Source organism: Streptomyces sp. SGAir0957 (assembly GCF_043523415.1).
This window is the reverse complement of record NZ_CP027291.1, coordinates 56,256-171,598: the sequence shown is the minus strand read 5'-3', so window position 1 is coordinate 171,598 and position 115,343 is coordinate 56,256. Positions and strand designations below refer to the sequence as shown.

Annotated in this window: 109 protein-coding genes, 1 tRNA gene and 1 pseudogene (1 of these 111 only partly in view); 73 read left to right on the top strand and 38 right to left on the bottom strand. The window is 70.0% G+C overall.

Annotation, left to right across the window (positions count from 1 at the left end; genetic code table 11):
* The 6 genes in view from C1N81_RS03315 to C1N81_RS03290 are tightly spaced (at most 49 nt apart) and all read right to left on the bottom strand, a layout consistent with a single transcriptional unit that may run on beyond the window.
* A protein-coding gene (locus C1N81_RS03315; protein WP_394426559.1) for a glycosyltransferase family 4 protein crosses the window boundary here: on the bottom strand, nt 1-530 show its 5' end (the start). Its footprint begins 583 nt before the window's first position; only the first 530 of its 1,113 coding nucleotides appear in the window; its start codon is at nt 528-530; the stop codon falls past the left edge of the window.
* Nucleotides 527-1,102, bottom strand: coding sequence for a phosphoribosyltransferase (locus tag C1N81_RS03310; RefSeq protein WP_394426557.1), 576 nt, complete (start codon nt 1,100-1,102; stop codon nt 527-529). Before C1N81_RS03310 ends, C1N81_RS03315 begins: the two co-directional genes overlap by 4 nt.
* 30 nt (nt 1,103-1,132) lie before the next feature.
* Nucleotides 1,133-1,864 carry a 7-carboxy-7-deazaguanine synthase QueE gene (locus tag C1N81_RS03305; RefSeq protein WP_394426554.1) on the bottom strand — a complete coding sequence of 244 codons (732 nt, stop codon included), beginning with the start codon at nt 1,862-1,864 and terminating at the stop codon, nt 1,133-1,135.
* Entirely contained in the window at nt 1,861-2,286 is a 426-nt protein-coding gene (locus C1N81_RS03300; protein ID WP_394426553.1) for a 6-pyruvoyl trahydropterin synthase family protein, read from the bottom strand. The genes C1N81_RS03305 and C1N81_RS03300 overlap by 4 nt, the downstream gene beginning before the upstream one ends.
* Before the next feature lie 49 nt (nt 2,287-2,335).
* Nucleotides 2,336-3,409: an aldo/keto reductase gene (locus C1N81_RS03295; protein WP_394426550.1), complete on the bottom strand. Its 1,074-nt coding sequence runs from the start codon at nt 3,407-3,409 to the stop codon at nt 2,336-2,338.
* On the bottom strand, nt 3,406-3,864 hold the full coding sequence (locus C1N81_RS03290; RefSeq protein WP_394426548.1) for an ATP-binding protein: 459 nt from the start codon (nt 3,862-3,864) through the stop codon (nt 3,406-3,408). The genes C1N81_RS03295 and C1N81_RS03290 overlap by 4 nt, the downstream gene beginning before the upstream one ends.
* Before the next feature lie 1,135 nt (nt 3,865-4,999).
* Here C1N81_RS03290 and C1N81_RS03285 point away from each other — a divergent pair.
* The 40 genes from C1N81_RS03285 to C1N81_RS03090 all read left to right on the top strand — a co-directional run bounded on the left by C1N81_RS03285 (nt 5,000) and on the right by C1N81_RS03090 (nt 46,966).
* Nucleotides 5,000-6,847 (top strand): glycoside hydrolase family 15 protein, encoded by a 1,848-nt coding sequence (locus C1N81_RS03285; RefSeq protein WP_394426860.1) that lies wholly within the window; start codon nt 5,000-5,002, stop codon nt 6,845-6,847.
* Nucleotides 6,844-7,206, top strand: coding sequence for a hypothetical protein (locus C1N81_RS03280; RefSeq protein WP_394426546.1), 363 nt, complete (start codon nt 6,844-6,846; stop codon nt 7,204-7,206). Before C1N81_RS03285 ends, C1N81_RS03280 begins: the two co-directional genes overlap by 4 nt.
* Before the next feature lie 422 nt (nt 7,207-7,628).
* Complete coding sequence (locus tag C1N81_RS03275; protein ID WP_394426544.1) at nt 7,629-7,823, top strand: hypothetical protein; 195 nt, start codon at nt 7,629-7,631, stop codon at nt 7,821-7,823.
* A gap of 162 nt (nt 7,824-7,985) precedes the next feature.
* The gene (locus C1N81_RS03270) at nt 7,986-9,413 is read left to right on the top strand and encodes a histidine kinase (RefSeq protein WP_394426542.1); all 1,428 of its coding nucleotides are present in this window, start codon (nt 7,986-7,988) and stop codon (nt 9,411-9,413) included.
* Nucleotides 9,410-9,853: a roadblock/LC7 domain-containing protein gene (locus C1N81_RS03265; RefSeq protein WP_394426540.1), complete on the top strand. Its 444-nt coding sequence runs from the start codon at nt 9,410-9,412 to the stop codon at nt 9,851-9,853. The genes C1N81_RS03270 and C1N81_RS03265 overlap by 4 nt, the downstream gene beginning before the upstream one ends.
* On the top strand, nt 9,850-10,209 hold the full coding sequence (locus C1N81_RS03260) for a DUF742 domain-containing protein (RefSeq protein WP_394426538.1): 360 nt from the start codon (nt 9,850-9,852) through the stop codon (nt 10,207-10,209). Before C1N81_RS03265 ends, C1N81_RS03260 begins: the two co-directional genes overlap by 4 nt.
* On the top strand, nt 10,190-10,789 hold the full coding sequence (locus C1N81_RS03255) for a GTP-binding protein (protein WP_394426536.1): 600 nt from the start codon (nt 10,190-10,192) through the stop codon (nt 10,787-10,789). Before C1N81_RS03260 ends, C1N81_RS03255 begins: the two co-directional genes overlap by 20 nt.
* A complete protein-coding gene (locus C1N81_RS03250) occupies nt 10,786-12,015 on the top strand; it encodes a cytochrome P450 family protein (protein ID WP_394426534.1) in 1,230 nt (409 codons plus the stop codon). Before C1N81_RS03255 ends, C1N81_RS03250 begins: the two co-directional genes overlap by 4 nt.
* Nucleotides 12,012-13,253, top strand: a complete 1,242-nt coding sequence (locus C1N81_RS03245) for a cytochrome P450 family protein (protein WP_394426532.1) — start codon at nt 12,012-12,014, stop codon at nt 13,251-13,253. The genes C1N81_RS03250 and C1N81_RS03245 overlap by 4 nt, the downstream gene beginning before the upstream one ends.
* An 18-nt stretch (nt 13,254-13,271) precedes the next feature.
* Complete coding sequence (locus C1N81_RS03240) at nt 13,272-13,721, top strand: hypothetical protein (protein ID WP_394426530.1); 450 nt, start codon at nt 13,272-13,274, stop codon at nt 13,719-13,721.
* Between the two features lie 19 nt (nt 13,722-13,740).
* Nucleotides 13,741-13,932, top strand: a complete 192-nt coding sequence (locus C1N81_RS03235; RefSeq protein WP_394426528.1) for a DUF5999 family protein — start codon at nt 13,741-13,743, stop codon at nt 13,930-13,932.
* A complete protein-coding gene (locus C1N81_RS03230) occupies nt 13,929-14,807 on the top strand; it encodes a Scr1 family TA system antitoxin-like transcriptional regulator (protein WP_394426526.1) in 879 nt (292 codons plus the stop codon). The genes C1N81_RS03235 and C1N81_RS03230 overlap by 4 nt, the downstream gene beginning before the upstream one ends.
* Nucleotides 14,804-15,352: a hypothetical protein gene (locus tag C1N81_RS03225; RefSeq protein WP_394426524.1), complete on the top strand. Its 549-nt coding sequence runs from the start codon at nt 14,804-14,806 to the stop codon at nt 15,350-15,352. The genes C1N81_RS03230 and C1N81_RS03225 overlap by 4 nt, the downstream gene beginning before the upstream one ends.
* A 145-nt stretch (nt 15,353-15,497) precedes the next feature.
* The gene (locus C1N81_RS03220) at nt 15,498-16,466 is read left to right on the top strand and encodes an endonuclease/exonuclease/phosphatase family protein (RefSeq protein ID WP_394426858.1); all 969 of its coding nucleotides are present in this window, start codon (nt 15,498-15,500) and stop codon (nt 16,464-16,466) included.
* 89 nt (nt 16,467-16,555) lie between these two features.
* Nucleotides 16,556-16,777, top strand: a complete 222-nt coding sequence (locus tag C1N81_RS03215; RefSeq protein ID WP_394426521.1) for a helix-turn-helix domain-containing protein — start codon at nt 16,556-16,558, stop codon at nt 16,775-16,777.
* 39 nt (nt 16,778-16,816) lie between these two features.
* A complete protein-coding gene (locus C1N81_RS03210) occupies nt 16,817-17,713 on the top strand; it encodes an endonuclease/exonuclease/phosphatase family protein (RefSeq protein ID WP_394426519.1) in 897 nt (298 codons plus the stop codon).
* 341 nt (nt 17,714-18,054) lie between these two features.
* On the top strand, nt 18,055-18,945 hold the full coding sequence (locus C1N81_RS03205; RefSeq protein WP_394426517.1) for an aminoglycoside phosphotransferase family protein: 891 nt from the start codon (nt 18,055-18,057) through the stop codon (nt 18,943-18,945).
* A gap of 305 nt (nt 18,946-19,250) precedes the next feature.
* A complete protein-coding gene (locus C1N81_RS03200) occupies nt 19,251-21,248 on the top strand; it encodes an ATP-binding cassette domain-containing protein (protein WP_394426515.1) in 1,998 nt (665 codons plus the stop codon).
* Between the two features lie 86 nt (nt 21,249-21,334).
* Nucleotides 21,335-22,819: an NUDIX hydrolase gene (locus tag C1N81_RS03195; RefSeq protein WP_394426513.1), complete on the top strand. Its 1,485-nt coding sequence runs from the start codon at nt 21,335-21,337 to the stop codon at nt 22,817-22,819.
* Between the two features lie 3 nt (nt 22,820-22,822).
* Nucleotides 22,823-24,112, top strand: a complete 1,290-nt coding sequence (locus C1N81_RS03190) for a protein-L-isoaspartate O-methyltransferase family protein (RefSeq protein WP_394426512.1) — start codon at nt 22,823-22,825, stop codon at nt 24,110-24,112.
* Entirely contained in the window at nt 24,109-24,963 is an 855-nt protein-coding gene (locus tag C1N81_RS03185; protein ID WP_394426510.1) for a class I SAM-dependent methyltransferase, read from the top strand. Before C1N81_RS03190 ends, C1N81_RS03185 begins: the two co-directional genes overlap by 4 nt.
* Nucleotides 24,953-26,371: a phosphotransferase gene (locus C1N81_RS03180; protein ID WP_394426508.1), complete on the top strand. Its 1,419-nt coding sequence runs from the start codon at nt 24,953-24,955 to the stop codon at nt 26,369-26,371. Before C1N81_RS03185 ends, C1N81_RS03180 begins: the two co-directional genes overlap by 11 nt.
* On the top strand, nt 26,368-27,426 hold the full coding sequence (locus C1N81_RS03175; RefSeq protein ID WP_394426506.1) for a bifunctional GNAT family N-acetyltransferase/NUDIX hydrolase: 1,059 nt from the start codon (nt 26,368-26,370) through the stop codon (nt 27,424-27,426). The genes C1N81_RS03180 and C1N81_RS03175 overlap by 4 nt, the downstream gene beginning before the upstream one ends.
* Nucleotides 27,423-28,100 carry a M15 family metallopeptidase gene (locus tag C1N81_RS03170; protein WP_394426504.1) on the top strand — a complete coding sequence of 226 codons (678 nt, stop codon included), beginning with the start codon at nt 27,423-27,425 and terminating at the stop codon, nt 28,098-28,100. The genes C1N81_RS03175 and C1N81_RS03170 overlap by 4 nt, the downstream gene beginning before the upstream one ends.
* 17 nt (nt 28,101-28,117) lie before the next feature.
* Nucleotides 28,118-30,487: a methyltransferase, FxLD system gene (gene fxlM / locus C1N81_RS03165; protein WP_394426502.1), complete on the top strand. Its 2,370-nt coding sequence runs from the start codon at nt 28,118-28,120 to the stop codon at nt 30,485-30,487.
* A 2-nt stretch (nt 30,488-30,489) separates the two neighbouring features.
* Nucleotides 30,490-31,350: a hypothetical protein gene (locus C1N81_RS03160; RefSeq protein WP_394426500.1), complete on the top strand. Its 861-nt coding sequence runs from the start codon at nt 30,490-30,492 to the stop codon at nt 31,348-31,350.
* A gap of 30 nt (nt 31,351-31,380) precedes the next feature.
* Complete coding sequence (locus C1N81_RS03155; RefSeq protein ID WP_394426498.1) at nt 31,381-32,265, top strand: glycosyltransferase family 2 protein; 885 nt, start codon at nt 31,381-31,383, stop codon at nt 32,263-32,265.
* Nucleotides 32,266-32,309: 44 nt separating this feature from the next.
* Entirely contained in the window at nt 32,310-32,834 is a 525-nt protein-coding gene (locus tag C1N81_RS03150) for a GFA family protein (protein ID WP_394426496.1), read from the top strand.
* Complete coding sequence (locus tag C1N81_RS03145) at nt 32,831-33,865, top strand: phosphotransferase enzyme family protein (protein ID WP_394426494.1); 1,035 nt, start codon at nt 32,831-32,833, stop codon at nt 33,863-33,865. The genes C1N81_RS03150 and C1N81_RS03145 overlap by 4 nt, the downstream gene beginning before the upstream one ends.
* A gap of 94 nt (nt 33,866-33,959) precedes the next feature.
* The gene (locus C1N81_RS03140; RefSeq protein ID WP_394426492.1) at nt 33,960-34,505 is read left to right on the top strand and encodes a hypothetical protein; all 546 of its coding nucleotides are present in this window, start codon (nt 33,960-33,962) and stop codon (nt 34,503-34,505) included.
* A 433-nt stretch (nt 34,506-34,938) separates the two neighbouring features.
* Nucleotides 34,939-35,685, top strand: a complete 747-nt coding sequence (locus C1N81_RS03135) for a PIG-L deacetylase family protein (protein WP_394426856.1) — start codon at nt 34,939-34,941, stop codon at nt 35,683-35,685.
* A gap of 52 nt (nt 35,686-35,737) precedes the next feature.
* Nucleotides 35,738-36,832: an NUDIX hydrolase gene (locus tag C1N81_RS03130; protein WP_394426490.1), complete on the top strand. Its 1,095-nt coding sequence runs from the start codon at nt 35,738-35,740 to the stop codon at nt 36,830-36,832.
* A 273-nt stretch (nt 36,833-37,105) separates the two neighbouring features.
* Nucleotides 37,106-37,951, top strand: coding sequence for a hypothetical protein (locus C1N81_RS03125; RefSeq protein WP_394426488.1), 846 nt, complete (start codon nt 37,106-37,108; stop codon nt 37,949-37,951).
* Nucleotides 37,948-38,826 carry an endonuclease/exonuclease/phosphatase family protein gene (locus C1N81_RS03120; protein ID WP_394426486.1) on the top strand — a complete coding sequence of 293 codons (879 nt, stop codon included), beginning with the start codon at nt 37,948-37,950 and terminating at the stop codon, nt 38,824-38,826. The genes C1N81_RS03125 and C1N81_RS03120 overlap by 4 nt, the downstream gene beginning before the upstream one ends.
* Before the next feature lie 42 nt (nt 38,827-38,868).
* Nucleotides 38,869-39,552 carry a 2'-5' RNA ligase family protein gene (locus C1N81_RS03115; protein WP_394426484.1) on the top strand — a complete coding sequence of 228 codons (684 nt, stop codon included), beginning with the start codon at nt 38,869-38,871 and terminating at the stop codon, nt 39,550-39,552.
* Nucleotides 39,553-39,600: 48 nt separating this feature from the next.
* Nucleotides 39,601-40,449: a hypothetical protein gene (locus C1N81_RS03110; protein WP_394426482.1), complete on the top strand. Its 849-nt coding sequence runs from the start codon at nt 39,601-39,603 to the stop codon at nt 40,447-40,449.
* A gap of 100 nt (nt 40,450-40,549) precedes the next feature.
* On the top strand, nt 40,550-41,197 hold the full coding sequence (locus tag C1N81_RS03105) for a 2'-5' RNA ligase family protein (protein WP_394426480.1): 648 nt from the start codon (nt 40,550-40,552) through the stop codon (nt 41,195-41,197).
* A gap of 75 nt (nt 41,198-41,272) precedes the next feature.
* Complete coding sequence (locus tag C1N81_RS03100) at nt 41,273-43,531, top strand: GNAT family N-acetyltransferase (RefSeq protein ID WP_394426478.1); 2,259 nt, start codon at nt 41,273-41,275, stop codon at nt 43,529-43,531.
* A gap of 46 nt (nt 43,532-43,577) precedes the next feature.
* Complete coding sequence (locus C1N81_RS03095) at nt 43,578-44,870, top strand: M14 family zinc carboxypeptidase (protein WP_394426476.1); 1,293 nt, start codon at nt 43,578-43,580, stop codon at nt 44,868-44,870.
* Nucleotides 44,871-44,938: 68 nt separating this feature from the next.
* Complete coding sequence (locus tag C1N81_RS03090) at nt 44,939-46,966, top strand: protein kinase family protein (protein WP_394426474.1); 2,028 nt, start codon at nt 44,939-44,941, stop codon at nt 46,964-46,966.
* Here C1N81_RS03090 and C1N81_RS03085 read toward each other — a convergent pair.
* Nucleotides 46,958-47,476, bottom strand: a complete 519-nt coding sequence (locus C1N81_RS03085; RefSeq protein ID WP_394426472.1) for a GNAT family N-acetyltransferase — start codon at nt 47,474-47,476, stop codon at nt 46,958-46,960. The two genes, C1N81_RS03090 and C1N81_RS03085, sit on opposite strands and share 9 nt — an antisense overlap.
* Before the next feature lie 278 nt (nt 47,477-47,754).
* Here C1N81_RS03085 and C1N81_RS03080 point away from each other — a divergent pair, with 278 nt between their 5' ends.
* Together C1N81_RS03080 and C1N81_RS03075 are read left to right on the top strand one after the other, a co-directional pair.
* Nucleotides 47,755-50,568 carry a DEAD/DEAH box helicase gene (locus tag C1N81_RS03080; protein WP_394426469.1) on the top strand — a complete coding sequence of 938 codons (2,814 nt, stop codon included), beginning with the start codon at nt 47,755-47,757 and terminating at the stop codon, nt 50,566-50,568.
* Complete coding sequence (locus C1N81_RS03075; protein WP_394426467.1) at nt 50,565-51,614, top strand: SWIM zinc finger family protein; 1,050 nt, start codon at nt 50,565-50,567, stop codon at nt 51,612-51,614. The genes C1N81_RS03080 and C1N81_RS03075 overlap by 4 nt, the downstream gene beginning before the upstream one ends.
* Before the next feature lie 169 nt (nt 51,615-51,783).
* Here C1N81_RS03075 and C1N81_RS03070 read toward each other — a convergent pair whose 3' ends face one another.
* The 6 genes from C1N81_RS03070 to C1N81_RS03045 all read right to left on the bottom strand — a co-directional run bounded on the left by C1N81_RS03070 (nt 51,784) and on the right by C1N81_RS03045 (nt 57,741).
* Nucleotides 51,784-55,071, bottom strand: coding sequence for a DEAD/DEAH box helicase (locus C1N81_RS03070; protein WP_394426464.1), 3,288 nt, complete (start codon nt 55,069-55,071; stop codon nt 51,784-51,786).
* Between the two features lie 169 nt (nt 55,072-55,240).
* The gene (locus C1N81_RS03065) at nt 55,241-56,023 is read right to left on the bottom strand and encodes a hypothetical protein (RefSeq protein WP_394426462.1); all 783 of its coding nucleotides are present in this window, start codon (nt 56,021-56,023) and stop codon (nt 55,241-55,243) included.
* Between the two features lie 151 nt (nt 56,024-56,174).
* Nucleotides 56,175-56,708 carry a hypothetical protein gene (locus C1N81_RS03060; protein WP_394426460.1) on the bottom strand — a complete coding sequence of 178 codons (534 nt, stop codon included), beginning with the start codon at nt 56,706-56,708 and terminating at the stop codon, nt 56,175-56,177.
* Nucleotides 56,709-56,756: 48 nt separating this feature from the next.
* A complete protein-coding gene (locus C1N81_RS03055) occupies nt 56,757-57,062 on the bottom strand; it encodes a hypothetical protein (protein WP_394426458.1) in 306 nt (101 codons plus the stop codon).
* A 103-nt stretch (nt 57,063-57,165) separates the two neighbouring features.
* Nucleotides 57,166-57,396: a hypothetical protein gene (locus C1N81_RS03050; RefSeq protein WP_394426456.1), complete on the bottom strand. Its 231-nt coding sequence runs from the start codon at nt 57,394-57,396 to the stop codon at nt 57,166-57,168.
* A gap of 204 nt (nt 57,397-57,600) precedes the next feature.
* Nucleotides 57,601-57,741, bottom strand: a complete 141-nt coding sequence (locus tag C1N81_RS03045; RefSeq protein WP_394426453.1) for a hypothetical protein — start codon at nt 57,739-57,741, stop codon at nt 57,601-57,603.
* Between the two features lie 497 nt (nt 57,742-58,238).
* Between C1N81_RS03045 and C1N81_RS03040 the strand changes: the two genes are divergently transcribed.
* From C1N81_RS03040 to C1N81_RS03025, 4 genes are all read left to right on the top strand, one after another.
* Nucleotides 58,239-60,425: a hypothetical protein gene (locus C1N81_RS03040; RefSeq protein ID WP_394426451.1), complete on the top strand. Its 2,187-nt coding sequence runs from the start codon at nt 58,239-58,241 to the stop codon at nt 60,423-60,425.
* 46 nt (nt 60,426-60,471) lie between these two features.
* Complete coding sequence (locus C1N81_RS03035; RefSeq protein ID WP_394426449.1) at nt 60,472-61,644, top strand: hypothetical protein; 1,173 nt, start codon at nt 60,472-60,474, stop codon at nt 61,642-61,644.
* Nucleotides 61,645-62,148: 504 nt separating this feature from the next.
* Nucleotides 62,149-62,934, top strand: coding sequence for a hypothetical protein (locus tag C1N81_RS03030; protein ID WP_394426447.1), 786 nt, complete (start codon nt 62,149-62,151; stop codon nt 62,932-62,934).
* A 283-nt stretch (nt 62,935-63,217) separates the two neighbouring features.
* Nucleotides 63,218-64,417: an NUDIX hydrolase gene (locus tag C1N81_RS03025; RefSeq protein WP_394426445.1), complete on the top strand. Its 1,200-nt coding sequence runs from the start codon at nt 63,218-63,220 to the stop codon at nt 64,415-64,417.
* A 94-nt stretch (nt 64,418-64,511) separates the two neighbouring features.
* Here the strand turns inward: C1N81_RS03025 and C1N81_RS03020 are convergent, their stop codons facing one another.
* From C1N81_RS03020 to C1N81_RS03000, 5 genes are all read right to left on the bottom strand, one after another.
* Nucleotides 64,512-66,257, bottom strand: coding sequence for a hypothetical protein (locus C1N81_RS03020; protein WP_394426444.1), 1,746 nt, complete (start codon nt 66,255-66,257; stop codon nt 64,512-64,514).
* Nucleotides 66,258-66,357: 100 nt separating this feature from the next.
* Nucleotides 66,358-67,404: an XRE family transcriptional regulator gene (locus C1N81_RS03015; protein WP_394426442.1), complete on the bottom strand. Its 1,047-nt coding sequence runs from the start codon at nt 67,402-67,404 to the stop codon at nt 66,358-66,360.
* A gap of 6 nt (nt 67,405-67,410) precedes the next feature.
* The gene (locus tag C1N81_RS03010) at nt 67,411-68,178 is read right to left on the bottom strand and encodes an SGNH/GDSL hydrolase family protein (RefSeq protein ID WP_394426440.1); all 768 of its coding nucleotides are present in this window, start codon (nt 68,176-68,178) and stop codon (nt 67,411-67,413) included.
* Between the two features lie 261 nt (nt 68,179-68,439).
* Nucleotides 68,440-69,267 carry an aminoglycoside phosphotransferase gene (locus C1N81_RS03005; protein ID WP_394426438.1) on the bottom strand — a complete coding sequence of 276 codons (828 nt, stop codon included), beginning with the start codon at nt 69,265-69,267 and terminating at the stop codon, nt 68,440-68,442.
* A gap of 54 nt (nt 69,268-69,321) precedes the next feature.
* Nucleotides 69,322-70,140 carry a methyltransferase domain-containing protein gene (locus C1N81_RS03000; protein WP_394426436.1) on the bottom strand — a complete coding sequence of 273 codons (819 nt, stop codon included), beginning with the start codon at nt 70,138-70,140 and terminating at the stop codon, nt 69,322-69,324.
* A 190-nt stretch (nt 70,141-70,330) separates the two neighbouring features.
* Between C1N81_RS03000 and C1N81_RS02995 the strand changes: the two genes are divergently transcribed.
* Both C1N81_RS02995 and C1N81_RS02990 read left to right on the top strand, forming a co-directional pair.
* A complete protein-coding gene (locus C1N81_RS02995) occupies nt 70,331-70,633 on the top strand; it encodes a MazG nucleotide pyrophosphohydrolase domain-containing protein (protein WP_394426434.1) in 303 nt (100 codons plus the stop codon).
* A 202-nt stretch (nt 70,634-70,835) separates the two neighbouring features.
* A complete protein-coding gene (locus C1N81_RS02990; protein ID WP_394426433.1) occupies nt 70,836-72,623 on the top strand; it encodes a hypothetical protein in 1,788 nt (595 codons plus the stop codon).
* 532 nt (nt 72,624-73,155) lie between these two features.
* Here C1N81_RS02990 and C1N81_RS02985 read toward each other — a convergent pair.
* The 3 genes from C1N81_RS02985 to C1N81_RS02975 all read right to left on the bottom strand — a co-directional run bounded on the left by C1N81_RS02985 (nt 73,156) and on the right by C1N81_RS02975 (nt 75,357).
* The gene (locus C1N81_RS02985) at nt 73,156-73,455 is read right to left on the bottom strand and encodes a hypothetical protein (RefSeq protein WP_394426431.1); all 300 of its coding nucleotides are present in this window, start codon (nt 73,453-73,455) and stop codon (nt 73,156-73,158) included.
* A gap of 146 nt (nt 73,456-73,601) precedes the next feature.
* Nucleotides 73,602-74,147: a hypothetical protein gene (locus C1N81_RS02980; protein ID WP_394426429.1), complete on the bottom strand. Its 546-nt coding sequence runs from the start codon at nt 74,145-74,147 to the stop codon at nt 73,602-73,604.
* A 421-nt stretch (nt 74,148-74,568) separates the two neighbouring features.
* The gene (locus C1N81_RS02975; protein WP_394426427.1) at nt 74,569-75,357 is read right to left on the bottom strand and encodes a ParA family protein; all 789 of its coding nucleotides are present in this window, start codon (nt 75,355-75,357) and stop codon (nt 74,569-74,571) included.
* An 888-nt stretch (nt 75,358-76,245) separates the two neighbouring features.
* Here C1N81_RS02975 and C1N81_RS02970 point away from each other — a divergent pair.
* The 10 genes and pseudogenes from C1N81_RS02970 to C1N81_RS02925 all read left to right on the top strand — a co-directional run bounded on the left by C1N81_RS02970 (nt 76,246) and on the right by C1N81_RS02925 (nt 86,206).
* The gene (locus tag C1N81_RS02970) at nt 76,246-76,689 is read left to right on the top strand and encodes a hypothetical protein (RefSeq protein ID WP_394426426.1); all 444 of its coding nucleotides are present in this window, start codon (nt 76,246-76,248) and stop codon (nt 76,687-76,689) included.
* A 246-nt stretch (nt 76,690-76,935) separates the two neighbouring features.
* Nucleotides 76,936-78,711, top strand: a complete 1,776-nt coding sequence (locus tag C1N81_RS02965) for a hypothetical protein (RefSeq protein ID WP_394426424.1) — start codon at nt 76,936-76,938, stop codon at nt 78,709-78,711.
* A gap of 1,248 nt (nt 78,712-79,959) precedes the next feature.
* Entirely contained in the window at nt 79,960-80,523 is a 564-nt protein-coding gene (locus C1N81_RS02960; RefSeq protein ID WP_394426422.1) for a hypothetical protein, read from the top strand.
* Nucleotides 80,524-80,687: 164 nt separating this feature from the next.
* Nucleotides 80,688-81,299 (top strand): hypothetical protein, encoded by a 612-nt coding sequence (locus tag C1N81_RS02955; protein ID WP_394426420.1) that lies wholly within the window; start codon nt 80,688-80,690, stop codon nt 81,297-81,299.
* 31 nt (nt 81,300-81,330) lie between these two features.
* Nucleotides 81,331-81,966 (top strand): hypothetical protein, encoded by a 636-nt coding sequence (locus C1N81_RS02950; protein ID WP_394426419.1) that lies wholly within the window; start codon nt 81,331-81,333, stop codon nt 81,964-81,966.
* 140 nt (nt 81,967-82,106) lie between these two features.
* Nucleotides 82,107-82,937 carry an SDR family oxidoreductase gene (locus C1N81_RS02945; RefSeq protein ID WP_394426417.1) on the top strand — a complete coding sequence of 277 codons (831 nt, stop codon included), beginning with the start codon at nt 82,107-82,109 and terminating at the stop codon, nt 82,935-82,937.
* 109 nt (nt 82,938-83,046) lie between these two features.
* Nucleotides 83,047-83,462: pseudogene (locus C1N81_RS02940) on the top strand (NUDIX domain-containing protein).
* A 167-nt stretch (nt 83,463-83,629) separates the two neighbouring features.
* Nucleotides 83,630-84,121, top strand: coding sequence for a hypothetical protein (locus C1N81_RS02935; protein WP_394426415.1), 492 nt, complete (start codon nt 83,630-83,632; stop codon nt 84,119-84,121).
* 211 nt (nt 84,122-84,332) lie between these two features.
* A complete protein-coding gene (locus C1N81_RS02930) occupies nt 84,333-85,229 on the top strand; it encodes a hypothetical protein (protein WP_394426413.1) in 897 nt (298 codons plus the stop codon).
* A 209-nt stretch (nt 85,230-85,438) separates the two neighbouring features.
* Complete coding sequence (locus tag C1N81_RS02925; RefSeq protein WP_394426411.1) at nt 85,439-86,206, top strand: GntR family transcriptional regulator; 768 nt, start codon at nt 85,439-85,441, stop codon at nt 86,204-86,206.
* 93 nt (nt 86,207-86,299) lie between these two features.
* Here C1N81_RS02925 and C1N81_RS02920 read toward each other — a convergent pair whose 3' ends face one another.
* The 8 genes from C1N81_RS02920 to C1N81_RS02885 form a co-directional block, all read right to left on the bottom strand.
* Nucleotides 86,300-87,031, bottom strand: coding sequence for a hypothetical protein (locus C1N81_RS02920; RefSeq protein WP_394426409.1), 732 nt, complete (start codon nt 87,029-87,031; stop codon nt 86,300-86,302).
* Nucleotides 87,028-87,309 carry a hypothetical protein gene (locus tag C1N81_RS02915; protein ID WP_394426407.1) on the bottom strand — a complete coding sequence of 94 codons (282 nt, stop codon included), beginning with the start codon at nt 87,307-87,309 and terminating at the stop codon, nt 87,028-87,030. The genes C1N81_RS02920 and C1N81_RS02915 overlap by 4 nt, the downstream gene beginning before the upstream one ends.
* A 43-nt stretch (nt 87,310-87,352) precedes the next feature.
* Nucleotides 87,353-87,889 (bottom strand): hypothetical protein, encoded by a 537-nt coding sequence (locus tag C1N81_RS02910; RefSeq protein ID WP_394426405.1) that lies wholly within the window; start codon nt 87,887-87,889, stop codon nt 87,353-87,355.
* Nucleotides 87,890-87,946: 57 nt separating this feature from the next.
* A complete protein-coding gene (locus C1N81_RS02905; protein ID WP_394426403.1) occupies nt 87,947-88,606 on the bottom strand; it encodes a hypothetical protein in 660 nt (219 codons plus the stop codon).
* Nucleotides 88,607-88,662: 56 nt separating this feature from the next.
* Nucleotides 88,663-89,664: a hypothetical protein gene (locus tag C1N81_RS02900; RefSeq protein ID WP_394426401.1), complete on the bottom strand. Its 1,002-nt coding sequence runs from the start codon at nt 89,662-89,664 to the stop codon at nt 88,663-88,665.
* A 75-nt stretch (nt 89,665-89,739) separates the two neighbouring features.
* On the bottom strand, nt 89,740-90,003 hold the full coding sequence (locus C1N81_RS02895) for a hypothetical protein (protein WP_394426400.1): 264 nt from the start codon (nt 90,001-90,003) through the stop codon (nt 89,740-89,742).
* A gap of 47 nt (nt 90,004-90,050) precedes the next feature.
* Nucleotides 90,051-90,554: a ubiquitin family protein gene (locus C1N81_RS02890; protein ID WP_394426398.1), complete on the bottom strand. Its 504-nt coding sequence runs from the start codon at nt 90,552-90,554 to the stop codon at nt 90,051-90,053.
* A 516-nt stretch (nt 90,555-91,070) separates the two neighbouring features.
* Nucleotides 91,071-93,470, bottom strand: coding sequence for an N-6 DNA methylase (locus C1N81_RS02885; protein ID WP_394426397.1), 2,400 nt, complete (start codon nt 93,468-93,470; stop codon nt 91,071-91,073).
* A 364-nt stretch (nt 93,471-93,834) separates the two neighbouring features.
* Between C1N81_RS02885 and C1N81_RS02880 the strand changes: the two genes are divergently transcribed.
* Nucleotides 93,835-94,419: a hypothetical protein gene (locus C1N81_RS02880; RefSeq protein WP_394426396.1), complete on the top strand. Its 585-nt coding sequence runs from the start codon at nt 93,835-93,837 to the stop codon at nt 94,417-94,419.
* A 25-nt stretch (nt 94,420-94,444) separates the two neighbouring features.
* Here C1N81_RS02880 and C1N81_RS02875 read toward each other — a convergent pair whose 3' ends face one another.
* From C1N81_RS02875 to C1N81_RS02860, 4 genes are all read right to left on the bottom strand, one after another.
* Nucleotides 94,445-94,801: a hypothetical protein gene (locus C1N81_RS02875; protein WP_394426395.1), complete on the bottom strand. Its 357-nt coding sequence runs from the start codon at nt 94,799-94,801 to the stop codon at nt 94,445-94,447.
* A 178-nt stretch (nt 94,802-94,979) separates the two neighbouring features.
* The gene (locus C1N81_RS02870) at nt 94,980-95,621 is read right to left on the bottom strand and encodes a hypothetical protein (protein ID WP_394426393.1); all 642 of its coding nucleotides are present in this window, start codon (nt 95,619-95,621) and stop codon (nt 94,980-94,982) included.
* Nucleotides 95,622-95,693: 72 nt separating this feature from the next.
* Entirely contained in the window at nt 95,694-96,152 is a 459-nt protein-coding gene (locus tag C1N81_RS02865) for a hypothetical protein (RefSeq protein WP_394426391.1), read from the bottom strand.
* A 31-nt stretch (nt 96,153-96,183) separates the two neighbouring features.
* Nucleotides 96,184-96,816, bottom strand: a complete 633-nt coding sequence (locus C1N81_RS02860) for a hypothetical protein (protein ID WP_394426388.1) — start codon at nt 96,814-96,816, stop codon at nt 96,184-96,186.
* Between the two features lie 163 nt (nt 96,817-96,979).
* Here C1N81_RS02860 and tap point away from each other — a divergent pair, with 163 nt between their 5' ends.
* From tap to C1N81_RS02825, 7 genes are all read left to right on the top strand, one after another.
* Nucleotides 96,980-99,517, top strand: coding sequence for a telomere-associated protein Tap (gene tap, locus C1N81_RS02855; protein WP_394426386.1), 2,538 nt, complete (start codon nt 96,980-96,982; stop codon nt 99,515-99,517).
* A 23-nt stretch (nt 99,518-99,540) separates the two neighbouring features.
* Complete coding sequence (tpg, locus tag C1N81_RS02850) at nt 99,541-100,119, top strand: telomere-protecting terminal protein Tpg (RefSeq protein WP_364986660.1); 579 nt, start codon at nt 99,541-99,543, stop codon at nt 100,117-100,119.
* A gap of 39 nt (nt 100,120-100,158) precedes the next feature.
* The gene (locus C1N81_RS02845) at nt 100,159-102,579 is read left to right on the top strand and encodes a DEAD/DEAH box helicase (protein WP_394426384.1); all 2,421 of its coding nucleotides are present in this window, start codon (nt 100,159-100,161) and stop codon (nt 102,577-102,579) included.
* Between the two features lie 82 nt (nt 102,580-102,661).
* Entirely contained in the window at nt 102,662-103,030 is a 369-nt protein-coding gene (locus C1N81_RS02840) for a hypothetical protein (protein WP_394426382.1), read from the top strand.
* A 137-nt stretch (nt 103,031-103,167) separates the two neighbouring features.
* Nucleotides 103,168-103,746 carry a restriction endonuclease gene (locus C1N81_RS02835; RefSeq protein ID WP_394426380.1) on the top strand — a complete coding sequence of 193 codons (579 nt, stop codon included), beginning with the start codon at nt 103,168-103,170 and terminating at the stop codon, nt 103,744-103,746.
* A gap of 13 nt (nt 103,747-103,759) precedes the next feature.
* Nucleotides 103,760-104,443 (top strand): isochorismatase family protein, encoded by a 684-nt coding sequence (locus tag C1N81_RS02830; RefSeq protein WP_394426378.1) that lies wholly within the window; start codon nt 103,760-103,762, stop codon nt 104,441-104,443.
* 112 nt (nt 104,444-104,555) lie between these two features.
* Nucleotides 104,556-105,227, top strand: coding sequence for an HAD family hydrolase (locus tag C1N81_RS02825; RefSeq protein WP_394426376.1), 672 nt, complete (start codon nt 104,556-104,558; stop codon nt 105,225-105,227).
* 66 nt (nt 105,228-105,293) lie between these two features.
* On the opposite strand, the gene C1N81_RS02820 is transcribed toward C1N81_RS02825, so the two are convergent.
* Nucleotides 105,294-105,677, bottom strand: coding sequence for a hypothetical protein (locus C1N81_RS02820; RefSeq protein WP_394426375.1), 384 nt, complete (start codon nt 105,675-105,677; stop codon nt 105,294-105,296).
* A 254-nt stretch (nt 105,678-105,931) separates the two neighbouring features.
* On the opposite strand from C1N81_RS02820, the gene C1N81_RS02815 reads away from it, so the two are divergent.
* From C1N81_RS02815 to C1N81_RS02805, 3 genes are all read left to right on the top strand, one after another.
* Nucleotides 105,932-106,213, top strand: a complete 282-nt coding sequence (locus C1N81_RS02815; RefSeq protein WP_394426373.1) for an HU family DNA-binding protein — start codon at nt 105,932-105,934, stop codon at nt 106,211-106,213.
* A 145-nt stretch (nt 106,214-106,358) separates the two neighbouring features.
* On the top strand, nt 106,359-106,562 hold the full coding sequence (locus tag C1N81_RS02810; RefSeq protein WP_394426371.1) for a cold-shock protein: 204 nt from the start codon (nt 106,359-106,361) through the stop codon (nt 106,560-106,562).
* A gap of 56 nt (nt 106,563-106,618) precedes the next feature.
* Nucleotides 106,619-106,692, top strand: a tRNA-Met gene (locus tag C1N81_RS02805).
* 80 nt (nt 106,693-106,772) lie between these two features.
* Here C1N81_RS02805 and C1N81_RS02800 read toward each other — a convergent pair.
* Nucleotides 106,773-107,273, bottom strand: a complete 501-nt coding sequence (locus C1N81_RS02800; RefSeq protein ID WP_394426369.1) for a hypothetical protein — start codon at nt 107,271-107,273, stop codon at nt 106,773-106,775.
* Between the two features lie 121 nt (nt 107,274-107,394).
* On the opposite strand from C1N81_RS02800, the gene hemC reads away from it, so the two are divergent.
* From hemC to C1N81_RS02785, 3 genes are all read left to right on the top strand, one after another.
* Complete coding sequence (hemC, locus tag C1N81_RS02795; RefSeq protein ID WP_394426367.1) at nt 107,395-108,321, top strand: hydroxymethylbilane synthase; 927 nt, start codon at nt 107,395-107,397, stop codon at nt 108,319-108,321.
* 168 nt (nt 108,322-108,489) lie between these two features.
* A complete protein-coding gene (locus C1N81_RS02790; RefSeq protein WP_394426365.1) occupies nt 108,490-110,028 on the top strand; it encodes a serine/threonine-protein kinase in 1,539 nt (512 codons plus the stop codon).
* Nucleotides 110,029-110,096: 68 nt separating this feature from the next.
* On the top strand, nt 110,097-110,531 hold the full coding sequence (locus C1N81_RS02785) for an NUDIX hydrolase (protein ID WP_394426363.1): 435 nt from the start codon (nt 110,097-110,099) through the stop codon (nt 110,529-110,531).
* Nucleotides 110,532-110,578: 47 nt separating this feature from the next.
* Here the strand turns inward: C1N81_RS02785 and C1N81_RS02780 are convergent, their stop codons facing one another.
* The 3 genes from C1N81_RS02780 to C1N81_RS02770 form a co-directional block, all read right to left on the bottom strand.
* Nucleotides 110,579-111,313: a hypothetical protein gene (locus C1N81_RS02780; protein WP_394426362.1), complete on the bottom strand. Its 735-nt coding sequence runs from the start codon at nt 111,311-111,313 to the stop codon at nt 110,579-110,581.
* Between the two features lie 193 nt (nt 111,314-111,506).
* Entirely contained in the window at nt 111,507-111,749 is a 243-nt protein-coding gene (locus C1N81_RS02775; protein WP_394426360.1) for a hypothetical protein, read from the bottom strand.
* 243 nt (nt 111,750-111,992) lie between these two features.
* Nucleotides 111,993-112,802, bottom strand: coding sequence for a hypothetical protein (locus C1N81_RS02770; protein WP_394426359.1), 810 nt, complete (start codon nt 112,800-112,802; stop codon nt 111,993-111,995).
* Nucleotides 112,803-113,092: 290 nt separating this feature from the next.
* Between C1N81_RS02770 and C1N81_RS02765 the strand changes: the two genes are divergently transcribed.
* Entirely contained in the window at nt 113,093-115,165 is a 2,073-nt protein-coding gene (locus C1N81_RS02765; RefSeq protein WP_394426356.1) for a hypothetical protein, read from the top strand.
* Nucleotides 115,166-115,343 lie beyond the last annotated feature (178 nt).

The window sequence follows — 115,343 nt, the reverse complement described above, 5'->3', positions numbered from 1 at the left end:
GCGGGGTCGGTGAGCAGCGCGTTGGGGACGGTCACCCAGCGGCTGGTGTCCAGTCCGGCCTGCGCGCCTTCAGCGGCAAGATAGTCGCTGGCCGGGCACACCACGTCGACGGCGGCCAGGGCCTGCTGCCAGCGGTCCTCGCTGCTGCGGCGGATCTTGTGGACCATCAGGGCAGAACGGACGCCGTCCGGCACCGGGTTCAGGTAGCCCAGGCCCCACAGGGTGTCCGCCCAGCACACCGCGTCCACCTGGTGGCGGGCGAGGATGTCGCGCACTTCCTCGATGACCGGTCCCGGGTCGGCGAGGGCGCGCAGGACGTCGTCGTTGAGGGCGGGACGGGGCAGGCGGACGGATTCCAGCCGGACCATGCCCGGCTCGGCGGCGTCGCTGGGTGAGGCGGGGCCGGCCGCCAGGATGAGGGGGGTGTGGCCGAGCCGGCGTACGCCTTCGACGAGGGCGGCGATGCTCCGCTCGATACCCGAGGGGTGGTCGGGCCGGTAGGTGAGCAGGCAGAACGCGACCGTGCTCACAGCGACTCCTTCGTCCGTACGGTGGCGGGCGCGGCGAGGTTCTCGGTGGGTTGGTCGGCGGGCTTGTTCCAGGGGAAGACGACCCAGTCGAGGGTGTCCCACACCCAGGTGTCGGGGGTGCAGTCGGCCGCCCGGCTGCGGCACAGCACGGCGCTGCGCAGTTGTTCCGGGGCCAGGTGCTCGGTGAGGAAGGGCAGGACGGCCTTGAGGGTGGCGCCGGTGCCGCAGATGTCGTCGGCGACCAGGAGCCGCTGCCCGGACGCCAGTCGGCCGAGGGCGTCGGCGGTCGTGGTGGGCAGCTGCACGCGGCCGGTGGCCTCCAGATAGTGGTCGTCGGTGGCGTTGTGCCGGGCCGTGATCTCGAGGGCCGCGACGCCGAAGTGTGCTGCCAGTTCCCGGGCGAGCGGCACGCCGCCGCGGGCGATCCCGATGACGGCGTCGGGGCGGGGCTCGTGGTCGGCGATCAGGGCGACGGCCGCCTGGAAGGCGTCCTGATCCAGGTTCCATATGCGTTTGCGTTCGAAGACGCGCTGCACGGGCGCCGTCCCGGTATGGGCGAGGGGCTGGGTCACGTGTGTCCTCCGAAGCGGGAAGGAGTCGGGTCAGCGGGCGCGCTTGTCACCGAAGGCGAAGATGTGCATCCGCTGGGTGAAGTGCCAACCACGGGCGGGGACATGGTCGGCCAGCACGCGGGTCGTGGCCACCAGTCCCTCCGCGGTGGTGCCCTCCGGCATGACGTAGATGGGGGCGAGTCCGAACTGCTCGGCGTAGGAGGCGATCTCGTCGAGCTCATCGACGGTGCGGGTGACGAACTTGAAGATCGCCTGGCCGCTGGCGGCGAAGGCGCGCAGTGCCTCCGGCACGATGCGCTTGTGCTCGGCGACATCGGAGTTGGCGAGCTTGGGCGAGACGTTGAACCGCACGCCTTCGATGAGGAGTTCCGGGACGGGGGCGATGGTCCCGTTGGTTTCGAACTCAATGCGCTTGCCGCCAGCGAGGAGGCGCTGGACGAGGGGGACGAGCTTCTTCTGCTGCAGCAGCGGTTCGCCGCCGGTGATCACGACCAGTTCGACGTTCTGGCCCAAGGCCCAGGTGGCGAGGTCGCTGACGGTGCTCTTGTGGGACTCCTTCTTGATGTCGTAGTTGGCCCAGTCCCAGGTCTCCTTGGTGTCGCAGTAGCCGCAGGTGAGGTTGCAGCGCGACAGGCGGATGAAGAGGGCGGGAGTGCCAGCGCTCGGGCCCTCGCCCTGGAAGGTGGGCTGGGTGTCGCCGAAGGTGTAGGCGATGATCAGCTCGGACTCGTGGTCCGTGTCCAGCAGCAGGTCGGCAGTCACGCAGTCCTCCCGTGCAGGGTGTAGGTGGCCCAGGTCTTCTCGGTCTCGCTGACGCGTATCTGGATCAGCCGGTCCGCGACGACAGGGGTGAAGTGGGTGAGGAACCAGCGGGCGAGATGGCGTGCGATCAGTTCCGAGGTCGGCTCGAAGTCGAGCACCTCGTTCAGGTTGCGGTGGTCGAGCGTGTCCTTGATGTACCGCGCGAGCGGCTCGAGGTCCTTGAAGTCGGCGACGAAGCCCGGTGGCACGAGCTCGTCCTCGGCGCAGGACAGGACCGCTTCGACGCGGTAGCCGTGTCCGTGCAGGCGGGCGCAAGCGTGGTCCTGCCCGAGGCTGGTGAGCTGGTGCGCGGCGTCGAAGGTGAACCGCTTGCTGATGCTGAAGGTCCCGTCCGGGACCTGTCCGGTGGTGGTCGTCGTCATGCGTGTCTCCATGCGGGGTGGGCGCTGGGGGGGGCTGTTGCGCGACGGGTCAGACACTGGCCCTTGGCGCGCCTTGACGCTCGGTTGACTCCTCTATCCCTGTGCGGATCTGGGCGTAGACCTCATCGACGAGGGCCAACTCGGTGGTAGTGAGGGGTGGGCCGAGGCAGCGGAAGTTCTCGGTGACCTGGTCCTCGCGAGTGAAGCCGACGACTGCCGCGCCGTGATCGGCCTTCTGCAGGCACGACCGCAACGCGAGGCGGGTCAGGACGCCGGGCGCGTCACCGAAGTGGTCGCGCAGTACATCAAGGCCGGCAGCGATGGCCTCGAGTGCCTGCGGGGCCAAGGACCGTGTGCTCGCCGCTGCGTCAGGAGGGCCCAGGCGAGGCATCGCGCTGGGAAGCGCCTTGCCGGTGAGCAGTCCGTGGGCCAGCGGCGCGGCGAGGATGACGCCGGCGCCGTGGCGGGCGGTGAAGGCGAACAGGTCCTCGCCTTCCAGGGAGATCACCGGCGTGAGGGCGTTGAAACGGGTCCAGATGATGTCCGGCTTGATCAGCCGGAAGAGGTAGAGGAAGCGCTCCGCGCAGGCGTTGCGCTCGGCCGGTGTCGCTCCGTAATGGACGTACGGGCCGCGCATGCCGATCGCCTTGATGTCGCCCAGTTGCTGCAGTGTGCGGACCTGGTCGATGGCGCTGCCCAGGTAACGGTCCTGGGGGCCGAAGTCCCAGGAGTCGAGGGTGTAGATGTCGACCTCGTCGACGTACAGGTTGTCGCGGGTCTGCTGGAACTGCCGGTGGATGTTGCGGTCGGCGTAGGCGTGCGGTGCGGACCCGCGAATGCGACCGACCTTGCCGCTCACGATCATGCTTTCGTTGCGGTACTCGCGCAGGATCCGCTCGAGTATCCGCTCCGCACGGCCTGCGCCGTAGGAGTCCGACGTGTCCAGGAGGTTGGCACCGAGCTCTACCGCACGGCGTAGGCCGTCGAGCACGCGCCCGTCGCTGGAGGACTTGCCGAGATCTCGCTCCTCCGTCAGACCGACGGATCCGGTGTTGACGCCCAGCGGATGAGCCCACAGGCCCCTGGCAAGGTGTCGAGGTGCGAGGGCGTATGCGCCTGTCAACGCGCACCTGCCGGACGTTCGAGGACGGCAGTAACGATCTTCCCATCGGCGGCCGGCTCCGCCTTCAGGCACTGGGCCAGACAGCTGACGATGAGCAGACCTCGGCCGCTGGTGGCCTCGATGATCTCCCCCGGGTCTGCGTCAGCCGGGGCCACGATGAGGGCGTCGAAGTCGTCACCGCGGTCAATCACCCCCATGGCCACGCCCCGTTCATAGATCTCCAGGCGCATGCGGACCGCTCCCGGTGTGTGCTTCAAGGCATTGGTGACGACCTCGCTGGCGACGATGTCGAGGTCGTGCAACCAGGCGTCATCGGCATCGCCCTCCAGAGCGTCGTGGACTGCCGCGCGGGCCACGCGCTGCGGGGCATCGAGACCGGCGAGTTCGACGTTGCTGTGGCTCACCAGCTCTCCGAGGCTCCGGTCAAGGATCAGCTCGGCGGTTGTTGAGGACACCCTCGTCTCCTCGTGTTCAAGACGCCCTGGGGCGTGGCCACGATCGCGGCCTGACTCAACGGTGGCGGAAGACGAGCGGCATCGGTACGCCAAACCGTCGCCACTTCTTCGCCACTTCACGTCGCCCGGCACGGGATTCCGCTCCAGGTAACCCATGACAAAAGGGATAAATGAGCGTCCGGTTTGGTCCTGCGCTCCGCCCAAGTGGCGAAGAAGTGGCGACGGTTTGGCGTACCGGCGCGAAGAGATCACCGTCATCGTAAAGGTGGACCAGCGCATGGCCTCTCCGCTCACTCACCTGGGCGGGGGCCGTGCGCTGGCGGGGGCTTGCGATTCACCGCCCGCGCAAATCACCGTTGCATGCGCGTGATCGCTCCCCGGTCAGGTGGCAACGAGAGCCAGGCGCTCGTCCGCGAGTGCCTGAGCATCAGTGGGCCGGGGCCAGCGGCAGACGCGCCCGGTCAGTCGTCGTCTCACGACCGCGGTGATCGCCTGCCCCCAACGTCACGTCCCACGTCTCCCTCGGAGTGACCGTGTTCCTTGCTCTGCGCCGCCGTCGGCCGGCGGACCCTGCTGTCGCGCAGACGGCGGCTCTACTGACGAAAGGCACCACCGCGTTGCGCCAGGTGGACTTCAAAGGCACCGTTCGGGCCCAGGCGGTGGCCGCGTGACGGCCAGTACCGCGCATAAGGGCTTCAACGAGGCGTGCGCCGCGCTACGAGGTTTCGTCGGTCAACACCCGCATGACAAGGCGCTGCCACCCGTTGAGGCACTGGCCCGACGTATAGGCCAGTCAGCGAGGGTCACCCGAGCGGTGTTGCGTGAGCTGGACGCGGACGGCGACATCGCTGTCCCGCGCCGGGGGGCGACTCGGCGCCTGCGTCCGAACGAAGCGCACCCGAAGGACAGGAAGTTCGTGCGGGAGATCCGTGACGGAATCCGCTTCGGGCGCTATCGAGCAGGTACACCGCTGCCCATCGGGCTGCTCGCCCATCGGCATGGCCTCGGGGCGCGCCGGATGGCGCGGGTGTGCCGGCCGCTGCTCGCCGACGGTCTCCTCGTGAGCCGGAGCGAGCCCGGCGGTCTCCGCTTGTACGTGGCCACCAGGGGGCCGGAGGTGCACGGCAGTGCGGGGATGATCGAGGACTACAGCCTCCTCGGCGACCAGAGAGGAGCCGCTCTGGTCCGCCTGGATGGCAGCATCGACTGGCTGTGCATGCCGCGGTTCGACTCGGCCGCCGTCTTCAACCGGCTCCTTGGCACCGCTGAGCACGGATTCTGGCAGGTCGCCCCGGCCATCCTCCCGGACAATGTCTCCGCGCCCCTCCCAGTGCGCCAGTACGTAGGCGACACGATGGTCCTGCAAACGGAGTGGGCCACCGAGTCCGGCACCGTGAAGGTCACCGACTTCATGGTCCCGGGCGACGAGGCGCCCCAGGTCGTCCGCATTGTGACCGGAGTGCAGGGGCAGGTCGCGATGCGCTCGCTGCTGCGGGCCCGGCCCGGATACGGGCGCACCGTGCCCCGCCTCGAACACCTCGCCGAAGGACAACTCGCCATCGAGCTCGGTGAGGACGGCGATGGACGGCTATGGCTCGACTCCACCAAGTCCGTCCAGGCCGACGACGGCGACATCCACGCGGACTTCACCGTCGTCGAGGGAGAGCAGGTCTCGTTCGTGCTGTCGTGGCGGGAAGGCACCGACAGCCCCCCGCCGCAGCCGGCCCCCGACGCACTGCTGAAGTACACCCTCAACCACTGGACAGAGTGGGCAGCGCGCTGCACCTACACCGGACCGAAGCGGGGCACGGTCATCCGCTCGCTGCTGACCCTGGCGGCTCTCATCTACAGCCCGACCGGGGCGATCGTGGCCGCGCCAACCACGTCCCTGCCGGAGGAACTCGGCGGCATCCGCAACTGGGACTACCGCTATGCGTGGCTCCGCGACGGCGCGTTCATCGCCAGTGTTCTCGCTCGGTGCGGTTACCTGTCCGAGGCTCTCGCATGGAAGGACTGGCTGGTACGGGCATGCGCCGGCACACCGGGCCGTCGGCAGATCATGTACGGGATCGACGGTGAACCCAACCTTCCTGAGCGAGTGCTGCCCTGGCTCCCCGGGTACGAGGGCTCGACTCCGGTCCGGGTCGGCAACGGCGCCGCCGGACATCTCCAGATCGACGTGTACGGCGAGGTTGCCGACACTCTCTACGAGATCGCGCTCGCCATCCCGGACGAGGCGCCCGGGATCGCCCCCCTCGTTGTCGATCTCGTCACGGAGCTGGAGACGCTCTGGGACCAGCCCGACATGGGGGTCTGGGAGATCCGTGGCCCGCGCCGCCGGTTCACACACTCCGCGATGATGGCGTGGGCTGCCGTGGACCGGGCGGTCCGACTCATTGAACTCGGCTACGCCACGGGCCCGCTGGAGCGGTGGAAGGCCCTGCGCGAGACCATCCACCGTGAGGTGTGCGCGAACGGCTACGACGCCGAGCGGAACACCTTCACTCAGCACTACGGGGGGAACGCGCTCGACGCCTCCCTCCTGCACGCCATGCTCTGCGGGTTCCTGCCCCCAGAGGACAAGCGGATCATCGGCACGATCGAGGCAGTCCAGAACGATCTGGGCACCACCAGTGGACTGTTGCTGCGCTACAAGACCGAAGGCAAGCACGCTGGCGTCGACGGACTATCCGGGGATGAGGGCCATTTCCTGATCTGCACTGGATGGTTGGCCGAAGCGCTCGACAGGATCGGCCGCCCTGAAGAGGCCGCCGAAGTGCGCGACCGCCTGCTTTCGCTGCGCAGCGACGTTGGCCTGCTCGCCGAAGAGTACGACCCTCGCACCAGACGCCAGCTGGGAAACTTTCCCCAAGGCTTCAGCCACCTGGCTGTCCTGCGCGCGGTACTGACGACGGTGCCCGCTTCCGCGGGCCCCGAGCGCGTCCCCCACCTCCCCGCCCTACGCGCTGGGACGGCGTCATGAACCAACGCACCCTTCTCCCCGCACCCCCCATCGTGCCGGAGGGCGAGGCAGTTGAGGATCCACAGGCACATCGCGCACTACCGGAAGTCTGGCACCACGTCAATTGGAACCCGGAAAGTGGCGAACAAGTGGCCACGACGTCGCCCTCATGCACAGCTGCGGATCTCACGAAGGAAAAACGCCCGATTCGCTCCGCCTGCACCGGCCGTCTGCGTTCGTCGATCACTCTCTGCAGCCACGAAGTGGCGAAGAAGTGGCGGCAGTTTGGCGTATCGGTGGCACGCAAAACGCATCACGCTGGATTCACGATCACTCCGCCCGTCGAACCGTCCCCCTTGCCGCTGATGGAGTTCCGATGATCCTGGCCACCCGCCTCCCCTGGCACGTCCAGTTCACGGAAACCCCCCGGCCGCTAGCGATAGCTGCTAGGGGCGTCGATGTCGTTGTCACAACACTGCGTGTGGGGATGTCCGCCCTTGAGGTGCTGCGTTGCGAGGGTGAGCCCGTCGGCCCAGCCCTCTGCTGTCCGGCCCACGGATCCATGTTCATCCCCGTGGAAGCCGGCACGATCTACCACTGGAGTGCCGCGCACTCCCGGTGCCTGCACGACTCCTGGGTCTGCGATGCGGCGTACGGATCGGGATGGTCTCGCTGTCCTCTCCGGTTCTGGTTACTGCCGTACGAGACATCGTTTCCCACTACTTCGCCCGGCGGTCTCCACCACCAACTCAGCGCGAGCCGCGCCCGGTTGCGGATGGTGGCCGCGTGACGAAGGATCCGCATGGTTCTCACAGTGCCGCTCGTGGGTGTCCTCGGCGTCGTCGTGGTGCTGCTCATCCGAAAGTCCGGGCTCAGGCCCGCGCACGCACTGGCCGCAATGCTGCTCGGGTTCTACCTGCGCGACTCCACGCTGGCCCCGACCATCAGCGAGGCCGTCCAGGGCGTTGCGGACGTCATCAGCAGCTTTTCCCCCTAGACCGGTCGCCGGGGCGGGTACGCACTCCCGAGCGTGAAGGCCCTCCCCCGTGGCCGCAGCGCTCGAGGAGGCCCGCCCCGGCGGCCCACCCCCGCACAGTGCCCGCCGACCGGACCCCCGCGGCTTGGACGCCCGCCACGCCCCCGCACCTGAAGGACTGTCATGAATTTCCTCCCGCACGTCGTGACCGAGATAGCGCTGGGCGGTGGACTCACCGTCGCCTCGGGCGCGCTCGCCCTCCAGGTCCGCGGCAAGCGTCAGGCCATCCAGGGCAGGTTGGCTGCCGAGAGGCGCGTCACCGAAGCCGGTGACGCGGCAGACCGCAAGGTAAAAGAGGTCCGCCAACAGGCAGCAGCCGTGCAGGAGACGCTGCAGGAACAACTCGCCACGAACTGGAGCTGGTACGAGGCAGCCCGCGAGGAGTTCCACCACCTCGTGGAGCACCGTCTGCCGGCCATCGTCGATGCGGAAGCCCGGCGCCACCCGGGCATCACCGTCCCCGGCCTGGCCAACGAGATGTTGGCCGGGACCGAGTTCGACAAGCTCCATCAGGCAGTCGTGGAGATGGTGTGCGACGCCGTAGCCGTGACCCGAGAGGGCATCGGCCGCTCGGCCCGGGCCGGCGTACGTGGAACCGCAGACGAAGTCCAGACCTTCCTGACCAAGCTCCAGATGAAGATCGACGAGGAACTGGGCAAGCACTCGCAAGCCAGCACCTACCACCAGAGCCTCATCGAAATCGACCACTTCGCCACGCGAGCCCTGCACATGGTCCAGCGCCTTCGAATCCTCGCCGGCTCATGGCCCGGCACGCAGCGGGCGAACGCCACCTTCCGCGAGATCGTCGAGAGCGCGCGCGGCCGCATCGGCCCGTACGACCGGGTGAACTACACCTACCTTCCCGACGTCGGCGAGAAGTACGTCGAGGGCAGGGTCGTCGAGCCCATTGCTGTCGCCCTTGCCGAGCTGATGATCAACGCGACCACCTACTCCAGCGACGAGGTGACGGTCTACGTCCAGCAGGTCCAGGCCGGCTATCGCATCGTCGTGGAGGACACCGGCCTGGGCATGAACGCCTCCCAACTCGGCGATGCCGAAAGGATGTTGTACCACCGGGCTCTGCTGGACGTTTCGGGCCTCGAGGACGAGCGCAAGCTCGGGTTCGCCGTCATCGGGCGCCTCGCCCACGACTACAAGTTCCAGGTCGACGTGGGCGCCCCCTCGGCGAGCGGTGGGGTCAAGGCCGCGCTCCTGGTCCCCAGAGCCCTGATGGGCGAGCCCCCGCAGACATCCGAGCCCGAGCACGCCCAGGTCGCGCCCAGCGCACGCTTTGCAGCGCCCACGGTCCCAGCGCCGGAACGCCCCGCGCACGCGCCGGCGGAGGCCACCGCGCCCCGGGCGCCGCGAACCACAGTCTCGGGCCTACCCAAACGCACTCCACAGAACCTGACGCCCATTCCCCAGGGGCCCACCCAAGAGGCCCTGACCGATTCCGCCGACCCCGAGGCCCTGACATCGGGCTTCGACGGCATGAGCCAGGCCTTCCGCACCGGCTATGAGGCCACCGACACCGAAGGACTTCAGCAGTGACCACCGCCGATCAGCACACCGCCGACTCCACCGACATGACCTGGACCCTGAACCGGCTGTGCGAGGAGTCGGGCGTCATCAGCGCACTCCTCTTCTCCAGCGACGGGCTCGTGATCGCCAAATCCGACGGCCTGTTGAAGGACGACGCCGAACGCGCGGCTGCTGCCCTCTCCGGGGTCAAGTCCCTGCAGTCCGACCTCGGGGCCTTCTGCGGGTACCCCGACGAGAACAAGAGCTCCCTGGTCATGCGGCACGTGGTCAGCGATCTGAAGGACGCAACCGTGCTGCTGTTCGCGGCCGGACAGCGCACCGGAGTCGGTGTCTCCGTGCGCGGCGACTCGCTCAGCAAGGAAGCCTCGCTCGCCATCACAGCCACGCTGAAGATGATCCAGGGCTTGCGCCCGGTACTCGGCGCCCGCGAGCGGAGCAGCACCGCATGACCACGCACGGGCGCCAGAGGCGCGGGATGGTGCGGTCCCACACCGCCACGGAAGGCCGTGCCACGCCATCGCGCACCACCCTGGACGAGGCCACGCTGCTGATCGCCGACCCCGACGTGCCGCTGGCCGGCCTGGGTGCACAGGCCTACCGGGTGATGGAGCTGTGCCTTCCCGGTGTCCTGGCCGTGTCCGAGGTCGCCTTCCACCTCGAGCTGCCCGGGGCCATCACCAAGGTCATCGTCTCCGGTCTCGTCGACAGCGGTCACCTGTTCGCCCGTGCACCGTTCGTTCCCGCTGCCGAGCAGCACGAGGAAGACTTCCTGAAGAGGGTTTTGGATGGACTACAGAAGCTCTGACCGTTATGTGTCATCCGAGGCTCGCTCGGTCAAGGTGGTAGTCCTCGGCCCGTTCGCGGTGGGCAAGACCACCCTGGTCGGCGCGGTCTCGGAAATCCGTCCCATGCACACCGAAGAGCAGATGACCAAGGCCGGGGAACTCGTGGACGACCTCGGCGGCATGAAGGACAAGACCACCACCACCGTCGCTATGGACTTCGGGCGCGTCACGCTGGCCGAGGACATCGTGCTCTACCTCTTCGGCGCCCCGGGCCAGCCACGCTTCCACCGCATGGTCCGCTCCTTGCTCGACGGTGCTCTGGGCGGCCTCGTCCTCGTCGACACCCGTCGCATCGAGGAAAGCTTCGCCGCGATCGACCTGCTGGAGTCTGCCGGCCTGCCGTACACCGTCGCCGTCAACCACTTCGCGCAAGAAGGCGCCCCCCGCTACAGCGATGCTGAGATCCGCGACTCCCTGACGATGGCCGACGACCGCCCGCTGGTGTGGGTGGACGCCCGGTTCCGCCATTCGGCGAAAGAGGGACTGATCGCCCTGGTCACCGACATCCTCTCCCGTCCCCGCCTGGAGCCTGCCCGATGACTGCTTCCCCGTGCCCGCCTCGTCTGTTCGGCGACGACTTCGCCGCGCGGCCGCAGGACGCCTACAACGAACTGCGGGCCGCTGGCCCGGTGGCCTGGGCTGAGATCGCGGAGGACGTGTACGCCCTGGTCGTCACCAGCCACCGCGCCGCGATCAGACTGCTCAACGACACCGCCACCTACAGCAAGGACAGCCGCCGCTGGGCCGCGCTCAACAACGGCCGTGTCCCGCCGGACAGCCCGGTCCTGGCCCTCATGGCCTTCCGCCCCAGCCTGCTGTACGCCGATGGCCAGCGCCACGAGCGGCTGCGTATCGCCCTGGAGCAGTGCCTGGCCCGTGTCGACGTCCACATGCTGCGTGAGACCACCCAGATGCACGCAAACTGGCTCATCGACCGGATCGCCCCCCGCGGGCACGGCGACCTGATGGTCGACTTCGCTGACACCCTTCCGCTGCTGATCTTCGCCGACATCCTCGGCTGCCCGACCCAGCTGGCCGGGCGAATGGTCACCGCCTGCCAGGGCATCATCAGCGCCGGCGCCGCGGCCGCGCAGGCGGCCGAGGACTTCGCCGGCATCCTCTTCGAGCTCATCCAGACGCGGAAGCAACAGCCCGGTGCCGACTTCACGTCCTGGATGCTCGCCCACCCTGCCCGGCTCACCGATGAAGAGATGGTCCACCAGCTCTTCTGCTTCGTCGGCGCCGGCACCATCCCCACTGCGGCATGGATCGCCTCCGGCCTGCGCCTGCTCCTGGAGGACGACACCTACGCCGGAGACCTCGCCGGCGGCACCGTCACCGTCCGCCGCGCCATGGAGAAGGTGTTGTGGACCCGCAGTCCGATGGCGAACTTCAGCGCCCACTTCGCCCGCCACGCCACCATGCTGCACGGCGTCCCCATCCCTGAAGGCGAACCGGTCCTCATCAGTCACGCCGCCACCGGCACCGACCCCGCACTGCCGCGCGGCCTCGGCTACGACAACCGCTCCCATCTGGCCTGGTCGGCTGGCCCGCACCGCTGCCCGGCCGACGGCCAGGCCAGCGTCATCGCCCAGACGGCCATCGAAACGATCCTGGACCGCCTGTGGGACGTGGACCTCACCGAGCCCGATGTCCCCAACCGGCCGGGCCCGTTCCACCAGTGCCCCGTCTCCTTGAACGTCACCTTCCGCAAGCAGCCCGCCGATCTCTTCACCGCCACCGCATCCGCAGGAGGTACTACGTGACCAGCTCGCCGATCACCCTCGACATCAGCGGTCGACACCTGTACGCACAGGCCGACCAGCTCCGCGCGCAGGGCCCCGCGGTCCGCGTCACGATGCCCAGCAACCTGACCGCCTGGTCCGTCACCCGCGGCGACATCGCACGGATGCTGCTGGTGGACCCGCGCGTCTCCAAGGACGCCAGAAGGAGCTGGCCCGGATACCAGCCCTTCGCCATACCGTGGCTGGCCGCCTGGGTCGACGTCGTCTCGATGTTCACCAGCGACGGCGCCGACCACAAGCGTCTGAAGGACTTCGTGGGCCGTGCGTTCACCGCGCGCCGAATCGAGGCGATGCGCCCCGCCGTGGAGACGATCGTCACCAACTTGCTGGACGCCATGGAGGCCATGGAGCCGGACCAGCCCGTCAACCTGCGCGCCGTCTTCTCCTATCCGGTGCCCACCCGTGTGATCTGCGACCTCTTCGGCGTGCCGGACGAGCAGCGGCCCGAGATGCTGCGGGTGATCGACTCCGTCCTGGACACGAGCGCCTCCGACGAGACGGCCACCCAGGTCCGCGACGACATGTTCGCCGCGATGCGCACCCTGATCGCCACCAAGCGCGCCACCCCCGGTGACGACATGACCAGCATCCTGCTGGCCACCCACGAAGCCGACGGTGACCGGCTCAGCGAGGACGAACTCGTCAGCACCCTCATCCTCATGATCGGGGCGGGCTCGGAGACCGCGGTCTCCCTGATCAACCGCGCGGTCGTCGAACTGCTGGCCCACCCCGATCAGCTTGCCGCCGCGGAGGCCGATCCCACACGCTGGGACGACGTCACCGAGGAGACGCTGCGCAAGCATCCCCCGATCATGCACCTGCCACTGCGCTACGCCGCGGCCGACATCGACCTCGGCGAGGGCGTCACGATCCGCCAGGGTGACCTCATTCTGATCGGCTTCGGCGCACACGGCCGCGACCCGAAGACCAACCCCCAGCCCGACCACTTCGACATCGACCGCAGCGACCGGCAGCATCTCGCCTTCGGCCACGGAATCCACTTCTGCCTCGGCGCGCCCCTCGCCCGACTCGAAGCCCGCGTTGCCTTGCCGGCGCTCTTCGCCCGCTTCCCCCGCCTGCGGCTCGCCACCGACGAGAACGGCCTGCTCCCCCAGCCGTCGTTCATCGGCAACGACTACCGCGAACTCCCCGTCGTCCTCACCACCGCCCAGGCCGGGAACACCGGCGCAGCGGCCTGACGGAACGGGGGCACGAGGATGTTCGACGACGAATGGGGCTGGGCCGACGGCACCCCGCAACCAGCGTGGGTACCCCGGGTCCAAACCCTGGGATTGCCGTGCGGGCAGCACTTCGACGCCGTGCGGGTCGGCGTGGACAGCGCCGTGAGCGCCCACGAGATCCTCGGCCCCCGCTCCGGCCCGGTCCTCGCCAACAGCGACACGCGGACCTGGTTCTTCCTCCTGGAGCCCGGCGCCGTGGTGCCCGGTTCCTGGGAGGTCCGCGGGAGCCGTCTGCTGCGCCCCGGCACGATCATCTCGGTCCCGCCGGTCTTCATCACCACCGGCCGCGATGTCCGCTGGGTCATTCTGCCCGGCCGCGGCACGACCCGCCCGGACGACCTCCGTGCCGCCCTCGACGGCCGCACGCCCCCGCCGCCCGCTCCCCGTCGACGGGCTCGGCGCACCACCACCCCACCTATCCGATAGACGACAAGGACGTCGACAGATGTGCCTGCACCAGCCGCCCTGCCCCGCGGCCAACACCGCCGAACGCGACACGGCCCACATCATGGCCTCCCATCCGGAACAGGGCTGGAGCCTGTTGTGCAACGGCATTGTGCGTTTCGACGACACCGGCGAACTCCTGCCCGACGGACAGATCATCGCGCCTTGCCGCACCGCCGGAGTCGCTGCGTGAGCACGGCCGGGGATCTCGCGCCGGCCGGGGCACTGGTCGCGGGGACGTACCTGCGCACGTTGCGTCAGGATCAGGGATTGCCGCTGAGCCGCACCGCCGACATTCTCGACGAGTCGTACGCGACCGCCCGCGAGATCGAGACCGGGATTCTGTGTCCGGATGAGGTGATGGTCCATGCGCTGTTGAATGCCTACGGCGTCACCTCACTCCACGCCGCCCAGGTCTTGATGCGGCTCCTCGACGACGCAGCCCACGGGCGGGAGGTCAGCTACGACGGAGGGCCCGGGTGGCTGTCGCGGCTGAGCGCCTGCGAACGTGCCGCCCACGCGATCGTCACCTTCAGCGCCTGGTTCATCCCCGGCTTTCTCCAGATTCCGGGCTACGCCACGCTATGGCGCTCCGTCCAGCACGGCGGACACCCGCCGAGCAGGGCCGAAACCGCAGCCCGCCGCCTTCCGACTCACTGCGGCAAGACCATGACCGTCCTGCTGGACGAATCCGTCCTCATGCGCGCCATCGGCGGCCCCGTCCTCATGCGAGACCAGCTCACCCACGTCCTGGAGTCCGCCGCAGACGGCACCATCCGCGTGCGCATCGTCCCCCTGACCGCCCCCCTCGTCGTTCCCCTCGGCACCTTGAGCGAGCTCTTCCTGACCCGGCAGCGCCTGTACGTACAGGAGGTGCAAGGCGCGACCTACTCCACCGGGCAGCATCACGGAGCAGCACGGCATAGGACGTTGGAGGCTGCGCTGGACAACTCCCTCAGCCCCAAGTCGAGCCTCGCCCGCCTGCGCGAGGCCCGGGACGCCTTCGCCTCCACCGCGGCTGCCGCGGTGCGCACCCCCACGGCTGTGCGGAAGGAGTTGGCACGATGAGGACAGAGCCGCCGTCCCTGGCCGAGGCAACGGGGCGCGACCAGCCCGCCCCAGGCTGCTCCGTGCAGCGTCTTCAGGCGCTTCTGGCCCCCTCTCCCCCGTACCGGCTGACCGTGCAACAGTGCCTCGACGCACTGGAGTTGCTTGCCGCGGCCACCAGCACCGGCGGCCCCATCACCTGCGTGGTTGGGGTGCCCGGTCCCTCGGGCGCGTTGACCCCGGCGGAAACCCTGGCCGCCCATCATCGAGTCCCGTTACATCAGGCCGGCGAGCTGCCGGATCACCGGGCCGACCGGATCCTGGTGGTCTGCGACAGCGACCGCTCCCCCGAATTGCAGCGTGCCACCGCCAAGTTGGAAACGGGACGCGCCCAGGGCGGCCTCATCGAGACAGCCGTTCTCGTATCCCACCGTTCCTGTGCGCCCCGGCCGGACTGGTCGATCTGGAGGACAAGCGCCACCGTCCTCTTTCCCTGGGACCCGAGCCATCCGGACGCGGCGACCGCGCGGCACCTCCCCGACCCGAGGGAGGTGCACCGCTCATGACCGTGCACGCCTTGCATCCATCTCACAGTGCGGCCACGTGCCGCGCTCGCCATCAGGCCCTCCTGGCTGTGGCGAGCCGCGGCCGGATGCGGCACTCAGCGAAAGGGCTTCGATGACGACATCGCACGATGACGTAGTGCGTCTGATGCTGGTCAACCTCGAGCACGATGGTGGTCCGGAACCCTCCCCTGGTGTATTGCCGGAGCCGTGGCGCCAGGCGTACGAGGGAATACTCGCGCCCAGGAGGCCGGACTGGCTGGCTGTCACCGAGCTGACGTACTCCCAGACCGGACCCCGCGCGAGCACAGAGGACATCGCCGCCGCGGCCCGGCGGTGGGACGCCGCCCAACGCACCCTGGACATGCACGGTTTCCGTGCGCCGATGGGGCAGGGCCGCAACCCGACCGGTCTGCTCGTCCGGGAGAGCACGTTCACCATCCACGCCGACCACGAGCACCGCTTCATCTGGCGCACTCCGCCCACCAACGTGGTCATCGGCCTGCCGGACGTTCCCGAGACACCGATCGTCACCGCCTCCTTCCACGGCTCGTTCTGCTCACCGAAGGGACGGGAGCGGGAGTACGAAGAACTGACCGCCCTCGTGGACAAGGTCAAAGCCCAGCACGGCCGGGACCCGGACCGCTCCCGCGCCGGCTGCTGGCTGTTCGGCGACGCCAACGAGTACCCGGTGCCGACCGGAGAGGTCGTACCCGCGATCGACTGGGCCTCCCCGGACATCACGGACGTCGTGCACCGGCGCCACCGAGCACTCAAACAGGACGACGGGACTTGGAAGAGCTGCACCTTCCTGGACGAGCTGATGACGGACTGTGGCATGCACGACCCCGCCCGATTCGCCGCTCGCCGCCACAGCAAACCGGAGGCCCTGGGGGCGACCGCCGGTCACCGTGCCGTCGGCCAGGGCGGGGGCCGGCGCATCGACCGCGGCTACATGGACGCCTGGACGGTGCAGGCCGTTCAGGACGTCAACGTGATCGACATGACCGGCCTCAGCGACCACCACGCCCTGGAGGTGATCCTCTCGCGACGAGCGCTTGTCGAAGCGCTGCGCCGGACCTTCGACCCGCTAGCCGTGGGAGAACTCATCGCCTGACCCACAACCGGCCGGGCCTGGGCTGGACTTGGCCAGCCGCGCAGCACTCCGTAGCCCCTGTCCCTTCGACACTTGAAAGGCAACTCGGCATGACCATCACGCCGCTTGCCCCCAAGGAACGCTTGGCCGGAGAGGCGCGCAAGAAATACGCCGCTGATCTCGCCGAGCGCTACAACAGCAACCACAGCATCCGCTCCCTGATGGCCGAATCCGGGCGCTCGTACGGCTTCGTCCACAAGCTCCTCTCGGAGGCCGGGGTGACCTTCCGCCCGCGCGGGGGAATTCGGCGCACCGAGCTCCCCGAGAACTGAACTCCTGCACTGCCGACCGACCTCGATAGAGGGGGGACCATGAACGTCATCACTGTGCTGAACTGGAATTTCGAGAACAACGGAAAGAAGGACCCGGCACGACGACGCGCCGGCTATCAGATGCTCTCTGGACTGAACCCTGACCTGGTACTGCGCCAGGAGATGTGGGATGCGGGCCAGGACAGTAAGAAGGTCATGTCCGAGGCGGAGAACATGCTCGGGATGCGCGGCTGGCTCGGTGAATCCAGTTGCACGGCCGTCTTCGCGAGCAACGACTTCGCAGTCGTTCAGGAATGGTCCACCAAATTCCCGTACGTGCTGCCGCCGACCGCGTTGACCCTTCGCTACGCCCCCGCTGGCGAGAACGCGATTCCGTTCGTCGCGGTGGCCTATCACCTCAATTACGCCAGTACGACCCACCGGCTCGCCGAGACGGAGTGGCTCAGCACATGGGCTGACAAGAAGTGGCAGATTCCTGACGGGCCCGCCGTCACCCTGCCCGCCCTGATGGGAGGCGACAACAACTCCTATCCGGTTCCGGGGCTTCCCGGCGACCCGGCTCTTCCGGAACTGGAAGCGATCAAGGACAGGCCGCATCGCCTGCACCGATCATACGTCGGCGCGGACGGTGTCCGGCGAATGGATACGCGCCCGGACGAAGCACTGCGCACCGCGGGTCTGCAGGACGTTGCCCGGCACCGAGCCATGGCCGGTGACCCGAGGGCTGTGGCGCGGACCGTCGACGCCTGCGACACCCACGGCTCAGACTCGCGGATCGACCGGGTCTATGCCACGCCGGAACTGCTGACGGCCGTCCTGTCCGTTGATGTGATCGAGGTCCCGCTCGACCTGTCCGACCACCACATCGTGCGTGTGCGCCTGGATGCCGACGCGCTGGTCGACGCTCTGAGAACGCCCTTCGCCACGGCGGCCTGACGGCCCGGGCCGGGGCATAGGGCGGCCGCGAACGCCATCGCCGAATCGGGTGACACGTCCACCTCGAGGGTGATTGTTCGACGGCGGCGGCGGGAGGCGCCCTTGCCCTGTCACGGCCGGGAGGCGCGAATCGAATTCCAGTGCGAGAGATCGCCCGGAAATGGCCGTGACGCCACACCGGAGGGGGTCGTTTCCCTCGGTGTTCCACTCATTCGTTCGACATCAAGGGGTGCGATGCAGTGCAGACCCGATCACCTGATGTGGAGTCAGGAAATCGAACGCGCCGTGTGTCTCGCCGTCAACTCGGCTCCTCCGGCTGGCGGGCGCCGGGAGGAAGGCCGATGACCGGGAACGCGGTGATGCCGCCCGAGGTGGAACTCTGGGTGAAGCGCAAAGTTCCCGGCATGGAGTTCATCGCCGACGCTCCATCGCCGAGGCGGCCCAGCTCGCGAGTGTGGCGGGTGCACCTGCGGACGCACTCCGTGTACGTCAAGGTGAGCCGGAACGCGATCCGTTACCAGCACGAGGTGTATGCCTACCGGCATGCCGCCGCCGCACTCGGTGCAGGGCATGCCCCGCGGCTGCTCGACACGGACCCCCGCTTGGGCGTGATCATGACGTCGGCGCTGCCCGGCGCGCGGGTTCAGGGGCTGACGCTGCGGACGGCCCAGGAGCGGTCGGCGCACTCGCTCGCCGGCGGCCTGCTGCGGCGTTGGCATGAACTGGAGCGTCCTGGTCCCGCGGTCCGTGCCCGCGCAATCGCGGATGTCGACGAGAAAGTGGATGCGGCGGCCGCCCATGTCTCGCTGGTCTCCCATCTCCTGTCCGAACAGCACAGAAGCGGGATCGAGCGGGCCGGACAGGTTCTGCGGCTGCTCGCCCCGTACCTGCCCGTCGGATTTCGCCATGGCGACTTCCAGGCCCGGAACTGGCAGTGGGACAGCGCGGCGCGCGTCCTGGGGCTCTTCGACTTCGAGAACTCCGGCCGCGGCATAACGGTCGAGGACTTCGTGTGGCTGGCCGCCGACGTCTGGCCCTCACAGCCCCATCTCCAGGCCGCGTGCCAGGCGGGGTACGGCCGCGACTTCTCCGCTGACGAGGTCCGCGCCCTGAACGCCTACTCGGTGCTGGCTGCCCTCGACGACCTGCAGTGGGCTCACCGCAACGCCGACGGCGCTGAGGTGGCCCGGGCGGTGAGCATCCTCGAGCGGGTGAGTCCCCGACTGCCCTGACCCACCCGTTCAGCCCGTCCACAGCAAGGAACACCACTCGACATCCGTGCCGCTTCGACCTCGCGCGCCCATACCGTCACCTGCTGGAGGCAGCCCCCCATGTACCCCCCCGACCGTCCCGCTCCCGGCCTTCGATGCCTCTCTCCCGCTCCTGTCCGGCCCCCCGCCCCTTGCGGCACGCGCCGGAACGCGGTCCCGCGGCCTGAGAAGGCACGCGAGCACGTCACGGCCGTGGACGGCGCCCTGTACGTGGCGCTGTCGGCACGGTCCGGTGCCGAAGCGGGCGTATCCGTGGGGAGGCGCCGGTGAGCGAGCAGACCGATGTGGACACCGGTGCCGCGGCGGCCGAGGTGCCGCAGCCGCGCGGTGAGGTCCTCCCGCTTCCTCCCTCGACGACGGCCAGCATCGTGCAGAGCGGGGACGAGGAGGAGATGGTCGAGGCGTGGTGGCTGCTGCATCAAGGCGCGGCCGCCCGCGCCAGTGTGTGGCAGATCCTGGCCGAGATGCCCCGCACCGTGCGGCAGGTCGGCGGCTTCGCCTGGCGGGCGAATCAGGCAGCGACCATCGCTCTGGGCGTGCTGCAGACCGCCTCAGCAGTGATGGCCGCCTTCGGACTCGTGGCCACGGTGGGGGTGGCCCAACACATCTTCGCCGACGGCCCCACCCCCGACCGGGTGCGTGCCGCCGCACCGCAACTGCTCCTCGTAGTGGTGTTGTTGTCGGTGCGAGCGGCCCTCGAGTACGGGGTCACGGTCGCCCAGGGGAAGCTGACCCCCTTGATCCGGGCCGCCTTGGAGAGCGACTTCTACCGACTCACCTCGCATGTGAAGCTGGAGGCGGTCGACAGTCCGACCTGGCAGGACGAGTGCTACCGAGCCCGCAACCAAGGGCTGCACTACGCACGGCAGATCATCGGTCATGTCGTGACGCTCGCCTCTGCCGCGCTCGTACTCATCGGCACCGCGAGCGTCCTCGCACTCCTGCATCCGCTGCTGTTGCTCCTGCTGCCACTGTCCGTCCTGCCCGTCGGCGCAGCCGCAGTGAAGTCAGCAAAGGCCAGGTTCCACAGCTTCCGCCGGTTCAACGAGATGTCCCGGCGCACCGACGTGTTCTCGTGGCTGATGCTGGACCGCGACACCGCGGCCGAACTGCGCTCCCACACCGCCCAGCAGGCTCTGCTGGACGAACACGCGCGGCTCACCGAGCAGATCACCGCCGAGGACATCCGCCTGAACCTCGCAGAAGCCCGTATGTCGCTGATCGGTAGGAGCGCCGGAGGGATCGGAACCGGCATCACCTACGTGATCCTCGGCCTGATGCTGATCCACGGCTGGCTGCCGCTCGCCGCCGGCGCGGGCGCCGTCCTGGCCCTGCAGAGCGCCCGCTCGTCCATGACCCGCGTCGTGGACGTCGCCCATCAGCTGTACGAGACGAGCTTGTGGGTGGGCGACCTGCTGGAACATCAAGAACGTTGCCGACGCCTGCTGCCGCGCCGAACCGGCATCGCGGCGCCCGGCGCCATGACGACCATCACCCTCGACGACGTGCACTACACCTATCCCGGCAAGGACAAACCTGCCCTTTCAGGGATCAATATGACCTTGCACGCCGGGCAGACGGTCGCCTTCGTCGGCGCCAACGGATCAGGCAAGAGCACCTGTTCAAAGCTGCTGGCTGGGCTGTACGACCCGACCGGCGGCGAGATCCTGTGGGACGACGTACCCACCACCCGCTATGACACAGAATCCCTGCAAGCCCAGGTCGCCTCGGTCCTGCAAGATCCGACCCGGTACCCGTTCTCCGCCCTGTCCAACATCACCGTCTCCCGAGGAACCCTGACCAGCGCCGAACCACAGCGCGTTCTCGACGCCGTCGTCGCTTCCGGAGCCGACCAGGTCATCGCCGGCCTTCCCGGCCGCTGGGCCGCAACTCTTTCCAAGCGGTTCCGCGGCGGCCAGGAACTTTCGGCCGGCATGTGGGCGAAAGTTGCCGTGGCCCGTGGCGAATACAAGGATGCGCCGGTGCTGCTGCTGGATGAGCCCACGGCCAGCATGGACCCGCGCGCTGAACACGCCGTCTACCAGACGGTCCTGCGCGGCAAGCGCCGCCCGGACCGGATCACCGTGCTCATCTCGCACCGGCTCGCGTCGGTCATCGACTGCGATCACATCTACGTCTTCGACAACGGCAAGATCATCGAGTCCGGCACCCACGAAGAACTGCTCAGCATCAACGGGGAGTACGCCTCGATGTTCGCCTTGCAGGCTGCCGGCTACCAGACGTCCGCGACGGAGGACGTATGACGTCCTCCCCCCGCCGCCGTCCCGACCGGAGCCGAAGTGTCCGTCCAGACACCCCTGCCATCTCTCCGCCTGAGCAAGGAACCAGCGTGCCGCCCACTCGCACCCACATCCGGAAAGTCGTCGACGCCTACCTGGACCACCACCCTCAGGAGCGCGACGCTCTGGCCGCGCTTCTGGCGGCCCTCGACGCCACGGCCGAGCCCACCAGCCGCACGGCACTGCCCGGCCACATCACCTGCAGTGCCGTCATCATCGACCGTAATCAGCAGGTGCTGCACATCGCACATCGCAGGAGCGGACTGCTACTCGTGCCGGGTGGGCACGTCGAAGCAGGTGACCGCACCCTTCTCGGCGCCGCGGTGCGGGAAGCCGCAGAGGAGGCCGGCATCCGCCCTGGAGACCTGTGCCTGACGCCGCAGTTCCTGGCCATGCCGATCGATATCGACGTCCATGACATCGCCGCCAGCGCGGATAAGGACGAGGCAGCCCACCAGCACTACGACGTTCGCTTCGTGTTCTACCTCAGCGCCGAGCAGCGCCCGGCACTCGTGCTCCAGGACGAGGAGGTCTCCGGTGCGCAGTGGCGTCCGCTCTTCGACGCCACCCCCCCGACGCTGCGCGGCAAGCTCCTGGACGCTGCGGCCCAAGGGCTCGACGGGCGGCCGGAGCCCGTCAACGCATCCGCCTTGATCCACGACGGTCGCGGCCGCTACCTGCTTCATCTGAGGGACCAGCGTGAGGGCATCTGGGCTCCGGGAGTGTTCGCCCTTCTCGGTGGCGGCCGGAAGATGGACGACTCCAGCTTGGTGGGGACACTGCGCCGGGAACTCGCTGAGGAGGCGCCCGGTCTGGAACTCACTGACCTGACGCCGTACGCGGTGGAGGAGGCGACGAGCGTCGACGGCCTTGCGGTGCCCATCCAGGTCTACGAAGGCCGCTGGAACGGCGATCCCGACACCGTGGACCTCCGCGAAGGCGTGCTGCTGCGCTGGTTCTCCGTTGACATGCTGGACCGGCTCCCTCTGAGCCCCGGACTCGGCGACCTGATCCGCCGGCATGCCGCCGGACAATCCCCGGCCGCCGCTGGCTCCCTGGACAGTGTGGGCGTCCCGCGCGAAGCGCCCAAGGGGACCGAGCTCCACATCATCGGCGTCCACCTCTACCTCCAGGATGAGCACGGCCGGATCCTGCTGGGTCTGCGCCACACTGATTCCTCTTTCGGTGCGAACGAGTGGCACTTCCTGGCCGGACACTGTGAGCGAGAAGCCGCGATCAGATGCCTTATCAGAGAAGCGAAGGAGGAGGCCGGTCTCCTCGTCGATCCCGGAAACGTCGAGCTCGTCCACGTGGTCCACCACATCGACTCGCCAACCGCACGGCCACGCATGGGGCTCGTCTTTCGGGCGCGCTCCTGGTCCGGAACGCCCAAGATCCTGGAGCCCGACCGGTGCGTGGAGTGGCGATGGTGGAACCCGAAGGACCTGCCGGCCGCCGTCGTGCCGTACACCCGCCAGGCGATCGAAGGGATCGTCGCCGGGCGCCTGTATTCCGAGACGGGATGGGGCGAGTAGGCGGTGAGCACCCTGGACACGAGCCCGTCGCAAGGCAACCCGATCACAGCGGAAGCGGGGTCCACCGGTCGGGGCGCGCTCCTGGCCGTCCCGGTCGATGCAGCGGCCGCGCGAACGGCGATGGTCGCCCGGCTGGAATCGGAGGGAGTGCTGGGGGTGGGGCCGGTGCGTGATGCGCTGCTGGTCCTGCCCCGCGAAGTGCTGATGCCGCAGGCCTACGTGCGGCGCAACGGCCGGGAAGAACGGCCGGGCCGTTGGGACCTGCTGGACTGGGCTGAGCCGCAGGACCGGCCCGAACTGCTCGGAATTCTGTACGGCGGGGCCAGTGTGCTCGTCCAGCACGACGGGGAGCGGCTGGTGGGCCGGGCTCGCGGGCCCCGGTCGGGGACGTCGATCACGTCGGCGTCCACGCTGATAAGCCTGACGTCCGCGCTGTTGGAGGAGCTGGATCTGCGCCCCGGTCAGCGGGTGCTGGACGTCGGCACAGGCGCGGGGGTGACGGCTGCCGTGGCCTGCCAGGTGTGCGGCGACCAGAACGTGGTCTCCCTCGACCGGGACCGGCATCTCGTCGAAGCGGCCACGGCGCGGCTCGGCGATCTCGGATTCCGACCCGAGATGGTGTGCGGCTCCGGGGAACAGGGTGTATCCGGGCGGGAGTTCGACCGCATCTTCCTGTCGTATGCGGTTGATCATGTGCCGCCCGCCCTGGTGGCGCAGCTCGCCCCCGGGGGCCGGCTGCTGGCGCACGTGACCAGCGCCTCTCCGTCGTGGCCGGCCCTTGCGATCGTCGAGCGCACCGCCGAAGGAGACGTCCGGGCGGAGCTGCGGGCCGTGGAGTTCGCCCACCAGGCCGGCCGTGATCTGGAGAGGATCTGGCTCTCGGAGGAGTTCCGGCAGCGCATCGCCTCTGAGCCGGGCACCTGGACGCAACGCAGCAAGCTGCGCCCGCCGGCCGACGGCGACCGGGGCCTGTGGCTGGCGGCCGATCATCTCCTGGGTGGGCTCGTACGGGACTTCGGCGCCGAGCGTCTAGTGATCGGCGCGCCCGGCTGCGGATCCTGGCTACGGGTCGAACCGGTGGGCGCCCGGCGCTGGAACGTGACCGTTCAAGGGCCGCGGGACATCTGGAAAGAGATCCAGGACCTCGCCAGTCGGTGGCGGTCGGCAGGCGCGCCCGAACGCTACGGCCTCGTCTTCGAGCCGGACGGTGGGCAGCGCGTCGCGTCGCCGTGCGGTCGCCTGTCCTGGCGTCTTCCCACCCCCCGCCCGTCCGCTGAGGGAGTTGCCTCGTGACCCGTCCCGACACGCTCGCGCCGGAGCAGGAGGCCCTGTTCGGATCAGGGGCCGCCGACTACGAGCGCTTCCGGCCCGGCGTTCCGCCGCCCGCGGTGCAGTTGCTGGCCAGCGCCTTGCGGAGCCGCCCGGACCCGGTGCTGCTGGACTTGGGCACGGGTACCGGGCAGGTTCCACGGGCGCTCCTGGCCGCCGAACTGGGTCTGGCGCACATCGAGGCGGTCGACGTCAGCCGGCCCATGCTGGACCAGGCCCGGAATGTGCTCACGCCGGTGCTCGGCCATTGCACCCTCCGCCTCGTCCACGCTGCGGCCCACGCGTATACGCCGCTCGCCGGGGGCGAGACGCGCGCCCCGCACTTGGTCACCTGCTGCCGGTCGTTCCACTGGATGGACCGGCCCGCCGTACTCGCGATGGCGGACCGATACACCGCGCCGGACGCTGCGGTCGCCATCATGGGCGATGGCAGCTTGTGGACCCATGACGCGGCCTGGACTCGTGCACTGCGCGAACTGATCCAGCGCTACCTGGGCGCCGAACGCCGGGCCGGCACCGGGACCGCCTATTGCGAGCCGCGCCGCTCGTACGAAGAGGACCTCGCCGCATCAGCGTGGAGCGACGTCACCGAGCACCGCTTTCCCGTGGACCGTGTCTGGGCGCCGAAGGACGTGATCGGCTACCTGCGCAGTACGTCCTTCGCGGCTCCGGAGCTTTTCGGCGAGCGGCATGCCGCGTTCGAGGCCGAGGCCCGGAGGCTGCTCGACGCCCACGCCTCCGGCGGCCCTCTTACCGAGCATGCCGTCTTCACGGTCTTGCTCGCCCGGCGCGGTGGAGGTCGCAGTGGATGCTGATCAGCGGCACGCCGAGCCTGTGGACGTTCATCTGATCCTGGTCCGGGAGGGTGCAGAGGGACTGGAGGTCTTGCTGTCGCGGCGAGCCGGGACGGTGTATGCGGCGGGGCTGTGGCATCTGCCGTCCGGGCACCTGGACGGCCCGCACGAGGACGTCGTCGATGCTCTGGTTCGTGAGACGCGGGAGGAGACCCGCGTCGTCATCGATCCGGAGGACGTGCGGGGCGCCGTCACCGTGCACCACCGCAGCCCGGGCGGCGCCTCGCGCACCGGCTACTTCTTCGAAGTCCGTCACTGGACAGGCGAACCGCGGATCGCCGAGCCGGACGTGTGCGACGCGATGATGTGGGCGCGGCTGGATGCCCTGCCGGACGGGATGGTGGCGTACTGCCGGGCCGGCCTGGACGCCTACCGGGCCGGTGCCCGGCTCGCCGTGCATTTCCAGCTGCCCGGCGACGCCATCGCCTACGACCCCGCTGCCGACCGCCTGCGCCTGGTCCCGGATGCGACCGGCCCGGGATGCGGCACCATGCCTGACGCCATGGTCGCGGCGTTCGCGCAGCAGGCGGTGGGCGCGATCACCGAGTGGACCGATACCTCATGGGCGCGAGAGAACAGCCGCGTGTGGCGGATCCAGAACGCCGGCGGCGGCACCTGGTACGTCAAGGTCCACCAGAACGACAAGTTCCACGGACGGGAGGTCCGAGCGCTGCGCACCTGGGCCGGGTCGTTGGGCGCGGCTGCGCCCCGGCTGGTGGCCGCCGACACAGAACTGCGGGCCGTCGTCGTCACCGCCCTGCCCGGCCGGCCCCTGCACGGCAAGGTGCTCGGGCCTAAGCAGGAGCGCAAGATCTTCCGCCGGATCGGTGAGCTGGCGCGCCGCATCCATGAGGCCTCGCCTCCACGCCCGGCTCCCGTAGGCAGCGGCCCGGCTGTCGGCAAGGCCGACCGGCACCTGAAGGCGGCGCGCCCTCATCTTGCCGACGGCGACGAGGAGTTCGTCCGTGCACTGGTGCGGCAGGCCAAGGATCTGGAGCCGCTGGAGTGGGTGGAGACCCACGGTGACTTCCAGCTTCGCAACATCCTGCACGACGACTCCGACGGCACCGTGGCCGTGATCGACCTTGAGAGAAGCGAGCCCGGCCCTGCGGTGCGCGACATGGTCCGTCTGTCCGACGCCTGGGCCAGCCGGCCTGACCTGTATGAGGCCTTCATGGCCGGGTACGGCAGGGCCCTGACCGCCGCCGAGGAGGCCCGCCTGATCATCGACACGGCTCTCGATGCGGTGAGCGGAATCCAGTTCGGCATCTCCCACGGTGATCCTGAACTGGTCGAACGCGGACACCGGACACTGGCCCGCCTGCGCGCCGATCACACCTTCAACTCTCCTGCGGAGGGAGCGTCATGAACCGCGACGAGGCGCCCGCGCTCATCGTCGGGGCACCGGGTGTTGGGCGGCTGGCGGTCCGCAGGGCGACGCCTGCCGATGCCGAGGGCATCGTACGGATGCGCTCCGAGTACATCCTGGGCGAGCCTTTGAGCGAGGAGTGGATCCGGCGCTGCACGGCTCAGCTGATCCCCCGGCTAGCCGCGGCGGGAGACGCTCGGGCGTTCGTCATCGATGCCCCGGGCGGCTCGATGGCCGCCTGTGCCCTCGGCCTGATCCACCCCGTGCTCCCTGCGCCGGCCTATCCCAAGGGTCTGGCGGCGCGCGTGCACGCCGTCGCCACGCATCCGGACTTCCGGCGCCGCGGGTACGCCCGAACGGTGCTGACCACGCTCGTCGAGCAGCTCCACACCGAGCACGTCACGCTGTTCGAGCTCCATGCCAGCGAGGCGGCCGCCCCGCTCTACCGCGGCCTGGGGTTCGCCAGCAACGCGGCGCTGATGCGGATGACGCGCCTGGAGGAGCCGGCCACCGTCAGCGAACCGTCGGCCCGCCCGCCGGACTTCGGCGAGCGATCCGGCTGGATGCCACCCGAGGTCTATGCCGAGACGGTGTTGAAGGCCACCTGTTTCGCGTGCGTGTACTTCACCGACGAGGACGACCGGCCCCTCCAGCTGCACTCCGTCTATTCGCCCGCGCACCCGTGGCAGCTAGTGGGCGGAACGATGGATCCCGGCGAACGGCCGTTCGGAACCGCTGCGCGTGAGTGCCGGGAGGAGACCGGGCTGACGGTGTCCGGCCCGCCGCGTCTGCTCGCGACGGTGTACGGGCTGCCCGGGGCCGAGTGGCCCTACAGCACGGTCGGGACGGTATTCGACGGCGGCCGCCTCACCGCGGAGCAGATTCGCAGCATCGCGCTGGATCCGCGCGAGCACGACGAAGCCCGTGTGCTTCCCCTGGCCGAGTGGGAGGCGCTGATGCCGCCGCGGGACTTCGCGCGCCTGAGCGCCGTGGCCGAGGCCCGCCGCACCGGGGTGGCTGCCTATTTCGACGCCTGGGACTGGGAGACCGAATGAGCAGCAGCATTGTGCTGATGTGCGACCGGAGGGTCGCCGCGATCCCCCTCACGGACTGCGGCGAGGACCTCGTGGACGTGCGGGCGCACGGTCTGAAGGTTGATGCCCGCAAGCGGGACGAGACGGGGGCCTTCGCGCACGTACGGCAGGGGGTGCTGACCCGGCTGCTGCATGCGCAGTCGCTGCTGCCCACCGGGGTGGAACTGCTGTTCATCGAGGGGTATCGGCCGCCCGCGTTGCAGCGGCGGTACTTCGAGGAGTACTCCGACGAACTGGCCCGCGACCATCCGGACTGGCAGGCCGCCACGCTCCGGGAGGCCGCCAGCCGGTTCGTGTCGCCTCCGGAGATCGCGCCGCACTCCGCCGGCGCGGCCGTCGACGTGACGCTCGTCGACCACCGGGGCCGCGAACTGGACATGGGGGTCCGGGTCAACGCGTCACCGGAGGAATCGGCCGGCGCCTGCTACACCGACGCCGTCGGCCTCAGCGACCGGGCCCGTACGAACCGGGCCACCCTCAAGGCAGCGCTGTCCACGGCCGGGCTCGTCAACTATGCGACGGAATACTGGCATTGGTCCTACGGTGACCGTTATTGGGCATTCCAATCCCGGCAGTCTTCCGCCCTGTATGGGCCCATTGTGCTGCCGCGGCAGCACGGCACTACCCGCCGCTGACGCATCAGGAGAGAGACGTGGGATACACGCGGGCCGACTGGTCCAACCACTACGCCGCCGGGAAGGGCTTCCGGCAGCTCGGCGACAAGGAGAAGAGCCTCCTCGCCGAGCACGCACCAGCCCCCACAGGCGGCCGGGCCCTCGACGCCGGCTGCGGCACCGGCGAGCTGGCCGTGTTCCTGGCCTCGATCGGCTACGCCGTGGATGCCGTGGACTTCGCCGAGGGCGCACTCGAGCGTGCCCGAGCGGAGCACGCGGCAGTCGACGGCGTGCGCTGGCTGAGCCTGGACCTCGAGCACGACGACCCGGAGCCGCTCCACGAGGACGGATACGACCTGATCACGCTGCGCCTGATGTACCCGTTCCTGGCCAGGCGGATGAGCGTCGTGCACGCGCTCGGTGAGCGGCTGCGGCCCGGCGGCGCACTCGTCGTCATCACCCCGGTGGCCGAGCACACGCCTGAGGAGCGCCGCAGGACTGCTCTCGATGAGGACGAGATCGGTCTGCTCACCGAGGGCTGGGAGACGGTCGAACGGCTGGAGGCGGATCAGCTTGCCGCTCTGATCCTGCGCGGCCCGTGCCACACCGGCACGCGGGCGGTGGAGCGGAAGCGACCGCCTACCGGTCTGGCTGTGGCAGGCGCTCTCGCGGTAGTTACCGACGAGGCCGGCCGGGTCCTGCTCGGGCGTTCACGCCGGAGCATGTGGGAGCTGCCGGGCGGGAAGAGCGCCGGTTCCGAGTCGTTCGAGGCGGCCGCGGTGCGCGAACTCGCCGAGGAGACTGGACTCGCCGCCGACGTCGAGAACGCATACGTGGTGACGATGCTCGTCGACGCCGCCGGAGACGTCCCGCGGCTCACCGCGGTCGTCCGCGTCACCGCCTGGTCCGGGACACTGACCAACCCTGAGGCGGACAAGTTCGACCGCTGGGAGTTCGTCGACCTGCACGTTCTCTCCTGCATCGGCGCCGTGTTCGTCCCGGCCGCCCAGGCGCTGGATGCCGTGTGGCCCGGAGTCGTTCCCGACCTGCCGTCGGTGGTCTCCTACTCTCTCGCCGTCGAGCAGCCGCCCGTGCCGGGCGAGCCGACCGAGGCGGCCCGGCTGCGCCACGCGATGGCCGAGACAGTGATCGACGGCGACTGGGCCCCGTCCGAGCCGGTCCGCGACGCACTGCGGACCGTGCCCCGCCACCGCTTCGCCCCCGAAGTGAGCCTCGCGGACGCGTACGACGGCGGAGACCGGGCCGTGATCACCCGGCGCGACGAAACCGGAGCATCGATCAGCTCAGTGTCCGCAGCGTGGCTCCAGGCCGACATGGCTGAAACCCTCCGTCTGAAGCCGGGCGCGATCGTGTTCGAGGCGGGGTCCGGCGGCTACAACGCCGAGCTGATCGCCCACGTCGTCGGGCCCGACGGGCGCGTGGTCACCGTGGACATCGACCCGTGGGTCGTGCGCCGCACCCGCCGGTTCCTCACGGAGGCCGGCAGCGGCCGCATCAGCGTCGTCGAATCCGACGCGGCCCTCGGCGCACCCGCCCACCTCGTGCCCCGCGGCGGCTTCGACGGCAGCCTGATCACCTACAACTGCTGGGACATCGCCCCGGCCTGGCGGGAGCAACTGGCCGAAGGCGGACGACTGGTTCTGCCGTTGGAGATCGGCGGCTACACCCGGGCTATCACCTTCGAGCGGCACGGCCAGGTGCTGCACGCCCGCCACTTCACCTACTGCGGCTTCGTCCGCGATCAGGGTCAGCAGGCGCGCACCATTCCGGTCGTCTCCCTTCTCGACGGCGGCCTAACGCTCCGCTTCGAGCACGGCACCGCCGCTGACACGGAGGGCCTGGAGGAGGCGCTGCGTGGGGAGCGGCACGAGGTCTCCACCGGCGTGACCATGGGGGCGGGCGTCTACTTCGGGTCCCTGCAGTTGTACGCGGCCACCACTTTGCCCGCCTTCTGCCGACTGGCCGCCCACCAGGACCCGGAGCAGGGCGTGACCGGCGTCGCGAAGGACCGTGACGCCCCCGCGATCATCGGCGACGCTTCGCTCGCCTACCTCATCTCCATCCAGACCAAGGACGGCAAACGTCCCGAAGACAAGGAGTGGGAGTGGGTCGTCCACGCCTTCGGGGAGCAGGGCCCGCAGCTCGCCGAGCAACTGGCGGCCACGGTCCGGGCCTGGGACCGGCACGTGCGCGCCGACGACAACAGCAAGCACGCCGATCCCGTCCTGACGGCCCACCCCGCCGGGACACCCGACGACCGGCTGCCCGCCGGGCACGTCCTGGACAAGGAGCACTGCCGCCTGGTGATCCGGTGGCCGGAGCGTGACGCACTGCTGCCCCGCCCCGTTGAGCGCCCCGAGGCCGGCGTCGTGGCGGAGGGGGTGTGACGGTGGAACCAACAGCACGCGAGGCGGTGTTCGCCGCGCCGACCGAGCAGGACGACATGGAACGGATGCGGCGCGCGCACGCGGCCGCCGCGCGCCAGTTCCAGGTGCCCGCGTCGGGGCCAGAGGTGTGGGGGTGGCAGGGCCGCACACTGGGACGTCGTGCCGGGGACTGCTGGTTGCGGGTCGTCGCCGCGGCCGTGGACAAGGCCAGCGGACGGCTGTGGGAGGGCACAGCGCTCGCGGACGAGCTCGTGCCACGGTCCGTACCCCGACCGCGACTTTGGGGCCTCTTCGACTGGAGCACCGATGATCGCGCGTACCGCGCCGAGCTGACCGAGTACGTCACCACTGCCCCGCTCGCGGTCGGCACTCCCGCGCTCACCGCGGACATCATTCTCTCTGATGTCTGGTGGGCTGATCTGCGCGCCGCACTGGAGACGCTCGCCACGGTGCCCACGGACCGCGAGGCGGTACGGCAGCGGTGGATCGACAACAACTTCCGCCGATACCTCGGCATCGACCCCATCCAGATCCGCGACTACACCACCGGCCACGGCGACCTTCACTGGGCCAACCTCACGGGGACGCCCCTGGCCCTCCTCGACTGGGAGAACTGGGGGCGGCTTCCCGTCGGCTATGACGTGGGCCTGCTGCACGCCTACTCCCTTGCCACACCCGCGACCGCGGCAAGGATCCGCCACGAGTTCCACCACGTCCTCGGTACGGCTGCCGGCCGGGCCGGGGAACTCGTGGTGCTCGGCCAGCTCTTGCAGGCATGCAGCAGAGGCGTCCATCCCGCACTCGCCCCGCTCATCGCCGACCGGGCCGAGCAGCTGACCGGCACCCCCGTACCAGCCCCCTGACCACCGGTCGCCGCCGACCTGGAGGAACACATGACCGACCCGCGCATCGACGTCGTCGTCCTGACGATGAACGACAGACCGTCCGAGGAAGCCGCAGCCCAGAAGACGCTCCTGGCGCAGACCGGCGTCCACGTGCGGGTGTGCGTGGTCGGCAACGGATGCGAACCCGAGACCGTGCCGCCCGGCGCGCTCACCGTTCACCTGCCGAACAACGTCGGAATCCCCGGCGGACGCAACGCCGGCGCCGACGCCCTGGGACGGCAACCGGACCCGGCCGAATGGCTGTTCTTCCTCGACAACGACGCCTCCTTCCCCCGCACCGACGTCCTCGCCCAGCTCATCGCCGAAGCCCAGCAAAGGCCCCGTGCCGCATACGTACAGCCGAGACTGACCGGCCCGGACGACGTGACCACGCCGCGCCGCTGGGTGCCTCGGCTGCGCGCGAGCCGTCCGGAGCGCCCCGGCACGATCACCACGATGACCGAAGGAGTCGTCCTCGTCCGCAGGGAGGCCTTCGACACGGTCGGCGGGTGGCCAGCCGAGTTCTTCCTGTACCACGAGGGCCTCCAGCTGGCCTGGCAGTGCTGGGCGGACGGATGGACCGGCTGGTACGCCGCCGAGATCCGGATGCACCACCCGCTCACCTCCCCCGCCCGGCATGCGCTGTTCCACCGGCTCGCCGCCCGCAACCGGATCTGGGTCGCCCACCGCAGCCTCCCCGCTGTTCTCATCCCGCTCTACCTCACCGCGTGGACCACGATCACCCTCGCCCGCGCCGCATCCGCGGGCGGACTGGGCGAGACGCTGCGCGGCATGCGCGAGGGATGGTCACACCGACGCGACCAGGAGCGGCACCCGATGAACTGGCGCACCGTGTGGCGCCTGACCCGAGCTGGCCGGCCACCGGTCATCTGACCCGACCAGTTCAACCCCTGCAGACGAAGTCGAACGAGGAGACCATGTCCACTGCACCCCGCCCCGGCACCGGCCAGCTCACTGAACCCGGCGGCTCCAGCGATGACTCCGGCCGTGACCACCAGGCCCTGGTCCCCGGTGCGGCTCAACCGGCACCCAGGGTACGGACGGGAGGATGTCTGTGCGGCGACATCAAGTACGAGGTAACGGGTGATCCGGATGACCCGCACCTGTGCTCGTGCCAGCACGAGACGAAGCTCTCCGGCGGGCCGGCCGTCCTGTGGGTCGGATTCCGCAAGGACACCTTGAGGTGGGTCGGACCGGGCGGCGAGCCCAGGTGGTACTCGAGTTGGCCGACCCTGCACCGTGGCTTCTGCCCACGCTGCGGAAGCCAGCTCGTCTCGGTCGCCGACGGCTACACGATGATCATGGTGACCGGGTTCAGCCTCGACGACCCCTGCGGCATCGACCCCGTCGGACACTCGTTCCGCGAAGAGGCAGTGCCGTGGATGGCCATCCAGCTCACCCCCGACCCGCATGCCGCCCAGTCACCCGCGGCGTCAGCATGAGCGTCGCAGAGGAGATGGTCACCGCCGTCGCCGGGACGTTGACCCTGGCGTACGGTGTGCACCCGGTAGAAGTGGCCCAGATCCCGGTCGGCACCGCGACCTGGAACTACAAGGTGACCACCCGGTCAGGGCGCCAGTACTTCGCCAAGGTCTACCTCGACCGCGCCTCCATGTCGCGGGAGCGGGAAGCGGTGGAACTTGCCGCGTTCGCGCGCGGCGGCGGCGTGCCGGTGCCCGCCGTTCATCCCACCCGCGAGGGCGCCTTGGTCGAGGATGTGGGCCGGTTGCCGATGTCCCTGTGGGATTTCGTGGCCGATACCGAGACCGCCGAGCGCGGTCTGGTCGGTGCACGGTGGCCGGCAGTCGGTACCGTCCTGGGGCGCCTGCACCGGCATCTCGCCGACCACCCTGCCGCCGCGCCCCGTCCGCGGGCCGGTGCCGAGGTCTGTGACCTGAAGCGGGCCCGTGCGCGGTACGAGCGGCTGCTCAGCGAGTACGGCCGCCGCGGCGAACTCAGTTCGTTCGAAGAGTGGGCCAAGGACGCGGCTCGGCAGCGCCTGGCCCTGCTCGACCGTGTCGCGGTCATCCTGAACGAGTTGCCCGCCCTGATGGAACAGGTCGTCCATGGGGATCTGTCGGCCCTGAATCTGCTGCTGCGCGAGGACAAGGTGGCGGCCGTGGTGGACTTCCAGCCGCCACGGCCGCGCTACCTGGCGTGGGAGGTGGCCCGGATCGGGTGCGATCCGCGGACGGTCCTGCTCGGCGACGAGTGGCTCACCGGGCTGCCCGTGCTCCTGGACGCCTACCGGGCCGAGCACCCCCAGGTACCTGTTGACGATCTGCTCAGCTGCGTCGCCGTCGGCTGCGCCTACACGCTGGCCTCGACCTACCCCTTGGCCGAGCCATTGGACGCCCCGGCCACGGTCGACGCGTCGCTCGAGGCATACGCGCGGGCCCGCCACCAGTCGGCGCTGATGCTGCTGGACCGGCTCGACGAGGTGAAGGAGGTCCTGCGTGACGCCCTTCAATGAGCCCTGCGGGACCAAGCGGCGGCGGCACGTGGCACCGTCCGGTGGACGACGGACAACGAGCCTCCCTGCACCGGGAGCATGCGAGGACAGCCGGATGGATGAAGACGCCAAGTACCCGTCGAACGTAGTGCGATTCCGGCCACGCGAGGGTGCTCCCCTCCCCGTATTTCCGAGCGGCATCACGCACTGGCCGTTGCGGTTACGCCAGCACCCGGCGACGGGCCCCAACGGCCGCCCGTACTTCTTGCTGCTCATCCGCATGGAGGTGCCCTCCGGGCGGTTCCGCGAGGACACCGTGCTCGTCGAAGATCACGCGCCCCGCGCACACATCTCCAACAGCATGACCTTCGGGCGCATCCACTCGCGCCTCCAAGAGCCCCACGGCGGGCAGCCCTGCGGATACGCCGGTGGACACACCTGCCCCATTAGCCGCGAAGAAGCCCGCCTGTACCGGCAGTTCGCCACCGAGGACGGTCCCCGCGACGGCCTCGGCGAGGTGAGGGTCACCGTGCGGGTGGAGGATCGCTCGGGCAGGGCGGTGCTGGACCTGCAGCGCACGTTTCCCGAGTGCAACCTGCTGCGCGACGTTCGCTCGCTGCTGCCGCTGATCCCAGTTGGCCCTTTTGGCGGCCCAGCATGATCCGACCTGGCGCCGCTGTTCCATGGCCACGGGACAAGGAAGGCAACCTGACGGGGCTGGGGCTGGAGCAACCTCCGCCCTCGGCTCGTCCGGCCAGCCTGTGCCGGTGGTCGCACAATGGTTCGACGCCCCCTGGGACGAGGCCGCCGGCGACTCGACGCCCACGTCCGGATGAAGACCGACATCGTTACGCGTGTCGCCACGGGGCCCCGGCCTCCGCCACATCTGCGAAGGATTCCTGGTCAAGGGACGTGGCGTTGGTATCCGCCCGCCTGTTCACGCAGGTCGGCAGGAGCACGACGTATCCGGACGCCGGCGGCTCCTGGCCGCGTTGCACGGCGCCACCGGCCAGTTGGCCACAGCTTCTGCCGGATCGCAGCCTCCGTCTTCCCGAGAAAGGGATGTCCACGTGCCGTCCTCTCCGCCGTCGCTGATGGGTGTGTTCGCGCACCCGGACGACGAATCGCTGCTCGCCGGCGGCGTCCTCGCCCAGCATCACGCCGCTGGCGCCCGCACCGCTGTCGTCACGGCGACCTGGGCGCCAGACAGCCGTCGGGCACCCGAACTCGCCGACGCGCTTGCCGTCCTCGGCGCCGGCGCCCCGCGGCTGCTGGGCTACGGCGACGCCCGCAACCCTGAAGCAGCACCGGGACAACCTCGCCTCGTCGACGCGCCGCTTGATGGCGCCGTCAGCCGACTCGTCGCCCACATCCGTGACTTCAAGCCCGACATCGTCGTAACCCACGACGCGGTCGGACAGCTGACCGGCCACCCCGACCACGTACGCACTCACCAGATCACCCTGCTCGCCGCCGAAGCCGCCGGACTCGCCCACCTGCATCCCGAAGCGGGCCCGCCCTGGCAGCCGGCCGCGCTGTACGCCGCCACGCACCCCGAGTCCGGCGTCGGCCTGCTCCGCCCGCTGCTCGAAGGGGTGGGAAAGGAGGTACTTGCGGTGCCGGACTCGTACGTGACCACCAGCGTCGACGTCACCCCGTGGGCCGATGTGAAGTGGGCAGCGATCCTCGCGCACCGCGGCGAGGTCGCCCGTGAGCGACCCCTGCCCGGCATCCTCGCCCGTCTCTCCGAAGCAGACCGCGCCGAGATCATCCGGACCGAACACTTCACCCGCCTCGCCCCCGGCCCCGCGAAGGGCGACCCCGCCCAGCTGACTCCCTGACCCCCACCTCACCTTCGCCGCCCACGAGCGAGCCCCTGCTGATCGGAGAGAGATGACCACGACTTCCGCCTCCAACGAACCTCCCGGTGTGGCGATGAGCGATGAGGCGTACGGGGCGCTGCGCGCGTCGGCTGCCCTGTGGGCCGGAACCTCCGTGCTGATCACCAACCGGCGCGGTCAGGTCCTGGTCCAGCGCGTCAGCTACAGGGCCACGCGACTGCTTCCCGGCGGCGCCGTCGACAAGGGCGAATCCCCTGCCCAGGGAGCGGGCCGCGAGGTGGAAGAGGAGCTCGGCGTCGCGGCGACCGTTACCCGAGGGCTGGCCGTCGATTGGGTCTCCCCCGGCGGCCGGACAACGCCCCCGGCCATGAGATTCCCCGGCGAGCTCCTGCACGTCTTCGACGGCGGTGTCTGGGACGACGGACAGATCGCGTCGATCCGGCCCGCACCAGGCGAGATCGACGACATCGAGTTCGTCGAACCCGCCGACCTTCCCGCCCTGATGTCTCCCGGTGACGCTCGCCGCGCCCTGTCCGCTCTCCGCGCCCGCATCAACGGCGCCGGACCCGCCTTCCTGGAGGACGGGCTCCCGATCGCCCCCACCGTCCTCGACCGAGTCGGCGTCCTGCACACCGCCCGGGCCCGCCACCACCTCCCCTTCCACCCGCGACCTGTCCCCGACGGTCTCACCGTCCGCCAGTCCTGGGTCTGGGCCTTCGCCCCGGACGGACGGGTTCTCGTCCTCCTCGAACCCGACACCGGCGCAGCCTGCCTGCCCGGCGGCACTCCGGAACCCACGGACCACGCAGACCCCGAGGCCACGCTGATCCGTGAAGCCCGCGAGGAGGCCGCCGCCAAGCTCGCCAGCACCCAGTACATCGGGTACCTGTCCGACCCCCACGAACCGTGCTCCCGCGTCCGCTACGCCGCCACCCTCGCGAGGCTCGGTCCCGCCCCCGTTGATCCGGCGACCGGCCGTACCTACGTCCGGATCCTGGCAACACCCGAGCAGGCCCTGGACCTCTTCGACTGGGGACCACCGGCCTTCGACCAGCTCCAGGCGGTCCATGAGGCACGCGTCCTTCTCGGCATTCCTGAGGCCGCTCCCCAGCCCGTCACCGAGCTCAGCACCCCCATCACCTGGTAGCCCGGCACCGTCCGAGCTGCCCCGACGAATCGAGGAATCCATGCCCCGGCAGCGCTCCCCTCCCGATCACCTGTCCGATCGACGCCCGCTCAGAACCCCGGCCGCGGCCGACTGCGGCCGCGCCTGCCAGAAACAGACCGCCACGAACAGGAGGGGAATCGTGCATTCCACCCGCCCCATCGCTCACCCCATACCCGTCCACCGTCCGACCGTGACCGGGCCGCGCCGTGTGCCAGCCCTGCCCGGTCGCCGCGCCTGGAATGGGAGGACGGCATGACCGTGTTGCGCGTGGTCTCCTACAACACGCTCTTCGGCGGACGGGACGACGACGGCCTCGGCGACGACGCCCGCTGGCGGGCGGCCGCCCCGTTCCTCAAGTCGCTCGAGGCCGACCTGTACGCACTCCAGGAGTGCAATTTCTGGGAGCTGCTCGGCGGGCGCCGCATGCATCAGGCCCGCGCCGAACTCGGCATGAGCTCGGCGTACTTGGCGCAGGCGAATGCGACCACCGCCGGCCACCGGTTCCACACCGCCATGCTGTCCAACTCGCGCTGGGAGACCATCGGGCAGGGCGCCGAGCGGAACAAGTACCACCACGTTCTGGGCTGGATGAACAGCCGCGTCGATAGCGGCGATGCGGTCTGGAGTATCCGGAACCTCCACCTCGACCCGTTCTCTCCGGCGCACCGGGCCGCCGAGGTCGAACCGCTGCAGACCCTGGCCGCGCCGGGCCGGCTGTCGCTGGTGCTCGGCGACGCCAACACGCTCGGCCTCGGTCATGCGGAGCCGGACTGGAGCTCGCTTCCGCGCCACCTGCATCACACGCAGCTCGTGCGCACCGAGGACGGCCGGCTCGTGGCCGACCGTAGGGCGGCGAACGTGCTCGAGGACGCCGGGTTCGTCGACGCCGCCCACCACGTCGGAGACGCCCGTCCCACCGGCGGCTTCGGCAAGAACGATGTCGAGCGGCGTCAGGACCTGGTCCTGCTGAGCCCCGCCCTCGCTAAGGCCATCGTCGCGTACGAGGTGCACACCGAGCCCATCGAGCAGGGCTTCAGCGACCACTGCGCCGTCTCCCTCACCCTCGACTGCGACCGGATCGCCGGAGGTACCGCATGAGCACGCACCAGCTTCGGATCGGCACCTACAACATCCACGAGGCTGACGGCGACCTCGCCGCGCGGCAGATCGAGATGCTCGCCGCCCACGACCTCGACATCCTCAGCGTCCAGGAATGCGGCGGCACCGGGTGGCTGGACAGCGACGACCCCAACGTGTGGGAGGGCACCGGCCCCGTCCTGGAACGCTACGCCGAGGGTCTGGGTATGGAGGGCGTCGCGGCGCGCAGCCGCGCCGACCACCGCCACACCGCGCTGCTGTGGCGCCGGGGCCGCATCCGCCGCCGCTCCATCAACGACTACTCGCGTATCGCACACCGCACCTTCGCCCAGCACCGCCTGGACATCGACGGCATCGGCGACGTCAACGTGATGGCCGTGCACGCCCACCACGCCAACGGCGAGGTCCGCTACAGCGAGGCCAAGCACATGGCGCGCCTGGCCGCCGGGCCTGGGCGGGCCGTCCTGGCGGGCGACTTCAACTCGGTGCACGGGCGGCCCCTCGGCGGGCGGTGGGCGCACCTGGCCGAGCCGGACCTGGAGCCGGACATCGATCTGCTGCCCGACTTCATGCTCTCCTCGCAGGCCCTGTTCGACGCGGCCGGCGACCCGGTCCTCGACGACGAGGGGCGTCCGGTGTTCGACCGGCGTCCCAGCAAGGTCCTCCAGGTCGGCGGCTTCATCGACGTGGCCGCCGAACTGGTCCCCCCGCCGGAGCGGCAGCAGACCGGCGCGTTCCTGCACGCCGACGCTCCGCGGCGCCTGGACCGCGTCTACACCTACGGGCTGTCCCCGGTCGCGTTCGAGACCGTCGAGGACCGCAAGGCCGTCCTGTCCGACCACTACCTGGTCATCGCCACCGTCACCGTGCCGTGACCCACCCGCCCGTCAACTTCAGTCAGAGCAAGGAGCATTGAGATGCGCAGGTTCATGGGGCCCAAGCGGCTGTGGGGCAGTGACGACGGCCCCGACGAGGACTGGGTCAAGCCGCACGTCTTGTGGCTGCCGCAGAACGAGCCGCAGGTGATGACCTACTTCCGGCGGCTGCGCGAGATCGTCGAGCGCTATCCGGACGTCATCGCCCCGATCGCGGACGAGGACCTCCACCTGACGGTCCAGTCGGTCAAGCAGCACAACGAGGACGGCGTGCGCGTGGACGGCGAGCAGCTCGCGCGCGCCGCGGCCGCCGTGCAGCGCGAGCTCGAGGGCCTGGAGCCCTTCGACATCGAGATCGGGCCCGCACGGGCCTCCGGGTCGGCGGGGATCGTGGAGATCTGGCCCGAGACCGGCCCAGCCGACCTCAACCGGCGGGTCCGCGCCGGCCTACTCAGCACAGGTCTGGTCCTCCCGCCGCCAGAGGAGCACTTCTGGCCCCACATGTCCTGCGGGTATGGCGTGGAGGACGCCACGACGGCGGAGGCCGCCGCGCGGTCGGACGCCTTCGCCTCCGACATCGGCAAGGCGATCCGGCCGGCAATCCGCACCCGGGCCACCGTCTCCAGCGTGTGGCTGGTGTGGGAACGCCAGGTCCCCGAGCGCAACACCTACGTCTTCGAGCGCGTCCACGAACTGCACCTCGGCAAGGGCAACGCCCCGTCGTAGCCCTTGCGCGCGTCCCCAGTCCCCGTACGACGACGAAAGATATTTCCCATGCACATAGCAACCGGTGAGCTGTCCGGCGGAGGCCGCCCGTCCGAGGACCGCATCCTCGTCAACGCCGACGCCACCCTGGTGGTCGTCCTCGACGGCGTCTCCACCCTCACGGATGACACCCCCCGAGGCGGCTGGTACGCCCAGACGCTCGGCGAGGCGGTCATCGCCGTGCACGATCGAGCCCAGCACCTCGACCTGCGCGACACGCTCCACGTAGCCCTCGCCGAGGTGGCCGGCGAGCACGGCCTGGTCCCGGGCGCCTCCCCGGCGGCCACCGTGGCGATCGTGCGCCACCGACCCCACGACCACATGGTCGACGCGCTCGTCCTGTGCGACACGCCCGTGGTCGTCGAGCAGCGTGATGGCATCGAGGTGCTGCGCGACGAACGTCTCGAGACTCTCGTCCGGCTCTCCCCCGACCGGGCCGTCATGGCTGAGCAGCTGCACGGCGGCTGCGGGTTCGCCGCCCCCGAACACCGGCGGGTGGTACAGCAGCTGCGGGAACACCAGATGCAGCACATCAACCAGGACGGTGACCCGCTGGCGTACTGGGTGGCCGAGGCCACGCCGGCGGCCGCCCGCCACGCCGTGGTGCGCTCCTGGCCGGTCTCGGACATCACGCGCATGTGGGTGATGACGGACGGCGCCCTGGCCGGCGTCGAGTCCTACGGGCTCTGGTCCTGGGAGGCGCTCGGCGACGCGTGTACCGCGATCGGGCCCCAGCAGGTGGTCGAGGCCATCCACACCTACGAGCTCGACGACGACCCGGACGGCATCAAGCATGACCGTTACAAGGTCTCCGACGACAAGGCCCTGGCCTGCGTCAGCTTCGGCCCGGGTGACTGAGTAACCCCGCCCTGCCCCGGGGGCACGCCGTTGTGCGCGCCCCCGGGACGCGGGAGCGCCTCGAACCAGCTGAACACCCTCAGCGGAAGGAAACAAGATCATGAAGAGGTTCGTCCCGCACTTCCAGGGAGCGCCGTGGGCGGACGGGCAGCGGGTCCTGCACGTCTACCTGCTGCCCGACCTGGCGGTGGATCGCGAGCTCGACCGGCTCGCCGGCGCCTGTCACGCGGCCATGGAGCCGTACCCGATCGCGCTCCTGGAGAACGGGCGGCTGCACGCGACCGTGGAGATGGTCGCCGACACTACCGCGGACCGGATCTCGGCCGCCGAACGCGAGGACCTCGTCGAGGCGCTGCGCAAGCACCTCGACGACGTGACGCCGTTCCAGGTCACCGCAGGCTCGCCGATTGCCAACAAGGCCGGCGCCCTGCTGGACCTGTCCCCCGACGAGCCGCTGGTCGATCTCAAGGGGCACGTTCAGGACGCGCTCGTCGAGGCCCGCGGCCGGGGCGTGCTCCAGCACGACGGCGGCCGTCACCACATGTCCCTCGGCTACGCGTACGACACGGCCGACGGCGACCCGCTGCAGAGCGCGCTCCGCAAGATCACCCCAAGCCATGTCCCGTTCCACGTCACGCACGCGCACCTGCTGGAGGTCGCGTTCCACGAGCGCCCGCGCGAGGGCTGCCCGACGGCGTGGGAGATCTCCTGGGACCCGGTCGCCGCGATCCCCCTGGGCACCGCCTGATCCCCCAGCCCTGCCCTCCCCACCAGGGGGCGCGGCGCCTCCTGGCTCGCCTGTCCCACCCATAAAAGGAAGCCGATGTCGTCGTCAACACCGATATCTCCACAGCTCGTTGTCGGGGAGCATCCGTCTGATGCCCTGGACGAACTCGCCCCGCTGTGGAGCGAACTTCTGCACCACCACGTGGCCTGTGCTCCTCACCTCGGCAAGTTCGGCGAGGTCCGCTCGGCGTCCGAGTCCTGGCAGATCCGGCGGGCGCAGTACGAGGGCTGGCTGGAGGACCCCGACGCGACGGTCTTCACCGTCCGCGAGGAGGGCCGGCTCCTCGGCTACGCCTTCGCCCGGATCGTGGCGGCGGCCGGCTCGTGGAGGTTCGGCGACCGCGTCGGAGTTCTGGAGACCCTGGTGGTAGCCGCCGCAGCCCGCGGCCGCGGGCTGGGGCGACAGCTGCTCCAGGCGGTCGACGATCACTGCCGGGCCCGGGGCGCCACGTCCCTGCGGATCAGCGTGATCGACGGCAACGACGCCGGCTCCTTCTACGCCCGCTACAGCGCTGTTCCTTTCACCAACACCCTGCTGCTCCCCCTCCCCGTGCGCGGCACGGCGGTGCCGGCGCCCCGGCCGGCCGCGGCGGAGGGCGGCTCCGGGTCCTGGCAGGTGGTCGAGCACGTCACGGTCCCCAAGGGGGCTGCGAGCACGAACGAGGACGAACTCCTCATCACGGATGAGCTGGTGGCCGTGATCGACGGGGCCACGGACAAGAGCGGGCGGGACTACGGAGGGCTGACCGGCGGTGCGCGTGCCGCGCAGTGCGTCCGCGACACCCTGGCCCGCATGGCGCCCGGCACGACGCCCGGTGAAGCGGTGGAGCAGATCACGGCTGCGCTCGCCGAGCTGCGCGAGCAGTGGAACGTCCCGGCCGACGACCCGGTCGCGCCCAGCGCGGTCGCGGCCGTGGTGGTCCCGGCCCTTGGTCTCGTCTGGCGGGTGGGCGATGTCCACGTGGCGCTGCGGCGCGGAGAATCCTGGACGCGCCTGCCCGCAACGAAACGGATCGACGACGTCCTGGCCGGCAGCCGCGCCGCGTACACGCACTGCCTGCTCGCCGGCGGCCGTTCCGAGGACGAGATCGCGGAACACGACCCGGGCCGCGCGGTCATCCTGCCGATCCTGAAAGAGCAAGGACGGCTGGCCAACCGGCCGGGCCCATACGGCTACGGCGTCTTCGACGGCACCCCCGTGCCGGCCGACTTCGTGGAGATCATCCCCTTCGACAGCGACGTGAAGGAGGTCGTGCTGACCACCGACGGCTTCCTGTCGCCGGCGGCGACCCTGGCGGCCGCCGAGGACGAGCTGCGGGAAGCCATCAGCCAGGACCCCCAGCGCGTCGGCGTGAACCCCGGCACGAAGGGAATCAGGCCCGGCGCGGACAGCTTCGACGACCGGACCTACGCCCGCATCCGCCTCACGCCGGATCCCACCCGGACCAGACCCACCCCCGCGGCCGAGCCCGGCCTCGACGGCAGGCTCCTGGAGCGCCTTCACACACGGGCCGAGCGCGCCCTCAGCGAGGGGGCGTTCTCGCGCGCCGACGTGCTGTACGGACACGTCCTGACCGCCCTGAAGCAGTCCGGAGCCGCCGGGACCGCCCCGTACCTGGCAGCGCTGCACGGCCACGCCCTGGTCTGCTACGGCCAGGGACGGTGGGCCGAGGGCGAAGCCCGGCTGCGGGAGGTCCTGCGGGGCTGGGAGCAACTCGCGGGGCCCACGGCGGCCGAAACGGTCGGGGCGATGGCGCGGCTGGCCGAGGCCGTCGGTGAGCAGGGCCGGTGGGAGGAGGCTAAGACCCTGGCGCGCGATGCCGTCGAGCGTGCCAAGTCGGGGCTGCCCGCCACGCACGAGGAAGCCCTGGCCGCGCGGCTGGCCCTGGCCTGGGTGCTCCAGCGCACCGGGGCGGACACCGCGGAGGAGGTGCTGCGCGGGGTGTCCGAGGACCTGGACCGAGTGCTCGGAGGCCGACACCGCACCACCTTGGCCTCGCGGCACCTGCTGGTGCGCCTGCTCCGGGAACAGGAACGCTATGACGAAGCCCTCGACGTCGTCCGCGCCCTGGCCGCGGCCCGCGACGAGACCCTGGGCCCGGAGCACCCGCACACCCTGCGGGCACAGGCCGACCTCGCCGTGCTGCTGCACCGCTGCGGCCGACCGGAGGAGGCCGCCGACCTGGCGCGCCGAACCCTTGAGGCCAGCGCCCTGGTCACCACGCTTCTGAGCGCCGACCAGCACCACGACCAGCAGATCCGCGCGACGGTCGCGGAGATCACCATCAGCGGCTGACCGCACCCCTCCCCCTTGCCACACCACCTATGAGGAAAGGACGTTCGTGGATCTGCATCCCGCGACCCGTCTCATCGGCGACCGCCCGCCCACGCTGGAAGAACTGAACGAGCGGCTGCACGCGGTAGCCGCCGCGCACCCGCAGTCGTGCCGCCTTCAGACCATCGGCCGCTCCCGGGCAGGTCGGCCGGTGGACCTGCTCACCGTCCACGGCGGGCCCGTCGACGTGCTCCTCCTCGGCGCCCCGCACCCGGACGAGCCCTTCGGCCTGGCCACCATCGAGGCCCTCGCCTCGTACGTGGCCACACACGCCGAGACCCGCGAGACCTTCACCTGGCACTTCGTGCCGTGCACCGACCCCGACGGAACCGCACTCAACGAGCCCTGGTGGGCGGCGTGGCCGCCGACCATGGAGTCCTACCACCGCGGGCTCTACCGGCCAGCCGGGGCAGACCAGCCCGAATGGACGTTCCCCACCGAGCACTTCACCGCCCCGCTCCCCGAGACGCGAGCCATGATGACGGTCATCGACACCGTCCGGCCCCGCCTGCTCGTCTCCCTGCACAACGGCAACTGGGACCACTGCCACTACATGATCACCCCAGGCGAGCAGCAGCTGGTGGACGTGCTCGCCACAGCAGCCGACCGCGGCGGACTGCCCATCGCCACCGCGCCGAGCGACTGCGCGGGCTTGGAGAGCCCCGGAAACGGCGTGTTCGTCCTTCATCCCCCGCAGCCGGCACCGCCCGATGCCAAATGGGAACCCACCGGCATGAGCAGCGCCCACTACGCTGCCCGGCACGGCGGGTTGGGTATCTTCCCCGAGGTGCCGATGTGGCGCACCCGCCCGCTCACCCTGCCCGCCGAGGAGAGCATCGCCGTCCTGGACCACGCCCGTACGGTCGTGAGCGAGGCGCTGTCCCGGACCCTGGCGGCAGACGACGGCCGGGAGAGCATCTTCGCCACAGCCGCACGCGACCAGGTCGCGATCATGGCGTGGATGATCGGGCAGGTACAGCAGCACCCCGCCCTGGCCGCGAACCAGCCGCTCACGCTGACGGTGCCGCTGCGCGCCGCCGGCATGCTGCTGCGCCATCTCCAAACCCGCTGCGCCGACCAGCCCGGGAACCGCGCCCTGCACGCCGAACACGACGCGCTGGAAGCCGAGTTCGTTACGTGGTGCCGCCGGGCTCAGACCGTGCTGCAACCGGAGCCGGTGCCCGTCGCCCAGGCCGTGACCTACCAGATCACCACGGTCCTCGCCGCAGCAGATCTGGTGGCGCGGCGCGGCGCGCGGCCGCCAGTGCGTACCGACGAAGACCTCGGCGTCAGCAGATAAGGCCGATCCCCTGCTCTGCTCCCCCAACTCCTGGCATGGGAGGACAGACCGGCCTGAGAAGGACAACGATGAACGACACCCCGACGACGCTCCTGCTCGGCAAGCGGTACCGGGTGGACTTGGATGGGGTCCAAGTTCACCCGGACGCGGCCGAGCCGCGCAGCACTCGCGGCCTGGACACGCTCAGCGGCCATCAGGTGCAGGTCACCCGCATCGCGCTCCCTGAGACCCTCAGCGCGGACCCGGCGGCGTACGGCGTATCCGACTCCCCGACCGGGATGCCGTCGACGGAACGGAACGTGCAGAACGCCGTTGCCGCAGTCCGGGCCCTGACCCGCTTGCCTGATCACCCTCGTCTCACCCAGGTCTTCGACGTGGTGGTCCAAGGCGAGGCGCTGTGGATCATTAGTGAGCGCGTCGCTGTTCGCCCACGGTCGGAACTCTTCGGCAGACGGCCGCCCACGCCCCTTCGGGCCGCAGAGATTGCGCGCGAGGTCCTCAGCGCGCTCCGGCACCTGCACTCCCTCGGCTGGCTCCACGGCAACATCACCGCCAGCACGCTGCTCATCTGCGGCAACGGCAGCGTTGTCCTCGACGGCCTCGCCCAGAGCGTCGCCGAGGAGGCGCTGTCCGGATTCCCGCCCCGCCTGCTTCCGTACGACCGGAAAGACGAGACCATCCGGCGCACGCCCGGTGAGCCCGAGAGGCACTCGGTACCCGACCGGCACGACTCGCCGTCGTTGTCCCCGGGCTTCTTGCCGGCACGCAGCTCCGGCGGGTGGGATGCCCTGCAAGCCGACGCGCAGCGCCAGACAGCCGCCAGCCCCCGGCCGGACCGTGCCGGCTCGTCCGGCGCCCCGCATCCATCTCGCCCGGAAGCTCCCCGAGATGCGGAGGACGACATACCCGTCGCGCCGCTCACCCCGCTCGAGGCCCGCCGGGCACGGGACGCGCGGATGGTGCGCATCGGCGCGGTGGTCGAGAGGTGGGCACCCGAACAGGCCGCGCCGGTCCCCGACGGAACGTGGCGGCTCGCACCGCCGGTCGGGCCGGCCGCGGATCTATGGGCCCTGGGCGCCCTGCTGTTCCGCGTGCTCCAGGGGCATCCGCCGTATCCGGAAGAGGATGCCGCCGCGCTCGTGGCCATGGTGTGCGCGGAGCCGCCCGCCTTCGCCGAGGCGAGCGGCGAACTGCGCCCCGTGATCGAGTGCCTGCTGCGCGCGGACCCCGAACGGCGGCCGTCCCTCGCCGAGACCGACAGCTGGCTGGTCTCCCTGCTGCGCGACGCCCGTGAACCCACGCCGCTCCCCGACGATCCGGACGTTGAACTGCCCGAGCCATCACGCCGCCTGCCGGTGCTGCGCTTCCGCGGCCACCTCGTACGCCGTCGGCCCGCTGGGCAGCCAGCCGTACGACAGGGGCGGCACCGTCGTACCCGCGCGACCTCGCGCCGACGCGGACGCACTCTCCTTGTGGCCGCGCTCCCCATGGCCCTGGGCGTCACGGCCTACGCAGCTCTCGCGCTGACGCGCACCGGGCCGGCGGACACTCCGCACGACGCGGCCTCGCCCTCGCCGACCGCCGCGCCCGGGGACAACCGCCCTTCGACGACAAGACCGACCTCGCCCCAGCCGACGACCGGTCCGGGCCGCCACGATCCGACCGGCTTCCAGATCGACATCGGCGGCGGCTGGAAGCGCCACGCGGAGCCCGATCGATCCCGCGTCCAGTTCACCCGCGACGGCCTCAGCCTGACCGTCGTACCTGGCCGCGACAACTCCAGCGAGCATCCGGATCCACTCGACTATCAGCAGAACGAGCCAGAGCTCGCGTCGTACCGGGCGGACCCCGACGGCACCGCCGACCACGTGCGACGCATCGACATCGGAGCAGACCAGTCGCTGGCCGAAGGCCGGTACTCCTACACCAGCAACGACGGCACACCGCTGTACGCCCGCAACCAGGCCGCCGTTCTCGCCAGCCACTACCACGTGCTCTTCGTCCAGGGGCCGGCCGACGAGCGCGGACGCGTCGACGAGATATTCGACCGGGCTGTTAGGACCTACCGGCCCGACTCGCCGACGAGGTCACGGTGAGGCGCTGCTGAGGGACTTGATCATGGCCCGGTTGATGGCGTGGTCGCGTCCGGGGACGTAGGGCGGGCACGGTACGTATCCGGTGCGATGGTAGAGGGCCAGGGCGGCGGTGTTGCGGCGCCCGGTCTCCAGCATGATCCGCATGACTCCGCGGTTGACAGCGTGTTGCTCGAGGTGCTCGAGGAGATGCCGGCCGATGCCGTGGCCACGGGCGTCGCCGGCGACATACATCCGCTTGATCTCTGCGGTGTGCTCGTCGAGGAGGCGCACTCCTGCGCAGCCGACCGGGTCGTCACCGATGCGGGCGATGAGGAACAGGCCGTGGGGAGGATCGAAGTCGGCTTCGGGAGTCATGCCCGGGTCGTCGGCAAATCCGTACAGACCGAGTTGCTCGGCGCGCAGGGCCTGGGTAAGACGGCGGGCATCCGGGTGGTCGTAGGGCATGACGCTGACGGAGGGCGTCAGGTGATTCGCGGCCCGATCGTCGGTGGCGGTGGGCGTGGACGTCATGGAGCCGATAGTGCCCTGTCGACGGCGGTGAGCGCACGGGCACGGTCTGTGGGGCGGGGCCGGGGCGCACGCGGAGGGATTGGATACGCAGTAGGTGACCGGCTTCGTGTCGTCCGGGAGGTCAACTACGCGGTCAGCGACCTTCCGTAGCACGTCTGTCGCTCATTCGGGTCTGTTACACCGTGATCCGGGCGGAGCCGCCGCAGATGAAGGCAGACTCCCACCTGTCGACTGCCCGCTTCCTGAAGGGCGGTGCGTGTGAGAGGAGTTCGCAGGCTGTGGGCCGATTCCGTCTGATCGACTACGCGGCCGCGCTTGATCCCGGGGATCCCCCGCGGGAGTGCCGGATGGTGTTCTGGCGGCCCACGGCGACGATGGGGCCGGCCGAGAAGCTGACGGTTCCCGAGGGTGCGGTGCGCGGGGAGCGGGACACCACGGTGGTGCGCGCGCAGCGGGACGGGATCCGCTCGGCACGGGTGCCGTACTGGTGGATGCCCCTAGACGCCGCCGTGCCGGTCCTGGCCCGCTGCCGCACCGGCGGTGAAGGGGATGAGAGCTGCCAGTTCTGGGGTGGGGCGTCGCTGTTCGCCTTGCAGTTGCTGGCGTCCGGCCGCCTGCGCCCGGAGATCACGCCCACGGGATTCGACGCATGGCGCACCGGGCCGGGCATGCCGGACGAGCAGGAGCACTTCGATCTGCTCGCCGCGGCGATGCCGCCGCAGGCTCGCGCGCTGCCGTTCAGCGCCAGTACGTACCCGCCGACCATCCCGGAGCCGGTGTTCCTGCTCGGCGCGTTCCTCGACGCGATCGCCGACACCCTCCCGCGCACCCCGGGGGCCGCGTACTTGACCGGCTCGGGCGCGTTCGCCGCCCGCGCCCCGCAGCACGTGCCGCAGCTGGTGCTCGGAACGGCCGCTCGGCCGGCGGAGGCGCCGGTGAGCGTGCAGATCTCGCTGCGCCTGCAGATCGCCGACGAGGGTGAGACCGGTGTACGGGCGATCCTTCAGGTGCGGGACGTCGAGCCGCCGCAGGACCTGGTGGAGGCCGGCGTCCTGTGGCGCCGGCCCGCACCGGCCGGGTCGCCGGACGCCGCCCGGCAGATGGGCACGCTGGTCGCGCTGCGCGGCGCCGCACGGGCCTGGCCGCCCCTTCAGCGCCTGCTGGAGGTGGCGGTGCCGGACGCCCTCGATCTGAGTGTCGAGGAGGTCGAGGACCTGCTCGGGGACGCCGTCACCGACCTGACCGCGGCGGGCTGTGAGGTGCACTGGCCGCGTGACTTGGTCCGTTCCCTCACGGTGCGGGCCGTCCTGGCGCCCAAGAAGCCGGGCACCGCGCCCTCTGGTCTGCTGGGCCCGGATGCGCTGCTCAGTTTCTGCTGGCAGGCGGCACTGGGCGACGGCGAGGACCTCACGGACACCGAGATGGACCGGCTGGCCGAGGCCAAACGCCCCTTCGTGAGGCTGCGCGACCGGTGGGTCCTTGTCGACGCGGCCCTGCTGCGCAAGGCCCGCGGGCGGCAGATCGCGGAGCTGTCGGCCATCGACGCCGTCGCCGCGGTACTCAGCGGCGAGACCGAGGTGGACGGCGAAACGATCCCGGTCGAGCCGGCCGGCTGGCTCGCCACCCTGCGCACGGCGCTCACCGGGCCGGCGCCCGCCACACCGGTTCCGGAGCGTCTGGCCGGCACGCTGCGGCACTACCAGCAGCACGCCCTGTCGTGGATGCGTCAGCTCACCTCGCACGGGCTGGGCTGCTGCCTCGCCGACGACATGGGCCTGGGCAAGACGATCACGCTGATCTCGCTGCACCTCACGCATCAGGAAGCGCCGACAAGCCGCGGCCCGGCGCTGGTGGTCTGCCCCGCCAGCCTCCTGGGGAACTGGGAGCGGGAGATCCACCGCTTCGCCCCGGGGACGAGCGTGCGCCGCTTCCACGGCCCCGGCCGCACCCTGGACGGTCTCGCCGAGGACACGTTCGTCCTGACCACCTACGGCACCGCACGGCTCAGCGCCGAACAACTCGCCACCGTCGACTGGTCGTTGATTGCCCTCGATGAGGCCCAGTACGTCAAGAACGCGACCTCCTCGACCGCCCGCGCCCTTCGCGCGATCCCCTCCCGGGCCCGCGTCGCCCTCACCGGCACGCCCGTGGAGAACAACCTCACCGAGCTCTGGTCGCTCCTGGACTGGACCACCCCCGGCCTGCTCGGCCCGCTCAAGACCTTCCGGACCCGGCTCGCCAAACCGATCGAGACACACCGCGATCCGGACGCCACCGCCCGCCTCGCCGCCCTGATCCGCCCCTTCGTCCTGCGTCGCCGCAAGACGGATCCCGGCATCGCGCCGGAACTGCCCGCCAAGACCGAGACCGACCAGTACACCTCCCTGTCCCGGGAGCAGGCGGTGCTGTACGAGGCGGTGGTCCGCGAGACGATGGACCAGATCTCCGCCGCCGAGGGCATCGCGCGCCGCGGCCTGGTCCTCAAGCTCCTCACCGCGTTGCGGCAGATCTGCAATCACCCCGCTCAGTACCTCAAGGAGAAGGACACCCGGCGCCTGTCCGGCCGCTCCGGCAAGCTCGACCTCTTCGACGACTTGCTGGGCGTCATGCTTGCCGAGCAGCAGTCGGTGCTCGTGTTCACCCAGTACGTCGAGATGGCCCGGCTGGTCAGCGCCCGCCTCGCCCAACAAGGCGTCGAGCACCGCATGCTGCACGGCGGCACGCCCGTCGGCGACCGCCACGCCCTCGTCGACGACTTCCAGAACGGTGACTTCCCGGTCTTCGTGCTGTCCCTGCGGGCCGCCGGCACGGGCCTGACCCTCACCCGCGCCAGCCACGTTGTCTTCATCGACCAGTGGTGGAACCCCGCGGTGATGGACCAGGCCGCCGACCGCGCCCACCGGATCGGCTCATCGCATCCCGTCCAGGTCCACCGCCTGATCACAGAAGGCACCGTCGAAGAGCGGATCGCGAACCTCCTGGCCACCAAGAAGGACCTCGCCGACACGGTCCTCGCCGACGCTGGCAGCGGCCTGACCGAACTGACCGACGAGCAGCTGCTCGACCTGATCGCGCTCAGGAGCAGGCGATGACCCTCCCCCACAAGGGCTCCTACCACGTACGCTTCGCCCCCTTCGAGGCCCTGCCGGGCACCGAGATGTGCGAGCGCCTCGGTGGCCGCACCTGGCTGGACTCGCTCTCCCCACGTGCCAAGCGCGCCTCGAAGGGCACCTCCAGCCCGCTCCTGCGTGCCCGCGCCTACGCGCGCACCGCGCCCGTGACCTCCCTCGCGATCGAGGCCGGCACCATCTGGTGCTGGATCAACGAGAACACCAACCCCGACCCGTCGCCCTACGCGTACACGCCGCAGCCCAACCCGACGATCCGTATCCCGGTCCTGGACGGATCGCAGTGGCGCGATCTGACGCTGATCACCCGGCACCTCGTCGGCCGGCTGGCGAGCCTGCCCGCCGACGAGGTGCTGTTCGAGATCAACAACGCGGGCGCCCGAAACGGCATCCGGCTGCTGCCGACCATCGACCAGTGCCACGCCTCGTGCAGCTGCTCCAGCCGCAGCTCACTGTGCCGGCACGCCGCCACCGCCTTGTTCCAGACCGCCCGGGTCCTCGACGCGATGCCCCTGGTCCTGCTCCTGATCCGGGGCCGGTCCGCGAGCGACTTCTTCGCCGGCCTGATGGATCCCGGCCACGCGAGCCTGGACCCCCACTACCGGCCCGCGCACTACTCCTACCCGCCGGTCACCTCCGCGCAGACCGCCTACGATCTCTGGGACTACTCGCCCCGACCGCCCCTGCCCTCGCTGCCGACAGCTCCCGGCGCTCCGGCCGAGCCGGTGCTGCCCGCCGTGCCGGGCACCGACCCGCGGGCGCTCGCCGTGCTCGGCGCTGAAACCAGCCGGCGTGCTCACGCGATGCTCACCGCGCTGACCTCACCGGGCGAAGACGCCTCGACGTCGGACACGGATGCTCCCGCCGATCCGGCGCACGACGCTGTCCGGCTGGCGGCGCGCCACCAGCTTCACGTCCCGCTCCAACGGCGGCTCCAGGAGAACCTGGGCATGAGCACGGCCGAGCTGGCCGCCGCCGTCGCGAATTGGCCCGAGGACAGCAGCAGTTGACCGTTGCGCTCCGGACCGGAGGCGTCCGGGCGTACGCACCCTCGCCGCCGCGGACTGGCTCTGGGGCCACGTCCTCGGCGCCTGGCGGGAGTCGGATGCGGTCGACCGGACAGCGCCAGCGAGCGTGACGACCAGGAAGGCCGCCGGATGACGCGTGCGGGACGGAGGTCTACGCTTCGGCGACCTCACCCCACTGCGGATCAAGTCGATTCAGCAGTCCCAGATGCGTCTTGTTCAAGATTCCGCGTTCGTGATTGCGGTATTGCCGCGACAGCCACTTGTGCAGTCGTGACCCGTCCCGGGCGCGGAGGTGGCCGTTGCGTTCCTTGAACGTGACGGCTTCGTTGTACTGGTCGTCCCAGTTCTCGGCATAGGGATCCCACGGGAATCCGATCTTGTCGAGAAGCGCAATCTTCTCTTCGGACAGTTTCCCCTGGTTGCGTGCGGTACGTTGATTGTTCTTCCACGCCGCCAGCAGTGTCCCGTCGATGGTGCGGTATTCCTCAGGTACCTGGAAGTTTCCCTCTTCTCGGTGGAACGCGGCGATTTCGTCGTAGGCGTTGCGCCACATCGTCCAGACCTGGTCGGATGTGATTCCCAGGGCTTCGAGCAGCTCTCTGCGCTCGGGGTCCAGTCGGTTCTTGCGGTAGGCGACCGCTTGGTTGTCGAGCCAGATCCGCTCGGGCGAGCCGACATCCAGACTGCGGGGGCTCTTGATTTCCCCCATCGCTGCGGACACTTCCTGGTAGCGGCGCATCCATCGGTCTCGTTCCAGGTCCCATGGGAATCCGATGCGGTCGAGCAGCCGTTGCCGTTCCTCGGACAGTTTTCCGGTAGCCCGTACGCTCCGCTGAGTTCCTGCCCATTTGTAGAGGTTGATTCCTGAGGACGAGATGAAGTCCTGTGGCAGGTCCAGGTTTCCGTATTCTTCTCGATACGCGCACAGTTCGCGGTAGGCGACCTTCCACGTGTCGTCCGGGACGGCCCAGGCCATTCCGATCGCATCCAGCTTGTCGACGCGCCGCTCGGGCAGCGTGCCTCGCGCCCGGGCCTTTCGCTGGTCGGCGATCCAGCCGCCGAGCTTGTACCCGGAGGGGGACACGTATTTGGCGTGGACGCGCAGGTCCATGTACTGGTCCTTGTACATGCGGGCCTCGGCCAGGCCTCGCTCCCACTTGGCCTCCAGCGGGTCCCAGACGATGCCCAGGTCCTCCAGGGCACGGATCTTGTCCTGCGACAGCCGCTCTTCCCGCCATGCCTTGCGCTGGTTGCCGATCCAGGTGCCCAGCCGGAAGTCGTCGGAGGTGACGTGCGCGGTGGGCACGTCGAGGTGGCCGTTGCGCTCCCGGTATGCGCAGGCGTGCTGGTACGCCTGCTGCCAGGCCGCGTCCAGGGGCCGCCAGACCATGCCGATCTCGTCGAGCAGAACGATCTGCTCCGCCGACAGCTTGGCCGCCTCGTGGTCCTTGCGCTGCTTGCCGACCCAGGTCCCGAGGCTGCGCCCGGACGCCGTGACGTGTGAGTGCGGCACGAGAAGGTCGCCGTGCTCCTCGTAATACGCCTGTGCTTCGCCGTAGTTGCTCTGCCAGGCGGTGAGGGCCTTGTTCCAGATCATGCCCAGCTGGTCGAGAGCGGCGATGCGGTCGGCGGTCAGCTTGCCCTGGTGGTAGGCCATGCGCTGCCAGCCGATCCACTGACCGATCCGATAGCCGTCCTCGGCGCGCGCATCCTGGTAGATGTCGAGGTGGCCGTGGGTCGCGTGGAACTTCTTCGCGTGCTCCAGCGCGCTGGACCAGCCGTCGTCCTTGGTGTTCCACACGATTTGGAGGGCCTCGAGCGCACTCTCGCGCTCAGCACTCAGTCGGCCGTCGCGTCGTGCCTTGCGCTGGTCACCGATCCACTGGCCGACCTTCAGGCCGCCGGGGCTGACCCACTTGCTGGGGACGTTGACGTGTCCGTGGAGATACGCGTACGCGCGCGCGGCGCCGTAGTACTCGTCCCAGCTCGGAGAACTGGCCCGCAGCGCGCGGATGGTGATGGCCTGGGCGAATTCCGGCGGTACGTCCACCCCGCGGATGTGGAGCCAGGGCGGCAGTTTCGCCTCCCGCGGCCCCTCCTCGTCGAACAGGGTTCCTTCGCCGAGCTGGACGCGCTTGATGTGAAGGAAGTCCTCCAGCCGGTCGTCGTGGTCGCGCAGCGCCCGGATCACCTGCCACACCGGCTCCCAGGCGCTGCCTTCCAGGGCGGCCTCGGGGGTCTCCGCGGCGGCCAGCAGCAGCGGGACGACGATGGTGGCGATCTTGTCGGTGCGGCCGCCGGTGCGCAGGGCACGGCCGACGGCCTGGACCGTGTCCACGGCGGATTTGCGGGGCCGGGTGAAGACCACGGCGTCGACGGCCGGGATGTCGACGCCCTCGCCGAGAACCCGGGCGTTGGAGACCATCACGGTGTCCCCGCCCGGGTCGGCCACCCGTTCGATGACGCGTCGTCTCAGGTGGGGCGCCTGCATCCCGGAGACGTGGCCGGCCCACAGGTCGATCCCGCCGGGCAGCAGGGCTGCCGCCGCCGGCAGCGTCTGCGCCCACTTCTTGGCTTCGGCGACGCGATGGTGGTACGAGATGGCCCGCCGTACCCCGAATTCCTTCATGGTGCGCAGGACCGCGATCTGACCGGCCAGTGTGCCCGGCGACAGTTTGGCGCCGCCGAGGGTCATCGCGAGCGTCTCGTCGGCGGCGAGCCGGTGCACCTCCTCGTCGGTCACGACCGGGACGACGACCCGGTAGTCGGCCAGCAGGCCCATCTCGATCGCCTTGGAGAACGGCAGCCGGTAGGAGACCTCGCCGAAGATCGAGGTGTCGTGCATCGACACCATGTCGACGCCGCCACGCTCGGAGATCCGGGGCGTGGCCGTCATGTACAGGCGCCGGCGTGCCGGAACCTGCTCGTCGCGGTGGACCGTCTTCCACGGGCCGTCGGCCTTGCCGGTGGTGCGGTGCGCCTCGTCGATGACGGCCAGGTCCCAGGCGGGAAGATCGTGGGTGCTGTGGGCTTCCGCGATCACCGGCAGGGAGGCGTAGGTCGACAGGACCGTAACGCGGTGCTCGTCGCGGATGGAGTCCGCGAGCACGGCCGGGGTGGTCGTGACGGTGATGTCGGGTTCGTCGTGCAGCAGCTCCAGCTCCGCGACGCTGGGATCCGAGCACACCGCGGCCACCATCCCGAGCGGGCCGTCGCCGGCGTCACGGTAGGCCCGCAGAGTCTGGACGAGCAGCTCGATCGTGGGCAGCACGACCAGGACCCGTCGGACGGTGCCCAGGCCGGCCGCGGCTGCGCGGCCGATCCTGGTCTTGCCCGTTCCGCACGCCGCGATGAGGCTCGTCCGGCCGCCACGGCCGATGGCCTGCGTGACGGACTCGACTGCCTCGGCCTGATGCGGCCACAGCTTCCCTGACGTCATCCCCACCCACAAACCGGAATGTGCATACGATCCGCGCTGATCAGCAACGGACCGTATTCTTCCTGGCTGCCGGGCGGACAGCAACGGAGCAACGGTCCGCGCACTGCGCAGAGTTGGCGGTGCGACGTCCGTGGACAGCGTGCTGCGTGCCCTGGGATCGGTCGCGGACCTACAGCCCGCGGTCCTGCGCGGGAGGCAGGTCGGGCCAGGTGGTGAGTTCGAAGTCGCTCAGGTGCACGGTGTAGCGGTGCCCGTCCTCGATCAGGTCGAGGCGCTCCGGTGGCAGCGGCACGGTGACCTTCGGGGCAGGGCGCGACCGGTTCACCTCTGCGGCCCGCTCGATCCACGCGGCGACCTCCCCCGCGAAGTCGTTGATGTCAGCGCTGTCGCGCTGCGGAGGCGGCGGGGTCTGCGGGGCATGCCGCGCCTTGTCGCGCTGACGCCACCACGACAGCCAGGCGTACAGCAGCGACGGAAACAGCTCCACCGGCGCGTCGGGCGTCTCGCTCGTCATAGTGAGGAGAACGCCGTCTCGGCTGTACCGCCCCCCGAAGATCGACGAGCGCAGCCCCACACGGCAGGTCCGCCCGTCGATCAGGGCGCCTGCGGTGTTCACCGCGACCAGGCTTGCGCTTGCCATCATCCGGTCCACGACGAGTTCCGGCGCCTCGTCCCCGCGAACCCGTACGGCGACCGCCGACGACGTATGTGCCCAGCGCTCGAAAGCGGCAGTCCTGCTCGGCCCCCCGATCGGACCGGCATCGATGGCGGTGAGGAACATGGTCAGCAGCGTGTCGTCCGGGTCGGGCGCGGGAGCTGGGTCATGCCGGCTCAGATGGAAGACCGGCGCGGGCTCCGTCTCTGCATCTCCCGGGTCTGCGGTGATGCGAGCATCGATGCGGGCGGCGACGCCGCCGCCCCAGAGCCGACCGGACTGTTGCTCCAGCTGCACCGCAACGCCTCCTGTAGTTCGCCGACCCGCTGCGGCAGGTCGATGTCCGTCCGGCTGCCACCGATCACGGTCCGATTGCCGCACTCTGTGGTGGCGGGAGCCGCGTGGGGTATCCCCCGGCTCCATCATCCAGCCCAGGAGGGGCGGGGGGTCAACGGTTCACCGGGGCTGTCCAGTTCCGGCCCGAGTAGGGGACGAGGGCGTCGTGCACCTGATCGAGAAGCGGCGCGACCGCGAGGGCCGCGCTGATCGCGGACTCCTCGTGCGGCCAGTCCTTGAGGAGAAAGCCGCCGAAGTCGAGATCCATGCCCAGCGCACTCTCCCGCTCCTCCGCGGAGAGCCGGCGGCCCTCCTGACGGGCGGCGAGGTGTGCGGTCCAGGACGGTTGCAGATCAAGGAGCGGCTTCAGCAAGCGACGTGTGCGGTCCACGAGTTCGGTGACCTCTGGGGGCGAGGTACACGCGAGGAAGGCGCCCAGCGCCTCGTCGATCTCCTGGCTGTGCGCGAGCAGCGGACCGGTGATGGAGCGGGGAGTCTCGGCGGGGTCGGCCTGGAACGGTCGGGGCTGTTTGCTCCACGCCGACGTCCAGGCCATGTAGCCGGTGTTGACCGCGATGGCCCACTGAGCACGGTGGGCTGCCTGTCGCATGTCCCCGCCGCGTCGTTTGCCGAGCAGCCAGCCCATCGTCGCAGCCCCCTTCTGATGTCTGTCGCCTGTGCAGCGTACGCCGGGTCACGCCTCCTGTGGGCCCTGCCCGGGTGGAGTCATCCGGGCGACCAGCTCGTACCAGCGTTCGATCGGGCAGACGATGGTCGCGGCCCGGTCGGAGGACATCCGCAGCATGACCTCGTCGCCGCCGGGCAGGAGGGCGACCTCGAGGTGGTCGACCTCGCGCGTCCCCCAGGGGTAGCACCAGTCCAGGCCGCTGTCGTCCTTGAAGGTCGCGACGACCTCGGCGGCGACGGCTGCCGCGAACGCCTCCTGGGCGGCCTTCGGGATGCGCACGGTGGCCATTTCGGGTTCAGGAAGGTCAGGCACGTCGTGTCGTCCTTTCGTCGGCGGAACTCACGGTGGGCCCCGCCTCGGCCCGTCATGTCGTGTCGGCCGGCTCCGCCTGCGTGCGTCGGCCGGCGCCGGGGCTTCATGGGCGGATCGACTGAGCCTCCTCGGTGAGGTCGAGGAGGACATCGAGATGGGTGCCGATCGAGCTTTGGGCGGCGAGGCGGTCCTGGTCGTTCTGGAGTGCCGACGGGGTGCATCCGGCGCCGAGCGCGTGCAGCTCGGTGTGCAGTCGGGTGGCGGCCTCCGTGGCCTTCGGCAAGCCGAGGCCCAGGACGCGGGGCAGCTCTTCGTCGAGGGCCGTCAAGGCCACGGCGAGATCGGACCGGGCCTTCTGGTGACGGTCGGCCTCACCGGTGTAGGCCGTGTGCCAGGCGCGGCCGGCGGCGTTGCGCGCCGCGAGGGCCGCACCGGTGAACGCGAGGAGGGGCTCACTGCGCGCGGCATCTGCTCGCAGGCGGCCGCGCCGGGTGACCGGGTAGGCAAGCTCCAGGTCGGTGACGACGTGGGCGGTGGCTCACAGCAGCGCCAGCAGCACGAGGCCCGCCGTCGCCGAGAGGCGGAGGGACAGCCCGGTTCCGGCGAGCACCACGGTCAGGACGATCCCGCAGGCCGCCAGTACGGATATCTGCCACACGCGACCGGTTCTGGTCAGCACCTCCGGCTCCTCCCCCTACAGTTCACGGCCCCGCGGGCGGTGGCGCATCGCCCCGGGTGCGTATGCCGATTCGGGGGTCGCCACGATCATGCTGCGATTCGCCGAGCGTTGCCATACCGATCCGCGAATTCACGTCAGACCGGGGCGGTAACAGCGCCCCGAATGGGGCGGTTTGCTCTCCCGTGTTTCTGTCGCGTCGCTGATGAGTGTGCGTGGAGCCGCGTGGGTCGCACGGGGTGTCTCGCCGCGGAGCTGCGCCTTCATGCAGGGGTGCTCGAGGTTCTGGACGACGGGCAGATCGTGGGCGGATGTCGTGGGCTGAGCATGGTTGATGATGGGGATGCTGGGCATGGCGCCGACCGAGGTTCATCTGTCCTTTCCTGGACCGTCGTTGACGGTTGGAAGGGCCTGCGGGCGGCGCCTACGCTGTGATCTGCTGAGACGAGAGAAGGCCGCGCATCCGCAGTCCAGGCGGGGCGGGTGAAGGAGGGGGCCCGATGGGCACGCACCAGCACGGGTCGGTGGAATTGCCCAGGGCTGTGACGGACACGGATTCCGAAGGGCGGGCGGTCAACGAGGAGGCTCTCGGCGCGTTGATGGGCGCCGTGCTCAAGAACTGCGAGTGCGTGGCCGAGCATCTGGATGAGGTCGCCGCCGACACGGGCTGCCTCGTGCGGCTGGTGGCGTTCTCCCGGCTGACGGCCTTGCGCGTGTATCGCGGCGAGTTGCCCGGCTACATGACCGATGACGACGACAGGTTCAGCGCCTCCTCCTCCGAGTTGAAGCGCCTGGTACGGGCCATGACCGCCGGCGAGCCGCTGTTCGGGCTGTTCGAGCAGATGACGCCCGCGGAGCGGCGGGCCGCGGCCGAAGACGCGCTCGACGCGTTGATGGGCCATCTCCCCCTTGTGGAAGGCCTGGATGAGACGGAGACGCTGGCCGAGCTGTGCTGCCAAGTCGGTGCGGTGGTGATCGGCTGGTCGTCCCAGGCGGCGCCGATGGCCGAGAGGGAGCTGACCGAGGCGTGGCAGCAGTACCAGTTCGGCCAGCGTGAGGCCGGACTGAGAGGCACCGGCGCCGACGCGGTGGCTCTGCTCCTCGGCGCGGTCCTCCACCATCAGGCTCGCACCGACGAGGTCACGACCGACACGATCCGGGAACTCGTCTTCACCCGCGCGCTGCCGGTACTGAAGGACCCGGAGCGGACCGAGGAGATCCTGCGCCTCTTCGTGGCCCCGCCCGAGACGGAGGCCATCATCGCGCCGATCAAACGGCTCGCCCGCCGCGACCGTGCCTTCCTTACCGACCTGTGCAGTCACGCCCGGCACCTGCTTGCGCTGCATGTCGAGCACTGCCCGTACGGGCTGCGGGAGAGCGGCCACGAGTGCACCGTCGGCCACCGGCTGGAGGCGATCAGCGGCGGCAGCCAGACCCCGGTGTCCACCCCCGCTCCGGGTGCGCCGGGAGAGGGACGCCGTGTCGTACTGCCCCGGATCGGCTACCGCGAGGACCGGCCGACCGAAGGCGCCCCCGAGGCCTACCCCGACGATCACATCTGGCACATCAACGTCGACCGGATCCTGCTGACACGGTGGGACGCCGGTATCGCCCAGTGGAACGAGAGCATCTCCGAGGACTCCTCCATCAGCGGCACCCCTCCCTACGACCACGAGACGGGCCTGGAGCAGTTCGCCTGTCCGGCTTGCAAGAACCAGGAGTCCTTCCTGGTCGAGGGGCGCTGGGGCGACCCGCTCACGCTCCACTGCAGCTGCGGCGTCACGATCATGTCCCCCATCGACGGGGCCCCGGACGACCTGGGCCACTGCCTCCTCCAGAGGCTCATCCTGTGCGAAGCCGATCCCGCCTACGCCGCCCGCCGGCTCATGCCCCCGCTCGCGGAACTCCAAGAGCGTGAGCAGAACCGTCGCTCCTTCCGTTCCTACCTGGGTCCCGAGGCCGATACGGTCGCGCTCGCCGAGTCGGTCGACCTGGAGCAGGACGATCTCGCGCAGGCCCTGGCAGCGGTCCTGTCCCCGCGGCTGCCCGAGCGGCACGGCGGCAACGCCCTCACGCTCTTCCTTCTTGAGGTCATCTACGCGCTCTCGGCCCCCGTGGTCCGGGACAGCGACGACGGCCGGCGGCTGGCGCAGGCGGTCCACGCGTTCCTGGCCGACCTGAAGCAGGAGAGCGACCGGTGGGCGCCGAGCCGCCAGCCGGTCCCGGAGCGGCTGCAGCAGTGGCGGGACGAAGGCGGGCCGCAGGCGTGGCAGGACGCGTGGGCGCGCACGGTCGAGGTCGCCGGCCGCCGCTTCGAGCAGCACCAGGTGCGCGGCGGCCGGCTGAGCGACGGCTGCGCCGCCCTCACCGTCGCCCTCTACCTCCTGGCCCGCGAGGGGGAGAACAGCGTCGAGCAGATCAGCCGGGACGAGGTCCTCGCCCTGATCGAGTCCGAGGGCACGGGCGTCACGGCCGACGCGGCTGCCGAGACGGCGCGCCGCTGGGGCGCGCGGCTTCAGGCCCTCGGCCACGACCTCGAAGCGGGCGACGAACCGGTCGCCCGGATGTGGCAGCATCTGCGCACCGACGTACACGTCGACTCCTACAGCGACAAACAACAGCCCGCTCTGTTGGTGGGCCTCACCGCAGTCCTGGGCCCGCATTCCGTCTACAACATCCGTTTCTGAGACCTGGCCTCACGGCGCCGCCGACCCGAGAAGACCGGAGGAGAAGGTGACCGCAGAGACGACCACGGCACCCAGCACCTGGGAGGCAGCCGTGAGCCGCGCGACGGTGGTCGCCGACCGCGAGCGGCCCGGTGGGATGAACGAAGGCTGCTGGGACGATGTCGCCATCCGCGACATCATCACGGTGGTCCTGTACGCGCTGCACGTGCGCCACGAGACGCCGGTCGGCGAGGTGCCGTGGCCGAAGGCCCTGTGGTGGCTGTGGGACGACGAGCACGTCATCCACCTCGTGGAAGACACCTTCCCGGATGCAGGCCAGGCCCTCACCACACCGGCTGACGAGCTGTCGGATCCGCTGCTCGCGCGATGGCGGTGGCTGAACCGGACGTGGGATCCCAAAGCCCCCATCCGGCGCCGCAACGTGCCGTCCCCGCCCTGGGAGGCCCTGATGCAGCGGGGACGCAACGCGGCGGACGGGCCCCTGCCGGAGCCGCGGTGGGAGGGGATGAGTCGCGGGATCGCCGAGGCTCTGCCGGACCCCGCGCTCGAGGTGTGCACGCACTGGGCCGCGGCCGCGGTCAGCGCCGCCTTCAGCGCCGAGCAAGGCGGCCTTGCCGTGCATGATCGGGTCCGCGTGCACGGCGGAAGTTTCGCCGGCCAGGGCGGCTACGTGCGGGACATCGGCTGGAATTTCGACGACGAGAACCAGCAGGTGACCGGTCCCGAAGGCTACGTCGTCGACCTGGACGACACCGAGGGCACCGAGCGGATCGACGCCGAGCTCCTCCGCCCCGGAACCGACCTCCGGTGGGCACATCGACCGGCAGGAACCCTCAAGGCCGGCCCACCTCCAGAACTCAATGCCGCGCTGCCGCCGGTGCCATCCTGCGCAGAAGACCTGGAGCGCCTCCTGGCTGGAGCCAGTAACCCGGAGGCCGTACCCGAGGACCTGCGGAGCAGCATCAGGGGCGCCCGGCGCCACCATCACCTCGACATGAGGCGCCTGGCCGCCCCGAGACCGCAGCGTGCGACCGTACAACTACTGCTGCACTGGTACGAGTTGACCGACCGGTACATGGACGACCCGGCGGGGCGTGCGGAGGTCTGGGAACTGCTCACCACGGAACACCTGCACGATGAACAGCCCGTCCGTCGTCTCGCCACCAGGGAGTCCGAGGCGAAGGCACTGGCCAAGCAGCACACCGGACTCCTGCTCTGACCAGGCGCCCAGATCCGTTGCCCCGCCGCAGATCCCGTTCGTGACCTCGGAGGCCGGCTCATGGACGCGCTCCCCCGCTATCCGACGCTCTCCCCCGGCACCACCTGGCCCCAAGGGGGACACGAACCCGCGGCCGGCAGGTGCCGCTTCTCCTGCTCCGCGACCCAGCGCGCCAGGCCAGATCTCGTCCTTCGCGTCACCCCAGGGAAGACTGGTCTCGCGGATGTGGCGACAACGCGCCCTTCGTCGACGACCGGCGGCCTGCTCTCCAACGCACTGCGCACCCGCTCGGCGTGATAGTCGAACCACCTCGGCCGGAAGCCGACAACATGTGGGACTACTGATAGAAAGGTCGGCCCCGCGTACGGACACCGCTGATAGCGTCGGTCAACAGGCTTTTAGAGGGGACGAGTTGTGGAAGATCTGATGGGTGCGCTCCCGCAGCCGATACGCGAACGCCAAGGCCGGATAAGCGGGATGGCACTGCGCGCCGTCATCGCCCTCATGGACGAGGAGCCCGCCACTTTTGCCGCCCTGGTCGAAAGGATCGGCACCTGGGACGACGAACCTGGGCGTATACCGTACCCGCTGCCGCGCTACGAGTTCCCGGTGAAGGAGTGCCTGCGCATCACCTCCGAGCCACTCACTGCCATCGAAGAGCGCCACGGTCCTCTACCCAACGAAGCCGTCGTGCCCGGGGTGTGCGAGCTGGTCGAGCAGCTCGTACCCGAGGCATACAAGGAGGCCGCACTCGCCCGGCTGGCGACCTTCCCGCCCGGCACTCAGCCGATGCATCTCACCGGCGGTGACGACGTCGGACCTGCCGACTTCTGTGTCGCCGCGGCGCTCGCTGCGTGGCTGTACCGCGGGGCCGGCGGCCGGATGCTGATGCAGGAGACCCTCCGGCTGAAGCTGCTGGAGGAGGTACGTCTCGTCGAGAGTCTCGCAAAGGGGGCCCCCGAGCGCGAACAGATCAACAAGATCAGCGACCGGGACGCGCTGGCCTTCCTCACCGACCTGTACGGCGAGGAAGGTGAGATCTTCACCCGGACCATTCCCGCTCCCAGCCAGCGCGGACCGTGGGAATGGGACATCCTCTCCGTCGTCAAAACCCATCTGCTGGAAACTCCGGCCGAAGCGACCACTCCCGAGCAGGCGCAGCAGCTCAAGGAGAAGATCCTCTCCGTCCTGCAGTCCTCCCTGGCCACCCAGAAGAGGAAGACGACGCCCACGGTGCGCCCCGTCGGCAAGCGTACCCAGCCCAAACGGAGGTCGAAGCGAGACCGCTGACCGGAGGAGAACCTGCCGCGCCGCCGGAGTCGCCCGAGCCGGGACCTGCCATGAGCCGCGACCGGCTCGGGTACAGTCCGGCCGACGCCTTGTACGGGCAGACGCGGGCGGCGATGCTGAGGGCCAGAGCGCTGCTGCGGGCGTCGGGACAGGGTGACGAAGCCGCCCACTGGCCCGCCAGTTGCTGCAGGCAAAGCGGTTGGCCCGCCGCGGGCACAACGTACGAACGGTGTCAGGCGGCCTGCCGACACTCGGAAAACGCGGATGACATGAAGGACAGACAGTGACGACAAGCGTGCTCGCAGCCAGCGACGTCCAGCCTGTCTTCGCCGGCGAGGAGCCCCCCGAGACGTACGTGGCCAGCGTGTTCCTCGCGGGCCCGGCTCCGCGGACCGCCGAGGTCCCCTCGTGGCGGCCCGAGGCTCTGCGTGAGATCACCGTGCAGTGGAGGCAGCCTGGCACGCTCGTGGTGTTCGTCCCCGAGGCCCGGGACGGGGCACGCGGCAGCGACTTCACGGGGCAGCTCGACTGGGAGCGCGTCAACCGGGGGCGTGCCGACGAGATCCTGTACTGGGTGCCGCGCGCGTTGGACACGCTGCCGGGACTGTCCACGAACGTCGAGTTCGGGGAGGACATGGACAGCGGCCGCGCTGTCCTGGGCTGCCCCGAGCACGCCGTGCACGTGCGCCTCCTTCAGGCACTCGCCGACGAGCTGAAGGCGCCCGTCGCGGACACGTTGGCCAAGACGGTCGCCCTCGCCCTGGACCGCATCGGACCCGGCGCCGGCCGCGTCGCGGGACAGCGCGACGTGCCGCTGCTGCTGTGGCGCACCGCGAGTTTCCGCGCGTGGCTCGCCGCTCAGGAAGAGGCGGGTAACGTGCTGGTCGGAGGCCGGACCTCCTGGACCTTCCGCGTCGGCCCCAGCCGCTCGCACGTCCTGTTCTGGGCCTACGCGGCGCGGGTGTGGGTGGCCGCCGAACAGCGGGTAAAGGACAACGAGGTCGTGCTCGGACGACCGGACATGGCGTCCGTCGTCGCCTTTCGCCCCGCCCCGGGTTGGCTCGACACCGAGATCGTCCTGGTCCGCGAGTTCCGCTCCCCCGCGCGCACCCCGGACGGCTTCATCCGGGAACTGCCCGGTGGCTCCGCCCCGAAAGCCGGAGACGTGCGGCAGATGGCTGTTGACGAGTTCGCCGAGGAGACCGGGCTGCGCCTCTCCCCCACCCGCCTGCAGCCCGTCGGTGCCCGCCAGCCGGCGGGCACCCTGTCCTCGCACATCCAGGCCGTCTACGCCGTCGAACTCACCGAGGCCGAGCTCGCGGAACTTCGCTCCGACCAGGCCCGGCATGGCAACGACGTGGAGACCGAGCGCACGTACGTCGAGGTGGTGCGGGTCGGCGACCTGCTCCAGCCGGGCGATCCGATGGTCGACTGGACGACGATCGGCATCATCACCCAGGCCGTCCACGGCGCCGTCCTCTGACAACGGGTCCAGCAGCAGACCATGCTGCGGGCCACGGCTGTGAGACGAGTTGCCGCGGCTTCGGCGAGTCAGGCCGCCTGCCCGTGGCTCCGGATCAGTGCGTGGGGGCTGGTCTGGTCAACCAGAGCGTCATGTGGCGGCCGCCGCCCGCCGGCGGCCAGGCCTGCGGGGGCCGGCGTCCGAGTGCCGCTGCGACCTCGCCGACCACAGCGTTGTTGCCGGTGGGATCGGCGAGGGTTGCCAGGAAGGGGAAGTACCGGCCGAACACGCCGGTGATGAGCTCGGTGAGTTCCTCGCGCGTGGTCTGTTCACCGGACGGCTTCGCCGGGAGCAGGGACACGGCGGCGGTCGCTTCAGCCGCTTCGGGCACCGTGGAGCCGGACAACAGCAACTGCCATTCGTAGACGTCCTTCATGCCGGGCCCGCCGTTGTGGTCCAGGCACAGTAGTTCAGCGCGCTGCTCGTTGGTGTTGTAGTCGAGGAAGGCGAGCATGCCACCGCTGTAAACGGGCACGCCGTCCTTGACGTCGGTGTGGAGCAACGCCGCACCGTGGAAGGGCAGTTCGGCCGGGATGTCTGCTGGCACGAGATCTGTGCGGTCCCCAGGGTCGGGCAGCCAGTCCAGGACGACGGCGTTGCGCCCGCAGGCCTTCCAGGCGCCGAGTCCCGCGATCACCACCGCGTGCTGCAGCGCCAGGTCGACATCCTTCACCGAGCCCAGGTCAGCAAGGGCGCGGGCGACGCGGCTGTAGGGAACCCAGCACCACTTGGGCCAGTTGCCGTACTCGCGGGCCCGGACTTCCTCCAGGTGGTCGAAGATGCCGGGGTAGCGCTGCTGCGCCTCCTCTTCGAGAATGGCCAGCGGCTGGGCGGCGTCCCGGTACAGACGGGTCGCCCACCGCAGCCCCGGGTCAAGTTCCTCATCGCGGCCCGGCAAGAACGCCTCGTCGAGTTCGCAAGGAAGGACCTGGTCCGGGTTGCTCAGTCCTCCCATGGCCTGCTGGGGGAGCTTCTGAGCAGCGAGATGTGCCTGTTCGCGGACCGCGGCGGCGAGGTCCTGCGCGTCCTCAGCCCGCGCTACCTGCACCCCCCGGTGCTTGGCCTTCTCCTCCGCCAGCGCCCGGCCGAGATCCGGATCGGCCCGTTCCTCGCGCACCGGCACCAGGCCGTGTTTGAGCGCGTACCAGGCCGCGATGATCGCGCGGATGGCCGGCGCCGAGTCCCGGTCCGGCCCCTGGAGCTCGGCCAGCGGCACCAGCCGGATATCCACCAGGGGCACGAACGGCAGGTGCATGTCCACGTGGAGCATCAGCGGGCCGAAGAACCGCTTGCGGTACTCGGCGTCCCCGGGACTGACCCGGCCGGCGGCGAGTTCACGCTTGGTGAACGCCAGCGTGTCCGTCCACCAGGTCAAGTGGACGCCGTCTCCGAACCCATCCATGGGAGGGCCCCAGGTGGCTGCCGTGATGATGCCCTCGTCCGCCGACACGGAGACGGGCGAGGCGAAGAAGATCATCCCGGAAGGCGAGGGCACAAGATCTGCAGATACCGGCATCAGGACGTCGAGATCGTCTGCCACAGCGCGCAGCGCGCTGACGGCCGTCTCGTCGAAGGCGTAGACGCGGGCATCGGCGATCCGGCGCGCCTCGGCGTTGACCAGTGCCCGGGCCTGTTCCGAGGCTGGCAGTCGGCGCCAGTCCGCGGGCATGGTGTACGAGCTGCCGTGTGCCATGTTCTGGGCGACCACCGTCCGGCCTTCCGGGCCGCGCAGGTGCAGCAACGTCCCAAGGCGCGTGGCCGCTGCGGCGTTCACAAGGTGATCTGGGCGCTTCGAGGACATGCCTACGGACTCTAGCTGTCGCCTTGCACCTGGCCGACCTCGAGTTCGTCCGGTGGGCCGCCACTCTCCAAGTTCCGCTTGATGCTGCGGAGTTCGGCTGTCAGGCGAGGACGCCACTGCGCTCGGCCAGTCCGCGAAGGTCCGTGGATGTCGGTCCGGAGCGCAGCAGGCTGGAGATCAGCGCCTTCGTCGCCGGGCGGGCGTGGGCCTCCTCGGGTGCAATCCGTTCGGCGGCCAGCAGCGTTCGGATGCAGTCGGTTCGTCGGCCGAGGCGGTCGTAGGTGGCAGCGATGTCGCCGAGCGCGCGAGAGCGGCGTTCCACGCTGGGCAGGGCGCTGAGCGGGAGCGAGTGCGCGGCATCGAGTGCGGCCCGCGGGTCGCCGGCGTGATTTTCGGCGCTGATGCGGTGGAGCTGAACGGTGAGCGGGCTGAACCCGCCCTGGTTGCCTGGCAGCGTGACGCGGCCGATCTCGTTGGCGATCGCGGCGGCCTCATCGGTCAGTTCCCGCATCCCGTCACGGTCTCCGCGGCGGGCGAGCGTGTACGAGGCGCTCTGGACCAGGAGGCCACGCAGCGCGGTGCCGGCCCGGCCGACGCGGCGCAAGTCGGGCTGGTCCGCGGCGGACAGGGCGAGGGACAGCGCCTCGTTGTGCCGACCGGCCCTCCTCGCCAGCACGGCCGCCTGGCGGGCGGCTTCAGCGACCGCGAGGGCATCGCCGGCCGCGTTCGCGAACTGGCGGGCGCGGTCGGCGGCGATCCAGCCGAGGTGGGTTTCGTCGAGTTTGACGAGCATGCGGGTGGCCAGCAGGTAGGCCTTGGCCAGCAGCGCGTACTGGTCGGTGTCCCCTCCACTGAGGGCGAGCACGTGGCCGGCGCGGACCAGGAGGGGCAGGCTGACGGTGAGTCGGGCGTAGCGGCAGGCATCGAAGTCGGCGAGCGCGCCAGCGAAGGGTCCGGCGAGCGACTGGGGCGGCGGCTCCGCCGGCGCCTGGCCGCCCCCGAGCATGGCGTCGCGCAGGCGGGCAACAAGCAGCGAGCCGAGGACGGCCTGCTCCATCCGGGCGGGTGCGGCGGTCCCCGGGAAAGGGGAGGCGAAGGCTGTGGCGGTGGTGGCCGCCAGGCCCGTGATCAACGTCCGCCGGTGCACGGGGAGTCACCGTCCTTCGCTGGGGTCGACTGGTGCCCGCAGGAGCTGCTCGATGACACGCTCGTCGCGCAGGTGCGCTGCCACGTGTTGCGCGAGGAGAGTGACGCCGAGGTCGGAGAGGTGGACCCCGTCGCTCCACAGCGTCGCCTGCTCCCGCCCTGACTGGTGCGCGAATTCGCGGGCGACCTGGGTGAACGGTGCCCAGACGTCGATATACGGGATTCCGGCGGCAGCGGCGGTCCGGGCGGCGGCCTGGTTGTAGCGGTCGAGATCGCCGTTCATGGAGTCGACGCTGCCCGGGGAGCCGACCGGACCGAACGGGGTCTCGGAGACGCACAGGACGCGGCGGGCTCGCCCGGTCAGGACGGCGAGGGTGGCGGCGTAGTGCTCGGCGTACTCCTGGATGGACACGGCCTCGGCCGTGCGCCCCTGGTGGGCGCGCCAGACGTCGTTGATGCCGCATCCGTAGACCGCAAGGTCGTAGCGCGGGTGCGGTGGCAGTGCGTGGGCGGCCGTGGCAAGGTCACGGGCGGTGGCGCCGCCCTGCCCGCGGTTGTCGCAGATGAAGGAGACGCGGGGGTGGGCGAGCTGGAGCGCCAGGTGGACGTGGTGGACGTAGCCGGTGGAGCGGTGCTCCGTGATCCGGACCGTCTCGCCGACCTGGGCGAGGGTGGCAGGGTCGGTCAGACGGGGGCTGTGGGCCTGGCGGTGTTCCATGATCGAGGTGCCGAGCCACAGGATCCGTAAGGACTGCGGGGTGCGGGGCGAGGTCATGAGGAAGAGACCCGGGCGCACGGCACGGTGGGAGCGGCGGCAGGGCGGTATCGGTGATGCAACGGGGACCTCCTCCCGGGTGGGCGCGTAGCGGACGCGGCAACTCTAGGCCCGCGCGGTGGAGTTGGCGGTGAGTCTCCCGCGAGAGCGCTCGAAGGGATGATGCGCTCGTTGACGGGTGCCGTTTAGCGGGTCGAGCACCGAGGTGTGGCTCCTCACGCAGCCGGGGCGCCTGTCGCGGTCGGCCCCGGTCAGGGCCACTCATCGCTCCGTGGCCCATGTCGTGCTGCGGAAGGCGGCGTAGCGTCCGGCCGCGTCCCTCAGTGAAGCGGACCAAGGTCCGGGGTTCTCCTCGGCGATCTCGGTCCAGAGCCTCGCGTTGGCCTGTGCGAAGGCGTTCAGTGCGTCGCGGGGGGCCGTGTGCCAGGCCGGCATCCGCGCAGCCCACTGCTCGGCCTGGGCGGGGGTCTGCTCTCCGGTGGCGATGAGCCAGATACAGGCGAGGGCCGGGTCGAGCCAGGGTGCCGCGCGGGTCGCCCAGGCCCAGTCGACCATCAAGGCCCGCTCGTGAGCGATCAGCACGTTCTCCGGGTTGAAGTCCGTGTGGGCGAGGCGCTCGCCGGCCAGCGCGGCGCGGTGCCGCGGTTCGGGGATGTAGGCGGCCCAGCGCTTCTCGGCGCGTTTCAGCTCGATGTCCAGCACGGTCGTCTCGGCGAGCCGCGTGAGGGCATCGGCCAGGAGCAGAAGGTCGGGCGAGCCGGCCGAATAGTCGGCATGACGCCCCTCGGCGACGAACTCGAAGCCGAGGAGATCCCAGCCAGTCTCTCTCACCCGCCACAGCAGGCTCGGAGCCAGGCCGCCGGTGTGCGGGGCGACCGCGGCTTCTCGGCCCTGGGTCCAGGCACGCGGGTGATCGCTGCGCAGCCCCTTGACGAAGAGCGTTCCACGGGCGGTGTCGAGCCGTACGGCGATCTCGCTGTTGTACCCGCCCGATACGGTCTCGGCCTGGTGGATCGGGCCGGTCGTCGCCTCGATCGCGGCCCGCGTCTTCGCCGGAAGGTCTGACCAGTGCAGGCGAGTGGTGACCATGAAGGTCAGGATGCCAGACCCACCCGTCGCCGACCGGTCCCCAGCGCGAGTCGGTCAGGCGGCTGCGGGCGCATGCGTGTCTGGGCGGGTTGCACCGGTGAGGAAGAACGTGACGGCGTAGAGGAACTTGTCCCTGCTGACTGCCTCGTCGAACAGGGCGACGAACCGGTCGGCTTCACCGACCTCAAGGTGCCCGTGGTCCGCGGCGGTGTGCGCCCACGTCCGGAGCCCCATCACGCGGTCGGCCGCCTGGGGATCCCGTACGACAAGTGTGCGGGGCTCCACGGTGATGTCGGTGAGGCGCCGGTCGGCGAGGAGTCCAGCGTGTCGGTGGGCGAGAGTTCCGTGGCGCAGCATGTGGTCGGCGCGGAAACGCAGAACACGGCGTGCGAGGTCCTGGTCGCTGATGTCGAGGACCTGGGTGTCGTAGTCGGGGTCTGCGAGCGCAATGCGCCCACCGGGGCGCACGACGCGAATCATCTCGTCGAGGACCGCGTGGGGGTCGTCGACGTGCTGGAGAACGCGGTCTGCCCACGCTCCCGAGAAACGTCCGGTGCGGAACGGAAGCCGGTGCGCGTCCGCCGTGAGAACCTGGGAGGTGCCGCGGGCCCGGCACTCGCCGGCCATGGTGATGGACTGGTCGACGGCGACCACGTCAACCGCGTAGCGGTCTTCTGCCGCGCGGGCGGCTTCACCGGTCCCGGCCCCGACTTCGAGGAGCGTCTCGCCGGCGCTCGGGCGGAGGAGTTCATGGAGGCGCTTCTTGTAGTCGGCGTAGAACGGCTCGCTGTCCAGGCGGTCCAGTACGCCTACCCATGTCGCCGGTGCGGGCTGTGTATCCACCGCGGTGAAACCGTGTGCGGGACTACTCATGGCATCTCTTCTCGCTCTGGCTCCATGCAGGCCCGGCGACCCGCACCTCTTCAGAGCGGAAGGGAGGGCGGGCGTCGAACCATTCGCAGCGGGGCGGTCCACTGGCTGAACTCCGTCCGTCTACCCATATCAGGACCCTGTGCCTCGCTAAGGTTCCCCAGAAGTCGCACAGCACCGTCAAGGGGACCCCGTGGACATCGCCGAAGCCCAGAGGCTTGCCTGGGAGAACAAGCTCACCAAGGGCTTCAACACCACTGACATCGCACTTGAGTTCGGCTTGCTCAACGCTGAGGTTGGCGAGGCCTTCACGGCTTGGCGCAAGGGCCTGCCCGACGCCGGCGAGGAACTCGCCGACGTGTTCTTGTACCTCGTCGCCCTCGCCCAGATGCAGAACGTCGACCTGGCCCACGAGGTCACCCGCAAGATCGAGAAGAACACCCATCGCGAGTACGCGCTCGGGACAAACGGCACGCTCCAGCGAGTCGAGGGTTAGTCGCCTCACGATCGGAGCGTTGGAACTCGCGCGCTCATCCCGCGCCCCTGACCTTCCGCGCCCTCGCAGGCACCGGGCGCAGCGCATGGAGGCGAGGCGACTTCGTGGATCGCCCCCCGCTCGGGCCCGGGTGCGCCGTACGGTCGTTCCACGGATGGCAACCGGGCGGTGACGCCGGGTCAGGAGTGGAGGGGATCCGAGGATGGTCAACGCCCGTACCTACCCGCTGTGGCGGGAAATCGCGATGAGGGAGGACCTGCCCAAGGAAGCCCTCAAGACGGTGATCGAAGCCCTGTGCACTCCGGCGATGACGCCGGACGGCTTCGACGCCCAGGCCGACGGGTGGCGGGAGGAAGCCCTCAAGGCCGCGCTGCCCGCGCTGCTGGCCCGGACCCCTGCCAAACGGCTGCGCGGCCGGCTCCTGGTCCACGCCGACGAGAAGACACTGGCAGACCTGGCGGCCGACGGCACAGTGACCGCCGCCGACGTGCCCGCCATCCTCCGGCACCGCCGGGCCTGGGCCGGGCTCATCTCCGCACTGGCACGCCACCCTCACCAGGTCGAGGCGGCCATCGCGCTCCTGCCCCGTCTCCCCCAGCACGAAGTGGAGCGGGTCGTCCGGGACTGGGACCCCGACCGCTACACCCGCACCAAGAACACTCCGCCGGCCCCGCCCGTGCCGCAGAAGCTGTTCGACGCAGTCCTGGAAGCCTGCCTCACCCCGCTCGCCGCGTACCTGCTTCACCCGGAGCCCGAAGAGGGCTGGGAGGCCGTGTCCGCGCACTCGAAGGACTGGTCGCTGGAGCTGAGCGGCCGCGACGGCTGGGCGATGCTGGCCCGCTGCCCCGAGCGGTGGGCGCAGCTCACCGCGCACCCCGTACTCGGGGCGGCCGTCCAGCACCTGCTGCTGGACCAGGCCGAGACGCAGGCCCTCGAGGACGCCCGGCTCCGCGCCGCCGACCCCGACGGCGAGGACGTCCCCGCCGACCCGGCGCCCGCGCTCAACGAGGAACTGCTGCTCGCCTGCCTCCCGGCCCTGTGCCTGCCCGAACTGGCCGACCTGCCCAACCCGCAGGTGACCGCCCGCCGGACCCTGCACCACCTCGCAAACCGCGTCCACACCAACCCGCGCCTGGCCGACCTCGCCGCGGACCAGCTGCACGCGGCCGCCGACGCGCTCGTCACCCGCGGCCAGCTGCTCACCTGGTCCGACAAGCAGGAGAACGACTACGAATTCGAGGGCCGCGTCCTGCGCCTGGCCGAGGATCTGGCCCTCATCAGCGCCAACCCCGGCCACCTCGGCGGGGCCTGCGCCCAGCTCGCCCGGCTGGATCCGCCGGCCGTCGTCTCCCCCAAGCCGAGCCGGACCCTGATCCGCGTCCTGGACAACGTCGATCCCGACCGCGACCGCCCGGCCCGGCTCCTGGAACGCCACTCCGAGCACCGCCGGGTCCAGGCCCTGGCCACCCTCGCCGCCAACCCATACACCCCGCGCACCGGCGTCGCGGACGTCCTGAACGGGCTGCACCCCGCCGAACTGGCCTGGATCGCCGAGAAGGCCGGCGGCCCCGACTGGTTCCTGGCCGCGGCGGCCGCCGTCCCGGTGCCCGAAAACGAGGACGACGGTGTGGTGCGGCTGGTGGACGACGATGAACTCGGCAAGCACCCCGACCCCGCCGCCGTCTTGCAGTCCTGGCTCGACTCCCCCGCCGCCGGTGAGATCCTCTCCCGCTCCGAGGTCTACCGCGCCGTCGTGAAGTCCCGCTACCGCACCCTGGAGCACCTGCGCCAGATCCCCGCCGACGAGGTCCTCGCCCGCCACGAACCCGACGTCGCCCTGAAGATCCTGCTGGAGCACTGCGGGCGCAACACCGACCGGTGGGAGGCCCTCGCCGCCGCCATGACCTTCGACTACGACGACGAAAAGATCACCTTCGGCCAGCTCCTCGACTCCCTGGACCCCACGCCCGCAGAGGCGCAGACATCCTGACGGGGGCGTCCCGCAGGCCGCCGCGTGCGTAGCGCCTCCGCGCACGCAGTCCGCCGGCGCTGTGCGCGAGCCTGCTCAGTCGGGGCCAACACATCGGCCGTGGCAATGTCAGGCTCGGGGGAGGTCCGGCGGCTCAACACCTGCATGGCGGCGGTCTGCCGTAACACCACCTCCGCGATCACTGGATCTAGCGGGACGCGGACAGCCTGCCAGAGCGCCTCGATCGTACGGACAGACCGGCTACCCGGCCTCGCGCGCTGAAACGGGTCCGCTGTTCACGCCAGGTGCACGCGATAGACCACGTGCTGCTGCTCTAACGCGGAGGGCTCTCACCACCGCGCATCTCACCACCGGCCAGATCGCTGCCCACCGGCTTAGCCCCTGGGGCCTGATCGCGGAAGCCGGCGCCGAAGACCGCGGTGCTGCCGCCTGCGATGACAGGAACCTAGCGCTGACGCTCGTTCGGCCGAACCATCTACGAGCGCTCGTTGCGGCTTCCTTTCCACTGTCGCCCTGAAGAGAAACGGCCTCTTCACGAGAGAGGCAGGTATCCCTTCGAGCGGAGAAAGGCGTCCACTACGCCAGCTACGACGTTGCCTGGAGTCGAGGCATCGTCGTTCTCTAGGCAGTACTTGGCAAGCCTCTGCTTGAGCTCCAGAACCTCCGGGACTGCGTAGTTCAACTGTTCCCTAGGGACTCTGCTGCGGCTCAGCAGGTCTGCAGTCTCGGGGTGCACTTCGATCGCACCCGACGAGATCCCTCCATCCTCCTGCGCCTTAATGAGGGCTACCAGCTCCTCAGCTCGCCGCAACAGCGGTGACGCCTCGCTCACGATTCACTCCGTCCATCCATGATCTTACGGCTAGGCGGCGAGCCGTAGAAACGGCTAGGCCACTAGCCGTAAGCATAGCGTCAGTACGACGGAAGCGCCGCCGATCGCCACGCGGGCGAAGGGCGGCGCTTCCGTGGGGAGGCGTGCTAGTACTGCATTACCCGGAGCCACCGATCAACGGCGACTGTGACGATGTCGCCTACGGGAACCTTCGTCAGTCGGTTCATCACCCGATACATGGCCAGCCGCTGGCCGAGCTGCAGAGCTGAAGGCGTCTGCCACTTGAGCTGTTCCCGGTCGATGAACCGCTCCTGTAGCGCGTCCTCGGCCTGCACCAAACCGTCGGGGGTCCCCGGCCCGACGTAGGTGTTCCACGGAGGGAGCATCTCCTCAGGTGAGGGCTTAGCGCCTCGCAGGAACCAGTCGACCGCGACGGCCACCAGATCGGCAGGCGGGATGTGGTTTATCCCCGAAACGACGCGAAGCACCTCGACGCGATAGGGGATGTCCAGCTTCTTCGGCACCGAGGCGTTAAGCGTCTCCCGATCCACGAAGCGCTGATTGAGTACTTCCTCGGCTCGCGGGAAGTTGGCATGAGGCGGCACCACATGCTGATCCCATGTCGCAGCGTTCAGCGAGAGAGCAGGGGCTCGACTCGCGAAGGCCGCTACGACGAGGTCGCCACTGCTCACCTTTGTCGGCGCCGCCTCCTGCTCGGCAGAACCATGCGTAGGGCTTGCGGCTGTGGCGTCTTGCTCGGGCGCTCCTGCCTGAGACGGAACTCCATCGTTCCGGCCATCAGCTGCTGCAGGTCCCGCCGACTCGCGAGGGGGGGCCTTCTCTGCAACTCGGGGCTGTTCAGCAGGACGGGCGTCCTTCTTCGTCTCAGCCTGAGCTGTAGGTGCTGCCGCCTCATCGGTCGACGTGACTGCCTTCTGATGGAAAGGCCGGGGTGCCTCCCGCCTCACGTGCCCGCCGGTCGACGGGCTGTCTGAGGCCTCAGTCTCTGACTTCTTCGTGCTTGACTTGGTCCGACTGTTGGCGCTGCGCCTCGCGCGCAGCGCTCCGATGCCACCGGACTGTGCGGCAGACTCAGGAGTTTCTGCTTCCTGCTCAGCGGCCATAGCTATCAACCGCCTTCGCTACTTCCTGCATCTCCTCGACGAAGGAGGAAGTACGAGCGGACGGGGGGCTGGCGCAAATCGGCGTTCGGGTCCGCCTGTTCGGGATCCAGCTGTAGTTGCTCACCGGCGGCCCCACTTGTGCCTTGTACTTGACCGCCAGGCGCTCGAGCTCGTCGAGAGCCCAGGCCGCGGGGCTGCGACCGATCTTGTACGGGATCAGCAAGAGCGGGTAGTCCGTGAGCGTGCGCAGCAGCCCCTCTAGGGCTCGAAGCTCGTCATCACCGAGAACAACTGGAACGACCGTGACACGGGCCGCCGCCATCGCGCCGTACGTCGACTCACTCCCACCGGGGTGGGTGTCGACCACGAGCCGACGCTCGAGCTCGCGAGCCCAACGCGTCAGGGACTCGGCTACTACCTGCGCCTTGGGCTGGTTCCGCTCGAAGTCCGTGTGCCCCGGAATCAGATCCGGCTTGCGACCCTGGCCCGACAGTGGCCGAGGCGTCCGTCCCGTTCGGAAGGCCTCAAGCAGGGGCGCCTTCTGGCGTGTCTCTTCGAAGTAACCCCATGCGCGTGTGACTCCGCCCCAGTCCCACTCGAAGTCGGTGAGCACGGCCTGGAAGATGGCCGCCAATTCCTTCGCGGTGCGGCTCTTTCCCACGCCGCCCTTGAAGCCGGCCACGGCGATGATGTCCGGATCCTGGACGGGAGGGACATAGGGAGCGGAGGTCGCCGCTGCGACCCCCGCAGCCAGTTCGGTGAGGGCTTCATTTGTCATGTCAGTGCGCTCTCGACAGGGCGGCTATCGTAGGTGGTCACGACTCTTCTTCTCCTTGCGCTGGGTGAGGGTCGGCTCGGTTGACGCCCATCGGGGACCCCTTCCCCGGTGGGCGTCTGTGGTTTTTCGGCTGGTGGATCACCGGCCACATGGCGCCCATCTTGCCCGAAGAGACCTGCCCTTCGCGCGGATGCAGCGCGCTGTACGTGACTCTAGAGCAACGAGGGGCGCTCCAGACGCACTCTCGACGTCCGCTCCGCAGACCCGGATCCGGAGAGCCCCCGTGATCTGACACCCCCCCGGGCAGCACAGTCGGCGGCCGTAGCACGGGGCACAGTCCACGCAGAGCGACGTCATCACCGAGTACCGCCTCCCGCTGCGGCCTCGGTCCGGAACCGCGGCCGGCAGCAACCGATAACCACACGACGCCGCCGTACACGTCGTGTACGGGACACGCTAGCAAGGTCGACCCCGCATCCGGTTTCGCCGCTCCGTCAACACGGGCTCCTGTTCGGGGGCTCCGCAAGGTTCTGAGGCACCGCCGCTCTGCGGTCCATGCATCGATAAATGGCTAAATTGACCCGATCGTGATCACCCAAAGCAACCTAACGCCCTGGTCAGGCGCGCGAGCGCGCCTCGGGATGGCCGGACGATGCGCGCAAGAACTAGGAGGGATGTTCTCGGTGGCGGGTCGTCAGAAGGCGAAGCAGGCACCCCTAGCCTTCGGTCACGCGCAGTCCTACAAACGGACACACCGAAGGCAGGGCAAGGCCGCAAACTGCCAAACACGTCGTGTATGTTCAAGGCAGGTAGACAGGGCCGCCGTTCCAGCGGCCGTGAAGCATGCCTTCGGAACCGCCGAAGCCAAGACCGTTGTGAGGGGTATAGATGGGCCGGCCCACGTCTCGCCGCCTCCTGTCCGGCAGTCGCGTCAGCGAACTCACCGGGCTGCACGGGGTCACCCTCGGCAAACTCGTCAATGAAGGGTTCCTCGAGCGGGATCAGGCGACGCTCAAGTACACCGGTGGCGAGTTGGTTGTGGCCCAGGCCCTGGCTCACCTCCAAACTCGCGCGTCCAAGGCCGAGGCCGATCGAGACCGCAGAGTGATCGAGATGATCCGGCAAGACCTGCGAGCGGGGCAGATCACCGAGTCGACAGACCTCGTGGTGGCCGGCGAGTACATGCGAATGACCCACACGCCGGGGGAGCGCTTCGACGCGACGGCAGGTCTCCGCGACTACCGAGTTCTTGGCGTAGGTGCCTGGCTAGCCGACTTCCGGCGCCGGGAGCCTGAGGCGTTCGATGTCGATGCCCTGATAGCGGCCGCGTAGTCACCACGCCGGTTCAGATAGTCGACTCCCGACGGCTTCTGGACTGTCGCACAGACCGCACATCACGACCAGGAATGGTTGGGGCGGGCCCTCCCGAGGCCCGCCCCTACACCCAGAGGGGGACACCCCCCAGAAAGGAGCTCTCAGAGAAGCCACCAGTTCACCAATCCGCTGGCCACCGACCTCGCAAGTCCGGCCAAGCGGTTAGTTCAGTACGCCCTCATTGCTCCAGGAGCCAGTTTAGCCGTGACGACCTCGATTTCACTAGCGGACGCCGACAGCGTCACACTCAAGTACCCCCAAAACGTCAGATTCCGGCCTTTCCAAGATCCCTCACCTTCGTCGCACTGGGTCCTCGCGTTCGCGGCTGCGCTGTCCGGAGCCCATCGCGGATTCAAGATCAATCCGGACAACACGTCGGCGGGGTGGGCCGACCTTGAGAGCCTCGCGTCGAGCGGAGCTGCATTCGCTGTGCGGCCGGATCGCCGCTTCCTCGTGGTCGACCTAGACATTGCAGGCATCCCCTCCCGGGACGCCCAGCTCCGCCAGACCGCCTTTGATCGTCTCCGCTGGGCGGCTTGCACCTCCAAGATCGACAACCTGCTCGTCCAGTCAGGCCGGCCGGGGCACAAGCACTTGATCTTGGTTCTCGGCTCAACGGCGCCCTCAGTCCGCGACGCGATCGAACGTCAGTGCCGAGAGGCAGGACTGGACATCCGCACCCGCGGCGTCCGGCCTCCCCTGGCGCCACATCGTTCAGGTGCGTCTTCCACCGTGTCTGGCACGCTCGAAGATGCCTATGCAGTACTCAGGGCGGCTTCACCAACCAGGGCCCAAGTGGTCAACCTCGCACGGGCGTTGGGGGTCACACCGCTGTCTCGCCGGATGGAGCGTGTTCTCCGCGAGGGTCACACCGCAGGGGGATACGAGAGCGCGTCCAACGGTCGCATGGCATTTGCCCTAGCCGCCGTCTCTTCCGGGCGAGGCCACGAATTCATTCGCACCGCTCTGCTAGATCCTCAAAATGCACTCGGGGAGACATTTCGCGCCAGAAGGCCCGCCTGGCAAGAGTCCGAAGTAGAGCGTCTCTGGTCCCTGGCCTTGTCGCGCCAAGGATCCTGGTCCGAACCGCGCATCGTTAGCCGAGCTGAGGCACTAGACCGCGTCGCGCGTTGGAATTCCGCTTTGGTGTGCGACGTCTGGCGCGGCACATCAGGAGGAACAGACAAGGCCGTTTGTGAGGCAATCGGGCGGATCGCCTATGCACAAGGAGGCGTCGACTTCTCTGCGGGCCTTTCAGTCATCGCCGTTGCATCAGGAGTATGCGAAGCGACGGCTCGCGAGTCGCTCAAGCGGATTCACACTCGCGGTTGGCTGAAGGTGATCGAGACTCATACAGCATCTACAGCCACAAGGTATCGGCTCCTGATCCCAGAATGCTTCAAAGCTCAATGCGAGAAGCTGGCACCTGAACTGCCGAAGCCGATCGATGTCAGCACAGGGCTGCCTCACGATCTCGACGCGGAAGATGACCTCGGAAGCGATATCGCTCGCTGGAAGGCCATCGGCAAACCGGCAATGCTCGCCTGGCGTGCGCTCGATGATTCGACTCCACAGTCCGTCGAATCGGTGGCCGCGGTCCTGAACATCTCTCACACGGCTGCTCGGCTTCGCCTGCGGAAGCTCGAGCGGTATGGCCTTGCGGCACAGAGAGCCCGCATGTGGACACGTCAACGCATTGACCAGGAACTCCTCGCCGTCGAACTAGGGACATCAGGACAGCGAGAACGGCAAGTCGACAGGCTGCTTAAGAACCGTCAGGCACGCAGCACCCTCCGAAGCCTCTGGAGTTCCGCATTCAGATGGTTCCGGGAAAACGCCCGCGTAGAGGCTGACTCGGTCTCAAAATTCCCCGACTGGGTAGAGCAGTCCGTACCTCAACGCATCCTATCTGCATGGAATGAACGGTTGCGGCACCGCAGTCACCGGTCGGCCTCCGTGCGCGCCGAAGCCCCTGAGTAGCGAGCCTGAGTTCAACCGGATCGCACAACAACCTTTGATGCCTGTCTGGTCATGAGCAGACGGGCCCTTTGGCGTGCCATCACGAAGGCACTTTGACCTCCTTGGATCCAGCGTGAGCCTCTTGCTTCTTCGTTTACGTCTCGCTAGGGCCGAACTTTGCGATCAAGGACCTCTACTTCTCTAGGAATGCGTCCTCTCACTGCGGCAGAGATGTTCTAACCTGAGCCCCTCCAGTAGCCCCGCGGGGCGGGGGGAGTGAAAGAGGGATTGAAATTGGAACAAGCCTCAAGGAGGGCTAGAGAGCCGCATATTGAGGACCGTGATATTGCGGAAAATCAACTACCGGAAAAAGGTGGTCCTGGCTGAGTGGGGTGTGAGGTGATCGGATTGACGACCGGGCCGGTGCGCGATGTCGGGGTTGGTTGTGGATGCATCTGGTTTGCCTCGCTGGAGCCGCGAGCGAGCCGGGTCGGACTGGAGTCGCCCTTGGGCACCGGCCTTGCTGGGGATGTCTCGAACCTGATGGTCGGGCTCGGTGGCGTGGGTGCGTGTCTGTGTAGTCGATGAGGAATGGGTTGAGATCTATGCCGATAGGTGCGCGTGCTGGCCGTCTTGTTGCGGTTGGTGCTCTGGGTGCGTCGTTGGTCGCGTCGGGTGTGTTGCTGGCGCCTGGTGCGCAGGCCGCGGACACGGGGCACGGGAAGATCAGTTGCTCGGCGGTGAAGGTGAGGAAGTCGCCGGCGAAGAACGCGACTGCGGTGGGGGTGGCGTACAAGGGCGACAAGATTGCGTATGACCAGTTTGCGTACAAGCGGGCTGAGAAGACGTGGTACACCCGTGGCACGGTGACGCGGAAGTCGGACGGCAAGAAGGTGCGGGGGTACGTGTTCTACAAGTGCGCGAACCCGTACGGCACGAACCCGGCGCCGACCCCGCCGATCCCCAAGAAGTAACCGTTCGCGGAGTGTTCGCAGGCGCCCGGCCGGTGGGCCGGCCGGGGTGATGGAGGTGTCCTTCGTGCAGCAACGTCCCCTTGCTCTGCAGCAGCGTGCCGTGGTCGACGTCCCGGCCCGGCGGCGGCCTGCCGCTGTGCCCGCGGTGTTCCGTTCCGCCGAGAACGCCGTCGAAGGCTTCCGCTTGGACCTGCCGCGTCCTGTGTCAACGGGGGACACGGCCTGGCTGTTGGCCCCGTTCTCCCATCCCGCGTAGCCAGGCTGTTGCGCCCGCACCGATTAAGGATCTTGCTGTATGACCGTCCCGCCCTCGTCCGCTCAGCCTGGTCATCCGGGTCTGCCGTATCCGCCGGGAAGCGTGCCGCCGCAGCAGGGGAGCGGCGGCACGCCCTCGGGCGGCTGGCAGATGCCGCCCGGCGCGGGCGGGGTGCCGGGCGTCGGCTTCGCGGCGCCGGCCGCTGTGCAGGCGGTGTGCCGGGTGTGCGGGGCAGCTCCCGCTGCGATGGCAACATTCCGTCGCCACCAGGGGCTGCTGTTCCTGATGAGGTTCAACCGGATCGATGGACCGTTCTGCCGTGACTGCGGCACCGCGGTCTACCGGGAGCAGACCGCGGGCACGCTCTGGCAGGGCTGGTGGTCCCCGTTGAGCCTGGTCCTGTTCACCCCGGGCACCCTGATCGCCAACCGGGTCGCGCTGGGCCGGGTGAACAGGCTGTCCGACCCGGCGGGACGCATTCCCGGCTACGGGGCGCGTCCCGGAAAAGAGGTCCTGCGGAGGGCCTCGTCCCTGGTGGCGCTGGTGCCGCTGGCTTGGGCGATCTGGGTCCTCGCCAACATCATCAACGAGGTCTCCTCCTGATCGATGGGCCAGGGCCCGAAGCCCGGGCCCCGACGCCTCGACTTGGCCGCGCTTGGTCAGCCGCGCACCTCGCCGGATGCCGACGCGGCCACCTTCATGCCGCCGATAGAAACCCGTACCCCGGCCAGCAGCGCCGGGGCACACAGGATCCGAGGGACCTCTTCATGCACCCCCCGCAGCCCGCGCCGACACGTCGTCCGTACCTGTTGTCGGCGGCCGTGATGACGGCAGCTGTCTGCACCTTGACCGCGTGCGGAGCCGGCACAGGCGCCACGGCGAAGGACAGTTCGGAGAGCAGCGCCTCGGCCACGCCGAAGCAGCTCGTTCTCGGCCAGCCCGGCCCGGTACAGGAGTTGGGACAGGCGGCCTCGAAGTTCCAGATCACGCCGGTGAAGGTGGTTGAGGGCACGCACGAGGACCTCAAGGAGCTCGATGACCCGGGCAAGTACAAGGCGCAGAAGGTCGCTTGGGTCTACGTGAAGGCGAAGAACGTCGGCAGCAAGGCGGCCAAGGACACCCTCGTGATGAGCGATGTCGGTGCGGAGGTCAACGGGAGCCCGGCCCAGAGGCTCCTGGTGCTGATGGGCGATCTGAGGAGCCGGCCGAAGGACTGCCTGGGCAACAACGGCCGCACCGAGCTGGGCACGGACGACATCTGGAAGCCGGGGGAGCAGCGCACCGTCTGCGAGCCCTACCTGCTGCCCGTGGACACGAAGATCACCGACGTCACCTACTCTCAGGGCTTCTACAAGGAGCCCCTGAAGTGGCGTGTGTGACACCGGGGTCCGGCACCAGAGGAGGCCTTAGGTGATCAGCGGGCGGTACATCGTGTGGAACCTCCTGGTCCTGCTGCCTCCCGTCCTCGGTGCGGTCCAGCTGCTCCTGCCCTTCGCCTTCCGGGTCCGGCCAGCCCAGATCGGCCGGCGCGCGGCCGCGCTCGCCGCGACATGGGCAGTGTTCGTGGCCGCGGCGAGCGGGCTGCCCCGGGTGGAGCAGGCGATGCGGGAGGAACTGGGCGGCAGCGGCCTCGCGAGCAACTCCTGGATCCTCACCACGGTGTTCGCCATCGTCATGACGGCGATGCTCGCGTCCGCCACGGCGACCGTCGTGCGCGAGTGCCGCAAGCACGTGCTGATGCAGCCGGTCGCGGAGATGGAACTGCTTGTTCTGCGCCCGCTGGCGGCCGCCTCGGTCCGCAGCGAGGGGTCCGCGGCCGCCGAGTGGGCCAAGACCGCGGTGGACTGCGCCGAGGAAGAACTACGCCACGGCCGCGGCGCCCAGGCCGGCTTGCTGCTGCGCTCGGCCGCGGAGTCGATCTGCGAGGCCGACTCCGGCGGGAGCCTTGCAGGAAGCGCAGCCGCCGCGCGCGACCGCCTCCAAGCCGCCGGGACGAAGGCGAAGGCATTCACCGGCCGGGACCTGGACCACCCCTCCGCGGCATAGCCCCGGACCGGCGAACGCCACCCGGCCAGACCCCGACCCCTTCCCGGGCACCGCCCCGTCTCCGGACCCTGGCTCCGGCCGGGTACGCGCATCCGCAACCGGCCGCAGCAGCAGGGGCCCATCGTCTACGGTTACGCGACATGACGGTCCTGATTGTCGGCGGCAGCGGATTCCTCGGCGCCGAGCTGGTGCGCCAGGCGACGGCGGACGGCCACGCCACCGCTGCGACCTACGCGACCCGGCCGGGCAGCTTCCCCGGCACCACCTGGTACGCCCTGGACCTGCGCGACGCCGACCGTCTGGACGAGCTGGTCGCCGAGGCTGCCCCGAGCGTCATCATCAACACGACGAGCGGTGATGCTGATTGGGAGGTCACGGCCGAGGGACCGGCACGTCTGGCACTGGCTGCGGTGAAGTACGGCTGCCGCCTGGTCCACGTCAGCAGCGACGCGGTCTTCTCCGGCGCCCGCGGCGGTCCCTACGACGAGACGTGCCACCCTGACCCGATCACCCCTTACGGCGCCGCGAAGGCCGCGGCCGAGACCAGCGTCCGCTACCTTGCCCCCGACGCCGTAGTTGCCCGCACCTCGCTCATCATCGGCGGCATCGACTCCGTACATGTACGCGCGGTCCATGACCTTGCGGCCGGCCGCCGCGAGGGAGCGCTGTTCACCGACGACGTCCGCTGCCCGGTTCACGTCGCCGATCTCGCCGCCGCCCTGCTGGAGTTGGCCGGCTCTGACGCGCACGGCGTGCACCACCTCGCGGGTGCCGAGGCCGTCACCCGGCACGAACTCGGCCTCCTCATCGCTCGCCGCGACGGGCTCGACCCCTCCCGGCTGGTCCCGGCCCTGCGGGCGGACACGGCACTTCCCGGAGCCCTCGAGGTCCGCCTCGACAGCCGCGCCACCCAAAGCAGGCTCCGCACCACGCTCCGCGGCGCCCGCGATTTCCTCGCCGCCGGCACCTGAGCGCCGACCGCCGGCGCGCAGTAGAGCTCGGCGGCCCGGCGCGACCACGGGTGTGATCGTCACTCATCCGTCCTCCGGCCGGCGCTAGCGTTGCGGGGTGCATACGCGTGTGACAGGCGTCGTCGTCGAGGACGACGCGATCCTGCTGCTGGACCAGGACACCGAAGGGACCCGGTCGTGGTCCCTGCCCGGAGGCAAGGTCGAGAACGGCGGACCCTCAAGGAGGCCCTGGTTCGCGAGATGCGGGAGGAGACGGGCGTCGAGGTCGAGGTCGGCCGTCTCCTCTATGTCTGCGACGTGACGTCGGCTCATGTCGTCCACATCACCTTCGAGGCCCACCGGGTCGGTGGGCAGGTCGGAGTCGTTGCGGAAGGCGCGGATACGCGCCCGATCCGGCAGGTGGAGTTCGTGCCACTGGACCGTCTGCCGGAGCTGGGGTTCAGCCAGACTTTCACGACGCTGTGCCGGGAGCAGTTCCCGGGTGCCGGCTCCTACATGGGGCCGAAGTCCGCGATCGGGCTATGACCCGGTCAGCATCCTGATCACGAGGCGGGCCAGCTCGCCCGCGGGCCGGGCCGGGCCGTCGAGAGCGTCGATCCGCATCCTCCGGGAACTGCCAGACGTTCGACGCTCAACCTGCCTATGGTGCACACCACTTGCCTGCAACGCCGATCCGACCCGACGGAGCCCGTGTGTCCTCCAACCCTTTGTCCGAGCACGCAGAGGTCCTGCTGCCTGCCATGGCCCGAGCCCTGGGACGCATCCGCTACCTCGCCGAAGATCTCCCTGACATCGCCGACGTACTCGATGCCATGGACGGGGCCATCGCCACCGGCATCTCCATACCCGTCGAGGAGGTCCCGGAGGCGACCGGCACCGCCAAGTCCCTGAGCGAGAGCGAGCGCGCCCTGGACGCGCTGTTGTCCCGGGCGCTGCTGAAACTGCCCGACGACCTGACGGCAGGGCTGCCCGAGAACGACTTCGATGCGGCGATGGAGCGGGAGTTCCAGACCTCTTGGCAGAAGTCCGCCGAGGCCGTTGCCGCCGGTGAGCTGAACCACGCCACCTTGATCCTCCAGCACACCTCGTACTCCGCGCTCGCGCGGATCGAGACCGGACTCGCGAACTGGGCACACTGCCTGGAAGCGGCGACGTACCGGCGGAACCCGCCCGAGCGCACCTGACGCCGCGGTCGAGACGAACAGGCATCCGCCGACCATGACGCGAGAACTGCTCCACCTCTACCGAGACAGCGGCCCCGTGGATCGTCGGTGCGGGTCGTCGGCCGGATCGCGAGAAATCCGCCGCGGGTGTCACACCGCGGCCCGGACTCGCACCTGTAGCCGGTGAGAGGGAAGTTCCCTCGGCTACCGCACGCGATCCAGGAGCGTCTTGATGACCATCGTTGCGACCACGCCCACCCTGCCCGCCGACGTCCTCGCCTTCGTCCGGCAGCCGCCGGCCGCGCGGCCCGCCCGGCTCACCCAGGCACGCCAACTGCTGCGCGAACCGGGCATCCGGCCCCTGCTCGAGGAGGCCCTGCACATTCCGCAGCTGCGGCCGGGCGTGCTAGCGCTGGCCCAGGTCGACGTCGGCGACGCCCCCGACACCGTGTTCACCGCGCGCGCCGAGCACTGGATGCGTGTGGCCCGAACCAGCTGGCAGGAATCGGCTGCCTTCCTCGCCGACGTGGCCTGGCAGGCCCGTCGCGACGGCCGCCGCCTGAGCGAGCAGATCCCCACCAGCACCGACCGCGGCGCCGACGAGATCATCGTCCGGACCCGCATCCATCTTCTGGGCCTCGCACTGCGCTACGACTTCCGCCGCGTCGCGCTGGAGGAACTGCTGCGTGCCCACCGCGGCCCCTGGGACGTCTTCACCCGGGCGCTGTACGCGTTCGCACTGCTCGGCCAGTCCAAGCCGCAGGGACTGAAGGTGATGGACGAGGTCCTGGCCGAGGCCGGCGACGACGTGAAGGTGCTCCACACGCTGCTGCACGGCCTGTGGCTCGGCGACGGGCTGCCCCAGCGCCACCAGCACATCCTGGGCATCCTCTCCCGGCCGCCCTTCCGTCGGCGCACCGACCCGGTGGCCCTGTTCCGGGAAGCCGGCGCCCTGCGGGAGATGCGGTGCTTCGGCGAGGCCCTGGCCACCATCGACCGCGCGCTGGAACTGCTGCCGCCCGGCGACCCCGGCGTCCACGACGACCTGGTCAGGGAACGAGCACTGATCATCGTCGCCCGTGAAGCCAGCACCTGGACCCCCGCTCCGCCCGCCGACTCTGCGCAGTGACCCGTGCTCGTGTGACGGCGGCCCCCCACCGGCGTGCCGCAGCGAGTCCGGCTCCGGCGGTGCCCACCCCCACCGAGGGAACGCACATCGGCCCGAGCGGCACCTGCGCTCGGCGGCCGCGAGATGGCGCACCGCTTCATGTCACACGCCATCGGCGTTCGACACCTGTAGCAGATGAACACCACGATGAAGAAGGGACCACACCACTCATGTCGACGTCAGCACCATCGGCAACAGCGTCCGCGGAGACAACCGGACGGCGCTTCGCGCCGTCGTGGATCGAGGACATCGCGCAGGCTCGCAGCCTCCTGCCTCCCTTCCGGCTCATCGCGGCCCGGCTCCACCAGGAGATAACGGGCGGCTCGATCGCGCCCGGCAGTCTGCTGCCGTCCGCTCGCGCACTCCAACAGCGCTTCGGCGTCGCCAGCGGGACCGTGCAAAGCGCGATGCGGGTGCTGAAGGACGAGGGGCTCGTCCACACCGTCCAGGGCCGCGGCACCTACGTGCGGCGCGAGAAGGCGCCCGCCTCTGCGGCCGCCGCCGATCCCTTCGGCACCACCCCCGGCCTGGCGCTGTACCAGCAGATTGCCCTCGACCTCCGTCAGCAGATCACGACGGGCGCACTCGCCCATGGCACACGGATGCCGTCGGGCCGCGAACTGGAACAGCGCTATGGGGTGGCCTCCATGACCGCCCGCAGGGCCCTGCAGGTCCTGCGCGACGAAGGACTCATACACACCGTCCACGGCCGGGGCAGTTTCGTCGCCCGGGGCAAGGACGACTCGCAAGAGGGCGTCGGAAAACAGGCACCGGGCGCGGGCCTGCGCCACACCGTGTCCACCATCACCGACAGAGCGCTCGACGAGCTCTACGCGGAACTCGCCGAGCTCCGGCGGCAGCTGGCCGCCCAGCAGGGCGTCACGGAGCCCGACTGCCTGACCCGGCCGACCGGGGGGACCGGTGCCCGGCACCCGTGAACGCCGACGCCCAGCGGGGATCGGGCGAGTCGGGCACCGGCGGTCGTCGCAGCCGGCACCCACTCGCCCCATGGCACACGATCGGCCGGTCGCTCAGTTCGGTCCGCTCGCATAGGCGAGGTGGGCGAGCAGCAACACCGATGGACGGCCCAGGACATCGCCGGCATCCCCCACGCGGTAGAGGGCCAGAGCAGCGTCGGCGAGCGTGAGCAACTCATGGCGCTCAAAGGCGACATCGACGTCAACGGCGTGCGGACGGCCTTCGTCGAGGTCGTCCAGGACGAGTGCCAGGCGCTCCAGCAGCGGCTGCGCCGCCGCCGGAAGCGGCGTACGGGCCGACGCCGCGTGATGCTGCTGGGCGAGCAGGTGGCAGGCACGTGCAAGGACCACCAGGTCCGTCACGGTCAGATCGCTGCCCGTGAGGGGCACCATGGCGGAGTCGGCCAGCCCGAGCACCCGCCACAGCCCGGCGGGGGCACGGTCATCGGGCGCGGGCCGGCCGGCGCAGGCGCAGCGGCCGGAGTCGGGGAGGAATTCCGCGCAGCCGGGGCGTGGGCACAGGTCGGTCTCGGCGACGGCGGTGAGCACGAAGCGCAGCCACAACCGGCCGTCGCCGGACCGCAGGTGCAGCGCCTCGGCGGACGTGCACCAGGCGGTGCCGGCGGGCTCGGCCCGCAGGACCCGTCGGGCCGCCACCAGGACATCCAGGCCGGGGAGTTGACGATGACCGGGATCGGCGGGGGTGGTCCAGCCGGCATCGGTGCGGACGTGGACGACGTAGTCGGCGTCCGGGTCGATCATCTGGCGGGCGGCGGTGTAGTTCATGCGATCACTCCGTAGCGGGGGCGGGGGCGGGGGCGGGGGTGCTCGTGCTCGCCCGTGTTGTTCACTTCGACCAACAGCAGGCCGGGGCCGTCGTTCTGGTCCTCGATGTGCACGTAGGGCACGTCGGTGGTGGCGTCCCACCGGGCGCGGCGGCGGATGAGGACGCTGACGCCGAAGACGGCGATCTCGTAGACGTCGCTGGGGGTGTCGTCCTCGGGGCTGGCGTCGACGACGGTGATCGAGGCGTCGCGGACGCGCAGGAGATAGGGGTCGGACACGTCATGTCTCCAGGAAGGCAGGGCGAGAAGGGCCGGGCCGGGGTCAGTGGCTCGGTGCGGGGGGAAGGGCGTTTGGGGTGGCGATGCCGAGGTCGACGCGGACCTGCAGGCCCTCGACGAGAAGGTGCGCCTCGGCGCGCACGATCAGGCCGACCGCCTCGTCCTCGCCCAGCCCGTCGGCCAGGCGCAGTGTCCCGTCGGCGCACGCGGTGAAACCGGCCTGGACCAGCACGGCGTGGGCGCGGGGTGAGGTCGTGGTGGCGGTCACCGCAGTGCCGCAGACCGTGATGCGGGCGTGAGGTGCGTCGGCCCCGGCCGGTCGGTGGTGGCAGGTCCAGGCCAGCTCGACGATGTCCAGTGTGTGGGGGAGGAGTTGGTCGATCGCGTCGCCGGTCCGGGCGGCGGTGCCCGGGGTTGCGGGGGCGAGCAGATAGACGGTGCGTCCGAGGTGCTCGCGCGGGCTGAAGCCGGCCGAGGTGAGGATGCCGGGGCCGGCCGGGACCGGCGTGTTCAGGAGGGCGAAGGTCCAGGCGTCGTCGGTCGAGCCGAAGAAGACGTCGTTGTGGTCGGTCAGGGCCATTCCAGGGCCTTTCAGTGACAAGGGCGGGCGGGAACGCGCGAAAGAAGGGGGCGGCGGCTACGCGGCCGGTGTGCCGAGGTAGGACCGGAGCAGGCGCAGCGCGGTGAAGATGTGCCGGGCGCGGCCGTCGTCGTCCTGGTCGGCGAAGTCGCGCTCCTCGCTGGCCCAGCAGTAGTCGACGACGTCGGTGACAGCGGCGCGGATCGCGGGCGGCAGCAGCGCGGCGGGCGCACCGGCCTGCGGGTCGTCGGGCGCAGCGACGGGAACGTCGCCGAGCTGGTCCAGGCGGACGGTGCCCGGCTCGATGGTCAGGGCGCTGACACGCACGCCGTCTGCACGAGGAACGTCCGGGTCGATCTCCTCGCCGGTGGCGGCCTCCGCCCGCCCACGGGCATCGTCCACGCTCGTCCCGGTGGCGCGGACCATCACGGTGGCCAGGGCGAGGAAGGCCACCTCCGCCCGCCGGCGGGTGCCCGCCGGGGGTGCGTAGGTGGCGGGGTCCAGGACGGTCAGGGCCTCGCCGATCGCATGAGACAGGTGGGAGGGGACGAGGCTGGAGGACTGCAGCAGCGTGAGCTTGTCGCCGGGGGCCGCCGCGTCGACGGCGTCGAGCAGCTGCCGGTCCCCGGCGTCGTCGCCGGCCCACTGGGACGCCTCGGAGGTGAGTGCGTCCAGGAGCGATTCGGCTGCGGCCGTGAAGGCGTTCCGGGTGGTCATCGGTGGTCCTCAGGGTGTGGAGCCGGACCCGCATCGGACGGGCCCGGCCACGGGGGTCAGGGCAGGGCGGGAATGGGGTGGGACAGGCTCAGCCGGGTGAGGTGTTCTCGCCTGTTCCAGGCATCGATGCAGTCGGGACAGGTGGCCATGAGCGGGTCGGTGGTGACGGGCCGGCCCTGCGGCCTCCGACACATGGCGATGTCCGGGAAGGTGGTTTTCATGGAGAACTGTTCGAGGGGAAGGCCGGGCTTCCAGCGCCTCTCGTCCACCTCTTCCGAGATGCACGCGTCGGTGGAGGGCACCGGGGGAGCCTCGTGGACGGCAAGGGCGAGCTGGAGTAGCCGGTCGCGCACCTGGTCTCTCGGGCCGTGGAGGGCGATGCCGTTGCTGCCGGTCCACACGGCGACGGCGATCTCGCCGGGCTCGACCACCGCTCCGTCGATGTCCTCGCCGGGAAAGAGCAGCTCAGCCCCGCTGGAGGCGTGGGCCCATTCGAGTCGGTCACTCATCAGGAAAGTCCTTGCGGAAGTGGGGGAAGCAGAAGAGGAAAGGGGGTGGGGCGCGGCCCGGCGGCGTACCCTGCGCGGGCAAGGCTGGGGTTCACCCGGGCTCCCAGGGCCCCGGACGGTGGACCGGCCGGTGCTGAGGTCCACCACGAGCCGCGATCCCGCGACGGGACACGTGAAGCTGGAGTAGTCGCGCAGCGCGCCCTCGACGTCGGTCCCGCCGTAGTCGACCGGCGTCTTCGCCCCCGACTGGTGCCGGGCGACAGCGTTGAGGTCCCAGCACACGGGGTCGTAGTCGTTGTCCAGCGTGCTGAAGGTGACCAGGGCGACCGGCTCGGCATGGTCGGTGAGCCCGTCGCGGTGCAGCACCGCGCTGTCCGCGCGCAGCGCGGCCAGGAGCCGGGCCTTGACCCGTACGACACGGCGGGTGCTGATGCGCCGGGCCAGCTCGTCGAGCTGCTGCTCGTCCAGAGCGTCGAGAAGGGGATCGATGATCGATTCGGTGGTGAGCACCGAGATGGTGGCACGCGCCGGGCCGGGGCAGTCGCTCATGATGTGAACTCCTGTGGAGAGAAGAGCCGAAGAGGATCGGGCGGGAGGCCGATGTCGCTCTCCCACGAGTGGTGATCAGTAGGTGATGGGCTCGGAGTGCTCGACGTCGTCCTCGATGTCGGCACCGGCCAGCCGAGCGGCCTCCTCGTACGCGCGCTGCACGGCGTCGCGATGCCGGTCCACGTCGTAGGCGCACGCCCAGTCGCCGGTCCCGGACTGCAGCGCCTCACCGAACAGCCGGTCGGCGGCGTCCTGGTCACCGTCTGGGACCTGGTGGGACTCGGTGATGGTGAGCGTGGTCTCGTTGTCGTCCCACCGGCCGATGAGCAGGACAGCCATGTCGGGCGACTCCCTTCTGTCGGAGTGCGGGGAGCAGACGGCGGTGGTCAGGAGGCCAGGACGAGACGCATGTGCTCGGCGAAGGCGGGCTTTTCGAAGCGGGTCAGGCCGTCCAGGGCGGCCGCGATGTCCTCATAGGCGTCGCGGTCACGAAAGCCGCCGGCGATCTCCTCGCACCGGCCGCCGTACATCGCCCGGACCTCGGCACCGCGCCAGCCGGGACCGCCGTAGTAGTCGAAGACCACCGCGTCCGGCACCGGCGTGCCGAGCTGCTCGAAATGCGCAGCGACCGCGCGGCGCAGCGCCCGCCACTTCCGTTCGGGCACGGCGTACAGGCTGGGCGTGATGTCACCCACTGGCCGCCCCTTGCGGCCCCAGCCGCAGCCCTCGCAGTACCGCCGGCCACGGTGGTTGTGGGCGCGGCACCCGGTGTTGCCGCAGCGCCACAGGTATCCGGCCGTACAGGCCAGGTCGTAGATCACCTGAACTGAGCGTTCGTCGGCATGCTCGACGAGCCGGGCTATGACGCGTTGGACATCGTTCTCAGACATGGACATCTCTTTCGAGCAAGGCGCGCGTGGATGAGCACGGTCGGCGCCAGGAGGCTTTGATGGGGAAGGGGGTGCGGGCGCTCCGGCCCGTTGGCCGGAGGCGGCCCGCTCTCGACAAGAACTACAATACATTTTGAAATTAGAATGTGCAACGCTTCTGGATTTCTCGTCCACGCCTGCCCAAGCGACCGCGTCCCTGCGGAGCTTGGGAGGGGATCGGCAGGTGACGCCTGCGTGCGGGTCGTGCGATCTTGGATGTCTGCCGGACGTGCGGCGGGTGCGCTACTTCTCCGGTGGCGTTGGGCGTGCACGCACCCAGGCCGCTGGACCCGGCCCCTACGCGGCGTCGTCCGGCCATGGTCGAAGGATCGTCGGAAGAAGGTGTTCCGACGCCGGGTGAAGCTGTCCGGTGAGGGCGGTATAGACCGGCTGGTCCCGCCCGAGCCGGAACAGCGGACAGCTCCTGATCGGAGCATCTGCGCTGCCGCTGCGGCCAGTGCCGGGCCGGGGTGGGCGTCAGTCCGCGTATCCCATCTCGCGCAGATGCCGCCACATCCTGGCCCCGGCGGCATCCGAGGCGGCCCGGATGTCGGTGAGGGACTCGGCGTACTTCTCCTCCCATATCCGGTACCGGTCGTGAAGCTGTCCCCGGCGCGTGCGCAGCCGCTGCTCGACTTCGTCCCGGAGCCGATCGTGCAAGATCTCGCGGACGAGCTGACGCTCACCGCCGCGCGCGTCCAGCGCGGCACGAGCCCGGTCCAGACGCGACCCACCCGGCAATGCGCCCGCCGGCGGGCGGACCTCCGCTTCCAGCTGCTCCAGGTGCAGCCGGGCCGTCCGCACCGCCGTCTTGTCGGCCCTGCGGCCCGAGCCGCTCGCCGCCGTCACGGCGTCGTCGGCTGCACGCAGCTCAGCGGCGAATCCCGGCAACAGGCCACGCACCACGGGTTCCTGGTACACGGCCCGCCGCTCGGCGGCGGACGGACGGAGGACCTTGGAGGTCCGGGCATCCGTCTCCGGCTCCAGCCGGCCGCAGACCTCCTGCAGCCACGCGTCGACCGCCCCCACCCACCCGTGGTGGGCCAGGGAGAAGATGTCGTGGCGCGAGGCGTCCCACCAGGCGGCGAAGGCGCCGACCACCGCGTCGCGATCCAGCGGCCCGACCGGACCGAGGCGCTCCAGCAGCGAGACGCGCAACTCCTCGCGGACGACGCCGACATGCCCGGCCGCCGCCGGACCGCCGACGAGGCCGTCGAGGGCACCTGCCGACTGCTGCCACCAGGCGGCAAGGGCGTCGCGAAAGGCGGACTCACGGGCCGTGGCCAGGAGATCGAGCCGGCCGGCGTCGGGCCGCTCGCCTGGCGGGGGGAAGTCGACGTAGTCCGGATCCACCGGCTGCCGCTCGGCGAACAGATCCGTCACCGCCAGTCCGTACGCGTCCAGCAGATCCTGGTGGGCGGCGATCTCGGCGCGCGGCATCCCGCCGAACAGGTGCGCGCGGACGTCCTGCGGTTCCGGTGCCGGCGTGTTGTCGACGTACCGCCTGATGTTGAGGTTGTCGCCGTTGTCCGCCAGCTCCCGGCGGCCCACAGCGCGGGCGAAGCAGGGGACGTCGGCGGCCGCGTGGAAGACGGCGGCCACCTTCGCGACGTGCTCGGCCAGCATCACGTTGCGGGTGCGCTCAGGTCGGTACTCCTGGTCGGCGTTGATGAACAGCACCTTGCCGCGCAGCTGGGGGCGTTTCGTGCCCGGGGAGCGAAGGACCAGGATGCAGGCGGGGACCCCGGTGTTCGTGAACAGGCCGGACGGCAGGCCGATGACCGCCTCGATCACGTCGGCGTCCAGGAGAGCACCGCGGATCTCGGCTTCCGCGCGGTCGCGGAAGAGCACCCCGTGAGGCAGCACGGTGAAGACGCTGCCGCCGCGGTCGCGGACGGCGTGCAGCATGTGCTGCACGAACATCCAGTCGGCCCGCCCCTTCTCGGGAGCCATCCCGTACGGCATGCGTTCGCCGGCCTCGGCGAGCGAGGCCCGGGAGTAGTCCAAGGAGAACGGCGGGTTGCTCAGCACCAGATCGAAGCCGCTGCCGTGCTGGGGGTCGGCCAGGGTGTCCCCGGTGCGGAGGTCGAAGTTCCGCACGCCGTGCATCATCAAGTTCAGTGCCGCCATCGCGGTGGCCCGTGCATTGACATCCTGGCCGGCCAGCGCGAGCTTGCCGGCGTCACCGGTGTGCTCGGCCACGTGCTGGGCGACCTGGATGAGCATCCCTGCGGAGCCCACGCACGGGTCGTAGACGCGGGCGTCGGCGGCTGGCCGGGCCAGCTCCGTCATCAGCCGGACCACCGATGCGGGGGTGTAGAACTCGCCGCCGGTCGCGGCCGAGGCGAACCTGCCCAGGAGAGTTTCATAAGCGGCGCCGAGCACATCCGGGTACGCCAGCGCCGCCTTGTGCAAGGGCACAGACGAAAGCCGGTCGACCAGGGCCCGCAGCAGCCGGTCGGCCTGACCGTGCTGGCGAGCGCCCAGCCGCGTGAAGTCCAGGTGCGCGAACGCGCTGGCGAGCTGGGGGTGCGCAGCCGCCATGGCGTGAAGCGCGGGAGCCAAGCAGCTCTCCGCGATGTGATCGGTGGCGGCCGCGATCCGATCCCACCGGGCCTGCGGCGGGACGTACAGACTTCCCGCCCGGGCGTGGGCCTCGGGGGAGTCGGCAAGGAGCGACGTCTGTGCGGGCCCGCTGCCCTGGGCTGCCGCAGCGGCAGACAGCCGCTTCCGGACGGCGCCGAACTCGTCGCTGGCGTGCTTCAGGAACACGAGCGGCAGCAGATAGTCCTGGTACTCGTGCGGGCTCAGCGCGCCGCGCAGTACCTCGGTGGCGGCCAACAGGTGCCGTTCGAGCTGGGCAAGGGAGATGGGCACAGGGTTCCTCAACGGGGATCAGCCGTGCCGGCGAAGCCGGGCGCGGAAGGGTCAGGCGCCGCAGGCCGGGAACGGCTGTCCGCCGTTCCCGCGCAGGGGCATGCGTGCGTCTGAGGGCATAAGGGCAGGTGGGACGAGCACCAACAGCAGCGAAGACATGGAGAGATGACGCGCGAAGGCGCGGGCCCCGAAACCTCGACAGTTAAAATACATCGTGAAGATGGATTATGCAACGCACGATTGGAGTGGGGTAGCTCAACCGTGCGCGGGCATGGCCGTTCACCGCACCGAGGGCGCCGACAAGAGGAGAGCAAGATGTGCTTGCCGGGAGTGGGCAGAGCCGCTGCCGGAGAGAATGGCGGTCATGTCACTCTCTCTGGCGAGCACCGTGGAGACGGTCGCCCGGCTGCTGGATACCTGCGGGCCGATGGAGCCCCTGCGGCTGAGCCTGAGCGCGCGGGATGTCCAGGCGGAGGTGTGCGGGACGGAACGGGATGCCTCGGCGAGCCTGGTGCGGCTCGCCGAGGCGACGGGCGCAGACCTGTACGCCTCGCCATACGGGGGGACCTCATCGTTGACCGCCGACCTCGGCGCATCCTTGGTCCTCGTTGCCGCCGTCGCTCCACCTGTCGACGGCGGCGGCACGGCCGGCCGTGCAACCTCGACCCGGGCCGCGGCGGACCTCCTGCGGTCCCTTGCGCCCTGGGCCAGCGGGCTGGACCACGTACTGCTGCCCGAGGCGGAGCTGTGGGTGGAGGACCTCGGCGGCTCCTTCACGGTGCGCCTGCTGACGACGGCGGGACCGAGCAGCGACCTCGAGACCGTCGCCGCGGCCGCGGGCGACGGCCTCGACCGGCCCAGGACCTGGTGCACCGACAGCGGCATCGACGGCGAGGGACATCTGCCTTGCGGCCGCCGCGTGCAGTTCGGCGTCGTGGCTCTGTCGTAGGAGGAGTTCTTCTCCCGGCCGAGGGCTACCCCTGGTCCGGGACGACCACGTGGCCGAAGCCCATGGTCTGGGGCCGGGTGTGATAGCCGAAGGCGTTCAGGATGCTGCCCAGGGCGAGGTGCATCGTCGCGCGCGTGGTCTCGTGGCGCACAATGACGTCCTCCGCCTTCCGGCCGGCGTCCTTCATGTCCGCGGCCGCCTCGTCCAGCCGGTCGTGTGTGCGCCAGGCGACGTGCACCTGATGACAGTCGACGAAGACGAGTACGCCGCCCTCCTCGTCGTCGTGCCGCTCGGGCGGCACCGGCGCGAAGCCCGCGCTCTCCAGATCGAACCGCACGCGGGCCGCGAGCTCCTCCAGCTCTGCGTCGGTGGGCACAAGCATCGCTCAACTCCTTCGATCATGGCGGCATCGCCCCGGACGGTCATCATGGCGCGTTGGCAACACCCAGGTGACGCCGGCGGCATAGGACCGGCCGGTCCCTCAACGTGGCGGGAGCCAAGTCCGGTTGGGTGCGTCGGGCGCTGCGCGCCGTCGTCGGCGCCGTTGCCCCTGCACGGCCTCAGCCAGTGCCGGCCTGGCCGGCCGTTCGGAGGTTCTCGGCCTCGGTCTCGGCGCAGTAGCGGCCGATGAGTATCCACAACGGCAGGGACAGCCCCGGGAGTTCGCTGGCCAGGAGTCGGGCAGCCTCATGGATCGCGTGCTGGGCCTGGGCGATGTCCATCGTGTCGCTGCCGCGCCGCGCCCGCCCCAGCGACCTCCCGGCGGACAGGATGTGCTCGTGGGCCTCGCGGCTGATCGACTCCACTCGCATGGGACTGCCCGGGGTGAACAGCGACGGAGAGCGGGGCGAGGGGTCGAAGACGGCCGCACGGGTGCGGCTGTAGCGCGTGGCCCGCAGTTCGACCATGTACACAACCGCCGCGTGCCAGCAGGCGGGATCCGGCTCGCCGGTGCGCGCTGCGAAGGTGGTGATGGCCCGGTCGGTGCTGGCCTCGGCACTGTCCAGGGAGCCGTCGCCGCCACCGAGCCGGAAGTCCTCCAGCTTCTGGGCGGACTCGATCACGTGGACGTGCGCGGACCGGGCGTAGTCCTCAAGGCTCCGGCGCATGAGGATGTCGCCGTCCTCCACGAGGATCCGCGACCCTGGCACGGCCGGTTCACCGGGTTCTGCCGGAAGGTCGGGGCGGGGCGGGAAGGACATGGTCGTGTGGCTCCTTGCGGTCGTAGCGGGGGAGAAGGCGGCGCCGCGCGCCGTTCCGGCCGGGGTCGGCCGTCAGCCGGGTAGGGGGTAGGTCTCGATGTCCTCGACGGGCGGCTCGTCCGCAGCGGGGTCGTGCTGCCAGTAGCGGAAGCGGTAGTGCTGCGGCGAGTCCGCGGGGTGCTCGGGGACCGTCGTGATCGTGGCGGTGCAGTTCAGGAACCGGCGTCCCCCGGCGTAGGCGTAGCCGTGATGGCTCTCGTCGTGGACGCTGAAGACCTGGGGGTGGATCGAGCCGGGCGGCAGGATCCGGAAGGACAGCCGCTGCCGCCGGCGGGCCCTGCTGTATGCGGCCTCACGCGACCAGTGATCGCTGAACCAGGCCAGCGTGTGCACCTCGATGCGGTCGGGGGTGATCAGAAGGAAAACCGGGTCAGTGGCGCCGGCACGGCCGATCGCGCCGAGGAGCGAGGCGGACGCGATCGCCGTGGCCGGGTGGGCGCTGCCCGGGGCGCCGGACGCACGCGAGGGCATGGGCTGACCGTTCGGGGAAGCGGGGGAGTGGTCAGTCACAGCCGCACTCACAGCCCTGGTCCGCGGTCAGCAGGAGCGCGGGCACGTAGTAGGTGTCGTCCGCGCCGCCGCGCAGATCGGCGGGGAGGTCGTCGAAGCCGATACCGCACGCCCACAGCGTGGCGATGACGTCGTTCAGCTCCTTCACGCGCGCGAGGGCACCCTCGGGCCAGCGTTCTTGCAGATGGGCGGGCAACTGCGGAAGGGGCGCGGTGTCCAGCCCGAACTCGCTCACTGTGCTGCCGCCGGCCCCGACCAGACGCGCGGCGACGAACCCGCCGTGCTTCTCGGCAAGGACCAGAGCAAGCGCCGCCGGGAAGAGGGCCTGCAGTGTCTCGACCAGGTCTGTGGCCACACGGGCGGCCGCATCGCGCTGCTGCCGGTGGAGATCGTTCAGGCGGGACCAGGCCGTCTGGCCGGCCTTCTGCGCCTGACCGCGGTCCTGTTCGAGGGCTTCGGCGATCCGCACGGCAGCGCGGCGGGCCTCGGGCTCCTCCGGGATGTGTCCGTCGTCGTCGGCGGCGTGCGCCATGAACCGTGCGATCTCACCGCGGGTGCGCGCGCCGAGCGGCGCGTCGTCCCGCACACGCTCGGCCGCTGCGTTGATGAAGTCGGACTTGGACAAGGAGACCCCTCCCAGGGGACGTTCGGACAATCAGGGAAAGCACAATACATCGTGAAAGTAGAATAAGGAACAGCTATAGTACATCGCGAAACAAGATCAAGAATTGACGCCCTCTCGGCGGGTGCGTTAGATTCGCGTTAGATTCGGTGACTGGAGGTAGACGATGCTCGACTCCGTGGAGGCGGTGCTCGCGCGGCTCCCCATGGACGGGCCCGTGCCGCCACTGCCGCCCCCGGCGGAGCGCGCCCGGCTCCGCGAGGCGTTCGGGTGGACCAAGACCCAGCTCGGCACGGCGCTGGAGGTGTCGCGCGAGACCGTGTGGACCTGGGAGAAGGAGCCGCCCCGCGCGCCCCGCGGCGCCAAGGGCCAGCTGTATGCGCGGATCCTCGCCTACTTCGCCGCCGAACTCACCCGCGCCGCAGATCCCGTCCCGGCCCCGCTCGAGCCCGCGCCCGTAACCGTGGCCGCAGCCGCGACTCCGGCGCCGGCCGACGCAGGTGAGGACCAGCCCCTCCAGCTCGGCTTCGACATCGAGGACCCGCCCGACCTGAACTGGGACCCGCTCCCCGTGCCGGCGGCCGTCCCCGAGTCTGCCGTCGGGTTCGACGCCCCCGGCTCCTGGACCGAACTGCCCGAGGGCGTCACCCGCCCTTGTCTCCGGTGCGGGGGGCCCACCACCTTCCTCGTCGACGGCCAGCCCCGCCATGTCTACCTGGAAGTCCACTCCCGCATGGGCATGCCGCGATGCGGCAGCCACCTGGCCGCCACCCGGGCGCCCGCAGCCGCGGACCACCATCTTCCCGCCCCCGCCCTGGCCGTTGCTCAACCGCCCTCCGCACCGGTCGCATCCGGCGAGACGGTCACCGCTGCGCCGGCGCCGACCCCGGAACCGACGGCTCCCGAACCGGAGCCGGTGGCGGCCCCCGCGCCCGCCCGCCCGGCGGCCCCCGCCCGCCGCCCGGCCGCCGCACCGTCGTCCTCCCGGCGCAAGGCCGCGCGGAAGCCGGCCGAGAAGCCGGTGGCACCCGAGCACGCCGACGGTCCGCTCGCCGTCCTCGACATCACCGACGGCGCGCTGACCGCACACCTCATCGACGGCCGCACCGTGCCGTGCCCCGCCAGGACCCTCCAGGCCCTGGCCGCCTGGTCCCTGGACAAGAAGAAGATCCGCCTCGGCGCGGCCAAGCTCCACGACAACGGCTTCGACCAGGACCCGCTCCTCGTCCTCACCACCGCGGCCGTGGAGCACTTCGGCCTGCCGGTCCATCTGGAGGACCAGGAAGACCTCCGCCTGTCCGCCGACCACAAGGTCGTCAAGAACCTCACGCGCGCCGGCTGGGAGCTGACCAAGTCCGGCTTCGGCCCCTGGCCGCGGATCTTCAAGCGCCTCGACGGCAAGCGCCACTGCGTCCAGCTCGCTCTCCTGCCCTGGCGCGCCCTGGAGACCCGGGCCTGGGGGACGGCCGGCGACCTTCCCGCGCCCGAACTCACCCGGCTGCTGGGCACCTTCGCCCGCATGGTGATCACGCCCCGCGGCACCGTCGCCGTCACCGCCGAAGAGCTCATGACCGCGGTGCGCCCGCCCACCAAAGCCGTCTGGAGCGACGAGGAGAACAAGTACGTCTCGGCCAAGGTCCCCGACACCCTGCACACCGTCGTCGACCCGGCGCCGTGCGAGGCCCCCGAAGAACACCCCCTCGTGGCGGCCGACTACCCGGAGGAAGGGTCCCGGCCCGCCAGCGAGGCCCTCGACGAGGAAGCCTGCATCTGGATCCGGCCCATCCACATGGTCACCGACGACGAACGGGCCCGCCCCAACGTCGCCGCCCTCGACGTGTCGGTCGCCTTCCTCGCGGCCTGCCGCCGCCTCCACGTCGGGACCGGCCCGGCCATCCACCGTCCCCACCACCCCGACTTCGACCCCGACCTGCCCGGCTCCTGGTACCTGGACCTCTCCCACGCGGAATTCGACCCCCGCCTGCCCAACCCCTTCACCTCCAGCGGCCAGCGGCCCGAAGGCCCCGCTTGGTACGCCACCCCTACGGTCGCCTACGCGATCGAACTCGGCGTCGAGGTCCGTCCGATCGAAGCCTGGGTCCGCACCACGCACAGCCCCTACCTCCAGCTCTGGTACGAGAGGCTGCGCGCCGCCTACCTGTCCGCGATGCACGATCTCGGCGTCACCGCCGACCTCGACGACGAGGCGTTCATCGCCGCCATGGCCACCTACAAGGACGGCGACCCGGCCCTGGTCACCCTGGTCAACGCGATCAAGGCGACGGCGAAATCGGGCATCGGCAAGCTCCGCCAGCGCCCCAACCTCGGCGTCGACCACGTCTTCGGCGACCCGTGGCCTGCGCTCAAGCGCGTGACCTGGCGGCCCGACATCCGCGCCGCCGTCCTGTCGAAGGCGCGCACCAACATGCACCGCAAGATGCGCAACCTCGCCGACACCGCCGACCGCTGGCCGCTCGCCGTCAACAACGACTGCGTCGTCTACGCGACCGACGGCCTCTCCCCACTGCCCGTCCTGCTCGGCCCCGACGGGCAGCCGATCCGCGGCGGCTTCCGCCTCGGCGTCAACCCCGGCTCCGTCAAGCCCCAGGGCTCCCAGACCATGACCTGGGCGCTGGACCTGCTCGCCGCCGAGGTGAACATCGCCAACGAGATCAAGGACGCCTCGCTCGTCCGCGTGGCCTGAGACCCGAAAGAGACTGACTGATCGTGGGACTGATCGAAGACCGCCTGGAGGAGGCCGCCGAGACGGCCTACTCCCAGCCGATCCCCAAGACCCTCGGCGCGCGGATCCGCTTCCTGCTCAAGCAGGAAAAGGGCGTCAGCCGCGCCGAAGCGGCCCGCGCGGTCGCCGAGAAGATCGGCAAGAGCCAGCGCACCGTCGAGCGCTATCGCGACGACCAGATCAAGACGACCAAGCCGGAGACCGCCACCGTCATCGAGGCGGAGGTGAAGAAGCTCTGGCAGCCGATCGTCAAGGCGAAGAAGCTCCAGGCCGCCATCACCACCGCCGGCATCAAGGTCGACGTCCGCGGCAAGTTCGGCTTCACCTCCCCGCGCGGCACCACCAACGACCCCCGATACCGGCGCCTGTCCCGCCGCCTGGACGCGGACACCACACGCGCCCTCTACGAGGCCAAACAGGCCGGCGCCAGCGAAGACGAACTCGCCCAGATCGTCGCCGACGGGCTGCGCGACGACTACTTCACCGACGGCGGCACCCGCGCCCAGACCCTCCAGCAGGTCGAGCTGAAAACAGTCGACCACATCCGCTTCCAGCTGGGCTGAACCCATCGCCCACCACCGGGCTGAAAGGCCGACCACCACGTGTCCGCGACCACCACCGCCCCGCCCCCGAAAGTGCGGCTGTTCAAGCACCAGTCCCAGGCCGTCCATGCCGCCCTCACCGCGCTGCGCCACACCGCCCGCACCTCCATCGTGATGGCTTGCGGCACCGGCAAGACCTACGTCGCCGCACGCACCGCAGCGCGCGTCGCCCCCCAGGGCACCCGCCTGGTGCTGCTGCCCACCCTGGAACTCCTCGCCCAGACCATCGACGACTGGCGCACCGCCGGCATGACCGGCCCCGTCCTCGCCCTGTGCTCCAAGCGCCCCAACACCACCAGCGAATCCGTCGCCTTCACCACCGCTCCGTACGCGCTGACCGCCGCGGTCCACCAGAACCCCGGCCTCACCGTCTTCGCCACCTACCACTCCCTGCCCCGGGTCCGGCAAGCCCACCGTGACTACGCCCTGCCGCCGTGGTCACTGATCGCCGTCGACGAAGCCCACCGCACCAGCGGCCACCTCGGCAAACGCTGGGCAGCCGTCCACGACGACGAACTGGTGCCCGCGCACAAGCGCCTCTACCTCACCGCCACACCAAGGATCTGGTCCGCCGGCGAACCCTCCGAGGACGAGGACGCCTCCCTCGTCGCCTCCATGGACGACCCCGCCCTCTACGGCGAGACCTGCTACCGCCTCCCGCTCGCCGAGGCCATCGATATGGACCTGCTCGCCGACTACCGCATTGTCGTCATGGAGGTGAACGAGGCCACCATCCGCACCCGCCTGGGCATCTCCGACCGGGCCACCGAGGCCGAGCTGCGCCAGGCCGCCCTCCAGATCGCGGTCCTGCGCGCCATGGCCGAACTCGACCTGCGCCGCGTCGTCTCCTTCCACCACCGCATCGCCGACGCCCACGACTTCGCCGCATCCCTGCCCGAAGCCGCGAGACTTCTCTACGCCCTCGACGAGACAGGCACCGGCTGCCCCGACCCGGGCGAACTGTGGGCGGCCGCGCTCGACGGCACCCAGGACCCCGCCTGGCGCCGATACCTCCTGGACTGCTTCGACGGCCGCCCCGGCCAGGACCTGGCGCCCGCCCACCGCACCGTGATCGCCAACGCCCGCCTCCTCGGCGAAGGCGTCAACATCCCCTCGATCGACACCGTGGTCTTCGCCGACCCCAAGGAATCGATCGTCGACACCGTCCAGGCCGTCGGCCGCGCCCTGCGGCAAAAGCCCGGCCAGGGCAAGAAGGCCACCCTGATCATTCCCGTGTACGTCGCGCCCGGCGAGGACGCCGACGATCTCCTCGGATCCAACCTCTACAAGCCGCTCTGGCGCGTCCTGCAGGCCCTTCGCGCCCACGACGACCGCATCGCCGACCGGCTCGCCGTCCCCCAGCAGCCCTCCAACCCGGAACCCGACGACGAAGACGAGGAAGGCGTCCCCCTCGACGTCGTCTTCGACCGGCCCTTCCCTCCGGACACCATCGCCCAGGCCTTCAAACTGCGCGTCCTCCACCCCCGCGACGCGTCCTTCCGCCGCGGCCTGGAAGCCGCCACCGCCTACTACGACCACCACGGCCACCTCGACGTCCCCCAGCTGCACGACGACGAGAACGCCTTCGCCCTCGGCCGCTGGATCAACCGCATGCGCAAGGCGTACGTGGCCGGCACTCTCAAGCGCTCCCAGATCAGGGCCCTCGAGAACATCGGCATGATCTGGAACCTCCACGCCCAGGCTGCCGAACGGGGCCTGCTCCACGCCCGCAACTGGGCCGCCACGCACGGCCACCTCGCCGTCGCCACCAGCGAGATGATCGGAGACTTCGCATTCGGCCGGTGGCTCACCAACCGCCGACGGGCCGCCCGGGAGCGCGCGGACAAGGGGCTGGAGCCCGATCCCACCGATCTCGCGCTCGCCGAACTCGACCCGTACTGGAACCCGCTCTGGTCGATTACCTGGCAGCGCCTCTACTACACCGCCCGCACCTATGCCGAGGCCAGCATCACCCTCGACGACCTGCCCGCCGACTTCCTCACCGACGACGACGAACCCCTCGGAGAGTGGGTGCGCACCCAGAGCACCGAGTTCGCCGAACTCCACCCCGAACAGATCCAACTCGTCCGCGACCTCAGCATCACCCTGATCGAACCACCCGCCGACGAGCCGGCGCTGCCCACCGGCCGCGCCGCCCGCCAGCAGCGCCAGCTCGAGAAGGGCCTCGCGGCCGTCGAAGCCTTCCGCGCCCGCGAAGGCCACCTCCACATCCGCCAGCGCGACACCGTCGTCCTCGACGGCACGGAGTTCAAGGTCGGCCAGTGGGTCAACAACCTCCGCAAGCGCTGGGACTCCCTGCCCGACCACCACCTCCAGGCCGTCACCGCAGTAGGACTGACTCGGCACGCGCACCAGGACGCGCCGGCTCCCACGCCAGGAGCTGGGCCTACCGAGAACTGATGGACCCGCTCGCAGCGCCGGGTAACCCTTTGAAACGGTGTGGCGTCCTACACCCGTCACCGTGAGCAGCGACACTCGCGCCATGACCTCTCCGACACTACGGGTGCTCCCCGCTGCTCACGTCGCCCTGAACGTTCTCCTTGCTGCCCGGCCCGCCTGGAGACACGGCATCGGGGTGTCGACGCTTTCGGACTGGACCACCACCGACACCAGCTGGTTCCTCGTCCTTGACCGAGACGACTTGGAAGAGACGGTGTGCCCCGCCGAGATCAGCGTGGAAGAAGAGCAGATCACGATCACCCACACCCGCGCGCTCGGCCGCCACCCGGGCTTCGAGCAGCAGGCCGTCGCGACAACCGTCCCCCTCACGCCCCGCGGCATCGAGCACCTGCTGCTCCTGCTGCCGGCCATCGAGACTGCCGGTTCCCACTCGGTACTCACGGCCACGTAAGGAGTCCCAACGACAGTGACCTGCCCGGCCCCGTAACCACCGCCGGGCGTCGGGGCCCCGCCTGCGTCCGGAGGATAGGCGGGGCCCGGATGGGGGAGAGAGAAGGCGGCGTAACCACCAGGGGAGGGGGGCACAGGATGGGCACGGTGCTGTTGGCGGCGTTAGTCGCAGCCGTACTCGCTGTCGTCGTCACGGGTCTCGTGCGCGCCGGGCGGCGCGAGGCACGGGCGGAGAAGCAGCGGCTCGCCGAGGACGCGCAGCTCCAAGCCCGGCGCTCCTTGGCTGCGGTGTGGACGATGGACGACCGCGCTTTTGAGGAGTACGTCGCCGAGCTGTGCCGCCGCGACGGCTGTACCAAGGTGGAGCGCGTGGGCGGCTCAGGCGACCTCGGCGCCGACGTGATCGGCCACCTGCCCGACGGTAGGAAGATCGTCGTGCAGTGCAAGAGGTTCGCCAAGCATCGCTCGGTGGGAAGCCGCGACATCCAGACGTTCAACGGCACCGCACGCGCCGAACACGGCGCGGACGTACCGGTGTTCGTGGCGTCCTGCGTCTTTACCCGTCCGGCCCGGGACTTCGCCGCGCGACACGGCCTGTGCCTCGTTGACGTCGATCTCCTCGGCTTCTGGAACAGCGGAACCACCCTCAGCTCCCTGGTGGAACTCGACATCGGCCGGTCCGGGACCAACCGCAAACTCAGCCCCGACCACGACTGACGAGGACCCCACCGTGCAGGACACCGACACCTTCATCCACGCGTGGCGCATCGAGGAGCGCGAGTACCGGCGCCAGCAGGAGCGCCGCGGCCGCCGCTTCGCCTACCCGCGCCTTACAGCCGCCCGCACCGCCCTGGTCGTCATCGACATGGTGCCGTTCTTCGTCGATGCCAACCCCTACGCCCGCGGCATTGCCCCGAACATCCAGCAGCTCGCCGACCGGCTGCGGGCGGTCGGCGGGACCGTCGCCTGGGTCCTGCCCGCGCGCACCGAACGCACCCCGGTCGGCGACGAGTTCCACGGCCCCGAGGCCGCCGAGATGTTCCGCAACTCCGGCGGCACCGGACCGCTTCCCGGCCGGCTGTGGCCGGGCTTCGCCACTGCACCGGACGACATCTTCGCGGAGAAGAGCGCGCCGAGCGCCTTCTTCCCCGGCCGCTGCCCGCTCCCGGACCTCCTCCAGGAACGCGGCATCGACACCGTTCTGATCACGGGCACGGTCACCCAGGTGTGCTGCGAATCTTCGGCCCGCGACGCATTCACCCTCGGCTACCGGGTTGTGATGGTCGCCGACGCCAACGCGACCGGCCGCGACCAGGACCACAACGCCACACTTGCCACGATCTACCGCTCCTTCGGCGACGTACGCCCCACAGCAGAGGTCCTCGATCTGATCGACGACGCGCCGGCGCCCTGAGAACCCCGCCGACGCATCCCGGACCCCGGCGAGCAGCCAACTGCCCGCCAGCGGACGGGGATCGCGCATGACACCCGGCCAGGGCCGGGTAGAGGGGCGGGTGGGCAGAATCATGAAGCGGGGGAGGCAAGCAGAGGTGACGCGAGGCGACGAGGACCTCCCGTTCCAAGGACTGATCCTGGACTTCGCGGGAGTACTCACCGAGGGAGTGGACAGCGCCCACCGGAGCTGGTGCCAAGCTCAGGGACTGGCGGAGTCCGCGTGGGAGAACACCTTGGAGGACCATCCCGAGGGCCGCGAGCTGTACAAGGCCCTGGAGAGCGGGCGGATGACGCAGACCGAGTGGAACCGCCGCACCGCCGCGCTCCTTGGTGTCGCTGACCACCAGAACTTGATGGGCCGGGCCTGGGGCACCGTCCGCCCGGCCACGGGGATGATCACCTTGGCCCGGGCCGCGCGCCAGGCCGGCTGCGCCGTGGCTCTGCTGTCGAACTCCTTCGGCCTCGATCCGTACGACCCGTACCGACAACTCGGGGTGTGGGACTTGTTCGACGTCACCGTCATCTCCGAACACGAAGGCATCGCCAAACCCGACCCGGCGATCTACCGGACTGTCCTGGATCGACTCGGACTGCCCGGCTCCGCCTGCGTGTTCGTCGACGACCGCCTCGACAACCTCGTCCCGGCCGCCGCGCTCGGCATCACCACGGTGCACGCCGACGGCCGCGACACCGTCCTGGCGCACCTGGCCCAGTTGCTGAGACTGCCAGCGGGCCTTCACTGACCCATCGACCTACCGCTGCGGATGGAGCCAGCTGCTCCCGCCCCGACACGGCTGTCGACGACACCGTCAGGATTCCGCGGACTGCGGGGTCCGTGCACTGTCGAACGCCAGGACCTCCTCGCGGATCCGGCGCAGGTGCGAGGCGGACATGTGCCCGCCGCACAATCTCACGTTGATGCCCTCCTTGCGCATATCCCGCAGCACACCGAAGGCCTCCAGCTGCTGGACGGTCCTCTCGCATGCGGCGTCAGAGGCGCAAGGAGATGTCGAGGTGGTGCCCAGGTAGGCGTTCAGCTCGGCGCGTTCTTCGGGACCCAGCGCGATGCGATGGCCCGCTACGGCTGCCGGAAGCCACGACGGTGCGGGACCCAGGTGGCGCAGGTCCAGGCCCAGCCCCTTCAGCGCCGTCCGGATCCGTTCAGCGCGTCGCGCCACCAGGGCATCGGCCACGGCGACCTCAGGCTCCGCCGGAACTGATGCAGCGGGCGCTGCGTGGGCGACGGACGAAGGAGACGAGGCGAACCGGCGGCGGAGCTTTTTGTACATTGCTCCGATAATGCCATTTCGTTCCGGCCGGCCACTGGCCAGCCCGCGGCACGACGTCGCCGACACGGCACTGTCGTAGGGCAGTGGCAGGATGTGAGGGTCGCGCCCTTGCCCAGGTCACATGGTCAGGGGGATCCACAGATTGGGAGAGCAAGATCATGAACCGCAGTGAGCTCGTGGCAGCCCTTGCCGACCGCGCCGAGGTGACCCGCAAGGACGCTGACGCAGTGCTGGCCGCGCTCGCCGAGACCGTCGGCGACGTCGTCGCCAAGGGCGACGAGAAGGTCACCATCCCCGGCTTCCTGACCTTCGAACGCACTCACCGCGCCGCTCGTACCGCCCGCAACCCCCAGACCGGTGATCCGATCGAGATCCCGGCCGGCTACAGCGTGAAGGTTTCGGCTGGCTCCAAGCTCAAGGACGCCGCCAAGGGAAAGTGAGCCCACCGCCGCACGACACGGGCACCGGGCGAAAGATCTGGATTCCGGGCCGTGCCCCGGGGTAGAACGGATCCGGCCGCCGCCATCAGGCAGCGGCCCCCAGACACCCCAGCCGAGCATCCTCGGCGACAGCGAAGGACGCAGTATGGCCAGCGGCACCGTGAAGTGGTTCAACTCCGAAAAGGGATTCGGCTTCATCTCCCAGGACGGCGGCGGGCCGGACGTCTTCGCGCATTACTCCAACATTTCCGGCCAGGGCTTCAAGGAATTGACCGAGGGCGAGAAGGTCACCTTCGACATCACCCAGGGCCAGAAGGGCCCCCAGGCCGAGAACATCGTCCGCAGCTGACACCGGGGCGCGCTTGCACCCTCCGTCGGAGCCCCTGTGTAGAGTGGCACCACCGACGCGGGGTGGAGCAGCTCGGTAGCTCGCTGGGCTCATAACCCAGAGGTCGCAGGTTCAAATCCTGTCCCCGCTACGAAACGAAGGGACTCGGCGCCAGCCGGGTCCCTTCGCTCTTCCTTGTCCCGAGCGTCAGGCGCCAGGGGTCCTGAGACGTCACTCCAGAGGAACAGCACAGACCGGGGAGCCGTGGCGCAGTTGAACGGCGGCGGCGGTCGCCAGGGCCGACTTCACCACCCCGGCGTGACCTCCGATGACGATCCGGGCATCGTCCAGCGTGCCGAGATCGGCGTCGATCACGACACCTCGACCGCAGACCTCGAGTTCGTACTGGCCGGGGCCCTGCTCGCGCACCCGATAGCTCTGCGCGCCCAGTTCGCACTCCCAGGTCCCAGGCACGGACTCGGCCAGGTCGACGAGGGTGCGGATCTGGTCCAGCGGACTGGCCACGATCGGGTGGACCTCATCGGCATGTTCCTCGAAGGCCCGCCTCGCGAGAAGGGCGAAGCGATACCGCCCCACCTCCCCGCACTCCGGGCACCGGAGGATGAACACGTCCGGGCCGTCGGCCTCCTCCTCATTGAGCTCGGTGATCGTCGGCCGCAGCCCGTTCACCACCGGCTCCAGAGCCACAGCCTTGCGTGGTCGTCGGCTCACTGGCCCCTCCGTTTCACGTCCTGTCGATGGCGTCCGCATTCTCCCGCATCGAGAACCTCGCCCGACAAGCAGACGCGATGTCGGCATGAGCACACCGCCAGCAGCCCTAGGGTCCTCGGATATGACGCAGCGCATCAGGATCGCGAGCAGGACCTCGATCATGGCCACCGCCCAAGTCACGTGGCTGATGGGGGAGATCACCCGGACCCGCCCGGACGTCACCTCGGAATTCGTACCGATCACCACGACAGGGGACCGCTGGACCGGCCCCCTGGCCGAGGTCGGCGGCAAGGCCGTGTTCACCAGCGCGGTGACGAGGGCCGTCCTCGACGGCCACGCAGACCTCGCACTGCACTGTTCGAAGGGCATGCCCGGCGACGCGCCCGAACCCGACGGCATGGTGTGCCTGTACCCGCGGCGCGACGATGTCCACGACGTCCTCGTCCACCGTCACGGACACAAGCTGGACGACCTACCGCCCGGCACCCGCATCGGCACCTCGGCCCCACGCCGGATCGCCCAACTGACCGCATCTCACCCGCACCTGGTCCTGGTCCCCGTGCGAGGGAACGCCGACACCAGGCTCGCCTTGGCCCAAGACGGCGAGACCGTCGACGCCGTGATCCTCGCCCGAGCCGGCCTGCGCCGGATCGGACGGGAGGCCGAGGCCACGGAAACCCTGGACATGCACCGGCTGATGCCCGCCCTCGGCGCCGGCCAACTGGCCATGCAGGCCCGGGAAGCCGATCAGACGACCCTGGCGGTCCTGACCCCGCTCACCGACGCGGCCGCCACCCAGGCGGCGACCGCGGAACGCACCCTGCTGCGCGCCCTCGCCGGGCACTGCCATGCCCCCATCGCCGGGCACGCGACCGTCGACGCGCGGGGCGAGGTCTGCCTCGCCGCCCGGGTGTACGCCCCGGATGGCTCCATCGTGCTCGACTCCGGCCGGACCGGACGCGTCCCGGAGGAGGTGGGGGCCGCCGTCGCCGAGGACCTCATCAGCCGCGGCGCGAACGCGGTCCTCGCGGCATCCCGCCGCAGCTGAGAACAGCGGGCAGGACGCCGTCGACCCGCAGCGTACGGGCGCCGGCGCCTGCACAACCGGTGCTCTCCGGGCGTTTACGTATGCTCCGCGGCACCGCGGGCGCTCGCGCCGGCGGTGCCGCGGGCAGAGGGCCCGGGCGTGGATCCGGAACGCAGGGCTGGAGGAACAATGCGCGGCACTACGGTGGCGGGCCGCTACCGGATGGTGGACACCCTCGGCAGCGGAGGCATGGGCGAGGTGTGGCGCACCGAGGACCTCCATGAAGGCCACGAAGTCGCCCTCAAGACCATCACCCTGGACGGCGACCCTGTACGTGAGGCCGCCTTCCGCCGGGAGGCCGGCGTCGCCGCACGTCTGTCCCATCCGCACGTGGTCGCCGTCCGCGACCACGGCACCGCCGACCTCGACGGCCGCCGCGTCCTGTTCCTCGCCATGGACCTCGTCGACGGTCAGGCCCTGAGCACCCGGATCACCGGACCGCTCCCCGTCGCGGACGTCCTGATCTGGGCCGATCAGATCAGCCAGGCTCTTGATGCCGCCCACCACGCCGGGATCGTTCACCGGGACGTCAAGCCGTCCAACGTCCTGATCGACCAGGACGGCGCGGCGATGCTGTGCGACTTCGGCATCGCCCGCCTCCCCGACACCCGCCGGCACACCCTGACCGTCACCGGTGCCGCCATCGGCACCCCCGCCTACATGTCGCCCGAACAGGCCCGCGGCGACAAGACCCTGGGCGCGCCCAGCGACATGTACTCACTGGGTTGCCTGCTCCACGAACTGCTCACTGGCACCACCCCCTTCGACGGAGCCGGCTGGGACGTCCTCCACCAGCACGTCCACGCCGCCCCCGCGCCTCTGTCCACCCTGCGCCCGGGCCTGCCCCGCGAGCTCGAGGACCTGGTCCTGGAGCTCCTGGAAAAGGACCCAGGCCGCCGCCCGACCGCCGCCCAGGTCCTGGCGCGGCTCGCCCGTCTGCACGCCGCCCTGGTCGCCGATGCCAGCGTGCCGACCATCGCCCGGCACCACCGGCCGGTCCCCACCGTCGTGGACGCGGCGCCCTGCAGCAGCGGCGCTCCGCGCGTCACCGGGTGGTTGGCTGGCGCAGTGACCGGCGCCGCGATCACCGGCGAACTCGCCTGGACCACCCCGATGCCGTCCCCGTGGCCGGCCACCCTCGGCACGCTTGCCGGCCTGCTCCTGAGCGCCCTGCACCTCCTCGACGCACCGCAGCCGGCGGCCCGTCAGGAGGAACTGCGGGTCAGCACCGTCGGCCTGTTCACCATGCTCCTGATCGCTCTCGGACTCTCCGTCGGGCTCCTCATCGCACAGCCGAGCATGTGGTGGGCTGCGGTGACCATCGCCTTCCTGGGCGGCCCCGTCCTCGTGGCCTGCACCATCACGGTGAGCCGCGCGGTCCAGCACATGTTGAACCGTCCCACCCGCCCAGCCGAACTCGCTTCGAGCGCCGGGGCCTTCCACACGGCTGCCCTGCTCATCGCCGCCGACCACGCGGGCTTCTCGACGCCCGCGATGCTGGCCGCTGGCCTCGTGCTCTGGCCGACCACGGCACTGATCACCGCGCTGGTCACGTCCCGCAGAAACTCCCAACTAACCCACCAACTGGTACAACTCGCCCCGAGTATCGACACGACCGCAGCATCCCGCTGTGCCGTCAACGCCAAGACCGCCGTTAGCCGGGCATGAAGGGCGCTCGGACTGCTTGATCGATTCGGGCGCCTCCGGTTCCAACGACATCAAGAGGGATGGATCCCGTGCCCGCGAAGGTCACCAAGGACAAAGTGCTGTGCTACGTCGTACGCGAGGGGAAGCTGCTGGTCCTCCGGCACACCGACTACAGCTACGAGGAGGTCGGCATCCAGGTCCCGGCCGGCACCATCCGCGCGGGCGAGACCCCGGAGGCTGCAGCACTGCGGGAGGCCGGCGAGGAGACCGGCCTGAAGGGCTTCAAGATCGTGCGGAAGCTCGGTGAGACCGAGTACGACATCAGCCCGTACCGGTTCGAGGTCCAGCACCGCTATGTCTTCCACCTGGAGCTGGCCGAGCCCACGTTGGAGCGGTGGGCCAGCCAGGAGGAGCACGACGGTGAACAGGAGCCCACTCGGTTCGAGTGCTTCTGGATCCCGCTCGAGGCCGCCCACGTCCTCCAGTCCGGTCAGGGCGCCCTGCTGGGGCGCCTGTACGACTGACCGTCGTCCGGTCGCGGCCCACCGCCGGATGCAGCCGACGTGTCCCGTCAGAACGGCAGGTTGCCCGACGGCCCTCCCGGAGCTTGAAAGCGGGCGCCCATGTTGTCCATGGGATTGAGGTAAACCAGCGCCGTGAACCATGCCGCCGCCTTGCGAGGGTGCTTGAGCTGCAGCAGATTCGCGTAGGCGTACACCGCGCGATGGGCCGGCCGGTTGTCCACTTCCCCGTAGGGCAGCACGTCCTTGAAGGGGTAGGGAAGCGACTGCTGAAGCACGCAGATGCCCGCGGCAGCCCAGGCGAGTCCGGCCTCCAGGTCGCCGCGGACGAGATCGGCCGGGCTCTCTACATCGTTGGGGTCAAACTCGTCGTCCTGGTCGGCGAGGTCGGCCAGCTCATAGGCGATGGTGGTGTAGGCGTCGAGATCGCGTGGGTGCAGCCGGCGGCCCGCGATCGTCACGCATCCCTTCTCATACGCGGCGTCGTACTTCTCATCGGTCTCTTCGTCCGGTGTCCAGACCCGTTCCATGGCCCATTCCGGGCGCGGCGGAAGTTTTGCGATCTTCCGCTCCAGCTTGGACAGGCCGCCCGGCTCGTCCTCGTACTCGGCGTAGTGCGCCGCCGAGTCGAACATGTGGAACTCGGGATCCTGCATCCAGGCCATCAGCGGCCGATCCAGCTTCGCCAGCGCCTCCGCTGCCACGCCGGCCGGCGCCAGCCATGGCATGACGCCCTCCAAGGCCGCCTTCTGCGTCTTCGGATCCAGGCCCACGCTCATCGTCATGGTCGCGAGTATCCGCCGCGGGCGCCTACGCCCGCGGGCACTTGCCGAACAGCCACCCGAATGTGCGGGAAGCAGGGTACTTCGTGACAACGAACATGGGACGGTGGTGTGCTCTTGTGATGGCCGGCGTGAGAAGGACCTGGATATCCGTCGCTCGTGTCAGTACGGCAACTGGCTCAGTGGGCAGAGCGCCTCACTGGGGGCCCTCTTCCGCGTTGCGCGCGGCGAGCTGCACCAACCACTCTTCGTAGGCGGCCAGGTAATCATCAGCAACCACCTTGGCTTTCGTGAGTGCTTCCTCGCTCGGCTCGTTGCCGCCGCCCAACGCGACGTGCTCAAGGGTGCAACACAGCCCGCGCGCGAAGAAGTCGAGCAGCTTCTCCCGCTCCTGCGCCGCCTCTTCCCGCGTCGTGATCGGTTCGGGGGAAACGTGCACCGTATGCCTCCTGTTGGAAAGGCGGCGAGGACGCTGTCGGGACAGCGTGCGCCGACTCGTCGGACGGGTGCGATTCTCCTCCGCCGGCAGCAAGAACCCCTAATCGACTGACATCCTGATGACGAATCTCCGCTGACACTCCCCACCGACTATCACTCGTGCCCTGGGGGATCACGGACCGGTGGTGACTTCGCCAGCGGTCCATCGCCGAAGGGATTGATCCTGCCGCGGCACCGTGGCGGGTCAGGGCTGACGGTGCTCGGTGCCGGTAGCGTCGACCCAGATGACCAGGTCCTGGGCACGGTTGCTGAACCGGGCGTCGTGGACGAGCCGACCGCGCAGTTGGGCGTGGTCGAGGTCGTTGTGGGTCCACATGTCACCGCCGCGGATGGTGGGGACCTGGTAGAACGCGCCGTCGCGGGTGGCGGTGGGCCAGCCGGCGGGGTCGGTGGCGATGGCCGTGCGGACGTAGCGCCGAGCGGTGGGGCCCTTGACCGCGACCACGGCGCGGGGCGCAGTCTGCGGGGCAGCGGCCCACTGCTGGGCCCACGGGCCGAGCTGCCACCAGCGGACGGTGTTCTCGGCCAGCACGGCCGGGTCGGTTCCGGCGGCGTCGGCTTGCAGTCGATTCAGGTCTCGGTACGGCTTGGAACTATGGAACACGATCAGAACTCCGTCCAGGCTCCGTCCGAGGTCGGAGACCGTCAGCGGCTCCAAGCCGAGGCGGTGGGCGTACTCGGGAGGTGTACCGAGCGGGGTGAAGCGCCACTTCTCTCGGCGGGCGTTGACGAGCTTCGTCTTCACGCCGGCGGAAAGAACGTCGATCAGCATGCTCTCCACCACCGCGGCGGTGGCGGTGTCGGGCATCTCGGCAACGTCGATCGTGTAACCCGGGGTGTCCAGGATGGAGGCGAGCGCGGCGTTGTGGGTACCGGCCGCGTGGCTCTGCGGGCGGTCCTCGCTCTGGCCGCGCCCGATGTAGACGATGCGGTTGTCGCGATCCCGGACGGCATACACCACCGGGCGCGGGGCCAGCTTCGATGAAACGGACATGGCGGAACTCCTGACTCCGGTCTCTGGGGCCGGTTCTTGCTGGCGCGCCAGGCGTCAGCGACCGCTCTTGCGCAAGTACCGAGCGAGCGAACTGACCCGGCATCCCACGTTCGCTGTCACGAACCGGCGCTCTTCCCGACTTCGGTGACAACCGTCCCGGCTTCGCTGTCACAGGACATCTGCGGCAAGCCGCCTACACCGGTCGAAAACTCGTTCACTCCCGCTGTCACACCGTGCGCCGTCTCCACACCTGTAGCAGACGAAACCGCACACCACCTCGGGAGCAGCACGTGAACCTCACCTTGACGCCCTACACCCCCCGCCAACAGTGGGGCCTTCGCGTTGACGCGGCCCTCGCACCGACCGCGCTGCGCCAGATGGCTACCGGCGAGACCGATGAGACCGCGGCCGCCGAACTGGCCCGCCTCGCCGACCGCGCGCGGCTGATCCCCACCGCCACCGCCGGGCAGGCCCGCGGCGAGGCCCGCATCTTCCACGCCCTCATGCACGCCTACGGCCGGCACCGCGCCACGCTGGCCGGCGGCCCCTTCGGCATCCGCAGCCTCACCCCTCGCGAGGAGGAGCTGGTCGTGGGCATCGCCCCCTCCCAGCTGCCCCGCTGGATCGACGCGCTCGCCTACCGGCCGGACGGCCAGGGCGTGGCGGGACTGCGCTGGGCACGGCATCGCGAAGGCACAGCCCTGATGCTGCCCGGGATGACGCTCGTGCTGGACGGGATCGACGAGAGCACCTGGCGTGCGGCGCTCGCCGCACGCACCGACAACCTCGCCGGCCTGATGCCGTACGGGATCCCCACGGTCGTGGACGAGGCCGACCTCTCCGCCACCCAGGCGGCGGAGCTGGCCCACATCGCCGATCACCTCTCCGCCACCCTGCGCCGCATCCGCTTGGTCGACGCGCTCGCCCGCAACGGTCACGTCCACCTGCTCACGACCCATCACCTCGGAGCCCTTCACCTGATCGAGGCGTGCGAGGCCACCCCCACGGTCCTGCCGCTGTGGATCTCCCGCTCACTGCCCTTGGCCTTGTGGCCCACCGGCCGGATTCCGGTCCAGGGACCGGCCGACCCGTACGCCGCTGTCCTCGACGTCGTCACCACGATCGAGCCCGCCGCCGTGCCGCCTCGCCCCACCCACGGGCGAGCAGCCCTCGCCCTGTGCCACCTGGCGGGCATCCGCCCCGACCCCGCCCTCGTACAGGCCGCGGAGCACGCACTGGCCGTCGCCGCCCGGATCCTCGCCGACCCCGCACACGCCGGCCTGTACGACACGGGCGGCTGGGCCGGCAGCTGCCGCACCTACCCGGAGGGCTCCGTCCACGGAGCCGATCCCTGCATCCCGCCAGGCGCCGAAGAGGTCACCGCACTGCCCGACGCGGACCTGATCCGCATCGGCGACCGCGCGCTCGCCGGAGCACCGGACGACACACGTCTGATCAGCGCCGGCCAGGACGAACTCATCCACCTCCTCGACTGGGCCCTCGCCGCGGCCACTCGCCCCCGCAACCGCCCCTCCTGGAGCCAGGAGTCACTGCTCACCACGCTCCGCTCGACCCAGCCACTGCCCGGCCGCAAGGGGATCGTGGAACTCACCGCCAGCAGCACCGGCGTCTACCGCGTACGCCTCGAAGACCTCGGCCTGACCGAACTCGTCCACGAGGGCGACTCCGTGGAATGGGAACGCGAGGCCGCTCCCTCGCAGTCCGCCGCCGTCCTGCTCGCCGAGCATGCCGCGATCGAAGCCTCCGTCTGCCTGCCCTTCCAGCGCGAGCACCGCAAGCAGCGCCTCGTGCTGCCCGCACCTGCCCCGTCCGACCCCACGATCCGCAGCGTTATCGCCGGAGCCGACTACGTCCTCAGCTTCACCGCCCTTGCCAGCATCCTCGGACAGCTGCGCCACCGGGCTGACTCCTCCCAGGGGGCCGTCGACGGGCACTGGCAGACCGACTCGACCGCCCCCGGTGACCCGTACGACTACCTCGGCTCCCTCACCGCCCACGTCAGCGACTGGTTCGCCCTGCCCTCCCCCCACCACGAAGAAGACGCCAACACCGCCTCCGTCGACAGCACCCCCTACCTCCGCCACCTGGCCGCACACCGGACGGCCCTCGACCCCTTCGTCACCCGCTACCTCACCGCCGCCGACAGCCTCCCCGGAGTACGGACCTTCGAAGAGCGGCACCTGGCCGGCGCCGCCGCCCTGCGCACCACAGACCTGGCCGCCCTGGCCTGCCAAGACGTTCGTCCCGTCCGCGAACCGCTGCTGCGTCTGGTCAAGTCCATCCCGCAAGACCCCGACCAGCTGACCGCCTGGTATGAGCACCACCTCGACCAGCCGTCGTGAACCCGCATCGAGCACGGCGACACAGCGCACCGGGCGCACCGGACGTCCGATGCCCGCCCGGGCCGTAACCCCGCGCGAGGCGGCGCATCGGGCCCCACGCGCGCCGTGGTCCCGCTCGGTCCTGCCCGGCGAATGGACCGAGCCGGGACCGCTCGAGCATCCCGCGGCCAGCCGGACT

Excerpts from the sequence above, each read along its gene's own strand:
- C1N81_RS03300 (WP_394426553.1), bottom strand. The coding sequence starts at position 2,286 with ATGACGACGACCACCACCGGACAGGTCCCGGACGGGACCTTCAGCATC.
- C1N81_RS03285 (WP_394426860.1), top strand. The coding sequence starts at position 5,000 with ATGATCGAGGACTACAGCCTCCTCGGCGACCAGAGAGGAGCCGCTCTG.
- C1N81_RS03280 (WP_394426546.1), top strand. The coding sequence starts at position 6,844 with ATGAACCAACGCACCCTTCTCCCCGCACCCCCCATCGTGCCGGAGGGC.
- C1N81_RS03275 (WP_394426544.1), top strand. The coding sequence starts at position 7,629 with ATGGTTCTCACAGTGCCGCTCGTGGGTGTCCTCGGCGTCGTCGTGGTG.
- C1N81_RS03270 (WP_394426542.1), top strand. The coding sequence starts at position 7,986 with ATGAATTTCCTCCCGCACGTCGTGACCGAGATAGCGCTGGGCGGTGGA.
- C1N81_RS03260 (WP_394426538.1), top strand. The coding sequence starts at position 9,850 with ATGACCACGCACGGGCGCCAGAGGCGCGGGATGGTGCGGTCCCACACC.
- C1N81_RS03255 (WP_394426536.1), top strand. The coding sequence starts at position 10,190 with ATGGACTACAGAAGCTCTGACCGTTATGTGTCATCCGAGGCTCGCTCG.
- C1N81_RS03250 (WP_394426534.1), top strand. The coding sequence starts at position 10,786 with ATGACTGCTTCCCCGTGCCCGCCTCGTCTGTTCGGCGACGACTTCGCC.
- C1N81_RS03240 (WP_394426530.1), top strand. The coding sequence starts at position 13,272 with ATGTTCGACGACGAATGGGGCTGGGCCGACGGCACCCCGCAACCAGCG.
- C1N81_RS03235 (WP_394426528.1), top strand. The coding sequence starts at position 13,741 with ATGTGCCTGCACCAGCCGCCCTGCCCCGCGGCCAACACCGCCGAACGC.
- C1N81_RS03225 (WP_394426524.1), top strand. The coding sequence starts at position 14,804 with ATGAGGACAGAGCCGCCGTCCCTGGCCGAGGCAACGGGGCGCGACCAG.
- C1N81_RS03220 (WP_394426858.1), top strand. The coding sequence starts at position 15,498 with ATGCTGGTCAACCTCGAGCACGATGGTGGTCCGGAACCCTCCCCTGGT.
- C1N81_RS03215 (WP_394426521.1), top strand. The coding sequence starts at position 16,556 with ATGACCATCACGCCGCTTGCCCCCAAGGAACGCTTGGCCGGAGAGGCG.
- C1N81_RS03210 (WP_394426519.1), top strand. The coding sequence starts at position 16,817 with ATGAACGTCATCACTGTGCTGAACTGGAATTTCGAGAACAACGGAAAG.
- C1N81_RS03205 (WP_394426517.1), top strand. The coding sequence starts at position 18,055 with ATGACCGGGAACGCGGTGATGCCGCCCGAGGTGGAACTCTGGGTGAAG.
- C1N81_RS03175 (WP_394426506.1), top strand. The coding sequence starts at position 26,368 with ATGAACCGCGACGAGGCGCCCGCGCTCATCGTCGGGGCACCGGGTGTT.
- C1N81_RS03170 (WP_394426504.1), top strand. The coding sequence starts at position 27,423 with ATGAGCAGCAGCATTGTGCTGATGTGCGACCGGAGGGTCGCCGCGATC.
- C1N81_RS03155 (WP_394426498.1), top strand. The coding sequence starts at position 31,381 with ATGACCGACCCGCGCATCGACGTCGTCGTCCTGACGATGAACGACAGA.
- C1N81_RS03150 (WP_394426496.1), top strand. The coding sequence starts at position 32,310 with ATGTCCACTGCACCCCGCCCCGGCACCGGCCAGCTCACTGAACCCGGC.
- C1N81_RS03145 (WP_394426494.1), top strand. The coding sequence starts at position 32,831 with ATGAGCGTCGCAGAGGAGATGGTCACCGCCGTCGCCGGGACGTTGACC.
- C1N81_RS03140 (WP_394426492.1), top strand. The coding sequence starts at position 33,960 with ATGGATGAAGACGCCAAGTACCCGTCGAACGTAGTGCGATTCCGGCCA.
- C1N81_RS03135 (WP_394426856.1), top strand. The coding sequence starts at position 34,939 with ATGGGTGTGTTCGCGCACCCGGACGACGAATCGCTGCTCGCCGGCGGC.
- C1N81_RS03130 (WP_394426490.1), top strand. The coding sequence starts at position 35,738 with ATGACCACGACTTCCGCCTCCAACGAACCTCCCGGTGTGGCGATGAGC.
- C1N81_RS03125 (WP_394426488.1), top strand. The coding sequence starts at position 37,106 with ATGACCGTGTTGCGCGTGGTCTCCTACAACACGCTCTTCGGCGGACGG.
- C1N81_RS03120 (WP_394426486.1), top strand. The coding sequence starts at position 37,948 with ATGAGCACGCACCAGCTTCGGATCGGCACCTACAACATCCACGAGGCT.
- C1N81_RS03115 (WP_394426484.1), top strand. The coding sequence starts at position 38,869 with ATGCGCAGGTTCATGGGGCCCAAGCGGCTGTGGGGCAGTGACGACGGC.
- C1N81_RS03110 (WP_394426482.1), top strand. The coding sequence starts at position 39,601 with ATGCACATAGCAACCGGTGAGCTGTCCGGCGGAGGCCGCCCGTCCGAG.
- C1N81_RS03105 (WP_394426480.1), top strand. The coding sequence starts at position 40,550 with ATGAAGAGGTTCGTCCCGCACTTCCAGGGAGCGCCGTGGGCGGACGGG.
- C1N81_RS03100 (WP_394426478.1), top strand. The coding sequence starts at position 41,273 with ATGTCGTCGTCAACACCGATATCTCCACAGCTCGTTGTCGGGGAGCAT.
- C1N81_RS03090 (WP_394426474.1), top strand. The coding sequence starts at position 44,939 with ATGAACGACACCCCGACGACGCTCCTGCTCGGCAAGCGGTACCGGGTG.
- C1N81_RS03085 (WP_394426472.1), bottom strand. The coding sequence starts at position 47,476 with ATGACGTCCACGCCCACCGCCACCGACGATCGGGCCGCGAATCACCTG.
- C1N81_RS03075 (WP_394426467.1), top strand. The coding sequence starts at position 50,565 with ATGACCCTCCCCCACAAGGGCTCCTACCACGTACGCTTCGCCCCCTTC.
- C1N81_RS03070 (WP_394426464.1), bottom strand. The coding sequence starts at position 55,071 with ATGACGTCAGGGAAGCTGTGGCCGCATCAGGCCGAGGCAGTCGAGTCC.
- C1N81_RS03060 (WP_394426460.1), bottom strand. The coding sequence starts at position 56,708 with ATGGGCTGGCTGCTCGGCAAACGACGCGGCGGGGACATGCGACAGGCA.
- C1N81_RS03040 (WP_394426451.1), top strand. The coding sequence starts at position 58,239 with ATGGGCACGCACCAGCACGGGTCGGTGGAATTGCCCAGGGCTGTGACG.
- C1N81_RS03030 (WP_394426447.1), top strand. The coding sequence starts at position 62,149 with ATGGACGAGGAGCCCGCCACTTTTGCCGCCCTGGTCGAAAGGATCGGC.
- C1N81_RS03020 (WP_394426444.1), bottom strand. The coding sequence starts at position 66,257 with ATGTCCTCGAAGCGCCCAGATCACCTTGTGAACGCCGCAGCGGCCACG.
- C1N81_RS03010 (WP_394426440.1), bottom strand. The coding sequence starts at position 68,178 with ATGACCTCGCCCCGCACCCCGCAGTCCTTACGGATCCTGTGGCTCGGC.
- C1N81_RS03005 (WP_394426438.1), bottom strand. The coding sequence starts at position 69,267 with ATGGTCACCACTCGCCTGCACTGGTCAGACCTTCCGGCGAAGACGCGG.
- C1N81_RS03000 (WP_394426436.1), bottom strand. The coding sequence starts at position 70,140 with ATGAGTAGTCCCGCACACGGTTTCACCGCGGTGGATACACAGCCCGCA.
- C1N81_RS02990 (WP_394426433.1), top strand. The coding sequence starts at position 70,836 with ATGGTCAACGCCCGTACCTACCCGCTGTGGCGGGAAATCGCGATGAGG.
- C1N81_RS02975 (WP_394426427.1), bottom strand. The coding sequence starts at position 75,357 with ATGACAAATGAAGCCCTCACCGAACTGGCTGCGGGGGTCGCAGCGGCG.
- C1N81_RS02970 (WP_394426426.1), top strand. The coding sequence starts at position 76,246 with ATGGGCCGGCCCACGTCTCGCCGCCTCCTGTCCGGCAGTCGCGTCAGC.
- C1N81_RS02960 (WP_394426422.1), top strand. The coding sequence starts at position 79,960 with ATGACCGTCCCGCCCTCGTCCGCTCAGCCTGGTCATCCGGGTCTGCCG.
- C1N81_RS02955 (WP_394426420.1), top strand. The coding sequence starts at position 80,688 with ATGCACCCCCCGCAGCCCGCGCCGACACGTCGTCCGTACCTGTTGTCG.
- C1N81_RS02945 (WP_394426417.1), top strand. The coding sequence starts at position 82,107 with ATGACGGTCCTGATTGTCGGCGGCAGCGGATTCCTCGGCGCCGAGCTG.
- C1N81_RS02930 (WP_394426413.1), top strand. The coding sequence starts at position 84,333 with ATGACCATCGTTGCGACCACGCCCACCCTGCCCGCCGACGTCCTCGCC.
- C1N81_RS02925 (WP_394426411.1), top strand. The coding sequence starts at position 85,439 with ATGTCGACGTCAGCACCATCGGCAACAGCGTCCGCGGAGACAACCGGA.
- C1N81_RS02920 (WP_394426409.1), bottom strand. The coding sequence starts at position 87,031 with ATGAACTACACCGCCGCCCGCCAGATGATCGACCCGGACGCCGACTAC.
- C1N81_RS02910 (WP_394426405.1), bottom strand. The coding sequence starts at position 87,889 with ATGGCCCTGACCGACCACAACGACGTCTTCTTCGGCTCGACCGACGAC.
- C1N81_RS02905 (WP_394426403.1), bottom strand. The coding sequence starts at position 88,606 with ATGACCACCCGGAACGCCTTCACGGCCGCAGCCGAATCGCTCCTGGAC.
- C1N81_RS02900 (WP_394426401.1), bottom strand. The coding sequence starts at position 89,664 with ATGAGCGACTGCCCCGGCCCGGCGCGTGCCACCATCTCGGTGCTCACC.
- C1N81_RS02895 (WP_394426400.1), bottom strand. The coding sequence starts at position 90,003 with ATGGCTGTCCTGCTCATCGGCCGGTGGGACGACAACGAGACCACGCTC.
- C1N81_RS02890 (WP_394426398.1), bottom strand. The coding sequence starts at position 90,554 with ATGTCTGAGAACGATGTCCAACGCGTCATAGCCCGGCTCGTCGAGCAT.
- C1N81_RS02880 (WP_394426396.1), top strand. The coding sequence starts at position 93,835 with ATGTCACTCTCTCTGGCGAGCACCGTGGAGACGGTCGCCCGGCTGCTG.
- C1N81_RS02875 (WP_394426395.1), bottom strand. The coding sequence starts at position 94,801 with ATGCTTGTGCCCACCGACGCAGAGCTGGAGGAGCTCGCGGCCCGCGTG.
- C1N81_RS02870 (WP_394426393.1), bottom strand. The coding sequence starts at position 95,621 with ATGTCCTTCCCGCCCCGCCCCGACCTTCCGGCAGAACCCGGTGAACCG.
- C1N81_RS02865 (WP_394426391.1), bottom strand. The coding sequence starts at position 96,152 with ATGCCCTCGCGTGCGTCCGGCGCCCCGGGCAGCGCCCACCCGGCCACG.
- tap (WP_394426386.1), top strand. The coding sequence starts at position 96,980 with ATGCTCGACTCCGTGGAGGCGGTGCTCGCGCGGCTCCCCATGGACGGG.
- C1N81_RS02840 (WP_394426382.1), top strand. The coding sequence starts at position 102,662 with ATGACCTCTCCGACACTACGGGTGCTCCCCGCTGCTCACGTCGCCCTG.
- C1N81_RS02835 (WP_394426380.1), top strand. The coding sequence starts at position 103,168 with ATGGGCACGGTGCTGTTGGCGGCGTTAGTCGCAGCCGTACTCGCTGTC.
- C1N81_RS02825 (WP_394426376.1), top strand. The coding sequence starts at position 104,556 with ATGAAGCGGGGGAGGCAAGCAGAGGTGACGCGAGGCGACGAGGACCTC.
- C1N81_RS02815 (WP_394426373.1), top strand. The coding sequence starts at position 105,932 with ATGAACCGCAGTGAGCTCGTGGCAGCCCTTGCCGACCGCGCCGAGGTG.
- C1N81_RS02810 (WP_394426371.1), top strand. The coding sequence starts at position 106,359 with ATGGCCAGCGGCACCGTGAAGTGGTTCAACTCCGAAAAGGGATTCGGC.
- hemC (WP_394426367.1), top strand. The coding sequence starts at position 107,395 with ATGACGCAGCGCATCAGGATCGCGAGCAGGACCTCGATCATGGCCACC.
- C1N81_RS02790 (WP_394426365.1), top strand. The coding sequence starts at position 108,490 with ATGCGCGGCACTACGGTGGCGGGCCGCTACCGGATGGTGGACACCCTC.
- C1N81_RS02780 (WP_394426362.1), bottom strand. The coding sequence starts at position 111,313 with ATGACGATGAGCGTGGGCCTGGATCCGAAGACGCAGAAGGCGGCCTTG.
- C1N81_RS02770 (WP_394426359.1), bottom strand. The coding sequence starts at position 112,802 with ATGTCCGTTTCATCGAAGCTGGCCCCGCGCCCGGTGGTGTATGCCGTC.